This is a genomic window from Hafnia alvei (assembly GCF_034424155.1).
Classification (GTDB): Bacteria; Pseudomonadota; Gammaproteobacteria; order Enterobacterales; family Enterobacteriaceae; genus Hafnia; species Hafnia alvei.
Genome location: NZ_CP139992.1, coordinates 690,752 through 806,094 on the forward strand (window position 1 = coordinate 690,752; position 115,343 = coordinate 806,094).

Below are 115,343 nucleotides of genomic sequence, written 5' to 3' on the forward strand. Positions count from 1 at the left end.
CTCTCCGCGGGCAATAGTGCTGTTTTATCGTCATTCTAAAGAGGATAAGCCAGCGATCTATTGATCCTGATATAGGCCATGAGAAGGTAATGCGTTTTTCATCCATATAAGAGGTTATTTCGTGATGTTAATCACATATAATCTCGAGTTGTTACAGTTGGTTTTTCATCTACTGTGACGATGAGCACAAATGTGACGGAGGGTTTGTGTTCAAATAGTAACATATGATGTTGACCATGAAGGGCCACATGCGGTGAGATGGATCTCAGTTGCTTTCCGGTCAGAATGACGGAACAGAATCTTCAAGGAACCAAGTCCGCTCGCCAACGTATTGGGATACCTTCAAGGCTTTCGCGTTTATCGTGAACTGTGAAGCCTCCGAGCCCTAAATCATTGTGTCTGAATCTAGGCAAAGCCAGTTCAGCCCAGTTGGAGAGTAAAATGACTGATTTAAAAGTTGCTGCAAAACGTGCGTTACAGTTGATGGATTTGACCACCCTGAACGAAGACGACACCGACGAAAAAGTGATCGCTCTGTGCCATCAGGCAAAAAGCCCAGCTGGTAACACCGCAGCAGTTTGCATCTATCCACGTTTCATCCCAATTGCGCGTAAAACTTTGCGCGAGCAGGGCACTCCTGAAATTCATATCGCTACCGTGACTAACTTCCCGCACGGTAATGATGATATCGCTATTGCACTGGCAGAAACCAAAGCGGCTATCGCTTACGGCGCCGACGAAGTTGACGTGGTATTCCCATACCGCGCGCTGATGGCGGGCAACGAGCAGGTTGGTTTCGACATGGTTAAAGTCTGCAAAGATGCCTGTAACGAAGCTGGCGTATTGCTGAAAGTGATCATCGAAACCGGCGAGCTGAAAGACGCTGCGCTTATCCGTAAAGCATCTGAAATCTCTATCAAAGCGGGTGCTGACTTTATCAAAACCTCTACCGGTAAAGTACCAGTTAACGCCACGCTGGAAAGCGCAGAGATTATGATGACCGTGATCCGTGATATGGGCGTAGCCAAAACCGTTGGCTTCAAGCCTGCTGGTGGCGTTCGTACCGCTGAAGATGCTGCAGAGTATCTGGCTCTGGCGGGTCGTTTGCTGGGTGATGACTGGGCTGATTCGCGTCACTTCCGTTTTGGTGCTTCCAGCCTGTTGGCAAGCCTGCTGAAAACGCTGGGCTACGATGCTAAAGGCACCGGCAGCGCTTACTAATTCAGTTTTTGTCTAACTGTTTTTCGCCGCGGCGGTTTCGTCGCGGTGATACTTATTGTTTTATTTAAATTATTTGTTCGATACCCAAAATGATTGACGTTGCATCAAGGCGGCAAACATAGCCAACGTAGCGGCAACTTCAAGCAGGAAGGGGCGGGGCGTTCCGCAGAACATACCTCTTTAACCTACACACATATCCAATGTCTTGAGCATGCGCTCTAAGTTCTAAGGATATAATCAGCAGGGGGATACAACCTTGTTCCTAGCACAAGAAATTATTCGTAAAAAACGTGATGGCCACGCGCTCAGCGAGGAAGAAATTCGTTTTTTCATCAACGGTATTCGTGACAATACCGTCTCTGAAGGTCAGATTGCCGCATTGGCGATGACCATCTTTTTCCACGATATGATCATGCCTGAACGCGTTGCCCTCACCATGGCAATGCGAGATTCCGGTACGGTTCTGGACTGGAAATCATTGAATCTAAACGGCCCGATTGTGGATAAACACTCCACCGGCGGCGTGGGTGACGTGACTTCATTGATGCTTGGCCCAATGGTGGCGGCATGCGGTGGTTATGTTCCGATGATTTCTGGCCGTGGTTTAGGCCATACCGGCGGTACGCTGGATAAGCTGGAAGCGATCCCAGGATTTGACATTTTCCCTGACGATGCGCGTTTCCGTAAAATTATTTCTGAAGTGGGTGTGGCTATTATCGGCCAGACCAACTCTTTGGCGCCGGCAGATAAACGTTTCTACGCGACGCGTGACATTACCGCGACCGTTGACTCCATTCCGCTGATCACCGCGTCTATTTTAGCCAAGAAATTGGCAGAAGGACTGGATGCACTTGTGATGGACGTAAAAGTCGGCTCCGGTGCCTTCATGCCTACTTTCGAGCTCTCCGAAGCGCTGGCGCAGTCTATCGTTGGCGTGGCTAACGGCGCAGGCTGCAAAACAACCGCGTTACTGACTGATATGAATCAGGTTCTGGCGTCAAGCGCCGGTAACGCCGTTGAAGTTCGTGAGTCCGTGCAGTTCCTGACGGGTGAATACCGCAACCCGCGCCTGTTTGAAGTGACGATGGCTTTATGCGCCGAGATGTTGATTTCTGGTAATTTGGCCGCAGATCCACAGGACGCACGCAATAAACTGCAGGCGGTATTGGATAACGGTAAAGCTGCAGAGATCTTTGGCCGCATGGTGGCAGCACAAGGCGGCCCAGCTGATTTTGTTGAGCGCTACGATAGCTACTTACCGCAAGCCACATTAAGCAAGCCGGTCTTTGCTGAACACAGTGGTATTATTACTGCTATGGATACCCGCGAACTGGGTATGTCAGTGGTTGGACTGGGCGGCGGGCGTCGCCGTGCGACAGACAGCATCGATTACAGCGTCGGTTTAACTGATATGGTTCGTTTGGGCGACAGCGTGGATGCGCAGCGTCCATTGGCGATTGTGCATGCGTCCAATGAAGAAGATTGGCAACAGGCTGCTCGTGCAGTACGCAGCGCAATTGTGTTGGGTGACAAAGCTCCGGCAGAAAATCCGGTAGTTTATCGCCGTATCACTGAGTAAACGCCATACTTAACGGGTGTTGGTTAAACCAGCCTTAGGATTAAAACCAGAGAGTCGCCAAGTTTGCATCGGCTCTTTGGTCACAGCGCTGAAGCGCAGGAGAGTAAGATGAAACGTACATTTATCATGGTATTAGACTCATTTGGTATCGGTGCGAGTGAAGATGCTGAACGCTTTGGCGATGTGGGTTCCGATACGCTAGGTCATATTGCTGACGCCTGCGCGCGCGGCGAAGCAGATATTGGTCGCAAAGGCCCGCTGACCCTGCCTAACCTGAGCCGTTTAGGTTTAGGTAAAGCGGCTGAAGAATCAACCGGCCGTTTTCCACAGGGCTTGGATAAAAACGCTGAGATCATCGGCGCGTATGGCTATGCGAGCGAGCTCTCTTCCGGTAAAGATACGCCGTCTGGTCACTGGGAAATTGCGGGTGTTCCTGTTCTGTTCGATTGGGGCTATTTCTCCGAGCATGAAAACAGCTTCCCACAGGAACTGTTAGATATTCTGGTTAAGCGCGGCAACCTGCCGGGCTATCTGGGCAACTGCCACTCTTCTGGTACTGTGATTTTGGATCAGTTGGGCGAAGAGCACATGAAAACCGGCAAACCGATTTTCTATACCTCTGCTGACTCTGTATTCCAGATTGCTTGCCATGAAGAAACCTTCGGGCTGGATCGTCTGTATGAGCTGTGTGAAATCGCACGTGAAGAGCTGACTAAAGGTGGTTACAACATTGGCCGTGTGATTGCACGTCCATTCGTGGGTGACAAACCTGGCGAGTTCAAACGTACCGGCAACCGTCATGACTTAGCGGTTGAGCCACCGGCACCAACCATGCTGAAAAAGTTGGTTGATGAGAAGGGCGGTGAAGTGGTTTCTATCGGTAAAATTGCTGATATCTACGCTAACGTCGGGATTACGCAGAAAGTGAAAGCGACCGGTATTGATGCGCTGTTTGATGCAACGCTTATCGAGATGGAAAAAGCGGGCAATAACACCATTGTGTTTACCAACTTTGTTGATTTCGACTCCTCTTACGGCCACCGTCGTGACGTCGCAGGTTATGCCGCTGCGCTTGAGCTGTTTGACCGCCGTCTGCCAGAAATGCTGAAATTAGTGAAAGATGACGATATCATTATCTTCACCGCTGACCACGGCTGTGACCCAACATGGGAAGGCTCCGACCATACCCGTGAACACATCCCTGTTCTGGTTTACGGACCTAAAGTGAAACCGGGCTCGTTGGGCCATCGTGAAACCTTCGCAGATATTGGCCAAACCGTAGCAAACTACTTTGGTCTGTCTCCGATGGATTACGGTAAAGTGATGTTTTAATTTCTGAGCGCCACCCGGCTTTGATGAGTCGGGTGGCGTTTCATTTCATAGTTAGCTTGATATTTAGACTTACATACCAAAAGGATACGAATTATGGCTACGCCGCATATTAATGCCGAGATGGGTGATTTTGCAGACGTTGTGTTGATGCCGGGCGATCCGCTGCGTGCAAAACACATTGCTGAAACTTTCCTGCAAGACGTCCGTCAGGTAAACAGCGTGCGCGGCATGCTGGGCTTCACCGGTACTTATAAGGGGCGTAAGATCTCCGTTATGGGTCACGGTATGGGTATCCCATCATGTTCTATCTATGCGAAAGAGCTGATCACTGATTTTGGCGTGAAAAAAATCATCCGCGTGGGTTCATGTGGCGCAGTGCGCATGGACGTTAAACTGCGTGACGTGGTTATTGGCATGGGGGCATGTACTGACTCTAAAGTTAACCGTCTGCGCTTCAAAGACCACGACTATGCAGCGATTGCAGACTTCGACATGGTGCGTAACGCATCTGACGCAGCGAAAGCCAAAGGTATCAATGCACGCGTAGGTAACATCTTCTCTGCTGACCTGTTCTACACGCCAGACCCGTCTATGTTTGACGTGATGGATAAGTACGGCATTCTGGGTGTGGAAATGGAAGCTGCGGGTATCTACGGCGTTGCCGCTGAATTTGGTGCGAAAGCGCTGACTATCTGCACCGTGTCTGACCACATTCGTACCCACGAGCAGACCACTGCTGAAGAACGCCAGACCACGTTCAACGACATGATTGAAATCGCGCTGGAATCCGTTCTGCTGGGCGATGCGGAAGAAGCTGCTGCTAAGTAATAGCGGATAGCTGGAATACGTTTAAAGGCTCCTGAATAGGGGCCTTTTTTGTATTCGGTGATGGTGTAAGGTTTTGTTCGCCTCTCGTTTATGTGGCGATGGTGATAGGTTTCGTTCGCCTATCCGCTGCTGTATTCACATACAAACTGGGTAGAAGGCGACCGATGAGGGGCGCCAGCGCGCGCCCCTTCAATCCTCGCGCTTTTATCCGAGACGCCATCTCCGCTACGGTTTGGTATCGCCCATCCAGGGCGCCCCAAACTCCGCCGGTACATCCCTGTACCGGCGGCTCTCCCAACCAAGACTTAAACAATTAAAAGAAAAATAGAGAGATAAAATAAAAAGATAAGAAGACAAAAATGTCTTTTGTCTTTTTTATGTTTAAAGAGTGCATTTTAGAGCCGCCAGCAGGGATGCTGGTGGCAGGTTGAGGGCGTACAGGATGTGCGCTCCGAAACCGGTCGGGCAAACGACTCGGTAAAAAGCGCGAGAGTGAAGAGGTTGCGCGCTGGCAACCTCTTCTCGGACGCCTACATCAGCGGTTTCATGGAAACATAAAAGCTAACCGGCGTACGAAACCTTTCACTGTTCTAATATAAATACGAACAAGGCGACACACTGGCCGCCTTGTTTGTATTTGTGTTACATCAATTTAAATTACTTAGACCCAATCTTACGTAGTGGTTTGCCCTGCATCAGATTACGTTCAATGTGTTCCAGAGAGATATTCTTAGTCTCAGGGATCAGCGCTAACGTAATGAAGATGAAGATAACGTTCAGACCGGCATAGACCCAGAAGGTATGTGCGCTACCCAGAGAGTTCAGCATGGTCAGGAAGGTTGCCCCGACGATCATGTTGGCAATCCAGTTGGTGGCGGTTGAACAGGTGATACCAAAATCACGGCCTTTCAGCGGCTGAATTTCAGAACACAGCACCCAAATCAGTGGACCGGCGCTCATGGCAAAACCGACGATGAAGATTAGCAGCATGATAACGGCAAAGTACTGAGCAAACACGGAGCTGATACCGATGTTCATCATGGTACCTAAGGTGCCCATACCTAAAGCCATCACGATAAAACCGAGAATCAAGGTTGGCTTACGACCCCAGCGGTCAACTAAACCGATGGCGATAAAGGTGGCTAATACGTTCACCAGACCCACGATAACCGTGCCCCACATCTGCTGTGAGGTGCTGGCAAAGCCCGCTAAGTCGAAGATTTTTGGTGCGTAATACATAATGACGTTCATGCCGGTGAACTGCTGCATCACCTGTAACAACACGCCAAGATAAACGGCACGGCGGAAGTTTTTATTGTTAATAAACAATGCCCAGCCGCTTTGTTTCACTTTCAGACTTTCACGAATTTCATCCAGTTCACTTTTGGCTTGTTCACTGGTATCACGCAGTTTTTCTAATACACGGCGGGCTTTTTCATCACTGCCGCGTGCGGCTAACCAGCGTGGGCTATCTGGCAGGAAGAACACACCTATCAATAGCAGAATAGCTGGAATAGTGATGACACCCAGCATCCAGCGCCATGCGCCGGTGTAGCTGAAAGCGGTGTCAGAAAGATAAGCGGCCAAAATACCGATGGTGATCATCAACTGGTACATTGAAATCATACTGCCGCGAATCTTTTCTGGTGCAATTTCAGAAAGATAAATCGGAGCCGTATAAGATGCGATACCTACCGCTAATCCCAGCAGTACGCGAGAAAGGATCAGAATTTCAACATCAGGTGCGAAGGCAGAAAACAGGGAGCCAACCACAAACAGGATTGCGCCAATCATCAAGCTGTATTTACGGCCAATGCGGAAGTTCAACCAGCCGCTACCCACTGCGCCGACTGCCGCACCAAACATCATAGAGCTCACAACCCATTCTTGTTGAGAGCTGGTGATTTGAAACGTCTCGCTGATAAATGGCAAAGCACCAGCGATAACACCAATATCCAGCCCGAACAGTAAGCCTGCCAGCGCAGCTAAAAAGCAGACAAAGAACGTTAGACTGGCATTTGAACGGGTCTTGCGAACCGATTGTGTACTCACGGTAGTACTCATACTGCCTCCGAAAAGAAACTCGTTTGTATGCTTATCATGTTAAGAATCTATGGCGCTAATGTAAGTGCTCTCGATCACATAAATGTAATCGTTTACACTAATGTGGCATTCATACGGAAAGCGAGTAGTCACAAGGTTATGGATTTACTTACAGTGTTGCGTGGCTAATTTATTGGTTTTAAAACAATTTAATCCATAAAGCAGAGTGGTACTATATTGGTTTATATGGGTATTTTTTAATCATTAAACGTATTTTTAGTTTAAGTATGAATTTAATGTAATCGCTTTCATTTGAGCGGTAATATCGATGAGTCAATTTTTAGACAATAAAAAAGCAGGCACAAAGGCCTGCTTTTTTAGTTGGGGTTAACCTTATTTCAGGCCAGCGGCTTCACGCAGAAGTGCGGCTTTATCGGTTTTTTCCCAAGGGAAGTGCTCACGGCCAAAGTGACCATAGGCTGCGGTTTCACGGTAGATTGGTTGGATCAGATCCAGCATCTGAATCAAACCGTATGGGCGCAGGTCGAAGAATTCACGTACCAGCAAGGTCAGCTGCTCGGTAGAGATTTTCTCGGTGCCAAAGGTTTCAATCATGATTGAAGTTGGTTCAGCGATACCAATTGCGTAAGAAACCTGAATCTCACAGCGATCCGCCAGACCCGCAGCAACGATATTTTTTGCTACGTAACGAGCAGCGTATGCCGCTGAACGGTCAACTTTTGAAGGATCTTTACCGGAGAATGCACCGCCGCCGTGACGTGCTGCGCCGCCGTAGGTATCAACGATGATTTTACGACCAGTCAAACCACAGTCGCCCATTGGGCCACCGATAACGAAACGGCCTGTTGGGTTGATGAAGTATTTGGTATTAGCAGACAACCATTCTGGCGGCAGAACCGGCTTGATGATTTCTTCCATTACCGCTTCTTTCAAATCAGGCAGGCTGATGGTGTCTGCGTGCTGAGTAGAAAGAACTACGGCGTCGATGCCCGCAATTTTGCCGTCGTCGTACAGGAAAGTGACCTGACTTTTGGCATCCGGACGCAGCCATGGCAGAGTGCCGTTTTTACGCACTTGAGCCTGACGCTCCATCAAGCGATGAGCATAGGTAATTGGCGCAGGCATCAATACGTCGGTTTCGTTGGTCGCGTAACCAAACATAATACCTTGGTCGCCAGCACCTTGTTCTAAAGGATCGGTACGGTCAACGCCTTGGTTGATGTCTGGAGATTGTTTGCCGATAGCGCTCAGAACGGCGCAAGAGTTAGCATCAAAGCCCATATCAGAACTTACATAACCGATTTCAGCCACGGTTTTACGGGTCAGTTCTTCAATGTCTACCCATGCATTAGTGGTGATTTCACCACCAACCAGCACCATGCCGGTTTTGACATAGGTTTCGCATGCAACGCGCGCTTTTGGATCCTGCTCGAGGATCGCATCAAGCACGGCGTCAGAAATTTGGTCTGCAATCTTATCAGGATGTCCTTCGGACACTGATTCAGATGTGAAAAGGTGTTTAGCCATGGTGTTCTTTACCTTTAAAAGACGGGTTTAGAGTCACTGCGTAATGCTGGGGTATGTACATCAGTATCTAGCTTGTGGCTAGCTCTGGTGCCTGATGCATCCTGCAACGCCCCTCAGGCAAAGCCGTTCAGCAGTTTATCAGTCAATAAGTATAGATGGATTAACATCTGGACGGCTATTTTAAGACAGACCCGTCGTAGTTTTCTAGTCTTTTTGTCACTTTATGTCCGCAAACAAGTATTTTTTTCTATACAGCCCGTTCTTTTACACCTGCGTAAACGCACAGAAACAGTTTTTAGCAAAATTTCATTTTGCAATTTCGAGCTGTTGATTGTATAAACTGCGCGCGGCTTACCGGTGCATGACGCTTTAACCGAATCGCTAAAATGTGTTAACAGCAGTAATTTTTAGATAACTTGCTGAAAATACAAGTGATAAGGGGCGGCTATGTGTCTCACTTCCGGCCGAGGAGGGTATGAGTTGTTGCTCATACTGTCAGTCTCAACACACTGTTAACTTTTTGGATCTGCGCGTTATTTTAGCCGCAGGCATGGAGGTGGTTCAGGTAATGATCCGCACGAATATCTCAGCGACAACGGTCGCGTTCCACACTATTGCTTCCGGCAATATTCTGCGTCTTGATGGCGCTCCGCTGTTCCGCGCTTTGCGCCTTCCTTCCTATTTATCTGCATTTCTCGCATTTTCCCGATGTTATTCACCACTTTGGTGAAGATGGGGCGCGACTCAGGATTCTTACGCCGATAGCGGCAACTGATGACTGAACAAGGGTAACCTGCAGCGTGGTATGACTACCAAACAACGCGCAGGCGAATTTTCATTGGGGTTTATCCTGCATTCAAGAATGCACTCCTCGACCCACGGAGTTAGCGACGTGTTTTGCTCTTATACTTATATCAGTCCGGCATTTTGTCCGGTGCTGAGCTTTGTGGTCACGCCAAAAATCCCGGCGTGTGGGTTGTTAAGCGCAGATGTTGCTGCGATAGTGAATAACCGTGCTGTGAATAATTCCATTATTTGCCACGACAGTGCACAAGGAGTTCGTCATGTCTAACGAACTTCGCCAACGTCCGCAGGAAGCGGCCGGACATCATCAATTGCGTTCTATGCAGGAGGTTGCCATGAATGATCGTAATGCCAGCAAAATGCTGAGTACTTATAACGTCGCCTACTGGGGTGGCAACTATTATGACGTCAACGAGTTGGGTCATATTTCAGTTTGTCCCGATCCCGACGTCCCAGAAGCGCGCGTCGATCTGACGCAACTGGTAGAGAAGCTGCAAAAAGAGAGCAACCAGCGTTTGCCTGCGCTGTTCTGTTTCCCGCAGATCCTGCAACATCGCCTGCGTTCAATTAACGCGGCGTTTAAGCGTGCGCGTGAATCTTTCGGCTATGAAGGCGGCTACTTCTTGGTTTATCCAATTAAGGTAAACCAGCATCGTCGCGTCATTGAGTCGTTAGTGAATTCTGGCGAGCCCTTAGGTTTAGAAGCAGGTTCGAAAGCGGAGTTGATGGCGGTGCTGGCTCATGCTGGTATGACGCGTTCCGTGATTGTGTGTAACGGCTATAAAGATCGTGAATACATCCGTTTGGCATTGATCGGCGAAAAACTGGGTCACAAGGTGTATCTGGTTATCGAGAAGATGTCTGAAATCAAGCTGGTGATGGAAGAAGCCGAGCGCCTGAACGTGGTGCCCCGCCTTGGCGTGCGTGCGCGCTTATCTTCGCAAGGCTCCGGTAAATGGCAGTCGAGCGGCGGTGAGAAATCTAAATTTGGCTTGGCGGCAACGCAAGTATTGCAACTGGTTGAAACCCTGCGTGAAGCGGGTCGTTTGGATAGCCTGCAACTGCTGCATTTCCACTTAGGTTCTCAGTTGGCGAACATTCGCGATATCGCCACCGGCGTGCGCGAATCTGCACGTTTCTACGTTGAGTTACATAAGCTGGGCGTGAACATTCAGTGCTTTGACGTCGGCGGCGGCTTGGGCGTGGACTACGAAGGAACGCGTTCCCAGTCTGATTGCTCGGTGAACTATGGTCTGAACGAATACGCGAATAACGTCATTTGGGGCATCGGTGATGCCTGTAATGAGCACGGTTTACCGCATCCAACGGTGATCACGGAGTCCGGTCGTGCGGTAACGGCGCATCATACGGTGCTGGTTTCTAATGTGATTGGCGTTGAACGTAATGAATTCCACGCGCCTGTGGCTCCGGCTGAAGATGCGCCTCGTGCGCTGCAAAGCCTGTGGTCTACATGGGAAGAGATGCAGGATTCTGATACCAAACGTTCATTGCGTGAATGGCTGCACGATAGCCAGCTCGATCTGAACGACGTGCACAGCCAGTATGCGCACGGTATTTTGGATCTTACCCAGCGTGCATGGGCTGAGCAGCAATATCTGACGATCTGTAGCCAGATCCAAGAACATCTTGATCCAAGCAATCGCGCACACCGTCCGATCATTGATGAACTGCAGGAGCGTATGGCTGACAAGCTGTATGTGAACTTCTCACTGTTCCAGTCGATGCCTGATGCGTGGGGGATCGATCAGCTGTTCCCGGTGCTGCCGTTGAGCGGTTTGGATCAGGCCCCTGAGCGCCGTGCGGTGCTGCTGGATATTACCTGTGACTCAGATGGTGCCATCGATCACTACATCGACGGCGATGGGATCGCAACGACGATGCCGATGCCGCAGTACGATCCAGAAAATCCGCCGCTGATTGGCTTCTTCATGGTGGGTGCGTACCAAGAGATTCTGGGCAACATGCATAACCTGTTCGGGGATACGGCTTCGGTTGACGTCTTTGTCTTTGAAGACGGCAGCGTTGAGGTGCAAGACTCGGACGAAGGTAATACGGTTGCCGAGATGCTGGAATATGTTCAGCTCGATCCTGAAGTGTTGTTGACCCGCTTCCGCGATCAGGTCCGCAAAACGGATCTCGACGCTGAGCTACAAACCCAGTTCTTGGATGAATTTGAGTCTGGTCTCTACGGGTATACCTATCTTGAAGATGAGTGATCGGTTGATCTAACAGACATCGAGATCACAAAGTGTAAGGGTGCTTCGGCACCCTTTTTTGTGGCTGATGTATAGTGAGAAATTATACCGATCTGAAGAATGGGAGTATTCACATGGAAAAAGTCGACCTGCATATGCACTCGCATCATAGTGATGACGCAGATTATCCGGTTGCAGAACTGATTGCTCGCTGCGTTCGTGAAGGCGTTACCACGCTGGCGATAACCGATCACAATTCGGCGTTTTCGTTTGCTGAATCTGAGAAGTGGCGAAGTGATGCGCTGAATATCATTTCTGGCATTGAAATCGACTGTACCTTCCAAGGACGTAACTTTCATTTGCTCGGCTATGGCTTTACGCCATCGGATGATTTCACGCAGGTGCATGAAAACTTCAACGATATTCAGTGTGAGCTGGTGCCCGTGAAGTTGGCGAAGCTACGCGAGTTCGGTTTCTTTATTGACGACGAGCATCTCGCGCGGCTGGCGAATGGCCGTTTACCTCAGGAAGAGCAAATGGGCGAGGCTATTCTTGAAGATGATCGTAATGCCAATAATCCACTATTGCTGCCGTACCGCTCCGGTGGTGCGCGCGCCGATATGCCATTAATCAACTTTTACTGGGATTTTTTCGGCCCAGGTAAAGCCTGCTATCAGCCAGTGACCTATCCGGCTCTGGAAGAGATGGCGGATTTGATCCGTGACAACTGTGGCATTCCCGTTATTGCGCATATCGGGGCCAATGTGAAAGAAGAACATGAGGCGATACTTGAGCTGATGCTGGAATCTGGCGTGGCGGGAATTGAAGTGTTCTCCAGCTACCATGATGATGAACTGGCGCAGCGCTTATATGATTTTGCCTTGGAGCAGGGGGCTTATGTGACCTGCGGCAGTGATTTCCACGGGCGTAACAAACCCAAAATTGAAGTGGGAACCTGTCGATACAATCCAGAGCAACTGGTAGAGATAAAACGGTTTCTGGATATCGTGAGCCAGTAAGCTCTTTTATGCCCGGATGGTAAACACGCATTCGGGCATTCTCACGATAATTACATTATTACGTAGCCAATTTCTCCCTTTTGGAGAGGAATACTTTCATGATGTTTATAGTAATAATCGCCTAGGCGCTTTTTAATGGTTGTCGCGCTTCGCTCACTTGTATTGGTATAAAAACCTACACACCAAAAAGAGCGCCCATCATCGCCTGACGCCCTCATACAGCTTAGTTTCTCAATGTCTTTTTCCATGTTGTTAATCAGCGCAGTTGGGCTTCGTGAGCATTTTAATTCTAGAAAAATGTATGAGTCTAAGCGTGCTCTTTTTTTTCTGAATTTCAGGTCAACAAACATGGTAAATCGATCTGGGGCAGAACGTCGATCGCAGAGATAAGGGACTTCTCTTTCTACATTCGCGATCGATTCATGCTGGCGCATAAAAAACTCTAATTCAAGCTGAAGCCATTTTTCCCAATCGTTAATGCTTTGATTTTTAATCATATCTAACCGATTTATAATGTGTTCTTGTTTTATAAATAGATCGACGAGAGCTTTGACGGTAATAAAATCTGCTGTTTCCATATCCATATAGAGCACCATTAATAGACAGTAATGAATCGGGCTTGTGACAATAACCTATGATTATTATTAAATTAACTTCTGATAAAGCCAGCATAATTTATAGTAATACATTGTTTTTATAAAGAAAAAACAATGATTTTATCCTGCTCTTGAAGAGTCGAAATTTTACGGCGATAATCGTCTACAGCAGCTTTTAAAGCGAACAATAAATCCCTTTCTCGTCGGGCTAACGACGCGGAAGGGATTTTTTTTCATCGGTACTTTGACTTCGGCCAGCGATAACTGCGGCCTTTTACGAGGATTGATTATGAGCACCCTGGGCAATAAACCCGATAACTCACTGGTTTCTAACGCCTTTGGCTTCCTGCGTTTTCCGCTGAACTTCCAGCCATACGACAGCGATGCTGATTGGGTTATCACCGGTGTACCTTTCGATATGGCGACTTCAGGTCGTGCTGGTGGGCGTCATGGCCCAGCGGCAATTCGTCAGGTCTCCACTAATCTGGCGTGGGAAGGCAACCGCTGGCCATGGAACTTCGATCTGCGCGATCGCTTAAACGTGGTTGACTGTGGCGACGTAGTATTTAATTTCGGTGACGCGCAGGATATGAGTGACTCTTTGCAGGCTCATACCGAAAAGCTGCTGGAATCCGGTAAGCGTTGTTTGACCTTCGGCGGTGACCACTTTGTGACTCTGCCTTTGCTGCGTGCGCATGCGAAGCATTTTGGCAAAATGGCGCTGGTGCATTTTGATGCACATACCGACACCTATGCTAACGGCAGCAAATTTGACCATGGCACGATGTTCTTCCATGCGCCGAATGAAGGCCTGATCGATCCAAACCACTCGGTACAGATCGGTATTCGTACTGAATTCGATCACGATAATGGTTTTACCGTGTTGGATGCCGCGCAGGTGAACGATCGTGGCGTGGATGATGTGTTAGCACAGATCAAACAGATCGTCGGCGATATGCCGGTCTATCTGACCTTTGATATCGACTGCTTGGATCCTGCTTTTGCGCCAGGTACTGGTACTCCTGTTATTGGCGGACTGACTTCTGACCGTGCGCTCAAACTGGTGCGTGGTCTGAAGGATCTTAATATCGTCGGTATGGACGTGGTGGAAGTCGCTCCGGCTTACGATCAATCTGAAATCACCGCGCTGGCAGCTGCAACGCTGGCGCTGGAAATGCTCTATATTCAGGCAGATAAAAAAGGCGAATAATCTTCGCGTTTTACTGATATCAAGGCGGCCTTTGGGCCGCCTTTTTTCGTTATGGATGGCTAATTTTTTTTGCCAACAACAATTGGATTTTCATACTGATTGGGCGGCTGGTGGAGGCAAAAACCGATTCACCCACCCTGTGAGACTGTTGGCAAAGCATTTGGGAATAATGCATGGGCTGCAGCGCAATAATTTTGCACATCGTTTTCGCCTCATCGGCATGGATACTCATGCGATAAAACCAGAATAAGGCGATCGTTATAAAGGTTGGGTAAAACGTTGGAGGTGTGGGATAAAAAATGTGTCAACAGGATTTTTCAAACTTAAGAGAGCCCGTTTACCCGCTTATGGATGTTATATCTATTTATTTTGTTATTCCTCTTAATATATTTACATCAACAATCCCTTTTTTAATCTAATTTTTTGAATGACTATCTGATTGCAGATAAATCCTACAAATCCTTATTCTGTGTGCCACTGGAGTTAACGAAACGTTACCCTTTCTACTTATTAAGGGGTAAATATTGAGTGAATAGTTCTATTTTTTGATTTGACTCAATATGAGCAGGGTTGTAACTGTTAGTTTGCCGCTGACAAAAACATCATTGAAGCAATGAGGATGGCAATGGACGTCAGTCGCAGACAGTTTTTTAGAATCTGCGCCGGCGGGATGGCTGGTACAACAGCGGCAGTTTTAGGATTTACTCCTACTATGGCGCTGGCGGAGTCACGTAACTATAAGTTGCTGCGTGCAAAAGAAACCCGTAACTCCTGTACCTATTGTTCTGTTGGCTGTGGGTTATTGATGTATAGCCTTGGCGATGGTGCCAAGAACGCGAAATCAACGATTTTTCATATTGAAGGGGACCCGGATCATCCGGTAAACCGTGGCGCACTTTGCCCGAAAGGTGCTGGCCTGCTGGATTATATCCACAGTGAAAATCGTCTGCGTTACCCTGAATACCGTGCGCCAGGCTCTGATAAATGGCAGCGCATTAGCTGGGACGATGCTTTTGAGCGCATTGCCAAGCTGATGAAAAACGACCGTGATAAGAATTTTGAAACGACAAACGCCGAAGGCGTCACGGTTAACCGCTGGCTTTCAACCGGTATGTTGTGCGCCTCTGCGGCCAGCAATGAAACCGGTATGCTCACGCAAAAATTCGCCCGTTCACTGGGCATGTTGGCGGTTGATAACCAAGCGCGCGTCTGACACGGACCAACGGTAGCAAGTCTTGCTCCAACATTTGGTCGCGGTGCGATGACCAACCACTGGGTTGATATCAAAAACGCCAACGTAGTTATGGTGATGGGTGGCAACGCCGCTGAAGCGCATCCGGTCGGATTCCGCTGGGCGATGGAAGCCAAAAACAACAATGACGCCACGCTGATTGTGGTCGATCCGCGCTTTACCCGTACCGCTTCGGTTGCGGATATTTATGCGCCGATCCGCTCTGGTACCGACATTACCTTCTTGTCGGGCGTTTTGCTGTACCTGATTTCTAACAACAAAATTAACGCTGAATACGTTAAAAACTACACTAACGCCAGCCTGCTGGTGCGTGATGATTTTACGTTTGAAGACGGTTTGTTCAGCGGCTATGACGAATCTAAACGTCAGTACGACAAAACTACGTGGAACTACCAGTTCGACGAAAATGGCTATGCCAAACGCGATGACACCTTGCAGCATCCGCGCTGCGTGTGGAATCTGCTGAAAGCGCACGTGAGCCGCTATACGCCAGACGTGGTGGAAAATATCTGTGGTACACCGCAGGCGGATTTCCTGAAAGTCTGCGAAGTCTTAGCGTCAACCAGCGCAGCCGATCGTACAACGACGTTCCTGTATGCATTGGGTTGGACTCAGCACACCGTGGGTGCGCAGAACATCCGTACTATGGCGATGATCCAACTGCTGTTAGGCAATATGGGGATGGCCGGTGGCGGTGTTAACGCCTTACGTGGTCACTCTAATATTCAGGGTCTTACCGATCTTGGTTTGCTGTCTACCAGCCTGCCGGGCTATTTGACGCTGCCATCAGAAAAACACACCAATCTAGAAACTTATCTGGCAGCCAATACTCCAAAAGCGACGCTGCCGGGTCAGGTTAACTATTGGGGTAACTATCCGAAATTCTTCGTCAGCTTGATGAAGGCTTTCTATGGTGACGATGCGCAGAAAGAAAATAACTGGGGCTTTGATTGGCTGCCGAAGTGGGATCAATCCTACGACGTGATGAAGTACTTCCAGATGATGGATCAGGGCAAAGTCACCGGCTATATCTGCCAAGGCTTTAACCCGGTGGCGTCGTTCCCAGATAAGAATAAGGTCGTTGAGTCGCTTTCTAAGCTGAAATATCTGGTGATTATCGATCCGTTGGTGACAGAAACGTCAAACTTCTGGCAAAACCACGGTGAGATGAACGAGGTTGATACGGCATCGATCCAGACTGAAGTCTTCCGTCTACCTTCAACCTGCTTCGCAGAAGAAGATGGTTCGATTGCAAACTCAGGCCGTTGGCTGCAATGGCATTGGAAAGGCGCCGACGCCCCAGGTGAAGCGCGTAACGACGGCGAAATTCTTGCCGGTCTGTACCATCGTCTACGCACCATGTACCAGAATGAAGGCGGTAAAGGCGTTGAGCCGTTACTGAAAATGGGCTGGGGCTATGAGCAGCCAGATCATCCTGAATCTGAAGAAGTGGCGAAAGAGAACAACGGTTATGCGTTGGCCGATTTGTACGACGCTAACGGCACGTTGTTAGCCAAAAAAGGTCAGCTGCTGGATACCTTTGCTCATCTGCGCGACGACGGCACCACGGCAAGCGCCTGCTGGATTTATGCCGGTAGCTGGACCAGCAAGGGCAACCAGATGGCGAATCGTGATAACAGCGATCCTTCCGGCTTAGGTAACACGCTGGGCTGGGCTTGGGCATGGCCGCTGAACCGCCGCATTATTTATAACCGTGCGTCGGCAGATCCAATGGGTAAACCGTGGGATCCTAAGCGCATGCTGATCGAGTGGAATGGCAGTAAGTGGGTCGGAAACGATATTCCAGACTACAACACCGCCGCACCGGGCAGCGGCGTCGGGCCGTTTATCATGCAGCCGGAAGGCTTGGGTCGTCTGTTTGCCATCGACAAGATGGCGGAAGGGCCATTCCCTGAGCACTATGAGCCGTTTGAAACACCGTTGGGTACCAACCCACTGCATCCAAACGTTATCTCCAATCCGGCGGCGCGTTTGTATGAGGCGGATGCCAAACGTATGGGTAACAAGACTGAGTTCCCTTACGTCGGTACCACGTATCGTCTGACCGAGCATTTCCACACGTGGACGAAGCATGCGCGTCTTAACGCCATCGTTCAGCCTGAACAGTTCGTGGAGATCAGCGAAGGTTTGGCGAAAGCGAAGGGCATTGAGCACGGTGATACGGTGAAAGTCAGCAGCAAACGCGGCTTTATCAAAGCGAAAGCGGTGGTGACTCGCCGTCTGCGTACCTTGCAGGTCAATGGTCAGGAAGTGGATACCGTGGGTATTCCAATTCACTGGGGCTTTGAAGGCGTGGCGCGCAAAGGCTTTATCGCCAACACCCTGACTCCGTTCGTTGGCGACGCTAACTCGCAAACGCCAGAGTACAAGGCGTTTTTAGTTAACGTGGAAAAGGTGTAAGGAGCCGAACTTATGTCCATGCAATCACAAGACATTATCAAGCGTTCGGCGACTAATGCCTTAACGCCGCCGCCGCAGGCTCGCGACTACAAAGAAGAAGTGGCTAAGCTTATCGACGTGTCTACCTGTATTGGCTGCAAAGCCTGTCAGGTAGCCTGTTCTGAGTGGAACGACATTCGTGACGAGGTAGGGCACTGCGTTGGGGTTTACGATAACCCTGCCGATTTGAGCGCTAAATCTTGGACGCTGATGCGTTTCTCGGAAGTCGAGCAAAACGGCAAGCTGGAGTGGCTCATCCGTAAGGATGGCTGCATGCACTGTACCGATCCGGGCTGCCTGAAGGCATGCCCGTCGGCGGGTGCAATCATTCAGTATGCAAACGGCATCGTCGATTTCCAGTCTGAACACTGTATCGGCTGTGGCTACTGCATCGCAGGCTGTCCGTTCAATATTCCTCGCTTAAATCCGGACGACAACCGTGTGTACAAATGCACACTGTGCGTTGACCGCGTGAGCGTGGGACAAGAACCGGCCTGTGTGAAAACGTGTCCGACCGGTGCGATTCATTTCGGCAGCAAGAAAGAGATGCTGGAAGTGGCGAGCGAGCGCGTTGAGAAGCTGAAAAAACGTGGCTTTGAGCATGCGGGTATTTATAACCCCGAAGGCGTTGGCGGCACTCACGTGATGTATGTTCTGCATCATGCGGATAAGCCAGAGCTTTATCACAACCTGCCGAAAGATCCGAAGATCGATATGGCGGTTGGTTTGTGGAAAGGGGTGTTGAAGCCGCTGTCGGTAGCGGGATTTATCGCGACCTTTGCCGGTTTGATTTATCACTACATTGGCGTAGGCCCGAACAAAGAGGTGAGCGACGAAGAAGAAGGTGATGACGAGAAGGGGAACCATCATGAGTAAAAGTAAAATGATCGTTCGTACCAAATTCATCGACCGTGCCTGTCATTGGACGGTGGTAATTTGTTTCTTCTTGGTTTCGCTATCTGGCATCGCGCTGTTCTTTCCAACGTTGCAGTGGCTGACACAAACGTTTGGTACACCGCAGATGGGGCGCATCATGCACCCATTCTTTGGCGTGCTGATTTTTGTGGCGCTGATGTTCATGTTCTTCCGTTTTGTGAAGCACAACATTCCTGAACGTGAAGACGTGCCGTGGGTGGTGAACATCGTTGAAGTGCTTAAAGGTAATGAGCACGAAGTTGCCGATGTGGGTAAATATAACGCCGGTCAGAAAATGATGTTCTGGAGCATCATGAGCCTGATTTTCGTGTTGCTGGTCACCGGCATCATTATCTGGCGTCCGTATTTTGCCCAGCACTTCCCGATCGAAATGGTGCGCTATTCGCTGCTGATCCATGCGGCTGCGGCTATCGTGCTGATCCACGCGATCCTGATCCATATGTATATGGCCTTCTGGGTTAAGGGATCGATCAAAGGCATGGTGGAAGGTAAAGTCAGCCGTCGCTGGGCGCGTAAGCATCACCCACGCTGGTATCGTGAAATCGAAGCCAAAGAGGTGAAAGGCGAGATAGCCGACGACTAATTTGTTTGGTTAGAATCGTTAAATAAAAACCGCAGCCAAAGAAAAGCTGCGGTTTTTTTATGCGTCAGATCTTATTTGTCTGCAGCGATACGATCGCGGATATGCTGTGCGCGTTCGGTTGATGGTGGGTGAGAATCGAACATGCTGCCTTTGCGGCCACCGTCGAGCTCAGCCAGTTTCTCAAAGCTGGTGGCCAACCCCAGCGTGTTCAGCTTGTGCTTTTTCAGGAAATCATAAGAGAAGTCGTCGGCTTCAGATTCCTGATGCTGTGAGAACTGCGAGTTGATCAGCGCTTCGCCCAGATCGGCTAGCTGCGTTTGTGACAGCTCGGCGGCCACGCCGCCGGTGGAGGCTACCGCTGTTCTTGCCGCGATGGTGCCATAAGCCACCTTCATGGCTTTCAGGCTGTGGCCGAGTGCCACGTGCCCCATTTCATGGCCTAACACGCCTTCGATTTCATCGTCAGTCATCATGTCCATCAGGCTGCTGTATACGCGGATGCAGCCGTTTGCCATTGCGAACGCGTTGATGTCATCGGTCATGTACACCTTGTAGTTAACCGGCAGCCCGTTGATGTTGTTACCCATCGCCTTCGCAATTTTGTTTAAGCGTTTGGTGTATTTGCTTTTACTGCTGGCGATTTGGCTTTGGCTATCCAACTCTTTACAGGATTGATTAGCGAGGGATCTTGCGTCTGCATCGCTGAGTGTTGCGGCCTGAATCGCTTGCACGCCAGACTGCGCGGCCATTTGGGTATTAATATTCTCACAGCCGGTTAATGTGGCCGATGCGATGGCTATCGCGATAAGCGTTTTAATGTTCATTATCTTTATCTTCCGTTGACAAATGATAGGTTAATTGTATGATTTTTATACAGTAAAATCGGCTGAGACTATCATTAGGCAGAAGATGGAAGTAGTTAATTTACGATTAAAATAGAAGCAATTTTGTGGGCGGGAACGAAGTGAAAATGGCTCCGAAATGACATCGGAGCCTGAGTTTATTATTGCTCTGCGGCGATGCGATCGCGAATGTGCTGGGCACGAGCCTGAGAAGATGGGTGGTCGTCAAACATGCTACTCTGACGCCCTGCTTCCTGAGAGGCCAGTTTGTCGAAGCTGGTGGCTAGCCCAATCGGGTTGATTCCGCGCTTTTTAAGCAGATCGAAAGAGTAGTCGTCGGCTTCGCTTTCTTGTTTTTGTGAGAACTGCGAATTCACCAGTTTTTCTCCCAGATCTGCGAGCTGTGATTGGGATAGCTGCGCGCCGATACCGCTGCTGGCGGCAATGGCGGTACGTGCAGCCGTGGTGGCATAAGCCACCTGCATCGCTTTACGCGAATGGCCTAATGCAACGTGGCCCATTTCATGCCCAAGTACGCCTTCGACTTCGTTGTCATTCATCATGTCCATAAGTCCGCTGTAGACACGCACGCAGCCGTTAGCCATCGCCCACGCGTTGACATCTTTCGTCACGTAGACTTTATAGTTGACTGGGGTACCATTGATATCGCTGCCCAGTGCTTTTGAAATGGTCGCCAGACGTTTGGCATAGGTGCTATCCGCAGGGGCAATTTGGTTCTTGCTGTCCATTTCCGCACAAGACTGTTCACTTAGGGCTTTGACCTGTGCATCAGAAAGCGTTGCGGCCTGAAAGGCCTGCGCGCCAGACTGCATCAGTCCTTCAGTATTCATGTTTTGACAGCCGCTGAGGAAGGCAGAGGCTGTTAGAGCAATAAGAGGAAGTGTTATTTTGTTCATGTTATTTTCCTTGGGTGCAGTCTTTCCAGAGATTGAATGACGATCTGTGGTAGTGTATCCAGCGCCAATTAGGCTGTCATTGAGTATGTATTCTGTCTATACAGACCCCGTATGAAAGCGGATTAATCTGCTATTAAGAGAAATATAATGAGACATCATCGACTCATTTAGCCTTAGGGATTGCTGTTTTCATACGTAGTCTGAGAAAATACCCCGAACCCTGTTTCTTTAAATCCGACTTGGAGTAGAACATGTCCTCTCGTAAAGAGCTTGCCAATGCGATCCGTGCACTCAGTATGGACGCTGTGCAGAAAGCCAATTCTGGTCATCCAGGTGCCCCTATGGGTATGGCTGATATCGCGGAAGTCCTGTGGCGCGATTACATGAATCACAACCCGACCAATCCAAATTGGGCCGATCGTGACCGCTTTGTGCTTTCTAACGGCCATGGCTCTATGTTGATTTATAGCCTGCTGCACCTCACTGGCTATGACCTGCCAATCACCGAGCTGGAAAATTTCCGTCAGTTGCACTCTAAAACTCCAGGTCACCCAGAATACGGTTATACCCCAGGCGTAGAAACCACCACTGGCCCACTGGGTCAGGGCATCGCGAATGCGGTGGGTATGGCAATTGCTGAACGTACTTTGGCCGCGCAGTTTAACCGTCCTGGTCACGATATCGTGAATCACCACACCTATGCATTCTTGGGTGATGGCTGCATGATGGAAGGCATTTCTCACGAAGTTTGCTCTCTGGCGGGTACCTTGAAGCTGGGCAAACTGACCGCGTTCTATGATGACAACGGTATTTCTATCGATGGTCACGTTGAAGGCTGGTTCACCGATAACACCGCTGAGCGTTTTGAAGCTTACGGCTGGCACGTTATCCGTGGCGTAGATGGTCACAACAGCGACGCAATCAAAGCGGCTATCGAAGACGCACGTAAAGTAACCGATAAGCCATCTCTGCTGATGTGCAAAACTACCATCGGTTTCGGTTCACCGAACAAAGCCGGTTCTCATGAAGCTCACGGTGCACCACTGGGTGCCGCTGAAATTGAAGCAACCCGTAAAGCACTGGGCTGGAACTACGCTCCGTTTGAAATCCCTCAGGAAATCTATTCTCAGTGGGATGCTAAAGAAGCGGGCAAAGCAAAAGAAAGCGCTTGGGATAAGAAATTTGCTGCCTATCAGGCTGCATTCCCTGAACTGGCCGCTGAGTTCAAACGTCGCGTAAGCGGTGAACTGCCAGCTAACTGGGCTGAAGAATCCAAGAAATTCATCGATCACCTGCAAGCTAATCCAGCGAAAATCGCAAGCCGTAAAGCGTCTCAAAACGCGCTGGAAGCTTTCGGTAAAGTTCTGCCTGAATTCCTAGGTGGTTCTGCTGACCTGGCACCAAGCAACCTGACTATGTGGTCTGGTTCTAAGCCACTGAACGAAGATCTGGCCGGTAACTACATCCATTACGGTGTACGTGAATTCGGTATGTCAGCCATCATGAACGGTATTGCTCTGCACGGTGGTTTCCTGCCATACGGCGCTACCTTCCTGATGTTTATGGAGTATGCACGCAACGCCGTTCGCATGGCAGCGCTGATGAAAATCCGTAATATCTTCGTTTATACCCATGACTCTATCGGTCTGGGCGAAGATGGCCCAACTCACCAGCCGGTTGAGCAGATGGCTAGCCTGCGTGTGACACCAAACATGAACACATGGCGTCCATGTGACCAGGTTGAATCTGCGGTTGCATGGCAGTTCGCTATTCAGCGTAACGATGGCCCATCTGCGCTGATCTTCTCGCGTCAGAATCTGGCACAGATGGATCGTACTCCAGAGCAGGTGGCTAACATCTCTCGCGGTGGTTACATCCTGAAAGATTGCGCTGGTCAGCCAGAGCTGATTTTCATTGCGACCGGTTCTGAAGTTGAACTGGCTGTGAACGCCGCAGATCAGCTGACCGCAGAAGGTCGTAAGGTTCGCGTCGTTTCAATGCCTGCAACTGAAGTCTTCGACAAGCAAGACGCTGCATACCGTGAGTCCGTACTGCCAGCGGCAGTGAGCGCTCGCGTTGCGGTTGAAGCCGGTATCGCTGACTTCTGGTACAAGTATGTTGGTCTGAACGGTACCGTGGTCGGTATGACGACCTTCGGCGAATCTGCGCCAGCTGAGCTGCTGTTCAAAGAGTTTGGCTTCACTGTAGACAACGTTGTCGCTAAAGCGAAAGCGCTGCTGAAATAATTCGGTAGTTATCGCTGATAAAAACGGGATTGCCGCAGGGCAGTCCCGTTTTTTTATGCTTAACGATGGGCTTTAATGCCCATAAATTGTGAGCTATAGCACATTTTAAGCGAAAGAAAGCGAGGCATAACGCCCATTTTATTGAGGTTATTTCTTTTATTGAGCCTTTGGTTTATTCTTGGCTGAAGCGTTTCAGTTGATTGATGAAACATCAATTATCGAGATTATGTGACAGCGGGATTTCCATCGTTTTCGATGCTGGATTACTCTATGCTCTTGCCTTAAAACTTTCGTTTTAAACTGCGTTTGGCGCAGGGAGTGATATGACTATTCGCATCGCAATAAACGGTTTTGGCCGAATCGGGCGCAGCGTATTACGCGCGTTATACGAATCTGGCCGTAGAGTAGAGATGTCCGTGGTAGCGATAAATGAATTGGCAAATGCGGAAGGCATGGCTCATTTATTGAAATACGATTCCAGTCATGGGCGCTTTGCTTGGGATGTCCGTCAGGAACGGGATACGATGTGGGTAGGCGATGACACAATTCGTCTGCTGCATGAGAAGCAGATTGCAGATTTACCGTGGCGTGAACTGGGTGTGGATATCGTACTCGACTGTAGTGGTGTTTATGGCAGTCGAGCCGATGGTGAAGCTCATATTATGGCGGGGGCCAAAAAAGTTTTGTTCTCCCATCCAGGCAGTCACGATCTTGATGCGACCGTAGTCTACGGTGTGAACCAGCAGGAATTGCAGCCAGAACACCACATTGTGTCTAACGCATCCTGCACGACTAACTGCATTATCCCTGTCATTAAATTGCTCGATGATGCGTTTGGGATTGAATCGGGTACCGTTACCACGATTCACTCATCAATGAACGATCAGCCGGTGATAGATGCGTACCATTCCGACCTGCGTCGGACGCGTGCCGCCAGCCAGTCTATAATTCCCGTCGACACGAAGTTAGCGGCTGGTATCACCCGCATTTTTCCTAAGTTCTGCGATCGCTTTGAGGCGATTTCAGTGCGAGTGCCAACGATTAACGTGACGGCAATCGATTTGAGCGTCAGCGTGCAGGCCGCAGTAAAGGTGAGTGATGTCAACCACCTACTGCAAAAGGCAGCAAGCACCTCATTTCGTGGTATAGTTGACTATACAGAATTACCACTGGTTTCGACCGATTTTAATCATGACCCGCACAGTGCCATTGTTGATGGCACGCAGACGCGCGTCAGCGGTCAACACTTGATAAAAACGTTGGTCTGGTGTGACAACGAATGGGGTTTTGCCAATCGTATGTTAGATACGACGCTGGCAATGTTCCAAGCGGTTTCCAGTACGGCACAGCAGCCTGTGCAGCTGTGACGGTCAAGCAACTTTAAGAGAATCAACGAGAGGGTTCACCATGTCTGTAATTAAGATGACCGATTTGGATTTGGCTGGTAAACGTGTCCTGATCCGTTCAGATCTGAACGTTCCAGTTAAAGAAGGCAAAGTGACTTCTGATGCGCGTATCCGTGCATCGCTGCCAACTATCGAAGCTGCTCTGAAGCAGGGCGCTCGTGTAATGGTTACTTCCCATCTGGGTCGTCCTACCGAAGGCGAATACAACGAAGAGTACTCTCTGCTGCCGGTTGTTAACTATCTGAAAGACCACCTGAAGTCTCCAGTTCGTCTGGCTAAAGACTATCTGGACGGTGTTGACGTTGCAGAAGGTGAACTGGTTGTTCTGGAAAACGTTCGCTTCAACAAAGGCGAAAAGAAAGACGACGAAACCCTGTCTAAAAAATACGCTGCGCTGTGTGACGTTTACGTCATGGACGCATTCGGTACTGCACACCGTGCACAGGCTTCAACCCACGGCGTAGGTAAATTTGCACCTATCGCATGTGCGGGTCCTCTGCTGTCTGCAGAGCTGGAAGCACTGGGCAAAGCGCTGGGTAACCCAGCACGCCCAATGGTTGCTATCGTTGGTGGTTCAAAAGTTTCTACCAAACTGACCGTTCTGGACTCTCTGTCTAAAATCGCTGACCAGCTGATTGTTGGTGGTGGTATCGCGAACACCTTCGTTGCTGCTCAAGGCCACAACGTAGGTAAATCACTGTACGAAGCCGATCTGGTTGATGAAGCTAAAAAACTGCTGACTACCTGTAATATCCCAGTACCTACCGACGTCCGTGTTGCTACCGAGTTCTCTGAAACTGCGGCTGCAACGCTGAAATCTGTAAACGACATTAAAGATGACGAGCAGATTCTGGATCTGGGTGATGCTTCTGCACATCAGCTGGCTGAAATTCTGAAGAATGCGAAAACCATTCTGTGGAACGGCCCAGTCGGCGTGTTCGAGTTCCCTAACTTCCGCAAAGGCACCGAGATCGTTGCTCAAGCAATCGCTGATAGCGAAGCATTCTCTATCGCAGGCGGCGGTGATACTCTGGCGGCTATCGATCTGTTCGGTATCGCAGACAAAATTTCCTACATCTCTACTGGCGGCGGCGCATTCTTAGAATTCGTTGAAGGCAAAAAATTGCCAGCGGTAGTGATGCTGGAAGAACGTGCTAAGCAGTAATGAACCGTAACGGGAGGCCGAGCCTCCCGTTGTTCTATCTATTTGGATACACGGCGCTCTATGACGATATTCGTGATAAGCGTGTAGCAAGTAGCTGAAAACGATTTATTTTTTACTTACGGCCCACGAAACAGGACGACGTAACATGTCTAAAATTTTTGATTTTGTTAAACCGGGTGTCATCACTGGTGATGATGTTCAGAAAGTTTTCCAGATCGCTAAAGAAAACAATTTCGCATTGCCTGCAGTTAACTGTGTTGGTACAGACTCAATCAATGCGGTAATGGAAGCTGCTTCTAAAGTACGTGCTCCGGTTATCGTTCAGTTCTCAAACGGCGGTGCTGCATTTATCGCTGGTAAAGGCGTGAAAACCGACGTTCCTCAGGGTGCTGCAATCCTGGGTGCTATCTCTGGTGCGCATCATGTACATCAGATGGCTGAACACTACGGTGTTCCAGTGATCTTGCATACTGACCACTGCGCGAAAAAACTGCTGCCATGGTTAGACGGCCTGTTGGACGCGGGTGAAAAACACTTCGCCGCTACTGGCAAACCACTGTTCTCTTCTCACATGATCGACCTGTCTGAAGAGTCTTTGGAAGAAAACATCGAAATCTGCTCCAAGTATCTGACCCGCATGTCTAAAATCGGCATGACGCTGGAAATTGAACTGGGCTGCACCGGTGGTGAAGAAGATGGCGTTGATAACAGCCATATGGATAGCTCTGCGCTGTACACTCAGCCAGAAGACGTTGATTACGCGTACACTAAACTGAACGCAATCAGCCCACGTTTCACTATCGCTGCCTCTTTCGGTAACGTACACGGTGTATACAAGCCAGGTAACGTACAGCTGACGCCAAAAATCTTGCACAACTCTCAGGAATACGTTTCTAAGAAACACAACCTGCCACACAACAGCCTGAACTTCGTATTCCACGGTGGTTCTGGTTCTACTGCTGCAGAAATCAAAGAAGCGGTCAGCTACGGCGTAGTTAAAATGAATATCGATACCGATACCCAGTGGGCAACATGGGAAGGTATTCTGAACTACTACAAGAAAAACGAAGGCTATCTGCAGGGCCAGCTGGGTAACCCAGAAGGCGCAGACAAACCTAACAAGAAATTCTACGATCCACGCGTTTGGTTGCGTGCTGCTCAGACTAGCATGATTGCTCGTCTGGAACTGGCATTTGACGAACTGAACTGCAAAGACGTTCTGTAATGCTTGTTGCATCACGCTAATTTGATTAGCGTGATGGCTGAATAAAACACCCTAGCGTTCTCGTTGGGGTGTTTTTTTTGTGTTTTTATTACCACTAAACTATCCGTAATGGACATTTCGACTAATCCCAATTTTGCTATTTGGTCTTTGATTAGTTGGCGTATAACGCATTGTCCGTTAACCTTACACAAACATGCCGTACAAAACGGCATAAATTGAGCATATTGCGCTACTTTTGATTTGTTAAAGGAAGGATGGTTTATGAAAGACCTGAACGTTGTCGATGGCATTAATAGTGCCGGAAACTGGTTAGTAAAAAATCAGGACTTACTAATTCAGTATGCAGTCAATATTGTTGCTGCGATTGTTATTTTCATTGTCGGTTCGATTATTGCCAAAATAGTGTCTGGCACGATTACCCGCTTGATGAAAGCGCGCGGCGTTGACCTTACCGTCGCTCATTTCCTTTCAGCACTCGTTCGTTACGGCATTTTGGCGTTTACTATTATCGCCGCATTAGGTCGCATTGGCGTGCAAACGGCTTCCGTTATTGCGGTGATTGGTGCCGCAGGTTTAGCCGTTGGTTTGGCGCTACAAGGATCGCTCTCTAACTTTGCTGCTGGTGTGCTGTTGGTTCTGTTCCGCCCATTCCGCACGGGAGAGTTCGTCGATCTGGGTGGTGTTTCCGGTACCGTGAAGGATGTTCAGATTTTCTCTACAACCATGCTGACTTCGGATAATAAAACTATCGTGGTACCTAATGGGAAAATCATTGCTGGCAATATTATCAACTATTCTCGTGAGCCAAACCGCCGCGTAGATATTACCGTTGGTGTGGCCTACGATGCAGATATCGATCTGGTCAAAAAAGTATTAGGCGATATTGTTGCCGCTGATAAACGTATTATGCATGACCAAGGTGTGACCATTCGTTTAAATGAAATGGCCGCTTCATCGCTGAATTTCGTGGTGCGTACTTGGACGATAAATGCTAATTACTGGCCGGTCTATTTTGATCTGATGGAAAACTTCAAACGTGGTTTGGATGCCAATAATATTGGAATTCCATTCCCGCAGATGGATGTTCATCTGTATCAAGCCGCTGTGCGCAAGGCTGAACAGGAGTAATCCTCAGTCTTAGCCCCCTCTAATCCGTTTCCTGCAAAGGATAAGGTTGAGAGGGGGCAAATTTCATTTCACCAGTATTAGCCGTTCTAATCCCCGATAAGAATCATCCATTTCCTCTTCTTAACATCTCGGCGTAATATCGCTGCCATTCCGGCCCATCCTCTCTTTGGGACGCAGCTATATTTTCGAGGAACTTCCCATGTTTTCTGTTTTCTTACAGGGCTTTGCCTTGAGCGCAGCCATGATTTTGCCGCTGGGCCCACAAAACACATTTGTTTTGAGTCAGGGGATCCGTCGTCAGTATCATCTGATGATTGCTTGCTTATGCGCATTGAGCGATATCGTTTTAATCTGTGGCGGTATTTTTGGTGGCAGCGCTTTATTGAGTCAGTCCCCTCTGCTGTTGATGCTAGTGACTTGGGGTGGGGTAGCATTTTTACTGTGGTATGGCTGGGGTGCTTTTCGTGCAGCTATGGCAAAAGAGGGGATTCAAACGGGGGCTGACGTGGTGCAGCAGAGCCGCTGGCGGATTGTAGTAACCATGCTGGCCGTGACATGGCTTAACCCGCATGTCTATTTAGATACGTTCGTCGTGTTAGGAAGCTTAGGTGGACAGCTTGCAGCAGACGCCCGCAGTTGGTTTGCTTTTGGCGCCGTAAGTGCTTCTGCGATTTGGTTCTTTTCGTTGGCATTGCTCGCCGCGTGGTTAGCGCCATGGCTAAGTACGCCTAAAGCTCAGCGGGTGATTAATCTTCTTGTTGCCTGTGTGATGTGGGTTATTGCCCTGCAACTGGCAAGAAATGGGCTACATTTGTAAGGTGTTGTTGGCAGTTGATAGATAAAATTCTGGATTGTTCCTAATGCGTTAGCGTCTTTTTTAGTTCAGGATGTTGTTCATCTTTCAGCGCCAGACACTGGCCGTTGAAACCACTAAACATCGAGTATGTCTACAAGGAGACACCATGAAGCTAAAAGCCTTAGCGATGGTTGCAGTGATGGGATTAAGCGCGTTGCCAGCGCTGTCTCAGGCGGCTGAAATGCCAGAAGGACCACATCTAGTGACCTCTGGAACATCAAGCGTAGACGCAACTCCTGATATTGCGACGCTGACTTTCCAAGTGACCGCTTCAGCGAAAGATGCGGCGAGCGCTAAGACGCAGGTCGATCAGCGTGTGGCAAAATATTTTGATTTTCTGAATACCAACGGTATTGAGAAAAAAGACATCAGTGCGGCTAACTTAAGCACTCAGCCAGAGTACGATTATCTGAAAGACGGCAAAAGCGAGCTAAAAGGCTATCGTGCCGATCGCCGCGTGCAAGTCACTCTGCGCCAGTTGGATAAGCTGAATGGTTTATTGGATGGTGCATTGAAAGCTAACCTCAATGAGATTCGTTCTGTTGAGTTAGGCGTTGCTAAGCCTGAAGCTTATCGTGAACAGGCACGTCAGGAAGCGATTAAAAATGCCGTGAGCCAGGCTCAGTCTCTGGCCAAAGGCTTTGGTGTGGTGCTTGGTCCGGTATACAGCATTCAATATCACGTATCCAACTACCAGCCAGCCCCAGTAAGCCGCATGTATATGGCAGCTGATTCAATGCCAAAAGCATCGGCTGCGCAGACCTATGAACAGCAAACGATCCAGTTTGACGATCAGGTTGATGTGGTCTTCAGCCTGAATAAATAACGTCTGCCGAGAGAGCAAAAAAGCACACCGGAAGGTGTGCTTTTTTTATGGTTTTTATACCAATTATGAAGGGCTTAATCTTGGCGCAGTACGTTGTGCCCGTGAGAAAGTAGCGCATCGGTGACTCGACGCATCATGCGGCTTTCTGGTGCGAAGCGGTGCCAATACAACATACGGCGCTGAACCATGCCGGGGGTTAAGTTTATCAGCGAGCCTTCTTTTAGTTCTTTTTCGATCTGAAGATGCGGGATCATACAGCAGGTGGTTCCCTGCAATGCCAGTTGTACAAAGGCTTCAGATGAATTAACGATATGACACGGTACGCTGCCCGGCGGTAGATCAAAGTTCTGTTGTAGGAAAGCTTGGTGCATATCGTCTAAGTGGTCAAAGGCGACGGCTGGCGCTTTCAGCAATGAAGAACGGTTCACGCCATTTGGGAAGTAACGTGCAGCAAAAGTCGGTGACGCCACAAATAGGTAATCGAGCGCACCAAGGCGGTCGACTAAACAGCTAGGTAATGGCTGTGGCTGGATACTCACCGCGCCGACCACTTCACCACGACGGAGTCGTTCCTGAGTTCGGGTTTCATCTTCAACCTGAAGGTTCAAGCGCAGCGGTGAATCCGCCAGCACCGGTTTTAAGGCGGGCAGCAGCCAAGTTGCCAAACTATCAGCGTTGACGGCGAGAGAGAGCAACAGTGGGCCATCGGTGCTGCTATCGTTGCCTAGCCACTCCTCTTCAAGCAATTCAACCTGATGCAACAAAGCCAGCAAACGCTGCCCCTGTTCCGTTGGGCGAGGGGGGACGGTACGAACCAGCAGAGGCTGACCGAACAGGTTTTCTAACTGCTTGATTCGCTGAGAAACCGCTGACTGAGTTATACAGAGTTTTTGTGCCGCACGCTCAAAGCCACGTTCGCGTATTACCGCATCCAGTGCTTGCAAAGTCCGGTAGTCCGGGCGTTTCATGTTGTTCTTCGTCCCCTGCTCTTATGATTTTTATATCTTAATAACTGCAATATGCCACATTTTTTCCCCTTCAAGAGGAGAAAATACACTCTTGTCATGGAAAAGGTGATCGCTTAAGGCGAAAAAGCCGCCCTGTGACACGCCATTTATGGGCAGTTGCTCTATAATACGCACACGTTTTCGTAGCATAGTCCATAGGATTCGGTAATGACTCAAGATGAACTGAAAAAAGCAGTGGGTTGGGAAGCGCTCAAGTATGTAAAACCGGGCACCATCGTGGGTGTGGGCACGGGCTCAACCGCCGCGCATTTTATTGATGCGCTGGGCACCATGAAAGGGCAAATCGAGGGCGCGGTTTCAAGCTCTGATGCTTCCACTGAGAAACTGAAAAGTTTGGGCATTACCGTTTTCGATCTTAACGAAGTCGATTCGTTAGATATTTATGTTGATGGTGCGGATGAAATCAACGGCCACATGCAGATGATCAAAGGCGGCGGAGCGGCACTGACTCGCGAGAAGATCGTGGCGGCCGTGGCGAAGAAATTTATTTGCATCGTCGATTCTTCTAAACAGGTAGATATTCTGGGTAACTTCCCGCTGCCTGTAGAAGTGATCCCGATGGCACGCTCCTACGTTGCGCGTGAGTTGGTGAAATTAGGCGGCCAGCCTGAATATCGCCAAGGCGTTCTGACGGATAACGGCAACGTGATTTTAGACGTGCATAATCTGAAAATTATGGATGCGATTGCGTTAGAAAAACAGATTAACGGTATTGCCGGTGTGGTCACCGTTGGCTTGTTCGCAAATCGTGGTGCGGACGTTGCGCTGGTTGGCTCGGCTGACGGCGTGAAAACCATTACGGCATAAATTATTCGCCATGATGAATCAGCAGCTCCGAATCTTCGGGGCTGTTTTTTTATGTGCAGCACCTTGCGATTTTTATCTTATTCCTCCCTCTTTGTTAACTTCGTTTTAAACATAGAATTCCATTTATTTATCACACCCCCTAAATTCGGTGACATATGTCACATATTTGCGCTTGACGATACTTTCACGCTGTCACGATTAAAAGCAGTAGCATTTTTCGCCAACTTTTAACGTTTTCAACCCGTTGCTCACCCCCTTGTAGGCAATCGGTTGGCTTGCTGGATGCGTAATATTTGTTATGTTGGCTGCATGCCGCAGGAGTTTTGCTTTCCGTTGCGGCCACACTAAGGTTCGAATTAACAGGGGTTAGGGTCGGGTCATGGCAAAAGTATCTTTGGAGAAAGACAGGATTAAGTTCCTTTTAGTTGAAGGGGTTCATCAAAGCACCGTCGACAATCTACGTGCAGCGGGTTACACCAACATCGAATATCATAAAGGTGCGCTGGACTCTGAATCGATGAAGGCATCCATTCGTGATGCTCATTTCGTTGGAATTCGTTCCCGAACCCACCTGACCGAAGATATCTTCGCTGCGGCTGAAAAATTGATTGCCGTAGGCTGTTTCTGCATTGGTACCAATCAGGTCGATCTTACCGCGGCGGCGAAACGCGGCATTCCAGTATTTAATGCGCCGTTCTCTAATACACGTTCGGTAGCCGAAATGGTGCTGGGCGAGCTGTTGCTGCTGTTACGCGGCATTCCAACGGCCAATGCCTGTGCGCATCGCGGTGAATGGAATAAACAGGCCGTGGGCTGTTTTGAAGCGCGTGGTAAAAAACTGGGCATTATTGGTTACGGCCATATCGGAACCCAGCTGGGTATTTTGGCTGAAGGCATTGGTATGAACGTCTTCTTCTACGATATCGAGAACAAACTGCCGTTGGGGAATGCGCAGCAGGTCCGTCATCTCTCTGATTTGCTCAACATGAGCGATGTCGTGACATTGCATGTGCCTGAAACGCGTTCCACCAAAGATATGATTGGTGCCGAAGAGTTGGCGCTCATGAAGCCTGGAGCTATTCTTATCAACGCATCACGCGGCACCGTGGTGGATATCCCTGCTCTGTGCAACGCGTTATCTTCCAAGCATTTATCGGGTGCGGCCATCGACGTGTTCCCAACGGAGCCAGCGACCAACAGCGATCCGTTTAATTCGCCGCTGTGTGAGTTCGATAACGTCTTGCTAACGCCGCATATTGGCGGTTCAACGCAGGAAGCACAGGAAAATATCGGTGCTGAAGTCGCGGGTAAACTCACGAAATATTCCGATAATGGTTCTTCATTGTCAGCGGTGAATTTCCCTGAAGTTTCTCTGCCGATGCATGAAGAAAATGTCAGCCGTCTGCTGCATATTCATGAAAACCGTCCTGGCGTACTGACGCAGATTAACCAGATTTTTGCGGAAGAGGGCGTCAACATTGCCGCGCAGTATCTGCAAACCAATGCTCAGATCGGCTATGTCGTTATTGATATCGAAACCGAGACTGAACGTGCGGAAGCGGCATTGCTGCGCATGAAAGAAATTACGGGAACGATTCGCGCCCGCTTGCTGTACTAATCTCTAAGCGCGATGTTCTTCGCACTAACAAAAATGGCAGCCTAATGGCTGCCGTTTTTATTGGGGGCATTTGTCATCTTACCAGCGGTAGTGAGTGCTCGGCGTGATGATTTCTGGTAGTGGAACGTCCCACTCTTGTACCGGTAACGCATCGACTCTCTGGCAGTCATGCGCCAATCCTATTGGGTACGGGCCGCATTGTTGCGCGTAGGCACTTTCCCAATCCTGCAAGGTTCGGTCATAGAATCCGCCCCCCATGCCTAATCTTTGCCCTGTGGCGTCAAACGCAACCAGCGGGGTAAAAATGATATCTAGCCGCGACACCGGTAATACCTGCTGTACGTTAAGGCGTGGCTCTTCAATGCCAAAATGATTCAGAACCATTTCGCTTTCAGCGCTATAGCGTAAAAACAGTAAGTTACCGCGGCTGAAGGGATGGAGAACCGGAAGATAAACTGATTTTCCCGCCTGCCAAAGACGTTCAATCAGCGGTCTGGTATTGAGCTCGCCGTCGAAAGAGAGAAATAGGGAAACGGTGCGTGCGTTTTGAATTTGCGGTAGTTCCATTACGCGTGTAGCAATGTCTTGTGCGGCATGATGTTGGAAATCATCGCTAAGATTTTTACGTAATTGACGAACTGAACGGCGAATATCCGAGCGGGATTGATCCGAATTTGGAGAAGAAATGCTGAGAGAATGGTTATTGGACATGACACACCCGTTTGAGGATGTTTGGTGTAAGGGAATCTCCGAGGTGCCGCAGCAGGCTGTAACCCTTGAACCCATGGTTCAAGGTGAACGCAACGACGCAATCTTAAGGCTTCTCGGAGACCGAGCGTGCTCACCGATTACGGATCCGCCGCATTCTTGAGGTATTAAATATCGGCTCAGGGGACTGGCCCGCACACGAACACCTCAGAGAAATTTTGTATCCTTTACTGTTAATTAGCTTATCACATTTTTCTTAAAATGATACGACTTTCTTTAAAAATCGTTTGCCAATCAACATGTTACAACTATAAGTCACACTTATTCGAACTGCGCACCCTGACGATCAGTGATGCGACCTTGTTCCAGCAGAGCTTGTTCGATGGTCTGCTGCAACATGCGAATTCTTTGTTCCATATTGGAAGCATAATCGCGAGTTTTCAAGCGTTCTTGCGCCAGTTCGTGACATACGTTTAATGCCGCGATGAAAACCAGTTGCTCCGTATTGGTGACTCTAGTGCGAACTTTGAGATCTTGCAACCGCTGATTAAGATCCTCTGCAGCCTGATTCAACGCTTCTTGTTGTTCTGGCGGGCAATTAACTCTTAACGAACGACCAAAAATTTGAATATCTACCGGTTGTGCAGACATACCACCTTCCTGCCTAGATTTTGCGCCAGTTTCAAAACCGCGAGGGTCACTAAATCGGGCGCCAACTATATATACCTCGCTATGCAGATACAAGCCTTTTGCACATTCCCATTGTTGCGAAAGCCGCAAATGTGAATGCAACTTCAATGACTTTGGGTATGACAAGCCTTATAGCGTGCCCTTTTCTGGTATAGCGACTGATCTTGATGGTAGCATAACACGAACTTTATCTGCCAACGATGACCAAAACGTATGTCAATTGAGATTACTGTACCCGAATATTCTGTTTTTACTCAGGCTTTGCAGCAGCAAGGCGTTGGATTAACTCCCGCTGAAATGCATGGCTTGATCAGCGGGATACTGTGTGGCGGCAATCAGAACGATAATTGGCGCACGATGATCCACGATCTAACCAACGAGGGCGAAGCATTTTCGCAAACGCTCGCACAGCCGCTTCAGGCAACTTATCAGCACACTCGTGATGCGTTAGAAGATGACGGTTTTGGCTTCCAACTGCTTTTACCGGATAGCGATGATGTCACCGTGTTTGATCGTGCTGATGCGCTTTCCGGCTGGGTGAACCATTTCCTGCTAGGTCTGGGAATGATGCAAAAAAATCTTGGCCAGATCAAAGGCGAAGTCGGTGAGGTTATCGACGATCTGCGTAGCATTGCTCAGTTAGGCTACGAAGAAGACGAAGATCAGGAAGAGCTGGAACAATCTCTGGAGGAAGTTGCGGAATACGTGCGTATGGCAGCGATGCTATGCCACAGCGAATTCTCACAGGAAAAGCCAAACGCGGCTGAAATGCAAAAACCCACTCTGCACTAATAAATATCACGTCTAGCGCAACGATGAAATCAGGCGGAACTCCTACCGCCTGATTGATCTTGCTTATCCCATTACGCACTCTGCATGATAGTCTATATCCTTCATACTTGAAGCCGCATCTGTGTTGGCTGCTCATTTCTGAGTTCGCCACGCTACATGCCCGCAATTGCCGATTTCAGGAGAAGGTCATGACCCAGCAAGAATTTCAACGTCGTCGTCAGGCTGTTTTGGCACAGATGGCACCCGGTAGTGCCGCGCTCTTTTTTGCTGCGCCAGAATGCACCCGCAGTGCCGACAGTGAATACCCTTATCGCCAGAACAGCGACTTCTGGTATCTGACCGGCTTTAACGAGCCTGAAGCCTTGCTGATCCTGATTAAGAGCGATGAAACTCACAACCACAGCGTGCTGTTTAATCGCGTGCGTGACTTAACCGCCGAGATTTGGTTTGGACGTCGTTTAGGGCAAGAAGCCGCACCGGCTAAACTCGGTGTCGATCGCGCCCTGCCTTATGGCGATATTGAAGAGCAACTGCACCTATTGTTGAACGGCCTAGACGTGGTTTACCACGCTCAGGGGCAATATGAATTTGCAGATCAAGTTACGTTTGCTGCGCTAGAGAAACTACGCCGCGGCATGCGCCAGAATTTTCGCGCACCGGCTACGCTTATCGATTGGCGTCCTTGGGTGCATGAAATGCGCCTGTTTAAATCGCAGGAAGAAATTGCCGCGATGCGACGCGCGGGTGAAATCACCGCGCTGGGGCATATTCGTGCCATGGAGAAATGCCGTCCCGGTATGTTTGAGTATCAGCTTGAAGGGGAAATTCTGCATGAGTTTACCCGTCATGGGGCGCGTTATCCTTCCTACAACACCATCGTTGGCGGCGGCGAAAACGGCTGCATCCTGCATTACACCGAAAACGAAAGCGAGCTCAAAGACGGCGAGTTGGTGTTAATTGATGCGGGCTGTGAATATAAAGGCTATGCCGGTGATATCACGCGAACCTTCCCGGTTAATGGCAAATTTACTCAGCCTCAGCGTGAGATTTACGATCTGGTGCTGGCCTCGATGGATAAAGCGTTTGAAATCTTTGGCCCAGGCCGCAGTATCCGTGAAGCTAACGACGCAGCGGTGCGCGTGATGGTTGAAGGGTTAGTCAAATTAGGCGTGATGAAGGGCGACGTAGATCAGCTGATTGCCGATCAGGCACATCGCCAGTTCTTCATGCACGGTTTGAGCCATTGGTTAGGTTTGGATGTGCATGACGTCGGTGATTACGGTTCTTCTGCTCGTGAGCGCGAACTAGAACCGGGCATGGTGCTTACCTGCGAACCGGGGTTATACATCGCGCCAGATGCTGACGTTCCGGCGGAGTATCGCGGCATTGGCATCCGTATTGAAGACGATATTCTCATCACCGAGAATGGCTTTGAGGTGCTGACCAAAGATGTGGTTAAGCATGCTGACGATATTGAAGCGCTGATGGCACAGGCAAAGGCCGCTAGCTGAGGAACGATACACGGCATGAAAATGATCATTGTAGGCGGAGGCATGGCGGGCGCTACGCTGGCGTTAGCGGTTTCCGCGTTGAGCGCAGGACGCGTTCAGGTTGAGGTTGTTGAGGCGGTTTCGCCAGACAGCCGCAAACATCCGGGATTTGACGCGCGAGCCATTGCGTTAGCCTACGGCACCTGTCAGCAATTAGCGCGAATTGGTGTGTGGCCCGCGCTGAAAGCGTGTGGAACACCGATAGAACGTGTTCACGTCAGCGATCAGGGACATGCCGGTTTTGTAGGGCTTGAGGCATCGGACTACCAGATCCCATATTTAGGTCAGGTTATAGAGCTTCATCAGGCGGGGGCGCGGCTGTTTACGCTGTTAGAAAAAGCGCCGGGCGTCACCTTGCACTGTCCGGCAAAAGTGGTCAGCGTCGAGCGTCAACAGCACAGTGCCGCTATCACGCTGGATAACGGTACTCGTCTTTCTGGTGAGTTACTGGTGGCGGCAGATGGTTCATCATCGGCGTTAGCACAGCACTGCAACGTTGACTGGCGCAGCGAAGATTATGGTCAGATAGCGGTTATCGCCAACGTCACGACCTCCTTACCGCATCAGGGTAAAGCGTTTGAACGTTTCACTCGCAACGGCCCGTTGGCGATGTTACCGATGAGTGAAGGCCGCTGCTCGCTGGTGTGGTGCCATGCGGCTGAAGATCAGGCGAAGATCGATAGCTGGAGTGATGCTGAGTTTTTACATCAGCTGCAGCAGGCTTTTGGCTGGCGTTTAGGTACGATGGTGAAAGCGGGTAAACGTCATAGCTATCCGTTGCGCTTAACGTCTGCCCAGCAACATATTAGCCATCGTCTTGCGCTGGTGGGCAACGCCGCACAAACGCTACATCCTATCGCGGGGCAGGGGTTTAATCTTGGGCTTCGTGACGTCATGTCTTTGGCGGAAATCATTGCCCAAGCGGAACAGCAGGGCAATGATATCGGCAGCTATCAAATATTAAGCCAATATCAACAGCGCCGAGAACCCGATCAGCAGGCCACAATCGGTGTGACCGACGGCCTGATTCATCTATTTGCTAATCGTCTGGCACCGTTAGTTGTTGGGCGTAATCTTGGTTTAATGGCGATGGAGTTGGTTCCTCCGCTGCGTGAAACGCTGGCGCGGCGCACCCTTGGTTGGGTAGAACGCTAAGTTTATTCCTGTCGTGCTCAGCGCTGTTTAAGTTGCCTGAGCGATTGAAGGAATAGGATTCATTAACAGGAACAGAGAATCACAATGCAATCTTTTGATGTGGTTATTGCCGGTGGTGGCATGGTGGGGTTGGCAACGGCGGCGGCGCTTCAAGGCAGCGGGCTGCGCATTGCGGTGATTGAAAGCCGTATCCCCGAGCTCACTGAGTTGACGCCTGAACCCGCGCTGCGTGTTTCTGCCATTAATGCTGCCAGCGAGCGTTTGCTACAACATTTAGGCGTTTGGCAAGATATCCTCGCCCTGAGAGCGAGTGCCTATCAGGGTATGGAAGTGTGGGAAAGCGACAGCTTTGGGCGTATTGCGTTTCGTGCCCAAGAATATGGGCATACCCATCTTGGCCATATCATTGAAAACCGAGTTATTCAGTTGGCGCTGTGGAATAAAGTGGGCCGTCAGTCCGAGGTCACGATGATTGCACCAGCGACACTTAAACAGGTGGCGTGGGGCGAAAATGAAGCCTTCATCACGCTGGATAATGGGCAGATGCTTACGGCTCGTTTGGTGATTGGTGCCGATGGTGCGCATTCATGGCTGCGTCAGCATGCTGATATTCCACTGACGTTTTGGGATTATGGACACCATGCGTTGGTGGCTACCATCAAAACCGAATTGCCCCACGAAGGCTGCGCGCGTCAGATTTTTCGACCAAACGGCATCTTAGCTTTCTTGCCGCTGGAAGATACGCATTTATGCTCCATCGTGTGGTCCGTTTCTCCGGAAGAGGCTCAGCGCTTAGAGGCTTTGCCTGAGTCTGATTTCAACCGTGAGTTGGCCGTTGCGTTTGATACGCGTCTTGGTCTGTGCGAAGTCGTCAGCGCTCGACAGTCACATCCTCTGGTTGGGCGTTATGCTCGCAGCTTTGCCGCGCACCGACTCGCGCTGGTGGGGGATGCGGCGCATACCATTCATCCATTGGCGGGACAGGGCGTGAACCTCGGCTTTATGGACGCGGCTGAATTGGCTTCTGAAATCAAACGTCTACAGCGTCAGGGCAAAGATATCGGCCGCTATATGTATCTGCGCCGCTATGAGCGCACCCGCAAACACAGCGCTGCGGTGATGCTGACAGCGATGCAAGGTTTCCGCCAGCTGTTTGACGGTGATAATCCCGCCAAAAAATTGCTGCGCGATGTCGGCATGGCGCTGGCTGATAATCTTCCAGGGCTAAAACCACGTTTGGTTCGTCACGCCATGGGCCTAGCGGATTTGCCTGAAAGTTTGCAAAAATAGAGTCTGTAAAAACAGTGCCTCGCGGCTAGCTATGTATTTATGTTAGCCGCTCCCCCTTTTTGTCCTTTCTGGTTATCCCTCCAACCTGATTTGAAATATTCTAATGTTGCTACTGGTTTTGAATTAGTTTTTCTCATGCATGACAATTTAACATCCGCTATTTCCCCTAATAAAATTGCGATATACGTTATATAACTGCAATGCAGTTGCAGTGAAAATGTTAATTTTGTGCCATTCGACGCAGTTTTGTAGATGAAACTTCTGCATTATCCCTTCTCTAAATTTCACTATCGATAAAGTCTGGTCTTATTTTAACTTATGGTTAATCGCTGATATCGGTGATAACGTCTGAGGTAGGGTATCGTTTGCGTAGCGATGTTTACAGGTGTTCAGCTTTAGGGGGCACATCAACATTTTTAGGCAAAAAATATCTTATTAGCGCGCCCGGGACTCTATAGCGGATGGCTTGTACCGGATGACAAACGTTCAGGAAAAGAGGGTTAAGATGGCCAAACAGACTCCACTCTTCGATCAACACGTCGCCTGTGGCGCGCGTATGGTTGATTTTCACGGCTGGATGATGCCACTGCACTACGGTTCTCAACTCGATGAGCACCACGCGGTGCGTCAGGATGCGGGCATGTTCGATGTGTCTCACATGACCATTGTCGATCTTCGTGGGCCGCGCACGCGTGAGTTCCTGCGCTACCTCCTCGCTAACGATGTGGCAAAACTGACGGTGCCGGGCAAAGCGCTCTATACCGGCATGTTGAACGCCTCTGCGGGCGTTATCGATGACCTGATCGTTTATTTCCTTGAAGAAGAATATTTCCGCTTGGTGGTTAACTCCGCCACGCGAGAAAAAGATTTGGCGTGGATCACCGAGCATGCCGAGCCCTATCACGTTGAAATCACCGTGCGCGACGATCTAGCACTGATTGCGGTGCAAGGCCCACATGCGCAAGAACGTGCCGCAACGCTGTTTACTGATGCACAAAAACAAGCGATTAGCGGCATGAAACCGTTCTTCGGCGTGCAGGCTGGCGACTACTTTATTGCGACAACGGGCTACACCGGCGAAAACGGCTATGAAATTGCTTTGCCAATCGGCGAAGCGGCAGAGTTCTGGCAGAAGCTGGTGAAAGCGGGCGTTAAACCGTGCGGTTTGGGCGCGCGTGACACTCTGCGTTTAGAAGCTGGCATGAACTTATATGGTCAGGAAATGGATGAAGGCGTTTCGCCGTTAGCCGCCAATATGGGCTGGACCATTGCTTGGGTGCCAGAGGATCGTGATTTTATCGGCCGTGAAGCATTAGAGCAGCAGCGTGAGAATGGCACCGAACAATTGGTTGGTTTGGTGATGACCGAAAAAGGCGTGCTGCGTAATGAGCTGCCGGTGCGTTTCACCGATGCCAACGGAAATCTTCAAGAAGGTGTGATCACCAGTGGTTCCTTCTCACCAACCTTAGGTGTCAGTATTGCATTGGCCCGCGTGCCAGCGGGCATTGGCGAAGAAGCTATCGTGCAGATCCGTAACCGTGAAATGCCAGTGCGTGTCGTTAAGCCCGGTTTTGTGCGCAACGGTAAAAGCCTGATTAACTAGGCTACGCTCGCTACGCCAATTGAATCAGACTTATAAAGTAAAATTTAACAAACATTTAAGAGAGGATGTCGATGAGCAACGTGCCTACTGAATTGAAATATACCGCATCTCACGAATGGGTTCGTGCAGAAGGCGAAGGGGTGTATAGCGTTGGTATCACCGAGCATGCACAGGAACTGCTGGGCGATATGGTCTTTATCGATCTGCCAGAAGTCGGCACATCTTTCGATGCGGGCGATGACTGTGCGGTGGCCGAGTCTGTGAAAGCGGCTTCCGATATTTATGCCCCAATCAGCGGCGAAATCGTTGCTATCAACGATGAGCTAGAAGGTGCACCAGAGCTGGTCAACAGCGCGCCGTACTCCGAAGGCTGGCTGTTCCGCATCAAAGCAACAGACGAAGCGCAAATTGCTGGTTTGCTGGATGCAGCAGCCTACGAATCTTCTATCGAAGATTAATGCCTGCGTTGTGAATGGTGTTGGGCGCAGCCGCGCTTGATCGTGCTTCATCCTTTTTCCCCGCGCTCTGAGCGGGGAGAAAGTGAGTTCGTGCCGCATTTAGTTGTGTCAAATAAGCATTTCTTTTGTATGTACATTTAGGAATCAGTCACTCATGACCCAGACTCTCAGCCAGCTCGAAAACAGCGAATCCTTTATCGCTCGCCATATCGGTCCGTCTGCCCAACAGCAACAGCAAATGCTGGAAACCGTTGGCGCACGCTCTTTGCATGAACTGATCGAGCAGATCGTTCCTTCCGATATTCAGTTACCTACTCCGCCAGCGGTCGGTGATGCCGTAACGGAACATCAGGCGTTGGCTGAGCTGAAAGCCATTGCGGGTCAGAATCAGCGTTACAAATCCTTTATTGGTATGGGCTATCACGGTGTTTTAATGCCGCCGGTTATCCAGCGCAATATGCTGGAAAATCCGGGCTGGTATACCGCCTATACGCCATATCAGCCGGAAGTTTCCCAAGGTCGCCTTGAGGCGTTGCTGAACTTCCAGCAATTGACGCAGGATCTCACCGGGCTTGAATTAGCGTCGGCGTCCTTGCTGGATGAAGCCACCGCCGCGGCGGAAGCCATGGCCTTGGCGAAGCGTGCTAGCAAGCTGAAAGATGCGAATCGTTTCTTTGTGGCTGCCGATGTTCATCCGCAAACGCTGGACGTGGTGCGTACTCGCGCTGAAACCTTTGGCTTTGATGTGATCGTCGATGATGCAGATAAAGTGCTCGATCATCAGGACGTGTTTGGCGTATTGCTGCAACAGGTGGGGACCTACGGCGAGCTGCACGACTACACCGATCTGATGAATGAGCTGAAAAGCCGCAAGGTGATTACCTGCGTTGCCGCCGATCCGATGGCTTTGGTGCTGCTAGCCGCGCCGGGTAAATTAGGGGCTGACGTTGTGTTTGGTTCTGCGCAACGTTTTGGCGTACCCATGGGCTACGGTGGTCCACACGCGGCATTCTTTGGCTGTCGTGATGAGTTTAAGCGCTCCATGCCGGGGCGTATTATTGGGGTTTCTCGCGATGCCGCGGGTAATACCGCACTGCGTATGGCGATGCAAACGCGTGAGCAGCACATCCGCCGCGAGAAAGCGAACTCCAATATCTGTACATCTCAAGTCTTGTTGGCAAATATTGCCAGCCTGTATGCGGTCTATCATGGCCCCGTTGGCCTGAAACGCATTGCCGATCGCATTCATCGTTTGACTGATATTTTGGCTGCGGGTCTGAAGCAAAAAGATGTGACCGTTCGCAACCATAGCTGGTTTGATACCCTCACGGTAGCCGTGAAAGACAAGGCTGAAGTGTTGGCGCGCGCGCTGAGCTTTGGTTTTAACCTACGCAGCGATATTCCTGGCGCGGTGGGGATTTCTCTGGATGAAGCGACCAGCCGCGAAGACGTTGAAGCACTGTTTGCTATTCTGCTGGGCGATAACCACGGGCTGGATATCGACACGCTGGATGCGCTGGTTGCAGAAGATAGCGTTGGTAGCATTCCTGCCCACATGCTGCGTACTGACCCGATTTTGACGCATCCTGTATTTAACCGCTATCACAGCGAAACCGAGATGATGCGCTACATGCATCGCTTGGAACGTAAAGATTTGGCATTGAATCAGGCCATGATCCCATTGGGCTCTTGCACCATGAAGCTGAATGCTGCTGCGGAAATGATCCCAATTACGTGGTCTGAATTTGCTGAGCTGCATCCGTTCTGCCCACCAGAGCAGGCTATGGGTTATCAGATGATGATTTCCCAGCTGTCGCAATGGCTGGTTCAGCTAACCGGTTATGATGCCGTCTGCATGCAGCCGAACTCTGGTGCACAGGGCGAATACGCGGGTCTGCTGGCCATTCGTCGCTACCACGAAAGCCGCAACGACGCTGCGCGCCATATTTGCTTAATTCCAAGCTCAGCGCATGGCACTAACCCTGCTTCAGCGCAGATGGCGGGGATGAGCGTGGTGGTGGTGGCCTGTGATGATTCTGGCAATATCGATCTGCACGATCTGCGTGCTAAAGCCGAACAGGCGGGCGAAGAGCTCTCTTGTATCATGGTGACTTACCCATCAACGCACGGCGTGTATGAAGAAACTATCCGCGAAGTGTGTCAGATCGTGCATCAGTTCGGCGGACAGGTTTACCTCGACGGTGCAAACATGAATGCGCAGGTTGGGATCACCACACCGGGCTATATTGGCGCCGATGTGTCTCACCTCAACTTACATAAAACGTTCTGCATCCCGCACGGCGGTGGCGGACCGGGTATGGGCCCAATCGGTGTGAAATCGCATTTGGCTCCGTTTGTACCGGGGCACACCGTGGTGCAAATTGATGGTTTAACCACCCAGAAAGGCGCGGTTTCTGCGGCACCGTTTGGTAGTGCCTCCATTCTGCCAATTAGCTGGATGTACATCCGTATGATGGGCGCTGAAGGGCTGAAGAAAGCCAGCCAGACCGCTATCCTGAATGCCAACTATATCGCTACGCGCTTGAAATCAGCGTATCCGATTCTGTACGCAGGCCGTGATGGTCGCGTCGCGCATGAATGTATTTTGGATATTCGCCCGCTGAAAGAACAAACCGGCATTAGCGAAATGGATATTGCTAAGCGTTTGATCGACTTCGGTTTCCATGCCCCAACCATGTCGTTCCCTGTTGCGGGTACGTTGATGGTTGAGCCAACAGAATCTGAAAGCAAAGCCGAGTTGGATCGCTTTATCGATGCGATGCTGGCAATCCGTGCTGAAATTGAACGCGTGAGCAGCGGTGAATGGACGCTAGCGGATAACCCGCTGGTGAATGCGCCACATATTCAGGCGGAACTGGTTAATCACTGGGAGCACGCTTATTCTCGTGAACTGGCCGTATTCCCAACGGAATCAACACGTGAGAATAAATACTGGCCAACCGTAAAACGTCTGGATGATGTTTACGGCGACCGTAATTTATTCTGCTCTTGTGTGCCAATCTCTGAATACGAATAGCATTTAGATAGGCTGCTCAATCAAAACCGCTCTGACGTTAATATCGCGTCAGGGCGGTTTTTTTATGGACGTTTATGATGGGAGTAAGCGTTACAGCAAATTCAGTAAATGCAAAATAATATGGCTGCTGTCACCGCGACGCCACGCAATGGCAATATCGCTGGTTAGCCGAGTGTCTTTGAGCTTCAAACACACCACGTTTTTCTCATCAATTTTGCTTAACGAGTCAGGCACGATGGCCATGCCAAAACCACCGCCCACCATGCTGATCGCCGAGGTCAGCTGAGGCGACTGCTGGCCTAGGTTGGGCGAGAATCCGGCGACTTCACAGGCATGGATCGTTTGGTCATACAGGCTGGGGGCGACCTCGCGTGGAAAAGTGATCAGCGATTCATCTTTGAGATCGAACAATGAAACCGCGCTGTTACGGCTAAGTGGATGCTGGCGTGGGAGTGCCACCATCATCTCTTCGGTGTCGATGACGCGACACATAAAATCTTTGCTGCGTTCGCACGGCAGGCGGATAAACGCGAAATCAATATTTCCCTCTTCTAATGCATTCATCAAACCGGACATCTCTTTCTCCTGCGGCTGAAGATGCATCATCGGGTAGTTTTCTCTAAAGCTATGCAGCAAAGAAAAAACCGCTGGGTTGAACGCCGTGGAGCAGGCGAAGCCGATATTGACCGTGCCGCTAATGCCTCGGGCGACGTTGCGTGCTCGCTCAAGCGCGGCATCGGTGAGTTTGATGATTTCACAGGCGTCTTTGTAGAGCGTTCTTCCTGTTTCGGTGAGCTCAATCCCGCGTGTTAAACGCTTAATCAGTGGGGTGCCAACTTCATGTTCAAGCCTTTGAATTTGCTGGCTGAGTGGGGGCTGTGAGATCCCTAGCTGTTCGGCTGCGCGCGTAAAGTGACCTGTTTGAGCCACCGCGACGAAATAGCGTAAATGGCGTAGTTCCATATCAAAAACGTCTCAAAGTGAACACAACATCATATTGGAACTCATTGCTGAAAGGAGTCAACCTTTAGTTAATAACGCTAATAATTGAAAAACTGGATCACCTCATGAAATCACATCCTTCTGACTGTTCATGCGTGGCAGACATCGCAAAAACGGCTATGCAACTGCAACGTGCACACCCAGAACGCGTCATTTATCAAACTTCTCTAATGAGTGCGCTATTAAGCGGGGTTTACGAAGGGGAGACTACGATGGCCGATTTGCTCCAGCATGGAGACTTTGGCTTAGGCACTTTTAACCATCTTGATGGCGAGATGATTGCGTTTAACCGCAATATTTTCCAGCTGCGCGGTGATGGTAGCGCCCGCCGCGCTAAACCTGAACAGAAAACGCCTTTTGCGGTGATGACCTTTTTCCAACCGACCGAAGAATACCGGATCAACCGTTTGCATAGCCGCGATGAGATCCATCAGGTTATCGACAAAATGCTTACCAGCCAAAACGCCTTCTGCGCGCTGCGCATTGACGGGATTTTCCGTAACGTAGAAACGCGTACCGTGCCGGAGCAGCACCGCCCTTACAAACCAATGCAGGAAGCCATTGAGGCTCAGCCGACATACCACATTGAACATCGCGAAGGGGTGCTGATTGGTTTTCTGACGCCTAACTACATGCAAGGTATCAACGTTGCGGGATATCACGAACACTTCATCACTGCGGAGCGCGACTGCGGCGGCCATATTCTTGATTATCAAGTGGAAAGCGGCGTTTTGACCTTTGGCTCTATCGATAAATTACTGATCGATTTCCCACATGATGATGATTTTATGCAGGCCGATTTGTGCCCTGCAAATTTAGATACGGCGATTCGTTCCGTTGAAAGTTAAGCCTTTTTGGCTGCGAGGAGTGTGGTTCCATGAAAAAGTCTGATAGCAATAAAGCATGGCAGTGCGGGGCAGATTTGATCGTCGCTCAGCTAGAAGCTCAGGGGGTTAAACACGTATTTGGTATCCCTGGTGCGAAAATTGATAGGGTGTTTAACTCGCTGGTTGATTCCAGCATTGAAACCATTGCCGTTCGCCATGAAGCCAACGCGGCATTTATGGCGGGAGCGGTTGGGCGTTTAACCGGCAAAGCCGGTGTTGCCTTAGTGACATCGGGGCCAGGGTGCTCCAATTTAATTACCGGCGTAGCGACGGCGACCTCAGAAGGCGACCCTTTGGTTGCGCTGGGCGGGGCGGTGAAACGTGCCGATCATTTAAAACAGGTACATCAGACGATGGATACCGTGACGATGTTCCGTCCGGTAACCAAATATTCCGCCGAGGTGACTTCGGCGTCGGCATTGTCTGAAGTATTGGCGAACGGCTTTCGGGCCGCCGAGTTTGGACGCCCCGGAGCCAGTTTTATCAGCTTGCCGATGGATATTCTCAATGAGCCGGTCAACAGCAGGGTGTTAACAACACAGCATCCTACTCTGGGTGCGGCTCCTTTTGAAAGCATCGTGCAGGTGGCTCGTCGGCTGGAAAAAGCGAAAAATCCGGTGATTTTGCTTGGCTTGATAGCAAGCCAGCCGCGTAACGCGGACGCTATTCGCCGCTTATTGCATAAAAGTGGGCTGCCGGTCACCAGCACTTACCAAGCCGCTGGGGTTATCGATCAGGCTCACTTCCATCGTTTTGCTGGGCGCGTAGGACTCTTCAATAATCAGGCCGGTGACCGCCTATTGCGTAACGCTGATTTGGTCATAACCATTGGCTATAGCCCGATTGAATATGAGCCAGCGCAGTGGAATAACGATGATGCCGATTTGGTTCATATCGACATTATGCCTGCCGAAACCGATAGCGATTATCAGCCGGATATTGAGCTGGTAGGGGATATCGCAGAGACGTTAGATCTGCTGTCTGAACATATTCATGCCGCGCTTGATTTAAGCAGCGACGCGGTGGCGATTTTAGAAGAGCGCCGTCAGCAGCGCGATCTTTTAGCGCAGAAAGGAAGAAGCTTAACCCAGTTTGCCATTCATCCGCTGCGTTTGGTCAGAGCCATGCAGGATATCGTGAATAGTGACGTGACGCTGTGCGTCGATATGGGCAGCTTCCATATTTGGATCGCCCGCTATTTATACAGCTTCCGTGCGCGTCAGGTGCTGATTTCAAACGGACAGCAGACGATGGGGGTTGCGTTACCGTGGGCGATTGGTGCCGCGTTGGTCGACCCGAGCCGTAAAGTGGTGTCGGTTTCCGGCGATGGCGGTTTTATGCAGTCCAGTATGGAATTGGAAACGGCGGTGCGCCTAGGCGTGAATCTGTTGCATATCATATGGGTAGATGAAGAATACAATATGGTTGCTATCCAAGAGGACAAAAAATACCACCGTACGTCGGGGGTTAAATTTGGCCCGATTGACTTTAAAGCCTACGCGGAAGCGTTTGGTGCCAAAGGATTTGCCGTGACGTCTTCAGAAACATTGGAAAGCACGTTGCGTGCAGCGATGGACGTACAGGGGCCAGCGGTTGTCGCCGTGCCAGTTGATTACAGCGATAACGCGCTGCTGATGAGCCAACTGAATATGAGCGAACTATTTTAAGATTTATTATTGTTATTTCACCTACCCCGAAGGCTGTCTGACATAACATCTCTTCGGTTTCGGCCTCATCGTTTGCTTGATGGGGCTTTTTTTATTTATCCCGTTCAGGAATATCTTTAAGCCTTACTTTTTTTCATTAATTTTGGGTGAGATTTTCTAATGACAAAACCCAATAACCACAATTAAAGCTTGGCTGGGTGGTAATGTAAAAAGTGATAAATATTAAATAATTACATTGTTATTTCATCCTATTACTTACGCTAATCATCATTTTTACTCATGTTACTAATGGTCGGTTTCTGGGCAAGTCTGGCGACAAAAGTGTGATAGAGTTCTCACCGTGAAATGTTCCCCTTTTTAAGACGCGATCAACGGGGCCTATCTGGCCTTATTTGTTGATACATCTGCATTTTTCATTATGGCAACCCACCTTGGCGCTTATACAGGCTACGGGTGAACTATTGGCTTAAAACAACAACCATGACGTGTGACCACACACGCACTGGCATAAAAACAGGTAAGGCATTATGGAATTCATTGCTCAGTTAGTTAATCAGGTGAACGGCCTGCTTTGGGATGAACTGCTGATTTTCCTCCTGTGTGGAACAGGTATTTACTACACGCTGCGTTTGGGTTTCATTCAGATCCGTCATTTTGGCTCTGGTTTTAAAGCGTTGTTCGGCGGTATTTCTTTGTCAGGCGCGAAGGCTGACAAGCAGGGTATGAGTTCATTTCAGGCGGTTGCAACGGCTATTGCTGGACAGGTCGGCACTGGCAATCTGGCTGGCCCCGCAACGGCGATTATCGCGGGTGGCCCCGGTGCGATTTTCTGGATGTGGGTTTCCTCGTTTCTGGGAATGGCGACGATTTACGCGGAAGCGATGTTGGCGCAAAAATTCAGATCAAAAGATAAAAATGGCCAAGTGGTCGGTGGCCCTGCGTATTACATTGAGAAAGGGCTGAACTGTAAATGGCTGGCCTGTATTTTCTCCGTGTTGGTGATTATTGCGCTGGGTTTTATCGGCAATATGGTGCAGTCCAACTCTATCGCGGCGGCGTTTAATAGCTCTCTGGGTGTACCGGGCTGGGTGATTGGTATTGTTTTGGCGGTGATCACCGGCGTAGTGATTATGGGGGGGATTAGCAGCATCGCCTCATTCACTGAGAAAGTGGTGCCGATTAAAGCGGTGTTTTATCTGCTGGGAACCTTGGTTATTTTGGTGCACAACGCCCACTATATTTTACCGGCGTTTAAGTCGATTTTTGTGGCGGCCTTTAATCCAACGGCGGTATTGGGCGGTGGTGCAGGGATTGCGATTCAGCAAGCGATGCGTTTTGGTATCGCTCGCGGTCTGTTTTCCAACGAAGCAGGGATGGGCTCAACGCCGCATGCTCACGCTGTGGCTAAGGTTGAGCGTCCAGAACAACAGGGCTATATCGCGATGATGGGCGTGTTTGTGGTGTGCGTTATCGTCACGCTAACCGCATTGGCGATTATCACATCGGGTATGAGCATGTGGGAGCTGGGTGGCAAAACTCAGACCAACTTCCTTGGTGTATTCACCGGACAAGGCATTGCGGTGACTCAGCAGGCGTATACCTATGTTTATGGCTATTTTGGCAGCCTGTTTATTTCGGTTTCACTGTTCTTCTTTGCTTTCTCAACGATTGTTGGCTGGTACTACTATGGTGAAATGAATATTCGTTATCTATTCAATTCCCAACGCGCGGTACGTGCCTATCAACTGGTGGTGATTGCCTTCATCTTCATTGCCTCGTTCTTCAAAGTTGAACTGGTTTGGAATATGGCAGATATGTTCAACGGATTGATGGTATTGCCAAACCTCGTGGCGCTGATTTTGCTGTCGCCGATAGTGATTAAGATGAGTAAGTATGTGGGTGGGAAGGTAGCGGAGAATAAGGCTTAAACATTGGTGGATGTTATGTCCGCAATTTTACCTTTGTACTGTGTGAACGTCCTTTTGGGGATGGTGCATATTACGTCCGCCCAGAAGACCGAGTCTTGCATATGCATCGTGCAGGCGTCCGTGTTAGGGGGCCAATCGCCGCCCCCTAACAACCCGGCTTGGCACCCCCTTCCAGCCCGCTACGCGGGTGCCCTCATTTCATCATTCCGGTCTTAACGGAACGAACGGCAATCGCCATCCTGGCTCCTCCGTTCTTTCGCCGACGTCCCTGTCGGCGAATCCTAACCTGCATGATTCACTCGGCTGTCCGGTAACGTGCCGGAAAAGGTCAAATTCAAAAGATTATATTTGTTTATGTCTTGGGAGAAAGAGCAACGCTAACAGGATGTTAGCGTTAGGGGAGGAGGCGCCAAGGATGGCGCATGCCGACCCGGCGCGGAGATGGCGTCTCGGATAAAAGCGCGAGGATTGAAGGGGCGCGCGCTGGCGCCCCTCATCGGTCGCCTTCGACTCTAGCTATATGTGATTGCCGTTATAAAGGGCGAACGAAACCTTTCACTAGGACTGCATAGATATAGGCGAACAAAACCTTCCCCTTCGATCTACACATACAAATAAATCGCAAAAAAATGACAAGCGCATCCGCCCAGCACAAACGCATGCCAGATGGCGTGGTTGTACGGAATTCGTTTACTGACGTAGAAAATTACGCCAAGCGTATAAACAATCCCACCTACGGCCAGTAGCGTTACACCGCCCCATGCCAGCTTAGTTGCCAACTGATAGATAACAATTAATGACAGCCATCCCATTGTGAGGTAGGTGATAAGTGAAAGCACTTCAAAACGATGGGCAAACGCGAGTTTGAACAAAATACCAAACAGCGCAATTCCCCAGATGACCCCCATCAACCATTTGGCTAAGGTGGAATCTAATCCAACCAGCAGGAATGGGGTATAGGTACCGGCTATCAATAAATAGATGGCGCAGTGGTCAAACACCTTCAGCCAGCGTTTAACGTTCTGATGCGAAATCGCGTGATAGAGCGTAGATGCAAGAAACAGCAAAATCATGCTACCGCCGTAAAGGCTGTAGCTGGCAATGGCTGTCGCATCGGCACCGGTACCAATGGCTTGAACCAACAATAAAACCAGACCGACGATCCCTAGAATAAAACCAATTCCGTGGCTGATGCTGTTGGCAACTTCCTCTGCCAGTGAATATCCCTGCTGAACAATGTTTGCCTTTGCCATAGTGCGGCACTACCTCTGTTGAACAATGGAAATCATGCTATTGCTTAAAACTAGAGCTAGGTTATCTGAGAATTATTCCAGTGTACACGTGTAAGCTCAAATATAATTGCGCTAATTACGACATGAATGACTTTGCTTTTGTTTATCAGATATTTATATGACTTTAGAGCGAATGGGTTGGCTTTAGGAATTATAGTACATCAGAACGTTTGTCATGATTTTCACAAAATAATGATTGATTTATTAGCATTCAAACATTTGTTGGTCTGCGACATTGTAACAGCAGCAAAGTTTCGTCAATTTTTTCCTTTTGTAAGTTGCGCAACCTTTCATCCAGACACAAAAAACGTGAGTGTTTCTCCCCGAATGCCTGATGGAATAAGCCTTTCAGGGCAATTCTTATAATAATGACTTGGTTTTAAATTTGATTATTGCCGCAAAGATTGTAGAATCCCTCCGAATTTTTTCATCGCAAACGTGAACGCAATCGATTACGTATTTAAGAATGTATTCAGAGATCACAGATTTTTGTGAGCAATAATTTCTATAATACGCACGGCCAGAAAGGTGGGTTGTTGATCAATTGATGGCTATTTGTGGTGATGTTTACATGGGTCTTTTCCCTGGCAGGGAATTTTGCTTAAGGTAAGTAGCAATATTATGAAAAAAATAATTTTAGCTGCAGGCACCGTGCTTGCACTTTCAAGCAGCGTTACTGCTGTAGCAGCAGACAACAACAGCGAATATCTTTCTGACTGGTGGCATCAAAGCGTTAACGTGGTGGGCAGCGCCCATACGCGCTTCGGACCACAACTGAGAGACGATACTTACCTTGAGTACGAAGCTTTTGCTAAGAAAGATTGGTTCGACTTCTACGGTTATGTGGATGCGCCAATGTTCTTCGGCGGTGACAGCACCTCTCGCGGTATCTGGAACCACGGTTCTCCTCTGTTCATGGAAATTGAGCCACGCTTCTCTATTGATAAGCTGACCGGCACCGATCTGAGCTTCGGCCCGTTCAAAGAGTGGTACTTCGCGAATAACTATATCTACGATATGGGACGTAACAGCGATAACCGTCAGAGCACTTGGTACATGGGTCTGGGTACCGACATTGATACCGGCTTGCCAATGAGCCTGTCGATGAACGTGTATGCCAAATACCAGTGGCAGAACTACGATGCGGCCAACGAAAACGAATGGGACGGCTACCGTTTCAAAGTTAAATACTTCGTGCCAATCACCGAAGTATTGGGCGGTAAGCTGAGCTACATCGGCTTCACCAACTTTGACTGGGGTTCTGACTTAGGTAAAGATTCTGGCCATAGCGACCTGAATGGCATGCGTACTCGTACCAGCAACTCTATCGCTTCTAGCCATATTTTGGCACTGAACTACGATCACTGGCACTACTCCTTCGTTGCACGTTATTTCCATAACGGCGGACAATGGCAGGATGGTACTGAGCTGAACTTTGGCAAAGGTAACTTTGACGTGAAATCTACCGGCTGGGGTTACTACCTGGTTGCGGGTTACAACTTCTAAGTTTCACCAAGTTGATGCCTATACAAAAGGAGCCTAATGGCTCCTTTTTTGCATTTGGGCCCAGCCTGATAGCGGATTAAAAGAGGAACTTTTAACAGCAAATTCAGCCATTTTCACCCTGTTTGTTTTAGTCCATGATAGTGGCAAACGCAGGTGTCACTCTGCGGCTTTTCTGGATTCATTTTTTGGCGAAGAGGTTCTATGACTAAACATCTCAATAAAGATACTCAGGTATGTATGTCGCTGGCGGCGCGTCCGAGCAACTTCGGCACACGTTTTCATAATTATCTTTATGATGCGCTCGATCTGGACTATCTCTACAAGGCCTTTACGACCAAAGATATCAAAGCGGCCATTGGCGGTGTACGTGCGTTGGGGATCCGTGGTTGCGCGATCTCGATGCCGTTTAAAGAGGAAGTTATCCCACTGGTGGATGAGATGGATGCATCTGCTAACGCCATTGATTCAGTTAACACCATTGTGAATACCGATGGCTATCTCAAAGCGTATAACACCGACTATTTAGCGATTGCCCAGCTTTTGGCGCAGTATGCCGTTTCTCCTGAACAAGTCTTTGCCCTGCGTGGTAGCGGTGGAATGGCGAAGGCCGTGGCCTGTGCGTTAAAAGACGCTGGCTTTAAACAAGGCTATATTGTGGCCAAGAATGAAAAAACCGGCCAGCAACTTGCCTCTCTATATGGCTATGAGTGGCGACCGGATATGCAGGGCGTGGAAGCCGATGTGTTGATCAACGCAACGCCAATTGGCATGAGCGGGGGAGTCGATGCCGATACGTTGGCCTTTAGCGAAGATGAGATCGACCGTGCGAAGGTGATTTTTGATGTTGTTGCTTTGCCATCAGAAACGCCGATGATTCGCTATGCCAAGACTCAGGGGAAAACGGTGATTAGCGGCGCTGAAGTTTTTGCTATTCAGGCGGTTGAGCAGTTCGTGTTGTATACCGGTATTCGCCCCGAACATGAGCTGTTTTTGGCTGCGGCGAAATATGCGCGTGGGTGAAATGGGGTAAGTGCTTTTAGTTTGGCAGACCCCCTCCCAGCCTCCCCCTTAGCAGGGGGAGGAGCATATCGAGTGCGAAATTAATACCGAGAACCGTTCGGCCCCCTCCCCTGCGAAGGGGAGGGCTGAGGTGGGGTCAAGCAATGGGATGAATTACCCTTCCACCAACGAATATGGCAGTGGTTGAATCGTTAGCATGCTGCCTTCATCGTCACGAACGCGTAGAACGCTATCGGTTTCTAAATCGTTATTGAGCACGACCTGAACGTTGAGGCTGCCGTCGTTAAGTTGAACGGCGGCTAATACCGTTCCGGTACGTCGCCAGTTTTCGCCTAACTTGAGTTCTAAATCTTCACCTGCCTGCGGTACGCGACTGGCTGAGCCTTGCAGCCAATAAAGCGCTCGCTTGTTGGCACCGCGATATTTAGCACGAGCCACCATTTCTTGGCCGGTGTAGCAGCCTTTTTTAAAGCAGATACCATTCAGCGCCTGAAGATTCGTGGCCTGTGGAATAAACTGACCGCTATTAGCGACGTCAATAACCGGCTGGCCCGCTTCGATTTCAAGCTCAACCCACTGCTGACCGTCGTTAAACTGTGCACTGTCACGCAGCTTGTCTGCGAGCATTTCAGCGGTGGATAAAGAGGTTATCAGCAAATAGCGTGCTTCCGGCTGAGATAAATAGAGCAGCGTGGTGTCTTCATGCGTCACCGCCGGTGTGTTGGCATCAGGCAACTGCGGGAAATAGGCTGCAAGTGCCGCGTCTGCTTTAAAGCCAGCAACGCCGAGGATCACCGCATCATTGTCGGCGCTGATAGTGAGTTTGGAAAACACCGCGTATTTTTTCAATTCGGTGATTTGGTTTTCTGCCACGCTGCGGCGTACTAAATAAGAGAAGCCTTCTGCTCGATGGAATAAACGCAGATCGCTCCACATTTTTCCCTTCGCGTCACAATGCCCGCAGAGGGTGTGTTCATGCTCAGTGAGTGCTGCAACGTCTACGGTGAGCTGGCCCTGCAAATATTTGCTAGCGTCAGGCCCTGTCACGTTTACCAACTGCCAATCGTTGAGCAACATTATTGTTAACGGCAGATGGTTAGAGGCTACCGGTTGGCGTGGCGCGAAAAGAGAGTTCAAAGTCATGATGGTTCCCTACTGATGCAATCCCGAAATGGAATCCAACCATGTTAAGAGAGGTGGGTAGGATTGCAAATGGAAATATTGCGCTATTGGTATAAATGCTCACACGCAGAGGTAAATATGTGGGACTAAGGCGGCAAAGAGCGAGGAGAATTCCGAGTTTTTCTTTAAACCTTATATTTGCCGAGGTTTAACGCACGGTCTGGTACATAATGCACTAATAAATATGTCAGTTTGTGAACCTATTTTCTAAATCTTCGCTAGATTCGCGCTAAAATGGAGTCGCGTATCTCGTATCGGCTGGGAACCCAGTGAGCTACGGGGTGTCTTACGAGATTATCTTATAAGAATAAGGTTTAACTGATCAGGAGTGAGTAAATCATGGATATAGGAAATAAATCACGCATTCATTGGGCCTGTCGCCGCGGTATGCGTGAGCTGGATATCTCCATTATGCCGTTTTTCGAACATGAGTATGATTCACTGAGCGATGCAGACAAACAGACATTTGTACGCTTACTTGAGTGCGACGATCCCGATCTTTTTAATTGGCTCATGAACCACGGTTCACCCAAGGATCCTGAATTAGCGCATATGGTTAAACTTATTCAAACGCGAAACAAAGATCGTGGACCAATGGCGTTGTGATGTACGAGTGTCATGGCGAACGCAACTCTTGTTGTTAGTTACGCATGGCATTCTGATTTTGTTGATTTTGCTAGCACCCTGGCCGGAAAACTATAGTTTTTATTGGTTGGTGTTGCTGACTTTAGTTGTGTTTGAATGTATCCGCAGCCAAAAGCAGATCGCTAAGATTCAGGGAGAGTTTAGCTTTCTAGCGGATAACCATATTCAATGGCAACAGAACGAATGGGAGTTATGTAAGACGCCTTGGATCAGTGATTTTGGCGCATTGCTACCCTTGAGAAGTGTGAAGCCGCAGGGAACGAAAAAGCGTTTATGGATTGCGGCAGACAGTTTGACGCCAGAGGCGTGGTGCCATTTGCGCCGCACTTTGATGCAAACCCACCAGAGTGATTAGTGACCAGAGTGATTAGTGAATAGTGCCCGAGGTTTCCATCGGGCATTTTTGTTTCTTTCTATGCAATGTGTGCAATAAGCATCGCATTACAGCATTTCAGCGATCTCCAGCATGATCTGTTCGCACCATTGTTCTAGGCGCTTGTCGCTTAAATCGTATTGATTCGCTTCGTCGAGAGCCAAGCCAACGAACAGCTTGCCATCGTCAATCACCGGTTTAGGGCTAGTAAACTCGTAGCCTTCTGTTGGCCAATAGCCGACAAACTGCACGCCTAGCGGCAGTAAACGATCGTGAAGCATACCCAGTGCATCGAGGAACCATTCGCCATAACCAAGTTGATCACCCATGCCATACATGGCGATGATTTTATTTTGTAGATTCAAGCTTGGCAGTGCGTCCCAGACGGCTTCCCAGTCCTCTTGAATCTCACCAAAGTCCCAGGTTGGAATACCGAGGATCAGAATGTCGTAATCCTCCATGCGCTGGATGGGAACGTCTTTGATGTTATGTAAATCGACTAACTCGGCGCCGAGAATATCGCGAATTTTTTCAGCGGCCATTTCGGTATAGCAAGTGCTGGAGCCGTAAAAAAGACCTATCTTCATAGTAATACCTAAAAACATTCGAGCTGCGACTAGGCGGCAATCAGGGTGAAAGAAGGTAGCGAACGCTGCGGTAATGTAAAGGGTGCAGGGAAGTTGCTGCCGTCGGGTTACAAATACATAACAGCAGAGTGTATCAGATTTGAATCCGTGTCAGGCATAATGCACACTAAACCTTGGTTTGAGTCTTTATCAATGGAGTCGCCGGTGCACGAGCAAGATCAGGCACTGATAGAACAATTTTTAGATGCGCTGTGGTTAGAGCGCAACTTAGCCGAAAATACGCTGGCCTCTTATCGTTTAGATTTACGGTCGTTGGCTGAATGGCTGGCGCATCATCATTCTGATTTATTACAGGCTCAGGTTTCTGATCTGCAAAGTTTCTTAGCTGAACGCGTCGATGGCGGCTATAAAGCGACCAGCTCTGCCCGTTTACTTAGCGCCATGCGTCGTTTATTTCAGTATTTCTATCGTGAAAAAATGCGCAGCGACGATCCGACGACGTTATTATCATCGCCAAAGCTACCGCAGCGACTGCCGAAAGATCTCACCGAAGAGCAGGTTGATACGCTGCTGCAAACACCAAGCGTTGAGAACCCAATAGAACTGCGTGATAAGGCGATGCTTGAAGTGCTTTATGCCACCGGACTCCGCGTTTCTGAACTGGTGGGGCTGACGCAGGCCGATGTTAGCTTGCGTCAGGGCGTGGTGCGCGTTATTGGTAAAGGTAATAAAGAACGGCTGGTTCCGCTGGGAGAAGAGGCGGTTTACTGGATTGAGTATTATCTGGAATATGGTCGACCATGGCTGCTGAATGGGCAAACGATAGACGTGCTGTTTCCCAGTAATCGTGCCCAACAGATGACGCGCCAAACGTTTTGGCATCGCATTAAGCATTATGCGGTACTGGCGGGCATCGATAGCTCGCGCTTGTCTCCGCATGTGCTCAGGCACGCTTTTGCCACCCATTTGCTGAACCATGGGGCAGATTTGCGTGTCGTACAAATGTTGTTAGGACATAGCGATCTGTCCACAACCCAAATTTATACGCATGTAGCTACTGAACGACTGAAGCAGCTACATCAACAGCATCATCCCCGTGCGTAAGGCGCAGGGAAATACAAGGATTACGCAATGAAGAAAGGTTTAATTTGGCTGTCTTTGCTGGCGGCTTCAGTCACTGGCGCAGCACATGCAGGTGATGCTGAAATCCAGCAGTCGCTGAAAACATTGGGCGTACAGAAAGCCGAGATTCAGCCTTCTCCGGTTGCCGGTTTGCAAACGGTATTTACCGACAACGGCGTACTTTACGTGACCAGCGATGGTAAGCACATTCTGCAAGGGCCGATGTATGACGTCAGCGGCGCGGTGCCAGTTAACGTGACTAACCAGATTCTGGTTGGACGTCTGCAAAAGCTGGTGCCTGAGATGATTGTCTACAAAGCACCAAAAGAAAAACATGTGATTACGGTCTTTACCGACATCACCTGTGGCTACTGCCACAAACTGCATTCGCAGATGAAAGAGTATAACGATCTGGGTATCACCGTGCGTTATCTGGCATTCCCGCGTCAGGGTTTAAGCTCTCAAGCGGAAAGAGATATGCAGTCAATCTGGTGCATGGCCGATCGTCGCAAGGCATTTGATGCGGCATTGAGCGGTGAAGCGACTCAGCCAGCAACCTGTAATGTTGATATCAAAAAACACTATGAGCTCGGCGTGCAGTTTGGCGTGCAGGGAACTCCTGCCATTGTGCTGAACGACGGCACCGTGATCCCTGGCTATCAGGGACCGAAAGAGATGTTGGCGATGTTGGATGCGCAGGCAGCCATGAGCAAGGCTAAAGGTTAATTGGTTTGATCGTATCAACACAGCTCCGCCGCCGAGAGGCGGTGGAAAATCATGAACTTCCTGACGATCTCCATCCACTATTGCGCCGCGTCTATGCCAACCGTGGCATTGTTAGCATGCAAGAGCTGGAGCGTGGGGTTAAAGGTTTACTCTCATACCAGACGTTATCGGGCATCGATCGCGCAGTCGAGCTCCTTCATCAGGCACTGTCTGAGCATCAACGTATTGTTATCGTCGGCGATTTTGATGCCGATGGCGCAACCAGCACCGCGCTTTCCATGTTGGCATTGCGCAGCATGGGGGCGGCAAACGTTCAGTATCTGGTACCGAACCGTTTTGAAGATGGCTACGGGCTAAGCCCTGAAGTGGTTGAGCAGGCTGCTGCTATGGGCGCAGAGCTGATCATGACCGTCGATAACGGTATATCGTCTCACGCAGGCGTTGATAATGCGCATGCTCGTGGGATCAAAGTACTGGTTACCGATCACCATCTGCCGGGGGAAACTTTACCCGCCGCTGATGCGATGGTTAACCCGAATCTTAACGACTGTGGTTTCCCGTCGAAGTCGTTGGCCGGTGTTGGCGTGGCGTTCTATCTGATGTTAGCGCTGCGCAAGCATCTGAATGAACACGGCTGGTTTGAACAACACGGGATCGCCGCGCCGAATCTGGCTGACCTGCTCGATTTAGTGGCGCTAGGCACGGTGGCAGACGTTGTGGCGCTGGATGCCAATAACCGAATTTTGGTGCATCAGGGGCTTAATCGTATCCGCGCGGGTAAATGTCGCGTTGGGATCCGTGCGTTGTTGGAAATTGCCAATCGTGATGCTCGTCAGTTGGTCGCAAGCGATTTAGGTTTTGCGCTTGGTCCACGTCTTAACGCCGCAGGGCGCTTGGACAACATGTCGGTTGGCGTTGAACTGCTGCTTTGCGACGAGATGCCAAAAGCGCGCGAGCTTGCCAGCGATCTGGATAGTTTGAACGTGACGCGTCGTGAGATAGAGCAGGGCATGCAGGTTGAGGCATTGCAGATTTGCAGCGAGCTGGAACGCACTACGGTTGAAATGCCGTACGGTTTGGCGCTGTATCATCCTGAATGGCACCAAGGCGTGGTGGGCATTCTCGCTTCACGCATCAAAGAGCGCTTTTACCGCCCGGTGATTGCTTTTGCTCCAGCGGGCGATGGCATTCTGAAAGGCTCTGGTCGTTCCATTCACGGTTTGCACATGCGCGATGCGCTGGAGCGTATTGATTCGCAAAACCCCGGTTTGATCATGAAGTTTGGCGGTCACGCGATGGCGGCCGGATTGTCATTAGAAGAATCGCGCTTTGATGAGTTCCGTCAGCGTTTTGCTGAACTGGTCGGCGAATGGCTGGATGCATCTCAGCTTGAAGGCGTGATCTGGTCTGACGGTGAACTGGCGATGGATGAGCTTTCGCTGCCAACCGCAGAGTTGCTGCGCGATGCAGGGCCATGGGGGCAGGCGTTTCCTGATCCTACCTTCGACGGCAAGTTCAAAATCTTGCAGCAGAGGCTGGTGGGTGAACGTCACCTGAAGCTGATGGTTGAGCCTGTGGGTGGCGGCCCGTTGCTAGATGGTATCGCTTTTAACGTGGATACCGCGCTGTGGCCAGATCCGAGCGTACGTGAAGTGGAGCTGGCATTTAAGCTGGACATTAACGAATATCGTGGCAACCGAAGTGTACAGCTGATGATTCAGCACCTTTGGCCGCGCTGACGCACTCGAACAAAAATCCATGTAATGTATGAGGGGTAGCACAAGCTGCCCCTTTTTGTTCTCGTTATACTCCTCAGATGATTAAGTGTAGTGAGACGTCGCTCTTTTATAAGAAGAAGTAATAACAGCGAGCCTGCAATAAGCCATACATTTTAATCGCGTCGTTCCTCGCCGGAAATTGCAGCAATAGAGCTTGAAAATCGCGGAATGACTGCCATTTATAGGTGTGAGTTGCTATATTCTGTAAGGACATTTTGATAGAGTCGAAAGCTAGGCGTAAGCAGTTTTTTAGTTCATTACGCTGCCTTAACGCTATTTTTATCGTCTCTTTATGACGGTTTAGGAATTCCTTTAGAGGAATGACATGGTTCCGTCGCTGAACACTTAACGAAAGATATAAGAAAATATGTTTGAAATTAATCCGGTAAAAAGCCGTATCCAGGACCTGTCTGACCGGACAGAAGTTCTGAGGGGGTATCTTTGACTATGATGCCAAGAAAGAACGGCTAGAAGAAGTTAACGCCGAGCTCGAGCAGCCCGACGTATGGAATGAGCCAGAACGCGCACAGGCGCTGGGCAAAGAACGTTCCTCGTTAGAAGAAATCGTTAATACCATCAATCAAATGACTCAGGGTCTGGATGATGTATCCGGATTGCTGGAGCTGGCTATCGAAGCCGACGACGAAGAGACCTTCAATGAGGCCGTCGTTGAGCTGGATCAGTTAGACGCCAAACTGGCTCAGTTAGAATTCCGTCGTATGTTCTCAGGTGAGTACGACAGCGCTGATTGTTATATCGACATTCAGGCCGGTTCTGGCGGGACAGAAGCACAGGACTGGGCAAGCATGTTGCTGCGTATGTTCCTGCGCTGGGCGGAAGCCAAAGGTTTCAAAACCGAAATTATTGAAGAATCAGACGGCGAAGTAGCCGGTCTGAAATCTGCGACCGTAAAAATCTCCGGTGAATATGCTTACGGCTGGCTGCGTACTGAAACTGGCGTTCATCGTCTGGTACGTAAAAGCCCGTTTGACTCTGGTGGTCGTCGTCATACGTCATTTAGCTCTGCGTTTGTGTACCCAGAAGTGGATGACGATATTGATATCGAGATCAATCCAGCCGATTTGCGTATTGACGTATACCGCGCCTCTGGTGCCGGTGGTCAGCACGTTAACCGTACGGAATCCGCAGTACGTATTACCCATATTCCGACCAACATTGTGACTCAGTGTCAGAATGACCGTTCTCAGCATAAGAACAAAGATCAGGCAATGCGTCAGCTGAAAGCTAAGCTGTACGAATACGAAATGCAGAAGAAAAATGCTGAGAAACAAGTGATGGAAGACAACAAGTCTGACATCGGTTGGGGGAGCCAAATCCGTTCTTACGTTCTGGATGACTCTCGCATTAAGGATTTACGTACTGGCGTTGAAACGCGTAATACACAGGCCGTGTTAGATGGCGACCTGGATAGATTCATTGAGGCAAGCTTGAAAGCCGGGTTATGAGGAAACAATATGTCTGAACAACAATCACAAGGTGCCGATCAGGCTCTTGATCTTAACAACGAAATGCAGTCTCGCCGTGAAAAATTGGCCGCGCTGCGCAAGGAAGGGATCGCATTCCCTAACGATTTCCGCCGTGATGCTACTTCGGACAAGTTGCATAGCCTGTACGACGAAAAGGATAAAGCAGAACTCGAAGATCTGAACATCGAGGTTTCTGTTGCTGGTCGTATGATGACCCGCCGTATTATGGGTAAAGCTGCCTTCGTTACTCTGCAGGATATGGGTGGTCGCATCCAGCTGTATGTTGCACGTGACGATCTGCCAGAAGGCCTGTACAACGACCAGTTCAAAAAATGGGACTTGGGTGACATCATTGGTGCGCGCGGTAAAGTATTCCGCACTCAGACGGGTGAATTGTCTATCCATTGTACCGAAATTCGTCTGCTGACTAAGGCACTGCGCCCGCTGCCAGACAAATTCCACGGTCTGTCCGATCAGGAAACTCGCTATCGTCAGCGTTATCTTGATCTGATCGCTAACGAAGAGTCTCGCGAGACTTTCCGTATTCGTTCTAAAACTCTGGCTGCTATCCGTAGCTTTATGGTGAACAAAGGCTTCATGGAAGTGGAAACTCCTATGATGCAAGTGATCCCTGGTGGTGCTTCTGCACGTCCATTCATCACTCACCACAATGCGCTGGATATCGATATGTATCTACGTATCGCGCCAGAACTGTACCTGAAACGTCTGGTTGTGGGTGGCTTCGAACGCGTATTCGAAATCAACCGTAACTTCCGTAACGAAGGCGTTTCTCCGCGTCATAACCCAGAGTTCACCATGATGGAACTCTATATGGCTTACGCGGATTACAAAGATCTGATCGTTCTGACCGAAGATCTGTTCCGTACTCTGACTCAGGAAGTTCTGGGCAGCAGCATTGTTCAGTACGGCGACCAGACTTTCGACTTCGGCAAACCTTTCATCAAAATGACCATGAAAGAGTCCATCAACCACTATCGTCCAGACATTAAAATGGAAGATTTGGATGACTTGGATAAAGCGATCAAAATCGCAGAATCTTTGGGCATTAAGATCGAGAAGAGCTGGGGCCTAGGCCGTATTCAGTGTGAAATCTTTGACGAAACCGCAGAGAAAAACCTGATTCAGCCAACCTTCATCACCGAATATCCAGCAGAGGTTTCTCCGCTGGCTCGTCGTAACGATGATAACCCGTTCATCACTGACCGCTTCGAGTTCTTCATCGGCGGCCGTGAAATTGGTAACGGCTTCTCCGAGCTTAACGATGCGGAAGATCAGGCTGAACGCTTCCAGGATCAGGTTCGTGCGAAAGACGAAGGTGATGACGAAGCGATGTTCTACGATGAAGACTATGTGACTTCTCTGGAACACGGTTTGCCACCAACCGCAGGTCTGGGTATTGGTATCGACCGTATGATGATGCTGTTCACCAACAGCCATACCATCCGTGACGTGATCCTGTTCCCAGCAATGCGTCCAATCAAATAAGTTTGTAAGCGGTAGCGAGCCTGCCGCATACCAAATAAAAATCCCCACTGGTATTAAAACCGTGGGGATTTTTTTTGAATTGATTTCCTATATTGTGATCGCCCAACGGTCTAACCGCTTAATTATTCGTCACTTAGGGTTTTAATCTGCTTGATGGCGTGCCAGAAGGGACTATAATGATCGCCACATTGATGCGGGCGTAGTTCAATGGTAGAACGAGAGCTTCCCAAGCTCTATACGAGGGTTCGATTCCCTTCGCCCGCTCCAAATATCACTCCTTATAGAAAACCCTTAAAAGCCTTATCTATCAGTAAATTAAATAGTTTTCTGTTTTAGTCACCTATAGGTGGGTTCTATCATTGTGATCTGCCATTTGTAACTGTCACGCTAAGTTATATGGTGAGATGACAGTATAACTCAGCGTAGGCGGTACTCGCGTTCTCGCATCGCGATAGCAAAATGTGAAAAAAAGCCCAACTAGGCATTGTTATTTCATCGACAGATTGATCACACGTATTTAAGCTTGATGCGAGGTGCTCTGAGCCTCGTGAACCTGTGAATAGTGGTAAATCGCTTGTAGCTACAGAGCAGGCTCTGTCAGCGTTTTGCTCACGCGTCTTACGGTACACGAACAACCTGATAAGATTTAATCCCTCTGAGAATCTGATGAAGTTGCTATGTTCTTTTTGTCTCCTTACCACTAACGGGGCTTTGTGGCTCCTATTGTCTGAGAGCAGAAGAAAAGAGCCAGCGTGAAAGCTGGCTATGCTCTTAGAATGGTGATGAGGTGAGATAGACAGGAACGGAGTAGATCGAACCTCCTGCCAGATAATCAGCAGGACTGTGAAAAGTGTAGACGGTTCCCTTGACTGACAGATAGATCGCGTCATTCTCGACCTTCTTCAATGTGTCTTTGTCCGTGGTGATCATGAAAGGCTCGTAATCGTCCTCCAGGCTCGCCATAAACGCTTTATCATCTTTGGTTGCATCATAGAGATAGAAACGATAGGAAAAGCCTGTAGTGGCTCCTGCGCTTGCTTCTGTGATGTAGAGGTTAGCCAGGTTGTTAACTTTCACCTTCTTAATAATCTCTTGTTCAAGGGGTGAGAAGTGCAGCACCTTGTAAACCCCAAAGGCGACAAGCGCCAGCAGGATTAAGAGTAGATAACGTTTCTTAAAAGCCAGAGCGTTTTGCATAGTTGATGCCTGCTCTTATCCAATATTGGTCGTTAGGATCATCACCGTAAGGTGTTAAACCATACCAATTACCGAAAGCCGGGTTTGTTGTACCTGCTCGACTTTGCGCCCATCCAGCCCCCCGGAGTAACACTTCATCAGTCATTCCGGCAGCGTGACCAACCGCACCGTAATGGAAGTTACCAAAATTCTCAAACTGTTTACCGCGCTGTTTGTAATCCCATGGGCCATGCCCTCTTACCTGCTGATAAAACCATGTATACGTAAGAGCGGACGGGCCACGGTGAAAGCGAGCCATCATCATGTTATTGACGATATTCACATCAAACGGGGCGAAAGAGGACACATCAAACGGCGGGTGAGGTGATACCGCTAATGTTGGATATCTCACGCTTGCGCTCTCCCATTCCATGCGTCGGTAAACTGTACGTTACCATTGCAGTATTTTCTGGTGTTTTTTTCATAGCGAAGCTCTATGCACTCAAGATGGCTATGCGTCTCTTCGGTAGGGGCTTTAGTGTTGTGCATAACTGGAGAAACACCGACAACTTTCACACCTTCAAGCAGGATACGGAAATATTCCGCTTCCTGTCCTACATCGTTGATCGTGTACCATTTAAACTCAGCAGATGTTAGCGTCTGACCAGTGGCAACAGCTTTATAGAGGTAAGGGAAGGAACTATCAAATTCTTTTTGAAGTAGCACGGCTGAGTGCTTGCGGGTTCCTGTGATCTTTTCCGTCATTCTGTCAGTTGGAATACTCAGATTATGAGAAAACCCGGCGATCTCAATGCTGCTGTCCCGGTCTTGAACGTCTACAGATTCCTTAATGTCCGCACCGCCATCGCCTTGGAGCCATAGGTAAGCTGGAATAGCCATTTTTTCTTTTTCCTCATGTTGTTATGAATATCCATAAGGAAAGTGTACCTATAGGTGGCATGTACGGTAAATAATCAAATGTAACAAAATCATTAATGTAAGTGCGGTTAAATTTGAGTTAAGTTGTGCTAAAAATAAGCAGGCTGGAGTGGTCTCTTTACTTTTCGCAGTTATCGAACGTCTTCACATTTGGGGAATACTTACTGTTCGTTGTAAACCATCATGTATTCATCACGCATGACTACCAGCGTTGGGAGCGGGGAGATTGCTACAGGTATACTCTTTGGCTGTTTGATCGTAGTGTGGAGAGTAGTGATCGTATTCTGTATACGAATATCTTCACGATCAGGATTCAGCAATGCCTTAATATTATTCAACTTAATCAGTATGTTACTTATAAAGTGGCGAACCTTAATGATGTCTTTTGTCCTGATGGATTTTCGCCAGGCTCATTTATTCTCGCACAGATACCGCATGTAAGCAGGTACAAAGACCTGAAAGATCCACACACCAGAATGACCTTGAAAAATATACTGATTGTTCTTAATAGTCATATGTACAATGTTGGGATGGAGTAACGAGAGTCTCTACGAGGGTTCGATTCCCTTCGCCCGCTCCAAATCTCTCCATCCCCCTGTAGTCCACTCATTTCAACTTTTACTCGATAAATCCATATTTATTAGGATATTGAAAGTGTTTCATGACTCATGCTGTTTTCCTTGTAGCAACCTGCTGTAAAGCGACAAAACGATTTAATAGCGATCGCTTAAATGTGATTTTGTCCGCGTCATAAAACAAGGCGTCATCAATAAAGATGTCGATAAAGAAAGGCACCGGAATCTTTTGGCCTTTTCCCATCGAACGGTCAAGGCCGTGCATATAGACAGGAATAATGGGAACTTCAGGGCATTGCTGGCTCAAATGCCAGATGCCGGATTTTATTTCTGAAAATTTACCCGGCTCTCCGCGTGTGCCCTCGGGAAAAATAATCACAATTTTCTTTTCATTTAATGCATCAACGCAGGCTTGTAACGGGTTGGTCTGATGGGCTCCACGATAAACAGGGATGATGCCGATCACCTTCAGTGCAAACCAACTAATCAACTTGTTTTTCAAAAAGTAATCTGCCGCTGCGACGGGCTGCACGTTGACCAACGTTGAGAGCGGAAATAGGGTGAATAGTGTCAGCACGTCGAGATGGCTATTGTGATTCGCTACGATAATCGCTGGGCCATCTATCGGTAATTTTTTACGGTTAGAGACACGAACACCGAGCCAAATCCAAACCACGGGATAGGCAACGCATAGCGTAAAAATCCAGCGCAGCATGCGGTTCATGAGTGTTCCTTAAACGTAAAAGTAATAATAAAAATGGAAGAACAGCGGTGCGGTATAAATCAGCGAGTCCATGCGATCGAGAATACCGCCGTGCCCGGGCAGCAGTTTGCCGGAGTCTTTCACGCCGAAGTCTCGTTTAATCGCTGACATCACCACGTCACCGCAGAATCCACTTAGGCCAATAATGACACCTGCCGCCAATGAATGGTGCCAATCCATTGGTGTAAGAAGTGGGCCAAAAATCGCTGCTAGCAGAGTGGTGGTCATGACTCCGCCGATTAATCCGGCCAGCGTTTTATTTGGGCTGACTTTAGGCGTAACTTTAATTTTGCCCAGTGATTTACCCCACAGATACTGGGCAATGTCGTTAAGCTCTGTCGTTGCGACTAAGAAAATAACCAGCAAAGCCCCCGCATTGGCATTAATGCCGGGCAGCGTTAGCAGAAAGGCAACGTGACTCAATGCAAAAACCGTGGTCATCATGCCCCAGTGCATGACCGACGCAGAATGTAAGAATCCTTTGGTATCGCCGACGATAACCATGCGAGCCGGTAGGAATAAAAATACATAAATAGGAATGAAGATAATGAACATTCCGTACCACGACATGCCTATCCAGATATATTGCAGAGGAATTGCGGCGTACATCCATAGCAATGGCACGCTGTCTGAACGTCGCGTTGGGGCTAGCGTCAGGTACTCTTTTAATGACAGAAAACTGATAAAGCCGAAGAAAGTCAGCGCCAGCCATTTGGGTGACAACATCGCGAGTGAAAATAGGCAAATGATTACCCACCAACTATTGATGCGTTGTTGTAACTCCAACCAATCGCGCTGTGGACGGAGTTTTTTTAAGGCGAAGATAATCATAGTCGCCAGTAGTAAAACGCTGAAGATCCCGCCTAGGCAATAATATAGCGTGTGCATGGTATCAGGCATTTTTCGCCTCCAAAGCACTGCGGCAGCGGTTAATGCAGGTCCACGCAAGTAACAGTGCCGCAATACCAAATACGATATTGGCAACGCTGACATACTGAGGCCAGAGCGCAATAAATAGACCTAATGCACCAAGCACAAACGCTCGATCGCTTTTGCCGAGTGGACCGCGGTAGTTCCGGATCCCTGTTAATGTTTGGGCGATGACACCACAAAACTCGGTGAGCCAGGAAAGCAGTACCACGAGTATCACCAGCCAAGGCGCGATGCCGGTTAAAAAAGCGAAAGCAAGGTAGAGCGCAGCATCGGAAATAATGTCGCCAACTTCATTCAGAATGGCACCGAGCGTTGATTGCTGCTTAAACTCTCTGGCCAGCATGCCGTCGATAGCGTTTAGCGCCATGCGAAAGAATAAATAAAACGGCAGCGAAATATATAAAATTGGTGTAGGGAAATACATCAGCAATCCGCCTAGAAATACGGACGTCAGCATGGCCAGTAGCGTGACCTGATTGGCCGTCACCCCCCCAGCGTGGAGTTTGACAACCATGGGTCTTAATAGATTCTGAAACTTAGGTTTAATGTCGTATAAGGTCACGTTATGGCTCCTGCCAAATAATTTAAATCCACTTATCCTCGAAGGCTATTCAGTGCGCCAGCAAAGCATTTATGGCTTCACTGAGGCAGATATTATGTGTCGCATAAAAGAAGAGAGGGGAAGAGAAATCCTTTGGCATCGTTCTATCCTACATCCGTTTTAGTTGTAAATATTTACGCGATTTTTATAGGGTTAATTGTGTTTTATTTCACAAAAACGAGCAATGTTTTTAAATGTAATAGCCTCATCTTTACATATTTTCGGATTTTTCATGCGTTGTATCTGTATGCACTGCACATCCTATTATTCTAAATAGCAAGGTAGTGAACGATTTAGATGCAAAAGAACATCATCCATTTAATAAAATCCAGATGAAGATGATTTTTTAGTATAAGTTTTGATTATGAATGAAACGATGATCTCCTTATTCGCTACTCGACTTCAGAATTTAATTGTATATTTATTATTTGAATAGACCGCCTGTGTATATCGGCTTTGCAAGGTAATACAACTCTTGTTTACTTTTCGCACCTACTTTGATCATAATGTTTCGCTTATGTGAACTAATTATTTTCGCCCCAGTTTTAAGTATTTTTGCGCTTTGAATATTCGTCATTCCATGCATTGTGAAATATAGGATTTTTGACTCCATGCTCGTGAGGTAAGTCGCCGATCTAATCGATGTGTTATCAGACAGTCGTGAATGAATTAGACTAGATAACCGATACTTTATCTTGTCGATAGAATCATTTTTATCAACCCAAAATACATTTCCATTGATGCATTCAGTAAATAGTCTCAAGAGTAAAAATACTTTTTTAGCACAAAGGATAATACATTTGTCGGCACTTTTTATTGATGACAAATTGACACCGTAGGTATCATTAATATCAATATCAATAATTGCTATTTTCTTCTCCTTGAGTTCAGCAGAGGTGAAAATGATGATCTCCTCTAAGGCTAAACGTAGAAAACTATTGTTGGTAATAACATTTTCCATACGGATTATTCTTAGGTCTTAATGTCTGATTTGGTTTGTAGTATTTATGCTAACATGCTTGGCTTTATGTCGGTGTTTATAACTATAAAACTAATTTATTTGATAACATTGTCTGTCTGGAGCTTAATGTATAGGTTTTAATTCTTTGTTTTCCTATCTGTGGGCGGCCTTGGTTATCAATAGCCATTCATCTGACTACTGGCAGTATGCTTTTCCACATTCACTCTTGCTGTTTCCATTCGAGATTCGCCATCTTACATCAAGGTTTGTTTTTGTATAAAGTTACATCAATACAAAAACGCGAGATAAAAACCTATAAGTTAAGCTTTCTTGTTTGTGTTTACTCTGAGTTTTACGTGATTTTAAGTATAAATTACCAGTGTAGGTTTTGACTGCTATTCTTTTGTCAGCTAGGAAATACTGTGTCTTTCTTTGTGAACGGATGCCGGAATACGGCCAACGCAAAGGATGCATCTATCCATTGGATGACGAAACAGTATTAGCCGCTACGCATTTTAGTACGCCGCCACGGAGGGATGCTGAACCCTAATGACAATCGATTTTCCATGGTATATTGAATAAGCGCCTATGAAGCTCAGTGACGACATTTCTACACGTTCAACCAACTTTCATCATTTCATCACTATAGCTTCGCTGGTAGTGAGTTTGATCTGTTTTGTTATGTTCTACTACAAAATTGATAAAATGAACTCAGACCTAGAAGGCGTTCTCAGTATTTCAATCATGAAGTCTGAATATTTGACTAAAATAAACGATATCATTTATTCACGTGTAGAAAAAGATGAGTCATATCAAAAAAATGTCGCTGGGATTTATAAAACCTATGTCAGTGATATTTTTAACTCAAAAATTTCGGATGCAGTAAAGTTTGAAGAAGAGCATTTTGCAGAGAATATTTATCTCAAAGCACGCGATCAGGATGCTCGTCAAATTTATCATGATATTGCTATTGATAATAATCGCTTTCCTGAGTTGGCAAAGAACTTATTAGACCAAACCAAAGCAACGTATAACCGACAATTGATCATTCTTATTTTGATCCCAACGCTGATGGCGCTGTTGCGTTGCATTCAATCAATCTACTATTTTTATTCTCTGCGCAAGCTGCGTGGTAACTACATGATTGACCCACTCACGGGTGTCTATAACCGTCGCTATTTGCCACGCATTCGTGAAACTGAGGGTATTTGCTATATTTTGGCCATTGATGTGGATAACTTTAAAACGGTTAATGATACTTGGGGCCACGCATTTGGTGATACGGTCTTGCAGCAATGTACCTATCGCATGAAAGAGCATCTTCGCGATCACGATATCGTGGTTCGCATGGGCGGCGATGAGTTTTCAATCTTCTTGTTTAAAACCGACGAAGTTGGCGCACAAAGAGCAGCTCAACGTTTGCTAGATACCATTAACGAACAGGCGCTTGAATTGCCTGATGGCGGAACATTTACGCCATCACTCTCTATTGGCATGGCTAAATGTCATGGGAATGTCGAATTGGCGATGAATATTGCGGACCAAAATCTGTATAAGTCGAAGAAGAAAGGAAAAAATACGATTTCGTTCGGAGGAGATAAGTAAAAATGATCCTGAATAAAATTAGACTCTCGCTGAGAACCGCTATTTTTATTGTCTTCTTCATCTTTTCATTAATTATGATTTTGAGTGTCATGTACATTCAATTCTATCGTGAAAATGAGACGTTGAATGTTATGAGTGAGCGCATTATTGATACTCGCGGTGAGGCCGTAAGTAATGCGCTTAATTACTATATTCATATTCCTCAGCAAGCAAACTCTATTGCAGCTATTTTTATCAAAACGCTAGATACTGATAACTGGGATCTCACTTTCCAGCAGATCGAAGGTTATTTGTATAAAGTGATGACTCAGACTTTCTCCAAAGAGTCTCTGCTTAGCTCAATCGCCTTTGGTAGCGTTCAAGGGAATTACATTGGATTTGGACGCGATCTTGAGACGAACTGGACGTTCCAAATTAAAAAGAATCATGAGACTCACAATAAATTGCTGTTCTATAAAGATGGAACCAGCGAGAGTCCAGTGCTCTATAGCGTTGATGATTATAATCTTTTTGGCCGACCTTGGTTTAGTGCTGTCAATGCCTCTCGACGTTCTATGTGGAGCAATGCATACCGAGATGTTAATTCAGAATCAGGGGTAAGCATTTCCTTTAGCTCTCCCGTTTCAGATAAAGATGGTCATTATATCGGTGTTATTTCAAGCGACTTGCGCTTGAGTCGTCTTAACCGATTCTTAGCCAGTCTGACCGCGACTGAGCATAGCCTAATCTATCTGGTTAATGATAAAGAACAGATTATTGCCGCTTCAGCGCCAGAGCTGCTTCAGGGGAAAAAGAGCCAAGGCTTAGCCGAGCAAAGTGGAGCCGATCTTCCGAATGTAAAAGACAGTTCAGAGGCTGTGGTTAAAGCCACGGCTCAATATGTTCGCGATAACAATACCAGTATTAATCGGATTGATATCTCCGGTACCCGTTATTTTAGCAAGGTTATTCAGGTGGGCGATTCGCTCAACCTGAAAGGCTGGAAAATGGTGGTGCTGGTTTCAGAGAATGAGCTAACCGGCAAGCTGTCTAAATATCGTGATATGACATTGCTGATCGCTGGAATTGTATTGTTATTAGGCTGTTTTTTATCACACCGTATTCTTTCTGTTGTTGTAAATCCGTTACGTAAAATTGCTGAACAGGCACCTGATATCGCCTTAAGACGAAAAATTGACAGAAACTACAGCTGGTCATTTAAAGAGATAACGACGCTCGATAACGCACTCAATAGAATGGCAGGCGATCTGGATACGGCTTTTGCACGCCTAGAAAATCAAATTAATATCGATAGCGAAACTGGGCTGCTCACCCGTAAAGGGTTGCTGGCCGAACATAAAATAATATCTTCATCGTTCCGTGGCGTAGTCGGTGTGGTTACGCTCAGTAATCTACAGACGATGATAAACAACCTTGGCAATGGCTATGCCATTAGCTATCTCGAGTCATTTATTAACTTTCTTTATCAATATTTCCCAAGTAACGCCATCGTGGCGCGCGATTCTATTGAGCGTTTAATTATTTGTTGCCCAGGTTCCAGCGAGAAAGATATCAGTGAAAATATTCATCGGTTAATGAACCTTATGCAGGCAGCCGAGAGCGAGTATGTGAATAGCATGCACGTATTCATGGGGTACGTTGGCATTGTTTCCTGCGCCGAAGGCGATCTGCTCGAAACATTGATTATCAGCGCAAATATTGCACAGCAGGCTGCTCTTCATCAAGAAAATGGGAATGCGCGAGTCTATGACGATTCTTTACGTGAGCTCGCACTGAAAAACATTAACATATTGAACCATCTGTATGGCGCCATCCCCAATAACGAACTTTACCTTGTTTATCAGCCGATTATTACGTTAGGTGATCCAGAAGTAAGAGAAGCTGAGTGCTTGATTCGTTGGGAAAATCCCGCATTAGGAATGGTTAGGCCCGATCAGTTTATTCAGGTTGCGGAAGAGTCTGGTTTTATCATTCAACTGGGGCGATGGATTATCGCCGAGGCATGCCAGGAGCTGGCATCGCGCATTGCACATAACTTTTGCTCTAGCAACTTCAAGCTACATATTAACGTTTCTATTATTGAACTGGCCCAGCCCGATTTTTGTGAATATATTCTGACAACTATCGAAAAAGCTGGATTGTCGCCACGTAATATCTGTATCGAAATTACCGAGACAAGCATGATTAAGGGCGACGAACTGCTTAAATCGACCTTGGCTGTTTTGCGTACTGCGGGCGTGAGTGTTTCTATTGATGATTTTGGCTCAGGTTTCTCAAGCCTGTCTTATCTACACAAGCTTGAGTTTGATGCGTTAAAAATAGACCGTAATTTCGTTATGGATGTGCTGAATAACAAGAAAAATGAATCCATTATTTCGGCTGTGATATTGCTGGCTAAAGGGTTTAATGTGCCGCTTATCGCCGAAGGCGTTGAGACCAAAGAGGTTGCGGATAAGCTGCAAACTATGGGCTGTGAGAAAGCTCAGGGATACTATTTCTCACGTCCTGTACCGTTTGACCAGTGGCCAGATGCGTTACTCAATCATCATTAATTTTATGATGGTGTTTTATTATCGTTATTCTTGACCCAGTTTTTATCTTAAACAAATATTCATTTTTGAGGTATACAGTGAGCGTAATTAAAAAAGTCATTATCCCTGTGGCTGGATTAGGGACGCGTATGCTCCCAGCAACCAAGGCAATTCCTAAAGAAATGTTACCTTTAGTTGATCGACCGTTAATTCAATTAATTGTTGATGAATGTGTTGCTGCTGGAATTAAAGAAATTATTTTAGTTACGCATAGTTCAAAAAATGCAATTGAAAACCATTTTGATAAAAATTTTGAGCTTGAATCGACATTGGACTCTAAAAATAAACATCAATTGCTTGATGAAGTTAGAGCAATTTGTCCTGCTGATGTTTCTATTGTTTCGATAAGGCAATGCGCAGCACAAGGATTAGGTCATGCGGTACTGTGCGCCCAATCATTAGTGGGGGAGCAACCATTTGCGGTGTTATTACCGGATGTCATTATGGATAATCTTCATGGCGTGGAAAATAAAAGCAATAATTTAGCCTCGATGATACAGCGCTATGAAAGTACGTCTATTAGCCAAGTAATGGTTTCCCCTGTACCCGAAGAGGATGTCTCTAATTATGGCATTGTTGATTGTCAAGGTGTTGACGCTAATCCAGGCGAAAGCGATCTTATTAAACGGGTAGTTGAGAAACCCGCTAGAGATAGTGCGCCTTCTAACTTATCGATTGTAGGGCGTTATATTCTCCCCCCTGAAATTTGGCCAATATTAGCCAGTACGCCGTGTGGTGCCGGTGGTGAAATTCAGTTAACAGATGCAATCAGTACGTTAATGGAATCGCAACCAGTTGCCGCTTACGCCATGGTGGGGAGCTACTATGATTGCGGAAATAAACTGGGATATGCCCAAACATTTGTTGAAAGCGCAATGGCTCATCCTGATATTGGCCCACTATTTCATGCGTGGCTAACCAGTAAATTTGCCTAGACCTGAGATTTTCAGCGGGTTCATCTGCATCCTTTGAATTTTTCAATGTCAAAGTAGTGAACTAAAAATCTATAAATATCATAAACTGTGGATTTTTGTTCTTTGTTTTTCTGATTTTAATGAAAATATTCTATTTTTGACCGAGCGCAACTAGTCTATTGCTTGAGCGATTTTCACGCAGAGCCGTCCGGCGCGAGCTGCCATCCTTCGTGATGGCTAGCCATGTGATAAAGCTCATCGTTCTCTGTGTTTATTAATGGCGAACATATTCAATTTGCTGTTTTTCTAACATGATTATTTTGAGGTTTATTGATGAAAAGCTTGGATGATATCAAAGGCTTTAAGGAAAAAACGGGGTTAAGTAACTACAAAGTATTATCTGAATATAATGTAGAAAATTTACTGACCCCGTGGGCTATTATTGAAAAATTAAAAAATGAGAGTGAATTTCACTCTTCTATTATTTCAACCGTTGGCCTGTCTGATTTTTCAGATGTAACGGCTAAATCGACGATTAAAGAGAAAACGAATACAACTAAAATTAAAACGTATTCGACACCGACTCCAACGGCAAAAGTTTCTATCTCCGCTGGAGAGCATACGGATAACGGAATACCTTCTCAGTTTGAGGAGAGGCCGCACTTTATCTCAGAGAACACTGCTCGTCAGCCTGTTATTTCATCTCAATATACAACCCCTGAATTCGGTGAGGATAAAAAGCAGCGTTTTGAAGCGCTTTTTAATTCACGCGCTAAGAAAATCTCAAATCATACTGTTCGTGCTGATGAACAGCGTGAATTATCACTTAAAACACTCTTCGATAGGATTGCATCATGCCAATGATTTGTATTTGTTCTCCTCAGGGCGGAAGCGGTCGTTCGAGTTTGGCAGTCAATTTGGCAAGTGCCTATGCTCACCGAGGAAATAAGGTTTTACTGATTGATCTTAATGTGCAGAATTCATTGTTACTGCATTTTAATATAGGCGATGGTGTTGTTCAGGGGTTTGTACCCAATATTGGCAATGAGCCAGACTGGACTCAATATATTCATAAAGTCGGCACGAATTTATATTTATTGCCTTATGGTGATGCAACGTTTCAACAGCATAATCATTTTGAATTTCTGCTTCATCAAGATCCTGCTTTAGTCGTACGTGGCTTAGAAAAATTAAACCTATTTCCTGGTTTAGTGGTAATCGTGGATATGCCGAGCGGGCCGCATATGGCACTGCGCCAAATACAACCCTTAGTCGATATGCATATTGTTATGCTTCAGCCTGATGGAATATCTCCCGCGCTGTTAAGTAAGCTTGAAGATAATCGTTTTCTAGATATGCCGCTGAATAAAAATGGTAGCCAATACTATGTGCTTAACCAGACCGATTCTCGTTATGAAATGAGCCATGATATTGAAATTTATTTCAAGCAAACCTTAAGCGATAGGCTGCTTGGCAATATTCATCGTGATAGCTCTGTTTCCGCTGCGCTAACCAGTCAAAAACAACTGCGGGAATATCGTCCTTCATCGGCGGCGCTGTTCGATATTGATTCAATTGAACAAAAAATCTCTGCACTGCTAGATATCACCGTGGGTGAGAACGGTGCCATGTTGAAATTGACCGGTAATCGCCCATGAAACGCACTCTGATTTCACTATTATCACTGCTGATACTGTTACCTATATCCGTTCTTATCATTTTTACGCCGATGTCTGCGCATAAGCAGTTTATCTTTGGCCTAATGATGATCGGTGTGCTGTTTATTTTAGGGCGTAGCCAGAATAAGAAAATCTCCACCACGTTAGTGGTGTTATCTCTACTTATGGCAACGCGGTATATCTACTGGCGGGCGACTTCAACCTTGTCGTTTAATTCTTGGATTGAGGCCGTGCTCGGATGGGGGCTTTTTGTTGCTGAGATTTATGCCTGGCTGATTATGGTGCTCGGCTACATGCAAACCATTTGGCCTTTAGAGCGTCAAATTGAGCCGTTACCAGACGATATGTCGCTATGGCCAACGGTAGATGTCTATGTTCCTACCTACAATGAAAGCCTCGATATTGTGCGCGATACGGTGCTGGCTGCCCAATGTATTGATTACCCAGCGGATAAGCTCAGAATTTATATTCTCGACGACGGCAAACGCAGCGAATTTGCGGTTTTCGCCGCCGAAGCCAACGTTGGCTACATTACGCGTTCTGATAATGCTCACGCGAAAGCGGGGAATCTGAATAAAGCCATGGCGAAAACCCACGGCGAATTAATCTGCATTTTTGACTGCGATCACGTAGCAACGCGCGGCTTCTTACAAGCGACAGTGGGAAGTTTTCTGCGAGATAAAAAACTGGCTCTGATTCAAACGCCGCACTATTTCTATTCTAAAGATCCGTTTGAACGGAATTTGCCTGCCGCCAACGATGCTCCTAACGAAGGGATGCTGTTTTATGGCCCCGTGCAAAAGGGCAATGACAATTGGAATGCGACGTTTTTCTGTGGTTCTTGTGCGGTTATCCGCCGTGAAGCGCTTGAAGAAATCGGTGGGTTTGCGGTTGAAACCGTTACTGAGGATGCGCATACCGCACTGAAAATGCAGCGTTTGGGCTGGGGTTCTGCCTTCCTTGGATTGCGCTTGTCTGCCGGTTTGGCTACTGAGCGATTAACTCTGCATGTTATTCAAAGAACGCGCTGGGCACGAGGGATGACGCAAATCCTGCGTTTAGATAACCCGCTGTTTGGTCGTGGACTTAAATGGCAACAGCGGTTGTGCTATCTCAACGCCATTCTGCATTTCCAGTATGGTTTGCCGCGTATCGCTTTCCTCACTGCACCACTGGCGTATTTATTGCTAAATCAGAATATTATTGCCTCTTCTGCCAGCATGATCTTCGCCTATTCATTACCTCATTTGGTGATGGCAACCGTGCTTAACTCTCGCTTGAACGGGCGTTATCGCTTCTCCTTCTGGGGCGAAGTGTATGAAACCGTGATGTGTTTCCACTTGGTTATTCCCACGCTGCTTACGCTGATTTCACCACGTCGCGGCAAGTTTAACGTGACGGACAAAGGCGATACGCTGGATCAGGAATACTTTGATAAGCATATCGTGATGCCGCATATCATAACTGCGGTGCTGGTTTTCTGCGGTGTCATTGCTGGTTTAGCGCGGTTTTTCTCCCTCAAATCGCTGGGTATTGAACCCTATGTGCTGCTGCTGAACGTGGCATGGGCTATTTATAGCTTGTTGATCCTATTAGCATCGATTGCGGTCGCCAACGAATCCAAACAGGTACGCAAAAGCATTCGTATCGATATCAAGATCCCCGCCGTGGTGCATTTTTCCAATGGTGCCAGCATCAGAACTGAAACCCGCGATCTCTCCATGGGCGGCGTTCAGTTGGTGAACCCGTCGCCAGCGTTAAAAGACCACGATGTCGAGGCAGTTGAACTTCTGCTGAATAATTCTGAAGTTTGTATTCCTGCGGTGAAAGTCTTCAGTAATGACCACAGCCTGCGTCTGCAATTTGGTGATGTTGGTTTGCATAAGCGCCGAGAGCTGGTGCGCGTTGTCTTGGCTCGTGCCGATGCGTGGTTGGAAACGCCACACGCGCCGGATCGACTATCGCACTCTATGAAAGGGGTGATCAGCAGCGCTGCTCGCCTGTGGGGCATTTTCTGGCGTGGTCGCCAGCGTAAACGGGCGGAAAAAGAGCTGGCTAAACAGCACGCGACGAAGCCACAAATGACAAAACAACAGGGTCATTCAGAGGTGTCGGCATGATGATTTCAATGGCCGCTATGCGACATTCACAGAATCGCCTGAGATTATTAGTAATTATCAGCAGCTTCTTTGCGCTGAATGCCTTTGCTCAGCCGCTCACGTCTGAACTATCTGCTTCGGAAAATGATTCATTTTCGGCGCTATCCTTGCCTCGCCCTGCGGAAACCGCGCCGGAGAATAAGCCGGAGCCGGAAGCATCACCGGTTATCGCCGACAGCCAGCCTGCTGCATTGGCTACGCCAGATGAGCCGTCGGCTCCAGAAGGCGTAGAAGAGACAGAGGCAGAGCCGTCAGCCGAGGCGGCAAAGGCGTTAGAACAGACCAAAATCCATGGAACGTTATCATTGCGTGATGCGGGCATTATTGATGGATTAAAAATCGATGGGCATCAAACACAAAGCGGCTTCACGTTCACTTTACCCGGTGACAGGGTTATCACCAGCGCTCACCTGCTGCTGAAAATTAAAGTGTCCAATGAGTTAGTCGATGGTCAGCACTATTTAAATCTGATGCTGAATGGCCAAGATATGGGGCAACTGCCGCTGAGTCAGGCCGTGGATGATATCAACAGCTTTAATCTTGAAATACCGGCTCCGATGCTGGTTTCCGTGAATAATCTCAGCATCACGTTGGACAACAGTAAGGCGTTGCAGTGCGAAGTAAAAAGTGATGTACGTTATCAACTACAGGTGATGCCCGATAGCCAGATCGATTATGAGGGACTGCGCTTAAATATTGCGCCCACCTTGTCTCGGTTTCCTTGGCCGTTTCTTGACACCTATGAGATGGGCCGCAGCCAAGTTGGGATGGTATTTACTGCGACACCTGACGCTGATGCTCTCACTGCTGCTGCGGTAGTCAGCGGCTATCTTGGCTATCATGCTGATTATAAAGGCGTTGATATCCCGGTGTCCTTAGGACGCTTGCCTGAAAGTAGCGCCATTGTATTTGCGCATGCAGGCGCCACTATCGGTGATTTTACTATCCCAGAACATGCGGGCGCGTCACTGTGGATTACCGATAATCCAAACAATCCCGTGTCTAAACTGTTGGTCGTGAGTGGGCACAATAAAAATGAGTTTTTGAGCGCCGCCTACGCGCTGACTCACAACACGTTGCCAGCAGGGGCTCTGTTGGAAAAGATTGCCCAACATAAAATTCCCGCACGTGTGCCTTATGATGCGCCTCGCTGGGTGAATACCGAGCGTCCAGTAACGCTGAGTAGCCTGATGAAGGACGACAGCAAACTGGTGGTTCGTGGCATAAACCATGAAAACATTCGTGTGGCATTTCGCGCCGCGCCCGATCTTTTCATGTGGGAAGGAAGCACGATACCCATTTCGATGGGCTATCACTTCCCGTCGAATGAGTGGCTTGATGAAGCGCACTCACTGCTGGGCGTATCTCTCAACGGCCACTTTCTGCGAACGCTACCGGTGAATAAATCGGGGGCCATAGAAACCCTATGGCATACCTTGGGAGGCTATTCGCGTCAGGAGCAAAAAACGCTGCATATCCAGCCATATCAAATCTATGGCGATAATCAGTTTGAGTTTTGGTTCTCGGTAAAACCGAAGCCAGATGCACCGTGTCAGGTATTAAGTGACAACACAATTAAAAGCTTTATTAGCCCTGATTCGACCATCGATCTTAGCCATACCTGGCATTTTAGCGAATTGCCTAATCTGTCTTATTTCATCGGTGCCAGTTTTCCTTTCTCTCGTCAGGCAGATTTAGCCCAGACCGCTGTTTTGCTCGCCGAACATCCGCAAGAAACTGAAATAAGCACGCTGATGACGCTCATGGCGCGTAGCGGTAACGCGACCGGTGTAACGACCCACGGCATGCAGATTTACCTCGGCGACAAAGTTCTGCATCAAAATCCCCGTTTGCTCAAAGGCAAGGATCTGCTGGTAGTTGCCACCATGAGCCAGCGCTCTCTGTTACAGACATTGCTAGCGAAAAGTCCGTTTGAAACTCAAGAAGGACAGCTTCTATTACGCCCAATAAATTACTGGCAGCAGGCGCTGGCCTTCTTAAAAGGAGATTGGGGGCGCGATGGCAAAAGCGCAAACCGTTATCTTTCATACGCAGGAGAGTGGCGCGGCTTTATTAGCTATCAATCACCGTGGGATAAGGCGCGCAGCGTGGTCATTGCGACCGCTACGCAGGACGAACAGTTAGCGCTGCTTCCAGCCGATCTACGTAACCCAACCATCAATGCTGGCATTCGCGGCGATATTGCGATTATCGACAAAACCGATGGCGTCCACAGTTGGACCATTGGCCCTCACTATGTCTCGGGGCAAATGCCGTGGTATCTGCAAATTATCTGGTATGCCAACCAGCACATTGTGGTGTTGGGGCTGATTTGTGCCTTGTTAGCAGGCGCTATGGGGCTACTGGCATACGCCTATCTCAAAAATCAGGCTGAACAACGTCTGAAGAATTTTATTGGACACCGCCGCTAGGGCATCACCCGCGAATGTAATATCTGACGGAATCATTATGAAAAACAATAAAGCCAGATTGCCCTTACAGCGACTGGGATTGACGGGGATATGCTTATTATCCTTGCCTTGGTTAGCTTCAGCGGCCGGTGGAGAGAACAGTGCTGTTCTCAGCCAATTATTTAATCAGGCGCAGTATTGGCATGAGCGCGGGCATCCTGACGATGCCAAAAGCGTGTTGAAAAAAGTCCTCAGCGTCGATCCAAATAACGCTGAAGCATTGTATTTGCTGGCACTTTATTCACTGCAGCAAGGGAATAAAACTGAATCATCGAAATGGAAGCAGCAGCTTCAGCAGGTGAGTCCAGACAGCGGGCGGTTACAGGATCTGGATGGTGAAACCACCGCAATGAAAATCGCGCCTACCAAGTTAGAAGATGCCAGACGCTTGGCCCGCAGTGGAAATCCTACCGGTGCGGCAGCGGCTTATGAGGCGCTCTTCAAAGAGGGGATGCCGGTATCTTCGCTGGAAAATGAATATTATCAGACGTTGGCAGCTATTCCAGAACGTCGCGAAGAGGCTATTCAGGCGCTGCAACAAAGGTATCAAAACGCACCGAACGACAGGAAAACAGCGCTGGCATTAGGGCAGATCCTGACCTATCAAGAGTCAAGCCGTCGGGACGGGATAGCTATCCTGAGTTCGTTAGGGGCTTCGTCGCCCGAAGCGGATAAAGCCTTGCGTCAGGCGCTGCTGTGGTTACACCCCAAAGCGGCGGATCGTGAGCTGTATGAGGCCTATCAGCAAGGGCATCCTGATGACGCAGAGCTTGCTCAACATTTCTCTAATAATGTCACCGGTAATCAAGTTGCCAGCGGTTTTGACACCGTTAATAAAGGCGATTTAAAAGACGCCAGCGCGGAGTTTCAGCGCGTGCTTGATGAAGATCCACATAACAGCAATGCGATCGGAGGATTGGGGATTATCGCTATGCGTCAGGGCAAATTTGCTCAGGCGCTGGATTATCTCAATCGCGCGGCGGCGGAAAAAGGGGCGGATAGCGCCAAATGGCAAGATTTGGCCAATAAGTCTCAGTTTTATCTCAAGTTAGATGCAGCTAAAGATCTGGCTCGCCAGTCAGATTGGAACGGAGCATTGGCGGCCAGCGAACCGCTTTTAAGCAGCAGCGGCGATGAGAAAATGGCGGTGGCGCTTTTTCGCGCCGATATTTTGCGCCGTAAAGGCGATTTAGCGGGAGCCGAGCAGGCATATCGGGCGCTGAGCGCCGGAGCCTCGACGCCTGATATTCAGAAATCGCTCTACTACGTGCTGAAAGCAGAAAATAAGTCTGATGAAGCGCTTGAACTGATGAAATCAATGCCGGCTTCATTCCAGCATCAGCTAGCCGAGCAGGGGCCGGTAAGCGTAGATCCATTACGCCACGAAGCAACCCGTGCGATGCAGGCAGGGGATACTTTGCAGGCAGAACGTCTACTTCGTCAGGCGATGGCTAAACAGCCAACGAACGTGTGGGTTCGCCTCGATCTGGCTAGAGCGCTGAAAAAACAAGGCGATGCGGCACAGGCTGAACAAGTTCTCGCGCCGGTGCTTCAGAGCCAAACCAACGACGGGATTTATGTTTTCGCGCTCTATCAGGCTGAAAACCAGCACTGGGATAGCGCGATAAGCCAAATCGACCGGATACCGCGCAATCACTGGAACGCGGATATCAAAGCACTACGTCGACGCGCGGCGTTCAATCAGGATTTGGCTCAGGCCGATTCACGACTGGCTCAGGGCGACAACGCTGGCGCAGCCGCTTTGTTACTGCCGTTGAGCCAGCTTGATATCAGCTCGCCTTCGGATGCAGGACATCTGGCTGCGAGTCTTTATCAAACTGGACAGACAAAACAGGCCGTTAGCGTAGTTCAACGCAATATGCGATTAGGGGTAAAAGGCTCGGCGGGTGACTATGCTCAGCAAATTGACGTGCTGAATAAGGCTGGATTAACCCAAGAAGCGGATGCGTGGATGTCTAATCCGCTGGTGTTGTCGCGCAGTTCTGCGACCGATATCGAGCGCCTGAAGTCAGGAACCACCATCAGGGAAGTCGATCGTCTGCGTGAAGAGGGGCAATATTCTCGCGCATGGGATCTGCTGATCGTGAAACTTCATGACGATCCAAATAACACCGGATTGATGTTGGCGATGGCTCGCGTTTACCAATCGGGCAAAATGTTCAATGAATCTCGCCAGATCTACCAGCATATTTTGGGACGAAATAGCCAAAACAAAGAGGCTCGAATTGGTGCTATCAATCTAGCCTTAGCCGAAGGTGATAAGCAGCAGGCCACGCAGTTGTTCAGCCAACTGCCCGACGATAATACGCCAGAACATCTGCTGCTAGCGGCCAGAGTTGCGCGCAGCAACGGGGATTCTCGCACCGCGCTCGCCTTGCTGCGCAAGGCTAAAAGCCAGCTGCAAGGGCTCTCCGACGGTACTCACGGTTCGAACGCTACGATAAACGGTTTGCCAATAGCCGATAATCCATTTGTGGATGAAACTCCCGTTAGTGATGCTTTCAGAGATGACGGTCAACTGCCGTGGCAGCGGCAGGTTCGGACGTCTTCCTCTGCAAATGGGCAAGGAGCGGTGAAGTCCACGCAAACTATTGTGCAGGTCAGCAAACTGCTGGATGAAATGCGTGAAAAGTTGGCCTCTTGGACGGAGTCTGCGGTCAGCCTGCGTAGCCGCGATGGCGAAAGTGGATTAGGTGCATTGACTGAAACGAAAACTTCGCTGGCCTTTTCAACGGTACCGTTCTGGGAGTCTCGGCTTAAATTCTCAGTGACTCCGGTGATGCTCAATGCTGGAAGCTCATCAGGGCAGTCGAATAACCGCTTCGGTACCGGTGCTTTACAGCAGGCTACGGCCGCGTGGAAAGCTACGCAGGAATCACTCAAAGCATCAGGAGAGTCGGTCGACGCTGCGAATGCCGCACGGAAAGCCTTGGCGGATAAGTCTGCGGCCAGAATTAAAGCCTGTCAGGACCCAACATCAGCCTCCTGTGAAATTGCGATGCGTGAAGAAACCGATGCGCAAGATGCCTACAACTTGGCTCAACAACAGATCATTCAACCTAAGCAATATGGGCCAGATGATTTCACCGCCAACTCCACTGGTTCACAGCGACGCAGCGGGGCTGAAATAGCGCTTTCGTTGTCGGGCGACAACTATCAGGCGGATATCGGAACGACGCCGTTGGGGCAAGATTCCAACCGTCTATTAGGTGGGCTGCGTTGGTCGCCTACCATTGCGGGCAACACGCAGATGACGATGAACGTTGAACGTCGAGCGGTGACTGATAGTCTGCTGTCTTACGTTGGGGCAAAGGATAAATACAGCGGAAAATCTTGGGGTGCGGTCACGAAGACCGGTGGCGGCGTAAGCCTAAGCTATGACGATGGACAGGCCGGTGCCTATGGTGGCGCGTCCTATTATCAGTATCAAGGTAACAACGTCGCTGATAATAGTGCGGTCATTGGCAACGCGGGGATCTACTTCCGTCCGCTGCATTTAGACGACCGTGAACTCAAAGTCGGCGTTAACGCTGACTATATGAATTTCTCCAAAAACTTAAGTAATTTCAGTTTTGGTCAAGGTGGTTATTTTAGTCCACAGGATTACATCAGTATTTCACTTCCAATTGAATACAGCCGAAATGCAGGGAACTGGGACTATAAATTATCGGGTTCCGTTGGCTATCAATCTTATTCACAGAAGCAAAGTGATTATTTCCCTACGCGCCCAGATTGGCAAAATAATCTCGATTGGCTGGTGGATGAAGGCTATGGCAGAGAATCACATTATGCGGCTAAGAATAGTACTGGCGTAAGTTATAACACCAAGCTGCAAGGTAATTATAAGTTTAGCCCGCAATTATCCGTGGGTGGTCAGGTTGGTTATGACACTGTGGGTGAATATTCGGAAGCAACGGCTCAACTCTACTTTAAATATCTTCTGGACAATTAACACGATGACTAATCTGACCATAAATCCGGTGCTGAGAAAATATCATCGCCAACAGCAGTACGTGGCGGGGTGGCAGGATCTGAGCGCATTGTTTTTCTCCGGCATATTACACACTGCGGAAAGCGAAGATGGCAGGGCTTTTCTGCATATGATTGGCGAGAATCTCGCGCGCCGATTTCCGCTTGGCGACGTGCAGACACTGGGTGAGCTTGAAGACGGTGCCAATGCGGTATTGAGTCACTTCGGCTGGGGCATCGTGAATATTGATGCCGATGAACAGGGTATTAATTTACGCCATCAAGCGTGGCCCTATGCCACTGAAGCTGACGATCCCGAGCTGTGGCTGGCCGGTTTCTCCGCTGTGCTTGAAGGATGTTGGACAACGTGGATGCAAACTCAGGGTGCCATGAGCGAATTTGTCACCTTTCTAACGTATGGCGGTGAAAACGCTTTAAATTTCAGGTGCCAATATAAGGATAAAGAATAATGAAGAGAATTAACTGGACGAGAGTTAGTCTATTATTGCTGTGTTTAATAACGTGGCAAACGCAGGCTGAAAGCTTGGGCTGGAGCGAATATAAACAGCATTTTATTTTGCCGGAAGGGCGCGTTGTTGATAATGGCAACAATCAAATTAGTCATTCTGAAGGTCAGGGATATGGAATGATTTTAGCGGATGTTTATGATGATAAAGAAACCTTTGACCAGCTATGGAATTGGACTAAATCTCATTTGCAGCGCCAGGATAACAGCTTATTTTCTTGGCGCTATGATCCGCAAAAGCATCAGGTAAGCGATCGTAATGATGCGACCGATGGTGACGTTCTGATTGGCTGGGCGTTATTACGTGCGGGGCAGCATTGGAATAATCACGATTATTTACTGGCGTCTGAAAACATCCAGCGTTCATTATTACGTTCCGCTATCGTTACGTGGTCTGATAAACACGTTATGCTGCCGGGCGTTGATGGTTTTAAACACCCAAACTATATCAACCTTAATCCATCGTATTTTATCTTCCCTGCGTGGAACGATTTCTATCACTACTCACATAGCCAGCAATGGAAAACATTAATCGACGATGGATTAGTGCTGTTAGCCGATATGCGTTTTGGCGAACATCGATTACCAACGGATTGGGTAGCAATGCAAAAGGACGGAAAACTATCTCCGGCGGAAGGATGGCCCGCCCGCTTCAGCTACGATGCGGTGCGTATTCCGCTATACCTCAACTGGTATAGCAAGAAGCTACCGCAAAACACGATATTTACCGACTACTGGGGAACGCTGCCGGCTGCAAATACGCCTGCATGGGTTGATATAGGCACTCACGTGGTGGCGGAATATCCGCTGTCGCCAGGAATGCGCGCGGTGAGATATTTAGCCACCGGAGATATGTGGCAAGTTTCGGAATCATTAGAGTCTTACGAAGACTACTATTCTGCCAGCCTTAAACTCTTGGCTTTGGCCGCCAGCCGTGAGTGCTGCGCTAAATCAAGCTAAAGAGCGTATGGATAATCCTATAGGGTAGCGCTGAAGTTCACCCTATAGATGAACATCATTGTGCGGATTTCTAGCTCGTTGCTAAATAAGCCCTTTAAAAAGGTGTTCAAACAACGGTTCAACAACATAGTTTCTCCTTATTTAAGTGCTTTCCCACACACTCTTTACAATCCAAATACTTTGCAATTATTCATCATCACTTTATATCTTTGCTGGTGATACTGTCTTATCCGTCAACATAGAGATTTAGAGCATTCGCTCATCGAGGCATATCATGAAAAAATTAATTGGTGTAGCGTTGGTTGCGGCGCTGCTCGCCGGATGTGCGACCAACTCACCTTGCGTACCGGTCTATGATTCTCAAGGTCGTTTGGTGCATACCGATACGTGCATGAAGGGCACGACTCAGGATAACTGGGAAACGGCTGGTGCCATTGCCGGTGGGGCCGCAGCGGTTGCGGGTTTAACGTTGGGTATTATCGCGTTAACGAAATAACGGTGTTATTGCCGACGATGACATAAAAAAACTCAGCTTATTGGCTGAGTTTTTTTATGTGTAAACACAAACATATTATTCTTTCTTTTCATCTTCATAGCGACGCTTAGCGTCTAACGCTTCTTGGTGTGTTGGGTGCTCGCTAATCAGCGTATTGGGGCGCGGATGGTCTGCTCGTAATTCATACCAAATTTCCGTTGCGCCTTGCGTACCTTTTCTTACTTCTACAATGTCTGCATGTCTTGGATAGGGTGGTTTACCTGCCATTTGAGCTCCTTACTATCAGGTGAAATCGGCGTTGTCGCTGTTTTCAGTATAGTCAAAGAGGGCAAGTGGCTAGAGAAAACCGATTATTCTTAGCGTCAGCGCGATGGTTTAGCGAGGCGTTGGCACACCTCGGCAATGTAGCCTTCAAGATGGCGAATAAACGCGCTTACCAACACGGATGACGGACGATGCTTGGGCAGAATTAAGCTCACGGTGAAAGGAACCTCAATGCTAAAAGCACGGATTTCAACGCCTTGCCCAACGAAATCGAGTGCGGTCAATGGATTCACAATAGAAATACCCACGCCTTGGCGAACCATCGCACAAATGGATGCGGCGCTGTGCGTCTCTACCACCATTTGGCGGTTTACCTGTTCGCGGTGAAACAGTGCATCAAGCGTCTGACGGTAGCTATCATTAGGTGAAAGGCTGATGTAGCGCTGGTTTTCAAAGTCCTTTGGGGCCAGACGAGCTTTGCCGAGTAAAGGATGCCCGCTGGGGAGAACGCAAACTTCGTTGAACGTGGCTAGAGTCTGGCGCTCGGTACCGGGCGGCGTGTAGGTGTTTTCGGTCAGGCCAAGGTCATAGCGTTGGGCAGAGAGCCACTCTTCTAATAGAGGAGACTCCTGTGGGATCACGTTCAAACTCACGTCTTGGTGTTCACTCAAAAACGTGCGGCAAACATTCGGTAACAGCGACTGTGAGAATGCGGGCAGGCAGGCGACGGAAAGCTGTGCTTGTTGGAACTGGCGAATATGTTTGGCGGCATCAACGATACGCTCGATGCCGTAGTAGGAGCGTTGTACTTCTTCAAACAGTTGAAGCCCTTGCGCAGTGGGTCTTAGGCGACCGCGCACCCGATCAAACAACGGCATTTGCAGCAGTTTCTCAAACCGAGCCAGCTCGCGGCTTACCGTGGGTTGTGATGTGTTGAGCAGCGTTGCGGCCTCGGTCAAATTCCCCGTGGTCATCACGGCGTGAAAAATTTCGATTTGGCGCAGGGAAATGGCAGGCATAGACAGCGGCGTAGTTAGCGGCATGGTCAGCGGGCTCCAAAGATGAACGGCCTATATCATAAATGAATAGACTTACCCTAAATAGATATTTTATTTAAGGCATGGGCAGTGGCAATAATCGGAGAACAACATCAAGCAACATAAAAAATAGACTGACCGCAAAGAGGATCTCATGCCACGTTCCCTAAATGATCGCACCACCGCGCTGAATATCGATAATCTGCTGGCGCTACCGCAGCGCTTTGGCTGCCCCGTATGGGCTTATGACGGCGATATTATTAAGCAACAGATTGAAAAACTACGTGAATTCGATGTGATCCGCTTTGCGCAGAAAGCCTGTTCTAATATTCATATTTTACGTTTGATGCATGAACAAGGCGTCAAGGTTGATGCGGTTTCATTAGGTGAAATTGAACGTGCGCTGATGGCTGGTTTTCAGCCGGGTGGAAATCCAAGCCAAATCGTCTTTACCGCTGATGTGTTAGACGAAGCCACTCTGGCGCGCGTTGTTGAACTGAATATTCCGGTTAATGCCGGTTCAGCCGACATGCTTACCCAACTGGGCGAGCGCTCGCCGGGTCATCCGGTGTGGCTGCGTGTGAATCCGGGGTTTGGTCACGGCCACAGCCAGAAAACCAATACGGGCGGCGAGAACAGCAAACACGGAATCTGGTTCGAAGAGCTGCCGCAGGCGCTCGCGCTGATCAAGCGTTATGATTTGCAGCTGATTGGTTTGCACATGCATATCGGCTCGGGCGTGGATTACCAGCATCTGGCACAGGTTTGTGACACCATGGCGCGCCAAGTGATCGAACTCGGCCACGACATTCAGGCTATTTCAGCGGGTGGCGGCTTATCTATCCCTTATCAGCAGGGCGATGAATCTATCAATGTGTCGAACTACTATGCGCTGTGGAACGACGCTCGCGAACGTATCGCACGCCATCTTGGTCATCCAATACATCTTGAGATTGAGCCAGGGCGCTATTTAGTGGCGGAGTCCGGCGTTTTAGTGGCGCAGGTTCGTTCGGTTAAAAATATGGGCCGCCGTCATTTTGTTCTGGTTGATGCCGGTTTTAATGACCTGATGCGCCCAGCTATGTATGGCAGCTATCACCATATTTCTCTCATGCCAGCAGACGGGCGTGATGTGAGCGAACAACCGCTGATTGAATCTGTTATTGGCGGCCCTCTTTGTGAGTCCGGCGACGTATTTACGCAAAAGGCGGGGGGGGAAGTGGAAACGCGTGCGCTTCCAGCGGCACAGGTCGGAGACTATTTAGTGTTCCATGATACCGGCGCTTACGGTGCATCGATGTCTTCAAATTATAATAGCCGTCCGCTATTGCCTGAGGTGTTATTTGAAAACAATCAGCCACGTTTAATTCGCCGCCGTCAGACGATTGAAGAGTTACTCGCTTTAGAAATTATGTAAACTTGTCCTCGTCATACTTCAAGCAACTTGTATTACTCGGGTATAGTGCTAAGAAGTTTCATGTGCGTTAGCAATTTGTTGACGCACATGTTTAAAGAATAATAGTTATTATTTACTCTGATATCATTAGCATTAATTGCCATATTTAGCCGTTTAGATCATATCTATCCGACCTTCGCTTCCCGTAGAATAACGGTCCTAATCATTTCACGCGCATCATCTTCAGTTATGAATACCGTCAAAATACAGTCTTCAACCAGAATGAATCCGGTCTGGCAGGATATGCTGCATCAGGCTACACAAACGCTGCTTGCTCAGCGCACGCTTTTTGAGCTGATGCGGGCTCTTCACGGCTTGTCATTTTCCGTTATTCGTTTTGATCGCGTGAATATTTTGCGCCTTGATCCTTTGCATAATCGTATTACTCACTACGGTTATGACCCTGAAAGCAAACAAATGCGGTGCTCTAATGACGTGTTGTTAGCGGAAGGGCCAGGGGGAAAAGTCTGGGCCGATCAGCAGCCTATTTGTTGCCGACGCGATGTATTTGTTCAGCAATTTCCACAGGTGTCTGAACTCGCTCAGTACCGTGATTTAAACGTCTATTATCAGCTGCCGCTGACCACGCCGCGCCAAAGATTAGGCGGTATTGAATTTATTAAACACGGCGATCAGCAGTTCAGCGAAAGCGAACTGGCGCTGGCGCAGCCGTTGGCCGAAGTGGTTGCTAGCGTATTAGAAAATATTCTTGAGCGTGAACATGTTCAGCTTGAGGAAGAGAGCCTGCGCCGCGAGCGCGATCACTACCGCATCTTGGTGGATGTCACGAATGCCGTGACGTCTAAGCTTGATCTTGATGGGCTGGCTGGAGAGGTTTCCAAAGAGATCCATCGTTTCTTCGGGATCGACTATATCGGCCTGTCCGTTTTTGATGAGCAGGAAGATCGCTTTAAAGCCTATGTTGCCTGCTACCAAAGTGGAAAGCCGGTGCTGCGTGAGCAAAAATATCTGCCGTTGGAAGGTTCTCTTGCCCAACAGGTGGTGCAAAGCGAAGAGATGTTGCTGATGGATTTGCAGGACTCCACGCGCCTCGCTCCGCAGGATCGCCAGCTAGCGCAAATGCTTGCGTTTGGTCATCAGACCATCTGCCAACTGCCTCTGGTCTTTGGTAATAAAGTGTTGGGCGTTCTGAAGCTAGCGCAGTGCCAGCCCGCGATATTCAGTGATAATAATCTTAAGCTGCTGCGCCAAATTGCGGCACGTATCGCCATCGCGGTAGATAACGCGCTGGCTTACGGTGAAATATCGCGCCTAAAAGATAGCTTGGTGCACGAGAATCGATATTTAACCGAACAAATTCGCCAAGACAGTGACTTTGGTGAAATCGTTGGCCAAAGCGCAGCGATTAAAAGCGTGTTGGAACAGGTTGAAATGGTGGCGTCGAGCGACTGTAGTGTGTTGATTCTTGGCGAAACAGGCACAGGTAAGGAATTGATCGCTCAGGCAATTCATAACCTCAGCACGCGCAATCAAAAGCGCATGGTTAAGATGAACTGCGCGGCGATCCCCAGCGGCCTGATGGAAAGTGATTTATTCGGTCATGAGAAGGGCGCTTATACCGGCGCAACCTCACAGCGAATGGGGCGTTTTGAGCTGGCGAATAAGAGCTCGCTATTTTTGGATGAGGTGGGTGATATCCCGCTTGAGCTTCAGCCGAAATTGCTGCGCGTATTACAAGAGCGAGAAATTGAGCGACTCGGCGGAAATAAAATTATTCCGGTTGATGTACGCCTGATTGCCGCGACCAATCGCGATCTGAAACAGATGGTGCTGGATCGTGAATATCGCAGCGATCTTTATTATCGCCTTAATGTTTTTCCGATCGTGATCCCACCGCTGCGTGAACGCCCTGAAGATATTCCGCTGCTGGTGAAATTCTTTACGCGCAAAATTGCTAAACGTATGAATCGCACCATCGATAGTATTCCTACGGAAACCATCCGGATGCTGTGCGATTTACCGTGGCCGGGTAATATCCGCGAACTGGAAAATATCATCGAGCGCGCCGTTATCTTAACGCGCGGACCGGTATTAAACTTGCAACTCAATGAGCTGCAATACCACCTGTCACCGCCGTTAGTGCATAAGCCTGCACAAGCGACGCCTTCTTCATGGCCTGTAACACCGGCTGCGGGAAAAGCGCCACACGCGCCCGCACAGGGCGGTGAATCCAGCGAGCGCGAACGTATTTTAGCAGCACTGCGCGAATCTAACGGGATAGTGGCTGGCCCTCGCGGTGCAGCGGCACGGCTTGGGCTAAAACGCACCACGTTGATTTCGCGCATGCAGCGCTTAGGCATTTCTGCGAAGGACTAAAACCTCTCTTCTTACGGGCGAAACTCAGTGTTTTCGCCCGTGTCATCGTGTCGACACAAGTGTCGAAACGTCATCACTCGCCAGAACCATCCCGCCTGTTTATCTTGTCACTTTGAATGATTAATTCCCGTAATTATCTGAATAACATTGGTTATTTAATTATTTTATTTATTGGCACGGATTATGCTTTTGTAGTGATTGAAACGCTCAACGCTGCCGAATGTCGGCCTGATTGAGCGTCAAACAATCAGTGGGGCGATGCCCTAGGTAACACACTCCAACCCACAATGTGGAGCGAGGCAAAGAAGTATGAAGGTCAGCGAATTAACCGAAAAGTCGCTTTATATCCATGACAAAAATGAAAAATTAATGGCGCAATGGGCTCTGTATAAAAGCAGCCTGATCAAAGCCGCAACCTCTTCCAAGCTGAAGATTTTTCATGAGTTCAGCTGCGGTGATGGTGACAGCGTTAACTTCACGGTGTTTGATCACTTTATGGTTGAAGTGAAGCTGGCAGATGAGTTTTACAGCAAAAAGATCCAGTATGGCCTGCGCATGAACGATGAGCAGGGCGAAGATCATTTTGTGGAAATTAGCCATTCAACCATCGATGAGAATGGTCAGATTGATGGCAAGGTTAACAACCGTTCGATGGATGCCGTGTTGGAACACTATCTGGATAAAATCCACGATCTGTATGAAACCTTGTATCAAGCGATGAATACTAACCAGCCGGTACGAGAATTACTGGTAGGGAAGTTAGGCGCTCAGTGATTGATACCTCTCTTCTTTTACTGGGGAGAGAGTTACCCCACCCCAACCCTCCCCTTCGCAGGGGAGGGAGCAGCTTAGTTTTCGATATTAATTCAGCGCTCGATCGGCTAATGGGAGGTTAACCCCTCCACAACTCCCCTTTGCAGGGAAGGGGGCTGTGTAGATTTCGATATTAATTCTGAGCTCGATCGGCTGGTGGGAAGGTAAACCCCATCCAAACCTCCCCTTCGCAGGGGAGGGAGCAGCTTAGTTTTCGATATTAATTCTGAGCTCGATCGGCTCCTCCCCCTGAGAAGGGGGAGGTTGGGAGGGGGACAATCACGAATCTCAACAAATTCTTGGCAGCGGCTCACTATGCGGTAAATCTAGCAGACGAGAGGTGCCATACATTCCGGTTAGGCGCACTTGTTTCCCTTCAGTCACCACGCCAATCGTTGCAGCGTCCACACCCAATGGGTGCAGATGTAAGCTATCAAGCACCGCTTGTTCAGCCTCTGGCGCAACGGCTATCACCAGCTTTCCTTCGTTAGCAAAATTCAGCGGCTCTAACCCTAAGAGTTCACAGATACCGCGCACCGCGCTTTTTACCGGCAGTAATTGCTCGATAATATCGATGCCGCAGCCGCTCGCATTAGCGAACTCATGCATAATGGCGGTCACGCCACCGCGAGTTGCATCACGCAGTGCTCGAACGCCAGGGATATTACGCAGCGGCGCAATCAGCGGAGCCAGTACCGCGCAATCACTGGTGAGCTCAGCCTCAAGCCCTAACTGCTCGCGCAGATTTAGGATCGTGGCACCGTGATCGCCGAGTGTGCCGCTGACGATCAGTTTGTCACCGGGCTGGATCTCAGACGTTCCCCAGTGAATATCGTTCGGGATCGCGCCGATACCGGCAGTGTTGATAAAGATCTTATCCGCCGCGCCGCGCTGAACCACTTTGGTATCGCCAGTGACAATCTGAATATTTGCCGCACGCGCAGTCGCCGCCATGCTACGCACGATCTTCTCCAGATCGACCAGTGGTAACCCTTCTTCAAGAATAAAGCCACAGGAGAGATATTTTGGCTGAGCGCCACTTACCGCCAGATCGTTGGCGGTACCGCATACGGCCAGCTTGCCAATATCGCCACCGGGGAAAAATATTGGATCGATCACGTAGCTATCGGTGGTGAAGGCCAAGCGATCGCCGTGCTGGTTGAAAACACTCAGCGGCAAACGCGCCTGATCTTCACGTTCATCTAAAGCGGGATTGCTAAACAGGGGCAAAAACAGCGTATCAAGCAGTTGCTGCATCGCGCGGCCACCGCTGCCATGCGCCATCGTTATCACATCATCTTTAGACCATTCACTCATTCTTCGTACCTTCTCTTATTCAAGCCCACGACGATATTGATAGAACGCCGCACAGGCTCCTTCAGAAGAAACCATCAGCGCACCAAATGCGTTTTGCGGATTACAGCCAACGCCAAACAGAGGACATTCGGCCGGTTTGCAGCGACCGGTAAGTACATCGCCGCAGCGCGCTCTGGGATCATCGGCGACTTTCTGCTCTTGCGGATGGAAGCGTAACTCAGCATCAAACTGAGCATACGCAGGGCTTAAGCCTACGCCGGAATGGGCTATTTCGCCTAAACCGCGCCATTCGCTGCTTTCTTTGGTAACGAATACTTCATCCAAGACCTTCTGCGCGATTGCGTTGCCGTGATCGGGAACGATGCGGCGGTATTGATTCTCTACGCTACAGCGTTCTTCGGCAATTTGCGCCACCAGCATGTCCAGCGCTTGCAAAATATCGAGCGGCTCAAAGCCGGTGATAACCAAAGGCTTATGGAAATCTTCGCAGATAAACTCATAGGGATGAGCGCCAATGACCATGCTGACATGGCCGGGCGCGAGGAAGCCGTCGATGCGTACATCCGGCTGCTGCAATAGGCTGCGCAGCGTAGGCGTGATCGTAATGTGCTGGCAGAAAACCGAGAAGTTTTTCAATCCCAGCGTTTTCGCTTGTTGCAGTGTGACCGCGGTGCTCGGCATTGTGGTTTCAAAACCAAGACCGAAGAACACCACTTCTTTGTCTGGATTTTGCTGCGCCAGCGCAAGGGAATCCAGCGGGGAATAAACGATGCGAACGTCAGCGCCTTTGCGTTTGGCATCCAGCAGAGAACCGTGGCGCCCAGGGACGCGCATGGCATCGCCAAAGGTACAAAAAATCACGTCCGGCTGGCTGGCAATTTCGACACACTCGTCAATGCGGCCCATTGGCAGAACACAAACGGGGCATCCGGGACCGTGAACAAACTCGATCTCCGGTGGCAGCAACTGATCTAAGCCAAATTTGAAAATAGCGTGAGTATGTCCGCCACAAACTTCCATCAGTTGAAGAGGAAGTTTGCAGTGTGAAGGTAAGGTTCGAACCCGTTCTGTAATCCGCTGAACCAGCTTTTTCGCTAGCTCAGGATCGCGGAACTCATCAACAAACTGCATATCTCATACCACCTTACTTTTCACTGACCTGAGGAGCGGGTTCGCCGTTACGCAGGAAATAGCCCACGTCCTCTTCAACTTCTTGCATCGCCATTAACGCATCCAGCGTATCTTTGGCTTCGGCTTCATCGAGAATGCTCATGGCAAAACCAACGTGAACCAGCACCCACTGCCCAAGCATCTCTTGAGGTGAGCCTTCACAGACCAGCGCGATATTGACTTCGCGCTTCACGCCACACACGTCAACCATGGCCATTTGATGAATATCATCGCCAACGGCAACGACCTGACCTGGAATTCCTAAGCACATACGTTTGTCTCCAACCATGCAAGCCAAGCATCCATTCCTTCACCGCTGGTGGCGGAAAGTTGGATAACGGTGATCTGTGGATTAACGCGTTTTGCATTGGCAATGCAGGCTTCAACGTCAAAGTGCAGATACGGCAGCAGATCGATTTTATTAATAATCATCAGTGAAGAGGCCGCGAACATATGCGGATATTTCAGCGGTTTGTCTTCGCCTTCGGTAACGGACAGCACGGCAACTTTATGACGTTCGCCAAGATCGAAGCTAGCTGGACACACCAAGTTCCCAACGTTCTCAATAAACAGCAGGCTGCGGTCTGGTAGATTCAGGCGATGCATCGCGTCGTGCACCATTTGTGCATCCAAGTGGCAGCCTTTACCGGTGTTCACCTGAATAGCCGGAACGCCGGTTGCGCGAATACGCTCTGCGTCATTGGTCGTTTGCTGATCGCCTTCAATCACGGCGCAACTGTATTGATCGGCAATGCGCTTGAGGGTTTCCGTTAGCAGCGTTGTTTTGCCTGAGCCAGGGCTTGAGACCAAATTCAGTGCGGCAATATGCTGCTGGGTAAAATGCTCACGGTTGTGCTCGGCCAGATGGTTATTTTTGCCGAGAACGTCTTGCTCAATTTGCAGCATACGGCGTTGGGTCATGCCGGGCGCATGGCTACCTGCCTCGCCTTTACCGTAGTGCAGATCGTTATCTTGCTGTTCTGGCGTAAATTTTTCGTCGTGTTTATCGAGATGCTTTTCTAGGCGCTTTTCTGCGTGCTTATTTTTGCTCTTATTCTTGTGTTTATGCTTGTGGTCGTGAAGATGCAGTTCAGCATCAGAGGCAAGTACGTAGTTATAGTGATGATGATGTACGTCGCCGGTGTGATGATAATGATGGTGCACGACGACAGTCTGAGGGTGTTCATCCTGCGCGTGCTGATGTTGATGCCCATGGTGATGATCGTGCTCATGCTCATGATGACCATGTTCGTGGCTGTGATCATGCCCGTGTTCATGACCATGGTGATGGTCGTGATGGTGCCCGTGCTCATGATGATGGTTGTGATCGTGATGATCGTCGCCTTCAATGCGCTGTTCGCCAGCCGCGCAACCGCAAGTAGTACACATAAATTCTCTCCCGAAAACTATTCGATTTCGATTTGTTTGATTTGCATGCTGTCGCCGCTGTCCACGCGCAGATTATGGCTCTGGCAATGTGGGCATCCTGCGTCATGCGCTGATACGGTAATGGCCTGACTACAATCCCAGCACCAGGCTTGAGCTGGTTGGGTGGTGATGTGCAGCGCACATCCCTCGGCCACGCTGCCACGGCAGACGATTTCAAAGCAAAAATGTACGGCGCTCTCTTCGATACATGAGAGTGCGCCAATCTCCAGCCATACACCGGTTACGCGCTTCACGTTGTTGGCTTGAGCCTGCTGTTCGATGATGTCAAATGCGCTCTGGCATAGGGTTAGTTCATGCATAGTGGTTATCTTATTTTTTATGGCGGGCATATCCTCGGTGAATACACACCGTAGCACCTTGATTACCGTCATTAGATGGCTGATTGATAGCATAGTGATGGCGCAACATTTACGCCTTTGCGATCGCCCTCGCATCCCATCGCTGAGCGGCGGCAATGACCGCCTGTCCTAACGCCAGAGCACCATCTCCAGCGGGTAATGCTTGCGGCAGTAACAGCGTGAATTCAGCCAAATTTTGCTGTAACAGTTGGCGTAACAAGCGGTTATGTAAGACTCCGCCAGCCATCACGATCGTGCGGCAGTTTTCTACGTTTGCGTGAACCCGCACTAAGTCTGCGAGCCCGTGAGCCAATGCATAATGAAATGCATAGGCGCGATCTTCCGGTGTGGCCTGCCAACGGAGCCACTGTTGCCAGAAAGTGGCCATATCGAGATTATTGTGTGCATCCAGCGGCAATGATACCGGCGGGTGTCGTTCCTGAGCCTGCTGGGCTAAGGCTTCTAATCGACAGGCGGCTTCACCTTCAAAGCTGATTGCTTCAGGACAAATGCCTAATGCCGCGGCCGCCGCGTCAAATAATCTTCCTGTGGAAGACGCCAGTGGGCTATTGAGTCCGCGTTCAATCGCCCGCTGCAAAACTTGCCAAGGGTGAGAAAGAATAAATTTGGCTTCAGGATAGCTTTGCCAGTTGGGAACAAAACGTAGCAACTGTGCCAGCAGGTTTCGCCACGGTTGACGAGCGGCCAAATCACCGCCTGCCAATGCAACGGCAGGTAATCCGCCCAAGCGCTGCATTTGGCGATAATCCACCCGTAAACACTCACCGCCCCAAAGGGTGTTATCTGCGCCAAAACCAATACCAATACCATCAAGCGCCAGCCCAATCAGCGGTGGCGTATCTAAAGGAATACCATGCTCAACCATGCAGGCTGCAAGATGCGCGTGATGATGCTGAATGGGTAAACATTCAAGGTTCAGTTCTTGCGCCTGTTGCTGAGCAAACTGGGTGCTGACATAGGCCGGATGCATGTCACAGGCGATCGCTTCAGAACTAAATTGATAGATTTGGTGCAGCAATGTCCATGTTTGGTTGAACTGCTGCTGTACGCGTTCGTCGCTTAAATCGCCGAGATGCTGGCTGAGTACGGCCCGATTGCCTTTTAACAGACAAAACGTATTTTTCAGATCGCCACCGACAGCGGCTACGGCAGGCAACGATTGGAAACTCTCTGGTAAATCAATAGCATCAGGTACATAGCCTCGTGAGCGGCGGAGCATTTCGCTACCGTGCGGTTGCCAACGAATCACTGAATCATCAACGCGTTGGATGATATCTCGGTTATGCAGCAGCCAAATATCTGCGATATCGGCCAGATCGTGTAGCGCCTGTGAGTTGCTCAATGCGGGAGGTAAACCATTGGCATTGCCCGATGTCATCACTAAGGGACGCCCCATTTTTTGCATCAATAAATGATGCACGGGGTTCGACGGCAGCATGACGCCAACCTCATCCAATTGCGGCGCAATCTCATCTAATACCAAGGTAGATTTTTGCAGCAACACAATGGGGGCGGCAGGCCTGCTCAGCAGCTTGAGTAAGTTGTCTGCAACGTTATCTCGGCAATAGGCACGCACCCAGCTTTCATTGGGTAACATGACGGCTAAAGGCTTGGCTGGTCGGTGCTTACGCTGGCGCAGAAGTTGTATCGCGTGCGGGTTGGACGCATCGCAGGCCAGATGGAATCCGCCGATGCCTTTAATGGCTGCAATGCCGCCGTTAAGCAGTACGTCGACCACTTCCTTCCACGCATGCGCGCCCATAAAAGGCTGCCCACCTGCGCTATTGCAGCTCCACAGATGGGGACCGCAGGCGGCACAGGCCGTCGGCTGGGCATGAAAACGCCGGTTAGCGGGATTTCGGTATTCCTGATCGCAGGTCGGACACAGCGGAAAAACTGCCATCGCGGTGAAAGGGCGATCGTATGGCATACGCTGAATAATGGTAAACCGTGGCCCGCAGTGGGTGCAGTTAATAAACGGATAGCCAAAACGTCGGTTGGCCGGATCGTTCATCTCGCGCAGACATTCTGGGCAGGTGGCGGCATCGGGCACAATCTGGGTATCCATTTGACCCTGACCGCTTTCAATAATGCAGAACTCATGAGGAAGCTCACCGCCGAGCCATTCTTGCTTACTGATCGTGTCAATGCGCGCCAGCGGTGGGCACTCCTGACGTAAAAGGTGACAGAAGTGTGCGATATCTGCGGGTAAACGTAGGGCGATTAATACGCCTTGGGCATCATTGCTTACTTCGCCTTGCAGTTTCAGCCGTTGAGCCAGTTGCCAGACGAACGGACGAAAACCAACACCTTGGACTTTGCCTTTTACTCTCAGCAAGATTGCGTTGTGACTCAAGGTGGCTCCTGAAGACTACGTCATATCAAAGATGACTATTTTCCGTATTTAAACGATAAACATCTTTGATGTGGGGCAGCGTGTGTGCAAAAAGGATTAGTAAAGCGAGTATTTTCTTTATCACCTCTCCCATAAAGAGAGAGGTGATAGTAAAAGAGCTAAAAATTAAGCACGAACCATCATGCGTTCAGCGTCTTCAACATGATGACGCAGGCGCGATTTCATTTCGTTATAGGTCTGAGAGGCGTAATTCTCCGCCCAATCCTGATCGATGATGGGCTCAACGCGTACCGCACAGTATTTGGTTTCTGGCGTTTTAGATACGGGGTCCAGATTATCCTGAGTCAGCTCGTTGCATGCGCCAATCCACCACTGATACGTCATATAAACGGCACCCTTATTGATGCGTTCATTGTAGTTACAGCGCGAGATCACTTTGCCACGGCGGGATTCAACCCATAGGATTTGCTGATCGCAAATTCCCATACGCTGAGCGTCTTCAGGATGCATCTGCACAAAGCCCGGTTCATCGGCCAATGTTTGCAGCGCGGCACAGTTACCGGTCATGGAGCGACATGAGTAATGGCCTACTTCACGCACGGTACACAGCACCAGAGGGAACTCTTCGTCTGGGATCTCCGCCGGAGCACGCCACGCGGTCGCGAACAGTTGACCTTTTCCTGTTGGGGTATCGAAATGGTTGTCTTTATACAAATAAGGCGTGCCGGGGTGATCGAGCGTTGGGCATGGCCATTGTACGTGTCCCATTTCCCCAATTTTCTCGTAGGTTGCGCCGTAATACAGCGGGCACAGCTCGCGCAGTTCATCCCAGATTTCTTCGTTGCTGTTGTAATGCATCGGGTAGCCCATCTCGGTGGCCAGCAGACTGATAATTTCCCAGTCACGTTTAACGTTGCCTTTCGGCTCGATGGCTTTTCCGAAACGTTGGAACCCGCGGTCGGCACAGGAGAAGATCCCGCCGTGTTCGCCCCAGCTGGTGGCCGGTAAAATAACGTCGGCTTGCTCAGCGGTTTTGGTCATGAAGATGTCTTGCACCACCACAAACTCTAAGGCGTCAAAGCCTTTGCGCACGAGGCCTAAGTCGGCTTCGGTTTGCAGGGGATCTTCGCCCATGATGTAGTAGGCTTTTACTTTGCCTTCAAGGGCTAAGTGCGGCACTTCAGTAATGCGATAGCCGATATTAGGGTCCATATCGTCCGCATTGATGCCCCACGCTTTGGCAAATTTGGCGCGAATTTCTGGGTTTGTCACCGACTGATAGCCTGGGAATTCATTAGGCAATACGCCCATATCACAGGCCCCTTGTACATTGTTTTGACCACGTACAGGGCCAACGCCCACGTCAGGACGGCCGAGATTGCCGGTCAGTAACGCTAAACCGGATAGGCCTTTCACCACGTCAACGGCTTGTCCAAACTGAGTGACGCCCATCCCCCACATAATGGTGGCGGAAGGTGCCGCTGCGTAGGTGCGCATGGCTTGGCGAATATCTTCGGCGGGAACGCCAACCAGTTTTTCGACGGCTTCTGGGCTGTAGTCGGCAACGATTTGGCGATACTCCTCGAAGCCTTCGGTGAAATTAGCCACGTAGCTTTTGTCGTAAAGATTTTCTTCAATCAGGACGTGAGCAAAAGCATTCACCAGCGCCATATTGGTACCGTTGTTCATTTGCAGATGCTGATCGGCAATGCGCGCCGTTTCTATTTTACGTGGATCGCAAACGATGATTTTTGCCCCTTTTTCTTTGGCCTTAATCACGCGACGCGCCACGATAGGGTGGGAATCTGCGCAGTTATAGCCAAAGACCAGCAGGCATTTGGAGTTTTCGATATCGGTGATGGAGTTGCTCATGGCGCCGTTGCCCAGCGTTTGCTGCAAGCCAGCAACCGACGGGCCGTGGCAGACTCGCGCACAGCAGTCAACGTTGTTATTGCCGGTAACGGCACGAGCAAACTTCTGCATCACATAGTTGGTTTCATTACCTGTTCCGCGTGAGGAGCCGGTATGCATGATCGACTTCGCGCCATATTTTTGTTTGATTTCTTTTAGGCGCTGCGCGGTATAGCTGATGGCTTCATCCCAAGAGACGACTTCAAATTTTCCACCTTTTTCTCGGCGGATCATGGGCTCATTCAAGCGCGGCGTTAGCAGTTTTGTATCGTTGAGAAAATCCCAGCCAAAATAGCCCTTCAGACAAAGCTCACCCTGATTGGTGACGCCGTTTGCGCCTTCGGCACGAACTATTTTACCGTTTTCAACACAGAGGCTGATTTTGCATCCTGCGCCGCAGTAGGGGCAGACGGTGACGACTTTACTTTTCACAACGTCGAGATTATTGACAACGATTGAGTTATTCACTGTAGGTGAATTCATAACGAGACCTTACCCCGAACCGGGGATAATGAATGGTTGTTAATCAAGCCTTTTGGTTTTGAAGCTGCAGCCAGTCAACGGCAACTTCAATCAATAGGATTTAAAACTGCATGAGATGAAAGCGTTAAAATGTGAAACCGTTAGAACATGAAATCGATTGTGGTATCGAGCGCAGCACGGCGGCGTTTTTCATTGATCATGTCTTGCATGGCATTGCGGTCAATAAGCTTCAATGCATTGGTGGGACAGGTTTCAACGCACGCAGGGCCATTAGCGCGGGTATGACACAGGTCGCATTTGTTGGCTTCGGCCTTAGACGAAACCATCATGGCAGAGGCGCCATTTTGACGAACGACCGGAGAAGTGACCACTTCCATGGTGCCGTATGGGCAAGCCACCACGCAGGTTTTGCAGCCGATACATTTTTCCTGTGACACATAGATGAAGTCTTTTTGGCGAGTAATGGCACCATTCGGGCAGACGTTGGCACAAGGGGCATCTTCGCACTGGCGACACAGGATCGCTGTACTGACGTTTTCCCCTTTAATGACGTGAATGCGCGGGGTGAAGTTGTCTTTGGACAGGTTGTGAAGTTCGCTGTCTTCACGGTGAGCCATGACGCAGGCGACTTCACAGGTGCGGCAGCCGATACATTTTTTAGGATCTGCAATGACGAACCGGTTCATCAATTAACTCCTGATTTCTCATTATATTTAGTGAGGCAGAAAGAACCTGCCTATGCTCAGATTGCTTATCGGTACTAGTAAGCACACATCATGCCAACTGTATTTCTATGGGTGTTTTTTTGTTTTAAATTAGTGGGTTGCTTTCTAATCTTATTTTGAAAGCTAAAAATTGCGCGTTGAATTGCCCGCTCGACAGGGGGATTCGACATAAGTGTCGAATAATTTGCGCGACACGACATTGGCAACATTATCGTTGGAATGGAGATCTCACTCGTTGATCTTGGCGGTGATAATGGACGTGTTGATTTGATAAAAAGGTGGGATTACGACTTTAGGTCTCTGAACTCATGGACGTTAGCGTTCTTAAAATGAGAATCCAAGATGATAAAAATGCCCCGCATTGCTGAAAACAATACGGGGCATTTATATTTAACGACCTGCCTCTAACCTTCCGCGGTTTCTCGCAGACGACGTTTGATATTGTCGTATTCGCGAACGACGTACTGCTCGGCGTCTTCCTGATCCTTGATGGCATCTACCGCCACGGCACAGTATTTGTACTCTGGCGTTTTGGTAATCGGGCTCAGGTTTTCTGCGACCAGCTCGTTACAGGCACCGATCCACCATTGATACGTCATATAGACCGCACCTTTGTTTGGACGGTTGCTCACGTTGGCGCGGGTAATGACTTTACCCTGACGTGAACGAACCCAAACCAGTTCCTGATCGCGAATGCCAAAGCGTGCGGCGTCTTCAGTATTGATTTGGATAAAGCCGGGTTCGTCTGCCAGTGCAGCCAGTGCCTTACAGTTACCGGTCATCGAGCGGCAGCTGTAGTGACCCACTTCACGCACGGTCGCCAATACCATTGGGAATTCGTCGCTGACTTTATCAATCGGCGGACGCCATTCACAGGTATAGAACTGACCCTTACCGTTAGGGGTATCGAAATTACCGCCTTCATACAGGTAAGACGTTCCTGGGCTTTCGAGCGTTGGGCATGGCCATTGAATGTAGGCCAGATCGGCCATTTTTTCATAGGTCGCACCGTAGTAGATCGGGCACAGTTCGCGAAGTTCGTCCCAGATTTCCTGCGTGTTGTTGTAGTGCATTGGGTAACCCATCGCGGTGGACATCAGGCTAATGATCTCCCAGTCGCGTTTAACATCACCCACAGGCTCTACGGCTTTGTAGAATCGCTGGAAACCGCGGTCGGCTGCGGTGTAAACACCTTCATGCTCACCCCACGACGTTGCAGGGAATACGACGTCTGCAATGGCGGCGGTTTTGGTCATGAAGATATCCTGAACGATCAGAATATCCAGCTTCTCAAAGGTACGACGGATCGTCGCCAGATCCGGCTCGGTCTGTAAGGGATCTTCACCCATGACGTAGTGCGCTTTGATCAGACCGTGGTCGATGTTATGCGGCACTTCGCTCAGCGCATGGCCGATATGGGCTGGCAGGGAAGGAACGCCCCACGCCTTGGCAAACTTCTCACGGGCGGCTTCATCAGTGACATACTGATAGCCCGGATAAGTATTTGGCAGCGCACCCATATCACAAGCGCCCTGAACGTTGTTTTGACCACGAACAGGACCCACGCCCACGTGTGCTTTACCTAAGTTGCCGGTCAGCAGCGCCAGGCTGGTAAGCGTACGAACGGTTTCGACACCCTGATAGAACTGGGTAACGCCCATGCCCCACAGAATGGTTGCCGTTGGTGCCTTGGCATACATGCGTGCGGTTTCACGGATCATCTGCGCACTGATACCGGTGATTTCTTCAACAGATTCTGGCGTATACGGCAAGACCAGATCGCGGAAGGTTTCAAACTCTTCGGTATGCTGTTGGATGAATTCACGGTCGTGAAGATTTTCTTCAATGATGACGTGAGCCAGCGCATTCAGCAATGCGATGTTAGAACCGTTTTTAAGCGGAACATGAATGTCGGCGATGCGCGCGGTTTCGATGAAACGCGGGTCGCAAACAATAATTTTAGCCCCTTTCGCTTTCGCCTTAATAATACGGCGAGCCACGATAGGGTGGGAGTCTGCGGCGTTATAGCCGAAGACAAAAATGCATTGGGTATCTTCAATCTCAACGATTGAGTTACTCATGGCGCCGTTACCGACCGATCGCTGCAGACCTGCAACCGAAGGGCCGTGTCAGACGCGCGCGCAACAGTCGATATTGTTAGTACCGATGGTTGCGCGAGCAAATTTTTGCATCACATAGTTAGTTTCATTACCAGGACCGCGGGAAGAACCGGTGGTCATGATGGCATCTGGGCCGTATTTTTCTTTTACAGCCAGCAGGCGGGAGCTTGCGAATTCAATCGCTTCTTCCCATGAGACGTTTTCTAGCTTTCCACCGCGTTCACGGCGGATCATTGGTGACTTCAAGCGCGGAGTCAGGATTTTAGTATCGTGGATAAAATCCCAGCCGTAGTACCCTTTCAGGCACAGCTCGCCTTGGTTCGTCACGCCATTCGCACCCTCAGCGCGAATGATTCTACCGTTATCGACCACCAGATTGATTTTGCAACCTGATGCGCAATAAGGGCAGACCGTGATGACTTTCTTCATCAACATTGCTCCTATTTTATGCGGCCGGAAGGGACACAATCCGGCTCGTATACATACCGCTCAGCAAGCCGAGCGTTATTTAATGTTTATTCACCTAATTTATATGCATGTACTGTGCCAGTTTTATACCCCTTGCGGGTGATGGCTAATACGTTGAACTATAAGGGCTCAGGGGATAGAGACGTGCTGATCGACATCATCAAAGCGGTGACGAGTTCGACAGTTTTGTCGAAGTGAGGAGTTACGTTTGTGGGTTTTCGATGTGGTGTAAGGTTTCGAACGCCAGTCAACATCCCTACTCCCATGTTTTGGAGGCGTAGGCGTCCGACGAAAGGTTGCTGGCGCGCAACCTCTCGACTCTCGCGCTTTTTACCGAGTCGCTTGGCCGACCGGTCTCGGAGCGTGCATCCTTGCACGCCCTCAACCTTTCACCAGCATCCTTGCTGGTGAATCTATAACGAATTTTTTCAACACGAAAAAAACAATATAACTTTTGTTTTTAAGGAATAAGCCTTGGGAGAAAGAGCCGCTCAGGATGGGAGATACCAAACCGGAGCGGGATCTTGCACATTTATAAGAAGGGGGATTGGCAGTTTAGCCTTGGCTACTCACCCCAAACTCATCTTCATAGGCCACCAGCAGTTCAAATCCGCCTTGATCGCCCCAGTTATTCAGACGCTGATAGACTGTTTCGACGGCGTCTTTCACCGGTTGCATCATCGGGGCATAAAACGCGACGATGGCGGGCTGAATACCCACAAAGGTGATATCCGGTACATCTTCACGCAGTTGCTCGATCAAATAGCTCAGCGGCAGATTATGGGTGGTGACGATAAACAGCTCGGCAATATCTTTTTCATCGATGATGCGGATTTCGCCGGGTTCTAATCCCATTTCGGTGGCATCAACGATGATCAAACGCTCTGGTTTCATCTCGCGGATCGCGTGGGAGTAGCTTTCCGGCGACGTGCCTCCGTCGATGACGGCCCAACCGGCTATCGGATGGTCGGTGACCTTTTCGGCTAACAACGGCCCAGCGCCATCGTCACCCATCATGCTGTTGCCAACGCATAACAATAAATTCTTAACGGGGTGAGCACTCTCTTCTAAAAAACTAGCCATCGCGTCTTTTCACCATCAGATAGATTGCGGGTTCATTTTCGATCATCTGCAGCGCAGCGATCAGTGCGTCTGTCCATGTCTGTTCTTGCTCATTCATCTGCGGACGCGCTTTATCTAAAGCGCAGGCCAGCAAATGCGTGTGCGTACTGTCGATACAGATTTCGCCATAGCGAGGAAGCCCTTCCAGTTTGCGGCGTGCCGTACTTTCTTCCGGCAGCTTGGCTACCCACGCCCGATACCCCGTCAGCGGACATTCCAAACAGGTTTTCAGGCAGTCGATCACCCCGAGGTGATGGCCAATCGCGAGGCTGTAATAGATAACTTCTTTCGCTTCCTGCGGAGTTCTGTCCTCATCTTCCTTTTTTTGCACGAACTTACGGCTCAGGGAGTAGAACACCACCATCGGATCTTGTTCGTGATAAGGCTGATTACGGGCGTGGTCAGTCATTAGAAATTGCCTCCGCGAGCAGCATCATGGCACACCGCCTGTAGGCGAGAGATGATCTCGGTTAGGCGAGGATCATTTTCGTGCGCTAAAAACTGCGCCACGCGTGCTTCAACGGTGAGATCGTTTTGCTGGGCAAGAAGATCCATAAATTTATCGGCGATCTGGCGGCCATAGCGATAACCGGACATACGGCGTGCTTCACGATCGATCATAACGCGTAGCTGTTGTGGGATCGCCGGATGCAAGATAGCGGCCTGCTCATCTTCAGCTTGCTGGTGGTGTTCGCCTTTCAGTTTTTGATCGAGCAAACCCAGCGCCATGGCAAAACCATAAATGGTGGCAGCAGGAGTTGGTGGGCAACCAGGAATGTAAACGTCCACCGGCACAATTTTGTCCGTGCCGCCCCAAACGCAGTATAAATCGTGGAAGATCCCACCGCTGCAACCGCAGGCGCCGTAGGAGATCACGATTTTTGGATCCGGTGCGGATTCATACGCACGGATCGCAGGAATACGCATTGAACGAGTCACCGCGCCGGTAAACAGCAGAATGTCAGCATGACGCGGAGAAGGAACGACTTTGATCCCAAAGCGTTCGGTATCAAATAACGGCGTTAGCGCAGAGAAGATTTCGATTTCGCAGCCGTTACAACCGCCGCAGTCCACGCGGTAAACGTAGGCTGAGCGACGAATATCTTTCAGCAGCGTGCTTTTGAGTTTCGCAATCTGCTCATCGACGGTGATGGGTACTGGTAAACCGTTGGCGTCGCGTGGTCCGATAATCGGTGAGCCGTTGGCTGGCTGTTGAGTAATGATTTGGCTCATTGTGCCGCCTCCTGTGTCAGGTGACGCCCCAGCGTGATACGCGCTGAGTGGGTAATGTTGTTTTTACGTTTACAGTTGGGGCAGGTTTCAAACTGCGAGCGGCGCTCTTCGGCCTGCTCTTCCGTTAAATTGCCCGCCTGAACCAGTAATGCCATGGCATAGTCGATCTCTTTTTGTGCCGCGTAAGGTGCGCCACATTCCACGCAGTTGCAGACTTTGAACTCTGCGGTTTGGAACAGATCGCTTTTGTTCCATACCGCCATTTCAAACTCTTGTGACAGCTTGATCGCCGCGGTTGGGCACACTTCTTCACAGCGTGCGCAGAAAATGCAGCGGCCAAGATGTAATGCCCAAGTGCGCGTACCTTCACGCGCATCGGTTTCCATGGTTAACGCATTGGCCGGACAAGCGGCCGTGCATGCGCCACAGGCGATGCACTGCTCTGGATTGTATTCAGGCTTACCGCGAAAGTTCGGATCAACCTGCATTGGCTTGGCAGGATAAGCCACCGTCGCATTGCGATGCTTAAACGCCGTTTTTAATAATTTCAGCATGGGTATTCTCCTGACCTTACTTCAGCGGTGAGTCTTTGCGTTCCAGACCATAGCGCTCGATTTCTTTGTACGGCACGGTAACGGACTTGCGTTTACGCACGTCGACCAGCGTTACGCGGTCGGTACAGGAGTAGCAAGGGTCAAGGCTGCCGATGATTAATGGTGCATCGGATACCGTGTTGCCTCGCAGCATGTAGCGCAGCGTTGGCCAGTTAGAGTAGGTGGCCGCACGGCAGCGCCAGCGGTAGAGTTTCTGGTTATCACCGGTCATCGACCAGTGAATATCATCGCCGCGTGGTGCTTCAGAAAAGCCCAGTGCGAAACGGTTTGGAATATAGGTGAAGCCTTCAACGGCCAGCGGGCCGCCCGGCAAATTATCTAAACCGAAGTCGATCATATTCAGCGCGGTGAAGACTTCATTCACGCGAACTTTGACGCGAGAAATCACGTCGCAGCCGGTTTCCGTGTGGATTTCCATTGGCAGCAGATCGTAACCCGCAAATGGGTGATCCACGCGGGTATCACGGGCATGACCGCTGGCGCGGATCATTGGACCGACGTTGCTGAAATCGCGTGCGATTTGTGGATCTAAACGACCCACGCCAACGGTGCGCTGTTCCATATTTGGCGTGCTGAACAGGATATCAACCAGCGTTTTCACTTCGGCACGCATTTCAGCGGCCAGCTTGCGGGTTTGGATCATGTCGTCTTTCAGCAGATCGCGGCGGATGCCGCCGATCAGATTCAGACCGTAGGTTTTACGTGCGCCGGTGAGGATTTCAGCCATTTTCATGGATTTTTCACGTACGCGGAAGAACTGCATAAAGCCGGAGTCAAAGCCGACGAAGTGGCACGATAAACCGAGGTTCAGCAGATGACTGTGTAAACGTTCGACTTCCAGCAGAATAGAACGAATAGCCTGTGCACGTTCAGGAACCTGAATGCCCATCGCGTTTTCTACTGAAGAGGTGTACGCGGTGCTGTGTGCAAAGCCACAGATGCCGCAAACACGGTCAGATAGGAAGGTCACTTCGTTATAACCCATGCGGGTTTCGGCCAGCTTTTCCATGCCGCGATGGACGTAGAAAAGACGATAATCGGCATCGACGATATCTTCACCGTCAACGAACAAGCGGAAATGCCCCGGTTCGTCAGAGGTGATGTGCAGTGGCCCGATAGGGACAATTTTGCCACTTTTGCTTTCGTTGATGAACGGATAGGTTTCAACGTCAGTGGTTGGCGCCGGACGCTGACGATAGTCCATTGAGTCTTTGCGCAGCGGATACAGCTCATCTGGCCAATCATCTGGCAGCACCAGACGGCGCTCATCGGGCAATCCAACCGGGATTAAACCGTACATATCACGCACTTCGCGCTCGCCCCAAACGGCAGCCGGTACGCGAGGAGTCACGGACGGGAACTCCAGCGTTCTTTCATCGACCAGCGCTTTTACGGTGATCCAACATTTGGTGCCGGTTTCCATGGAGAGCACGTAGTACACCGCATAGCTGCCGCACAGTGGACGTTCGTCATTGCCGAACAGAACCGATAACCAACCGCCTTGTTTGTAATACAGAAACTCAACCACTTCCGGCAACATATTGGTTTTAATGGTGATGGTTGCCTGAGTGTCTGTCTGCCAGCTTTCGTCCAGAATCGCTGAAGGGAACTGCTGACGCAGTTCCTGAATGTAATGTTGACCTGTTTTTTGCTGATTCATAAACCGTGATGCCCCGTAAGCTGAGAGGGTGAAATAGTGAGTAGGTGAGTGAAGGTTGTCATAACCGGCCTCACGCAATTAACCATGATAAGAACGCCATTGCCGCCAGACCGAAACCGGCCCAAGTGGTGTAAGACGTTTTCAGGAAGCGCAAACGGGCAACGCTGTTTTCAAACAGGGCGATAAGGGCAATCCCAACCAGCAGTTTGATAAAGGCAACCACGATCGCCAGAACCAAAGCACCCGCGCTGAAAGTGGCCATTTGGCCCCAAGGGACAAAAACGCCGATGAAGAGTTGCAGAACAACTAACTGCTTAAGGCTGATGCCTAATTTCAGCACGGCAAACGCCGAACCGGAATATTCGGTCAACGGACCTTCCTGCAATTCTTGTTCGGCTTCGGCCATATCGAAGGGCAGTTTGCCCATTTCGATAAAGGTGGCAAATGCACAGGCCAGAAGTGCCAGTACCAGAGCCAGTGAGGAATTCACGTCCCAGTTCAGTACGTGGAAACTCATCACGCCCAGATTTGTTGAACCTGCCAGTAGTGCTGCAACCCAAAGGCCTAGCATGAGAATCGGTTCAACTAAAATGCCCAGCATGGATTCACGGCTAGCGCCGATACCGGTGAAGGTGCTTCCGGTGTCTAAGCCTGCAATCGCAAAGAAGAAACGCGCAACGGCAAACAGATATACCACGGTAATCAAATCACCAATCGGTGATAGCGGACTGATGACGGTGACAATCGGCAGGGCCGTCGCGATGGTGAGCATGGTGCCAACCATCACATAAGGCATCATCTGGAAGAACACGCCTGAAGCCGCTGGAGAAATATTTTGTCGTCTAAACAGTTTAAAAATATCGCGGTAATCCTGAAAAATATCAGGGCCGCTGCGGCTGTGAATTTTGGCACGCAGCACGCGGGAAATTCCGCTAAATAACGGAGCCAGCGCCAACAGGGCTAAAGCCTGAATCAACGCCAGCGCAAGGATAGAAAGCGAACTCATGTCATTCTCCTCAGGCGAAAATCGCCACTAGCAGCAGGGCGAGTTCAATCACCGCTAACGCTGGATAAACGCGCATTGCACCGTCACGCAGCAGACCACCGAACACAGGCGCGGGGTTACAAACTTTACGTAGGCGATAGATCGGGGCAAACATCACGCGCAAAGGCTGAGCGAAGCCGGTTGCCGTAACCACCATTTCCGCTTCGTGCCCATAACCACAGGCCCATGCATCACCGTGGCTACGGCGTGGCAGGCGTGAGTTTTTGTACATACCCACGAGCAGCATTGGCAGAATCGGGAAGGCCAGCATCAAAATGGCGATCATCGGTGTTGAAAGCAGAGTGGTATTGGTGGTGCCAGAAATCATCACCGCGCCCTGTGTCATTTGATGCGGATCGAGCATCAAGCCCAGAGAGCCTGCCGCCATTTGCAGCATATATGGCAGAACCCAAGGTGCGCCGATACCAAATGCCAAACAGCCAATCGCTAGCAATACCGGAGAGAAAAGCATGGAAGCGGGTGCGCAGCCAGCATTCGCTGCACCTTCACTGCGTGGTGCGCCTAGGAACGTTACGCCGAAGATTTTCGCTACGCACATCACGGCGAGTGCACCGGTGATGGCCAGAACTACCATTACCAGCGGAGCGATAATTCGCATGCTCACCGCGGAAGAGTGGCTCAGCGAGAATAGGGATTGGTAGGTAAACCATTCGCTGACGAAGCCATTAAGCGGGGGAAGTGCCGCCATCGACATCAGACCAATTAACATCGCCGTTGCGGTTAACGGCATACGGCGAGCAACGCCGCCCAGTTTCTCGATATCTTTCGCGCCTGTGCTGCGGATAACCGCTCCGGCACCGAGGAACAGCACGCCTTTAAACAACGTGTGGTTAACCATATGGAACAGGCCAGCCATCAAACCGAGTACCGCCAACGTAGGTTTACCCAGCGCTAAGCCGAGCACACAGGCGGAAAGCCCTAGCAGAATAATGCCGATGTTTTCTACGGTGTGATAAGCCAACAGGCGCTTGATATCGTGCTCCATCAGCGCGTACAAACCACCGATAAAAGCGGTTAACGCACCGACGATCATCAATGCGGCGCCCCACCACAGCTGCGGCATGCCCAGCCAGTCGATGCTCAGTTTCAGCAAACCAAACAGACCGACTTTCAGCATCACGGAAGAAATCAGCGTAGCGGCATGGCTTGGTGCGCTAGAGTGAACCTGTGGGATCCAACCGTGAAGCGGTACTAAACCAGAAACGATGCCAAAGCCCAGTAAGCCCAGCACAAAGACCCATGAAGCTAAGCCACGGCTCAGGTTTGCCAGATGGAATTCGCTTAACGCCAAGGTGCCGCTATGACGGTAAATAATCCAAAATGCGGCAATGATAAGCACAGTGCCTAAACGCGACATCAGCCAATATAAGCTTGCTGCCTTACGCGCTTTGGCATCCTGCGACTGCCACACCAGCAACGCGGTGAACAGCGTCATCAGTTCTAACAGTGCAACAAACATAACGGCGTTATCGGTTAGCACTAACAGGCTGATAGCCGCGCTCAACAGGTTCATTAAGCAACCAATCAGTGCGGCTTTCTTCGGGGCATAACCCTTGAGATAGCTAAACGCATAAATGCCGCACAGCAGGCTCACCGCGGAGGTCAGCAGCAGCATGAGGCTGTTGAGCGTGCTGAACAGCACCGGCGTGTGATTAAACAGGTTAGCGCTAACGATTTCAGGCGTAAACGCCAGCCCTTGGCAAGCACTCCAGGTTCCTGCAACGCCCGCAACCAATGCACCTAGCGCTGCAACGCGAGCGCCAATCCAGCCTGAACCTGTTGCACCTAATAGCAACGCCAGAATGGCTGAAATGAGATAAATGCTGAGCGCGAAACTCAATAATTCAACGGTATTCATTGTGCGTCGGACCCCTCTGAGAATGAGCTAAACATCATCAAATCGGCATCCATTGCGTCCATCGCGTTTTGGCGTTTGGCCGCGCTCGCCTGAGACAGTTGGTTATCATCAACTAGCATGATGGCGTGAGTAGGGCAGGCACGAACGCAGGCAGGCCCTTGTTCGCTGAACTGACATAAATCGCATTTCACTGCGATGCTACGAATACCGGGATACCAATCTAAGAATGGGCTGATGCCGCGCTTGTTTGGCGGTGCGGGCAAGGCTTTTGGCGTATTGCTGTTGGCTGGAATGTGCAAAGGCTTGCTGCCGTTCATGGTGATAGCACCGAATGGGCAGGCAATACCGCACAGCTTGCAGCTCACGCATAGGCTTTCATTCAGCTGAATGGCGTCGTCGGTATGGGTAATCGCATTGACCGGGCAAACCTGTGCGCATGGCGCGTCTTCACAGTGATGGCACATGACAGGCACAGAATCGTGATTGTCTTTAACCACCACCAGACGCGGCTCAGTCTGCAGGCCATAAGTCTTATGCTCTTCAGAGCACGCGGCCATACAGGTGTTGCACCCGATACATAATCGGGGATCCGCAATAACAAAGCGGTTCATGTTCAGTCCTCTGGTTCAGACTACAAAAAGTAAAATTCCTCCTTGTTAAGCACAAAACGTGCCAGTAGGCTTTATTTATAATTTAATTGTTATTTTTCAATTTGATGTGAAGTGTTTTATTGTGATTTTTGTGTGTCGGAAGTGTGTCGCTGTCGACACTTGGAGGAGGGTTCGACATTAGTGTCGAAGGGCTTACTCTACTATCGATTCGGTATGTTTGGGTAATGACCCCACCCTAACCCTCCCCTTGGCAGGGGAGGGAATTGTTCGGTGGTGTCTGTAAGAATCTCGATCGACCCCTTCCCCTGTGAAGGGGGAGGTTGGGTTGGGATATTTTCCCTTTGGCAGGGGAGGGAACTGTTCAGTGGTGTCTGTAAGAATCTCGATCGACCCCTTCCCCTGTGAAGGGGGAGGTTGGGTTGGGATATTTTCCCTTTGGCAGGGGAGGGAACTGTTCAGTGGTGTCTGTAAGAATCTCGATCGACCCCTTCCCCTGTGAAGGGGGAGGTTGGGTTGGGATATTTTCCCCTTGGCAGGGGAGGGAACTGTTCAGTGGTGTCTGTAAGAATCTCGATCGGCCCCTCCCCCTGCGAAGGGGGAGGTTGGGAGGGGGTAGTACACGTTATTTGCGGTTAATGACCGACTCTCTCACCTTCAACTCTCCAACAAACGGTTTTACCGGCTCAACGATTTCGCCATTGCTTAAGCGCAGCGCTTGCTCAATCGCGGTGGAAATCATTTTATCGATAGGCAAATACACCGTGGAAAGCGATGGCTGTAAATATTCCGCACTAGGTTCGTCATCAAACCCAAACAGAGAAACATCATCAGGAACGCGTTTCCCCGCCTGATGGAGTGCACGCAGAGCACCGATCGCCATATCATCATTGCAGGCGAAAAGGGCGGTAAAGGATGGGTTCTTTTCGAGAAGCTCGCGGCAGGCGTGGTATCCGCCTGCGATGCTGCTATCGCTAAAGGCAACAAAATTATCACGATAGGCGATGTGGTTTTGCTCTAAAGCTTCTCGATAGCCTGCTAAGCGTGACTGCCCCGTTGGGGTATTGATGGGGGCCGTGATACAGGCGATATCGTGATGGCCGCCAGCAATCAGATAGTTGACGACTTCGCTGGCGGCTTGCTGTTGTTCGAAAACCACACAACGCTCGCGAGCCTGAGGAAGGTTGCGGTTAATCACCATCAGCGCGGGGTGCTGACTGATTAACTGCATAAGCGCAGGCTCTTCCATAAAACGCGTATAGAGAATGATGGCATCGCAACGACGATCAATCAGTAGACGAACGGCTTCAAGTTCGCCTTCAGGTGTGTCGTGACCATCGGTAACAATCATGTGTTTACCGCTGGCTTCAATAAGCTGGGCAGCTTGGCGCAGCAGTCGGCCAAAGTAGGGGCCATCAAAGTTAGAGATGACTAAACCAATGGTATTGGAGGTCTGATTCGCCAATGCTTGCGCCAGTAAATTGGGCCGATAGCCCAACTCTTCGACCGCTTTAAATACCGCAATACGGGTGCTCTCTTTAACCTGACCGGTATTATTTAATACTCGGGAAACAGTGGCCTTGGAGACGCCAGCCTGTCGCGATACATCCAGCATGGTAATCATGAATACGTTCTCTGCATTAGCCGCAAAACCTTGAGTCTATCATACCGAACGCGGTGTAGAGACCGAGTGACGACATACTAGCGTGGGGCTGAACATATTCGTGGTTTCTGGCAGCGGCGATGACGTTGATAATGCCAGCGCCAGTTCTGCTGCCTGCGTTGCCATGGCGACCACGGGATAACGGATCGTGGTTAAGCGCGGGCGTAGATAGCGTGATATCAGCACGTCATCAAACCCTATTAACGAAATTTGCCCTGGAACGTCGATGCTGT

94 protein-coding genes, 1 tRNA gene and 1 other RNA gene (1 of these 96 cut by a window edge) are annotated in these 115,343 nt (G+C 49.3%); 55 read left to right on the forward strand and 41 right to left on the reverse strand.

Going from position 1 to position 115,343, the window contains the following annotated elements; genetic code table 11:
* Window positions 1–441: 441 nt before the first annotated feature.
* The 4 genes from deoC to deoD all read left to right on the forward strand — a co-directional run bounded on the left by deoC (window position 442) and on the right by deoD (window position 4,960).
* Window positions 442–1,221, forward strand: a complete 780-nt coding sequence (gene deoC, locus U0008_RS03255; protein ID WP_043490900.1) for a deoxyribose-phosphate aldolase — start codon at window positions 442–444, stop codon at window positions 1,219–1,221.
* A gap of 256 nt (window positions 1,222–1,477) precedes the next feature.
* Window positions 1,478–2,800, forward strand: a complete 1,323-nt coding sequence (deoA, locus tag U0008_RS03260; RefSeq protein ID WP_043490902.1) for a thymidine phosphorylase — start codon at window positions 1,478–1,480, stop codon at window positions 2,798–2,800.
* A gap of 108 nt (window positions 2,801–2,908) precedes the next feature.
* Window positions 2,909–4,132 (forward strand): phosphopentomutase, encoded by a 1,224-nt coding sequence (gene deoB, locus U0008_RS03265; RefSeq protein WP_043490904.1) that lies wholly within the window; start codon window positions 2,909–2,911, stop codon window positions 4,130–4,132.
* Between the two features lie 93 nt (window positions 4,133–4,225).
* The gene (gene deoD / locus U0008_RS03270) at window positions 4,226–4,960 is read left to right on the forward strand and encodes a purine-nucleoside phosphorylase (RefSeq protein ID WP_004846800.1); all 735 of its coding nucleotides are present in this window, start codon (window positions 4,226–4,228) and stop codon (window positions 4,958–4,960) included.
* Between the two features lie 657 nt (window positions 4,961–5,617).
* On the opposite strand, the gene U0008_RS03275 is transcribed toward deoD, so the two are convergent.
* On the reverse strand, window positions 5,618–7,024 hold the full coding sequence (locus U0008_RS03275) for a sugar porter family MFS transporter (protein ID WP_025799118.1): 1,407 nt from the start codon (window positions 7,022–7,024) through the stop codon (window positions 5,618–5,620).
* Window positions 7,025–7,396: 372 nt separating this feature from the next.
* Entirely contained in the window at window positions 7,397–8,551 is a 1,155-nt protein-coding gene (gene metK, locus U0008_RS03280; protein ID WP_025799120.1) for a methionine adenosyltransferase, read from the reverse strand.
* Between the two features lie 475 nt (window positions 8,552–9,026).
* Between metK and U0008_RS03285 the strand changes: the two genes are divergently transcribed.
* From U0008_RS03285 to U0008_RS03300, 4 genes are all read left to right on the forward strand, one after another.
* Window positions 9,027–9,281 carry a hypothetical protein gene (locus tag U0008_RS03285; protein ID WP_071842607.1) on the forward strand — a complete coding sequence of 85 codons (255 nt, stop codon included), beginning with the start codon at window positions 9,027–9,029 and terminating at the stop codon, window positions 9,279–9,281.
* Window positions 9,282–9,356: 75 nt separating this feature from the next.
* Window positions 9,357–9,623 (forward strand): hypothetical protein, encoded by a 267-nt coding sequence (locus tag U0008_RS03290; RefSeq protein WP_131000473.1) that lies wholly within the window; start codon window positions 9,357–9,359, stop codon window positions 9,621–9,623.
* The gene (gene speA, locus U0008_RS03295) at window positions 9,616–11,592 is read left to right on the forward strand and encodes a biosynthetic arginine decarboxylase (protein WP_040046206.1); all 1,977 of its coding nucleotides are present in this window, start codon (window positions 9,616–9,618) and stop codon (window positions 11,590–11,592) included. Before U0008_RS03290 ends, speA begins: the two co-directional genes overlap by 8 nt.
* A gap of 113 nt (window positions 11,593–11,705) precedes the next feature.
* Window positions 11,706–12,590 carry a PHP domain-containing protein gene (locus U0008_RS03300; protein ID WP_043490908.1) on the forward strand — a complete coding sequence of 295 codons (885 nt, stop codon included), beginning with the start codon at window positions 11,706–11,708 and terminating at the stop codon, window positions 12,588–12,590.
* Window positions 12,591–12,640: 50 nt separating this feature from the next.
* On the opposite strand, the gene U0008_RS03305 is transcribed toward U0008_RS03300, so the two are convergent.
* Window positions 12,641–13,174 (reverse strand): hypothetical protein, encoded by a 534-nt coding sequence (locus tag U0008_RS03305; RefSeq protein ID WP_096386346.1) that lies wholly within the window; start codon window positions 13,172–13,174, stop codon window positions 12,641–12,643.
* Window positions 13,175–13,475: 301 nt separating this feature from the next.
* Between U0008_RS03305 and speB the strand changes: the two genes are divergently transcribed.
* From speB to fdnI, 4 genes are all read left to right on the forward strand, one after another.
* Complete coding sequence (speB, locus tag U0008_RS03310) at window positions 13,476–14,396, forward strand: agmatinase (RefSeq protein ID WP_025799129.1); 921 nt, start codon at window positions 13,476–13,478, stop codon at window positions 14,394–14,396.
* A 625-nt stretch (window positions 14,397–15,021) separates the two neighbouring features.
* The gene (fdnG, locus tag U0008_RS03315) at window positions 15,022–18,069 is read left to right on the forward strand and encodes a formate dehydrogenase-N subunit alpha (RefSeq protein ID WP_115103670.1); all 3,048 of its coding nucleotides are present in this window, start codon (window positions 15,022–15,024) and stop codon (window positions 18,067–18,069) included.
* 12 nt (window positions 18,070–18,081) lie between these two features.
* Window positions 18,082–18,984, forward strand: a complete 903-nt coding sequence (gene fdxH, locus U0008_RS03320) for a formate dehydrogenase subunit beta (RefSeq protein WP_025799133.1) — start codon at window positions 18,082–18,084, stop codon at window positions 18,982–18,984.
* Window positions 18,977–19,627 carry a formate dehydrogenase-N subunit gamma gene (gene fdnI, locus U0008_RS03325; RefSeq protein ID WP_043490915.1) on the forward strand — a complete coding sequence of 217 codons (651 nt, stop codon included), beginning with the start codon at window positions 18,977–18,979 and terminating at the stop codon, window positions 19,625–19,627. The genes fdxH and fdnI overlap by 8 nt, the downstream gene beginning before the upstream one ends.
* Window positions 19,628–19,698: 71 nt before the next feature.
* Here fdnI and loiP (U0008_RS03330) read toward each other — a convergent pair whose 3' ends face one another.
* Both loiP (U0008_RS03330) and loiP (U0008_RS03335) read right to left on the reverse strand, forming a co-directional pair.
* Window positions 19,699–20,454 (reverse strand): metalloprotease LoiP, encoded by a 756-nt coding sequence (gene loiP, locus U0008_RS03330; protein ID WP_025799137.1) that lies wholly within the window; start codon window positions 20,452–20,454, stop codon window positions 19,699–19,701.
* A gap of 176 nt (window positions 20,455–20,630) precedes the next feature.
* On the reverse strand, window positions 20,631–21,386 hold the full coding sequence (gene loiP / locus U0008_RS03335; protein ID WP_043490917.1) for a metalloprotease LoiP: 756 nt from the start codon (window positions 21,384–21,386) through the stop codon (window positions 20,631–20,633).
* Between the two features lie 251 nt (window positions 21,387–21,637).
* On the opposite strand from loiP (U0008_RS03335), the gene tkt reads away from it, so the two are divergent.
* The 7 genes from tkt (at window position 21,638) to U0008_RS03370 (ending at window position 30,238) form a co-directional block, all read left to right on the forward strand.
* On the forward strand, window positions 21,638–23,632 hold the full coding sequence (gene tkt, locus U0008_RS03340; RefSeq protein WP_043490919.1) for a transketolase: 1,995 nt from the start codon (window positions 21,638–21,640) through the stop codon (window positions 23,630–23,632).
* A 323-nt stretch (window positions 23,633–23,955) separates the two neighbouring features.
* On the forward strand, window positions 23,956–24,999 hold the full coding sequence (epd, locus tag U0008_RS03345; protein ID WP_025799143.1) for an erythrose-4-phosphate dehydrogenase: 1,044 nt from the start codon (window positions 23,956–23,958) through the stop codon (window positions 24,997–24,999).
* Window positions 25,000–25,039: 40 nt separating this feature from the next.
* Complete coding sequence (pgk, locus tag U0008_RS03350) at window positions 25,040–26,203, forward strand: phosphoglycerate kinase (protein WP_025799145.1); 1,164 nt, start codon at window positions 25,040–25,042, stop codon at window positions 26,201–26,203.
* Between the two features lie 145 nt (window positions 26,204–26,348).
* Window positions 26,349–27,428: a class II fructose-bisphosphate aldolase gene (fbaA, locus tag U0008_RS03355; RefSeq protein WP_025799147.1), complete on the forward strand. Its 1,080-nt coding sequence runs from the start codon at window positions 26,349–26,351 to the stop codon at window positions 27,426–27,428.
* A gap of 261 nt (window positions 27,429–27,689) precedes the next feature.
* Window positions 27,690–28,556, forward strand: coding sequence for a small-conductance mechanosensitive channel MscS (gene mscS, locus U0008_RS03360; RefSeq protein WP_043490922.1), 867 nt, complete (start codon window positions 27,690–27,692; stop codon window positions 28,554–28,556).
* Window positions 28,557–28,755: 199 nt separating this feature from the next.
* The gene (gene argO / locus U0008_RS03365) at window positions 28,756–29,373 is read left to right on the forward strand and encodes an arginine exporter ArgO (protein ID WP_043490924.1); all 618 of its coding nucleotides are present in this window, start codon (window positions 28,756–28,758) and stop codon (window positions 29,371–29,373) included.
* A gap of 145 nt (window positions 29,374–29,518) precedes the next feature.
* Window positions 29,519–30,238, forward strand: a complete 720-nt coding sequence (locus tag U0008_RS03370) for an oxidative stress defense protein (RefSeq protein WP_025799152.1) — start codon at window positions 29,519–29,521, stop codon at window positions 30,236–30,238.
* Between the two features lie 74 nt (window positions 30,239–30,312).
* On the opposite strand, the gene U0008_RS03375 is transcribed toward U0008_RS03370, so the two are convergent.
* Window positions 30,313–31,206: a LysR family transcriptional regulator ArgP gene (locus tag U0008_RS03375; RefSeq protein ID WP_043490926.1), complete on the reverse strand. Its 894-nt coding sequence runs from the start codon at window positions 31,204–31,206 to the stop codon at window positions 30,313–30,315.
* 207 nt (window positions 31,207–31,413) lie between these two features.
* Here U0008_RS03375 and rpiA point away from each other — a divergent pair, with 207 nt between their 5' ends.
* Both rpiA and serA read left to right on the forward strand, forming a co-directional pair.
* A complete protein-coding gene (rpiA, locus tag U0008_RS03380; RefSeq protein ID WP_025799156.1) occupies window positions 31,414–32,073 on the forward strand; it encodes a ribose-5-phosphate isomerase RpiA in 660 nt (219 codons plus the stop codon).
* Between the two features lie 379 nt (window positions 32,074–32,452).
* Window positions 32,453–33,691, forward strand: a complete 1,239-nt coding sequence (gene serA / locus U0008_RS03385) for a phosphoglycerate dehydrogenase (protein ID WP_025799158.1) — start codon at window positions 32,453–32,455, stop codon at window positions 33,689–33,691.
* Between the two features lie 78 nt (window positions 33,692–33,769).
* On the opposite strand, the gene U0008_RS03390 is transcribed toward serA, so the two are convergent.
* The 3 genes from U0008_RS03390 to zapA all read right to left on the reverse strand — a co-directional run bounded on the left by U0008_RS03390 (window position 33,770) and on the right by zapA (window position 35,050).
* Window positions 33,770–34,402 (reverse strand): 5-formyltetrahydrofolate cyclo-ligase, encoded by a 633-nt coding sequence (locus tag U0008_RS03390; RefSeq protein ID WP_043490930.1) that lies wholly within the window; start codon window positions 34,400–34,402, stop codon window positions 33,770–33,772.
* Between the two features lie 31 nt (window positions 34,403–34,433).
* A non-coding RNA gene (ssrS, locus tag U0008_RS03395) (6S RNA) lies at window positions 34,434–34,616 on the reverse strand.
* A 104-nt stretch (window positions 34,617–34,720) separates the two neighbouring features.
* Window positions 34,721–35,050, reverse strand: a complete 330-nt coding sequence (zapA, locus tag U0008_RS03400) for a cell division protein ZapA (protein ID WP_004846886.1) — start codon at window positions 35,048–35,050, stop codon at window positions 34,721–34,723.
* A gap of 252 nt (window positions 35,051–35,302) precedes the next feature.
* Here zapA and U0008_RS03405 point away from each other — a divergent pair, with 252 nt between their 5' ends.
* The 7 genes from U0008_RS03405 to gcvP all read left to right on the forward strand — a co-directional run bounded on the left by U0008_RS03405 (window position 35,303) and on the right by gcvP (window position 44,974).
* On the forward strand, window positions 35,303–35,881 hold the full coding sequence (locus tag U0008_RS03405) for a YecA/YgfB family protein (RefSeq protein ID WP_040046195.1): 579 nt from the start codon (window positions 35,303–35,305) through the stop codon (window positions 35,879–35,881).
* A 188-nt stretch (window positions 35,882–36,069) separates the two neighbouring features.
* Window positions 36,070–37,392, forward strand: a complete 1,323-nt coding sequence (pepP, locus tag U0008_RS03410) for a Xaa-Pro aminopeptidase (RefSeq protein ID WP_043490933.1) — start codon at window positions 36,070–36,072, stop codon at window positions 37,390–37,392.
* A 15-nt stretch (window positions 37,393–37,407) separates the two neighbouring features.
* Window positions 37,408–38,586: a 2-octaprenyl-6-methoxyphenyl hydroxylase gene (ubiH, locus tag U0008_RS03415; RefSeq protein WP_043490935.1), complete on the forward strand. Its 1,179-nt coding sequence runs from the start codon at window positions 37,408–37,410 to the stop codon at window positions 38,584–38,586.
* A gap of 84 nt (window positions 38,587–38,670) precedes the next feature.
* The gene (gene ubiI / locus U0008_RS03420; RefSeq protein ID WP_043490937.1) at window positions 38,671–39,876 is read left to right on the forward strand and encodes an FAD-dependent 2-octaprenylphenol hydroxylase; all 1,206 of its coding nucleotides are present in this window, start codon (window positions 38,671–38,673) and stop codon (window positions 39,874–39,876) included.
* 505 nt (window positions 39,877–40,381) lie between these two features.
* A complete protein-coding gene (gcvT, locus tag U0008_RS03425; RefSeq protein ID WP_043490940.1) occupies window positions 40,382–41,479 on the forward strand; it encodes a glycine cleavage system aminomethyltransferase GcvT in 1,098 nt (365 codons plus the stop codon).
* A gap of 71 nt (window positions 41,480–41,550) precedes the next feature.
* The gene (gene gcvH, locus U0008_RS03430; RefSeq protein ID WP_043490943.1) at window positions 41,551–41,937 is read left to right on the forward strand and encodes a glycine cleavage system protein GcvH; all 387 of its coding nucleotides are present in this window, start codon (window positions 41,551–41,553) and stop codon (window positions 41,935–41,937) included.
* 154 nt (window positions 41,938–42,091) lie between these two features.
* Entirely contained in the window at window positions 42,092–44,974 is a 2,883-nt protein-coding gene (gene gcvP, locus U0008_RS03435; protein WP_043490945.1) for an aminomethyl-transferring glycine dehydrogenase, read from the forward strand.
* Between the two features lie 90 nt (window positions 44,975–45,064).
* Here gcvP and U0008_RS03440 read toward each other — a convergent pair whose 3' ends face one another.
* A complete protein-coding gene (locus tag U0008_RS03440; RefSeq protein ID WP_043490947.1) occupies window positions 45,065–45,937 on the reverse strand; it encodes a LysR family transcriptional regulator in 873 nt (290 codons plus the stop codon).
* A gap of 104 nt (window positions 45,938–46,041) precedes the next feature.
* Between U0008_RS03440 and budA the strand changes: the two genes are divergently transcribed.
* From budA to U0008_RS03455, 3 genes are all read left to right on the forward strand, one after another.
* Window positions 46,042–46,824 (forward strand): acetolactate decarboxylase, encoded by a 783-nt coding sequence (gene budA / locus U0008_RS03445; protein ID WP_043490950.1) that lies wholly within the window; start codon window positions 46,042–46,044, stop codon window positions 46,822–46,824.
* 29 nt (window positions 46,825–46,853) lie between these two features.
* Window positions 46,854–48,530, forward strand: a complete 1,677-nt coding sequence (gene alsS, locus U0008_RS03450; protein ID WP_043490952.1) for an acetolactate synthase AlsS — start codon at window positions 46,854–46,856, stop codon at window positions 48,528–48,530.
* 527 nt (window positions 48,531–49,057) lie between these two features.
* Complete coding sequence (locus U0008_RS03455; protein ID WP_043490954.1) at window positions 49,058–50,458, forward strand: alanine/glycine:cation symporter family protein; 1,401 nt, start codon at window positions 49,058–49,060, stop codon at window positions 50,456–50,458.
* 602 nt (window positions 50,459–51,060) lie between these two features.
* On the opposite strand, the gene trhA is transcribed toward U0008_RS03455, so the two are convergent.
* On the reverse strand, window positions 51,061–51,711 hold the full coding sequence (trhA, locus tag U0008_RS03460; RefSeq protein ID WP_025801627.1) for a PAQR family membrane homeostasis protein TrhA: 651 nt from the start codon (window positions 51,709–51,711) through the stop codon (window positions 51,061–51,063).
* Between the two features lie 660 nt (window positions 51,712–52,371).
* Here trhA and U0008_RS03465 point away from each other — a divergent pair.
* On the forward strand, window positions 52,372–53,256 hold the full coding sequence (locus U0008_RS03465) for a nucleoside-specific channel-forming protein Tsx (protein WP_043490960.1): 885 nt from the start codon (window positions 52,372–52,374) through the stop codon (window positions 53,254–53,256).
* A 201-nt stretch (window positions 53,257–53,457) separates the two neighbouring features.
* Window positions 53,458–54,276, forward strand: a complete 819-nt coding sequence (locus U0008_RS03470; protein WP_043490961.1) for a shikimate 5-dehydrogenase — start codon at window positions 53,458–53,460, stop codon at window positions 54,274–54,276.
* A 153-nt stretch (window positions 54,277–54,429) separates the two neighbouring features.
* Here U0008_RS03470 and ygfZ read toward each other — a convergent pair whose 3' ends face one another.
* Window positions 54,430–55,419: a tRNA-modifying protein YgfZ gene (ygfZ, locus tag U0008_RS03475; RefSeq protein ID WP_043490963.1), complete on the reverse strand. Its 990-nt coding sequence runs from the start codon at window positions 55,417–55,419 to the stop codon at window positions 54,430–54,432.
* Window positions 55,420–55,797: 378 nt separating this feature from the next.
* Here ygfZ and sdhE point away from each other — a divergent pair, with 378 nt between their 5' ends.
* Window positions 55,798–56,064 (forward strand): FAD assembly factor SdhE, encoded by a 267-nt coding sequence (gene sdhE, locus U0008_RS03480; RefSeq protein ID WP_025801623.1) that lies wholly within the window; start codon window positions 55,798–55,800, stop codon window positions 56,062–56,064.
* Window positions 56,045–56,458 carry a protein YgfX gene (locus tag U0008_RS03485; protein ID WP_043490966.1) on the forward strand — a complete coding sequence of 138 codons (414 nt, stop codon included), beginning with the start codon at window positions 56,045–56,047 and terminating at the stop codon, window positions 56,456–56,458. The genes sdhE and U0008_RS03485 overlap by 20 nt, the downstream gene beginning before the upstream one ends.
* 86 nt (window positions 56,459–56,544) lie before the next feature.
* Here U0008_RS03485 and fldB read toward each other — a convergent pair whose 3' ends face one another.
* Window positions 56,545–57,063, reverse strand: a complete 519-nt coding sequence (fldB, locus tag U0008_RS03490) for a flavodoxin FldB (protein ID WP_025801621.1) — start codon at window positions 57,061–57,063, stop codon at window positions 56,545–56,547.
* Window positions 57,064–57,255: 192 nt separating this feature from the next.
* Here fldB and xerD point away from each other — a divergent pair, with 192 nt between their 5' ends.
* The 6 genes from xerD to U0008_RS03520 all read left to right on the forward strand — a co-directional run bounded on the left by xerD (window position 57,256) and on the right by U0008_RS03520 (window position 63,949).
* The gene (gene xerD / locus U0008_RS03495) at window positions 57,256–58,167 is read left to right on the forward strand and encodes a site-specific tyrosine recombinase XerD (protein ID WP_226930151.1); all 912 of its coding nucleotides are present in this window, start codon (window positions 57,256–57,258) and stop codon (window positions 58,165–58,167) included.
* A gap of 27 nt (window positions 58,168–58,194) precedes the next feature.
* Window positions 58,195–58,911, forward strand: a complete 717-nt coding sequence (gene dsbC, locus U0008_RS03500; protein ID WP_025801619.1) for a bifunctional protein-disulfide isomerase/oxidoreductase DsbC — start codon at window positions 58,195–58,197, stop codon at window positions 58,909–58,911.
* A 5-nt stretch (window positions 58,912–58,916) separates the two neighbouring features.
* On the forward strand, window positions 58,917–60,650 hold the full coding sequence (gene recJ, locus U0008_RS03505; RefSeq protein ID WP_043490968.1) for a single-stranded-DNA-specific exonuclease RecJ: 1,734 nt from the start codon (window positions 58,917–58,919) through the stop codon (window positions 60,648–60,650).
* A gap of 406 nt (window positions 60,651–61,056) precedes the next feature.
* Window positions 61,057–62,155 (forward strand): peptide chain release factor 2 gene (gene prfB / locus U0008_RS03510; RefSeq protein ID WP_096386376.1). Its coding sequence is split into 2 segments (ribosomal slippage): window positions 61,057–61,131 and window positions 61,133–62,155, totalling 1,098 coding nucleotides; the frame shifts between segments, so codons are not numbered across the junction.
* A 9-nt stretch (window positions 62,156–62,164) separates the two neighbouring features.
* On the forward strand, window positions 62,165–63,682 hold the full coding sequence (gene lysS / locus U0008_RS03515; protein ID WP_025801616.1) for a lysine--tRNA ligase: 1,518 nt from the start codon (window positions 62,165–62,167) through the stop codon (window positions 63,680–63,682).
* 193 nt (window positions 63,683–63,875) lie between these two features.
* A tRNA-Gly gene (locus tag U0008_RS03520) sits at window positions 63,876–63,949 on the forward strand.
* 504 nt (window positions 63,950–64,453) lie between these two features.
* Here the strand turns inward: U0008_RS03520 and U0008_RS03525 are convergent.
* The 7 genes from U0008_RS03525 to U0008_RS03555 form a co-directional block, all read right to left on the reverse strand.
* On the reverse strand, window positions 64,454–64,879 hold the full coding sequence (locus U0008_RS03525) for a hypothetical protein (protein ID WP_043490970.1): 426 nt from the start codon (window positions 64,877–64,879) through the stop codon (window positions 64,454–64,456).
* Complete coding sequence (locus U0008_RS03530; RefSeq protein ID WP_227660055.1) at window positions 64,857–65,270, reverse strand: polymorphic toxin type 44 domain-containing protein; 414 nt, start codon at window positions 65,268–65,270, stop codon at window positions 64,857–64,859. The genes U0008_RS03525 and U0008_RS03530 overlap by 23 nt, the downstream gene beginning before the upstream one ends.
* Window positions 65,267–65,758, reverse strand: a complete 492-nt coding sequence (locus tag U0008_RS03535; protein ID WP_043490972.1) for an Hcp family type VI secretion system effector — start codon at window positions 65,756–65,758, stop codon at window positions 65,267–65,269. Before U0008_RS03535 ends, U0008_RS03530 begins: the two co-directional genes overlap by 4 nt.
* Before the next feature lie 705 nt (window positions 65,759–66,463).
* Window positions 66,464–67,096, reverse strand: coding sequence for a lysophospholipid acyltransferase family protein (locus tag U0008_RS03540; RefSeq protein WP_043490978.1), 633 nt, complete (start codon window positions 67,094–67,096; stop codon window positions 66,464–66,466).
* Window positions 67,097–67,105: 9 nt separating this feature from the next.
* On the reverse strand, window positions 67,106–68,035 hold the full coding sequence (locus tag U0008_RS03545) for a phosphatidate cytidylyltransferase (RefSeq protein WP_043490980.1): 930 nt from the start codon (window positions 68,033–68,035) through the stop codon (window positions 67,106–67,108).
* Window positions 68,028–68,630, reverse strand: coding sequence for a CDP-alcohol phosphatidyltransferase family protein (locus U0008_RS03550; protein ID WP_043490983.1), 603 nt, complete (start codon window positions 68,628–68,630; stop codon window positions 68,028–68,030). Before U0008_RS03550 ends, U0008_RS03545 begins: the two co-directional genes overlap by 8 nt.
* 463 nt (window positions 68,631–69,093) lie before the next feature.
* The gene (locus U0008_RS03555; protein ID WP_043490985.1) at window positions 69,094–69,630 is read right to left on the reverse strand and encodes a helix-turn-helix domain-containing protein; all 537 of its coding nucleotides are present in this window, start codon (window positions 69,628–69,630) and stop codon (window positions 69,094–69,096) included.
* A gap of 588 nt (window positions 69,631–70,218) precedes the next feature.
* Here U0008_RS03555 and U0008_RS03560 point away from each other — a divergent pair.
* From U0008_RS03560 to U0008_RS03610, 11 genes are all read left to right on the forward strand, one after another.
* On the forward strand, window positions 70,219–71,235 hold the full coding sequence (locus tag U0008_RS03560) for a GGDEF domain-containing protein (protein ID WP_025801605.1): 1,017 nt from the start codon (window positions 70,219–70,221) through the stop codon (window positions 71,233–71,235).
* A 131-nt stretch (window positions 71,236–71,366) separates the two neighbouring features.
* Window positions 71,367–73,787, forward strand: coding sequence for a bifunctional diguanylate cyclase/phosphodiesterase (locus tag U0008_RS03565; RefSeq protein WP_162178813.1), 2,421 nt, complete (start codon window positions 71,367–71,369; stop codon window positions 73,785–73,787).
* A gap of 65 nt (window positions 73,788–73,852) precedes the next feature.
* The gene (galU, locus tag U0008_RS03570; protein WP_043490990.1) at window positions 73,853–74,761 is read left to right on the forward strand and encodes a UTP--glucose-1-phosphate uridylyltransferase GalU; all 909 of its coding nucleotides are present in this window, start codon (window positions 73,853–73,855) and stop codon (window positions 74,759–74,761) included.
* A 312-nt stretch (window positions 74,762–75,073) separates the two neighbouring features.
* Window positions 75,074–75,604, forward strand: coding sequence for a cellulose biosynthesis protein BcsO (locus tag U0008_RS03575; RefSeq protein WP_043490993.1), 531 nt, complete (start codon window positions 75,074–75,076; stop codon window positions 75,602–75,604).
* On the forward strand, window positions 75,595–76,398 hold the full coding sequence (locus U0008_RS03580; RefSeq protein ID WP_025801601.1) for a cellulose synthase operon protein YhjQ/BcsQ: 804 nt from the start codon (window positions 75,595–75,597) through the stop codon (window positions 76,396–76,398). Before U0008_RS03575 ends, U0008_RS03580 begins: the two co-directional genes overlap by 10 nt.
* Window positions 76,395–78,539: a UDP-forming cellulose synthase catalytic subunit gene (gene bcsA, locus U0008_RS03585; protein ID WP_051874065.1), complete on the forward strand. Its 2,145-nt coding sequence runs from the start codon at window positions 76,395–76,397 to the stop codon at window positions 78,537–78,539. The genes U0008_RS03580 and bcsA overlap by 4 nt, the downstream gene beginning before the upstream one ends.
* Window positions 78,536–81,010: a cellulose biosynthesis cyclic di-GMP-binding regulatory protein BcsB gene (bcsB, locus tag U0008_RS03590; protein ID WP_051874066.1), complete on the forward strand. Its 2,475-nt coding sequence runs from the start codon at window positions 78,536–78,538 to the stop codon at window positions 81,008–81,010. Before bcsA ends, bcsB begins: the two co-directional genes overlap by 4 nt.
* Before the next feature lie 37 nt (window positions 81,011–81,047).
* On the forward strand, window positions 81,048–85,022 hold the full coding sequence (locus U0008_RS03595; protein WP_043490995.1) for a cellulose biosynthesis protein BcsC: 3,975 nt from the start codon (window positions 81,048–81,050) through the stop codon (window positions 85,020–85,022).
* Between the two features lie 4 nt (window positions 85,023–85,026).
* Window positions 85,027–85,509 (forward strand): cellulose biosynthesis protein BcsD, encoded by a 483-nt coding sequence (gene bcsD / locus U0008_RS03600; RefSeq protein ID WP_051874067.1) that lies wholly within the window; start codon window positions 85,027–85,029, stop codon window positions 85,507–85,509.
* On the forward strand, window positions 85,509–86,525 hold the full coding sequence (locus U0008_RS03605; protein WP_043490996.1) for a family 8 glycosyl hydrolase: 1,017 nt from the start codon (window positions 85,509–85,511) through the stop codon (window positions 86,523–86,525). The genes bcsD and U0008_RS03605 overlap by 1 nt, the downstream gene beginning before the upstream one ends.
* A gap of 274 nt (window positions 86,526–86,799) precedes the next feature.
* On the forward strand, window positions 86,800–87,021 hold the full coding sequence (locus U0008_RS03610; RefSeq protein ID WP_025801597.1) for a putative periplasmic lipoprotein: 222 nt from the start codon (window positions 86,800–86,802) through the stop codon (window positions 87,019–87,021).
* A gap of 75 nt (window positions 87,022–87,096) precedes the next feature.
* Here U0008_RS03610 and U0008_RS03615 read toward each other — a convergent pair whose 3' ends face one another.
* Together U0008_RS03615 and U0008_RS03620 are read right to left on the reverse strand one after the other, a co-directional pair.
* The gene (locus U0008_RS03615; RefSeq protein WP_025801596.1) at window positions 87,097–87,288 is read right to left on the reverse strand and encodes a YaiA family protein; all 192 of its coding nucleotides are present in this window, start codon (window positions 87,286–87,288) and stop codon (window positions 87,097–87,099) included.
* A 95-nt stretch (window positions 87,289–87,383) separates the two neighbouring features.
* On the reverse strand, window positions 87,384–88,304 hold the full coding sequence (locus tag U0008_RS03620) for a LysR family transcriptional regulator (protein WP_043491045.1): 921 nt from the start codon (window positions 88,302–88,304) through the stop codon (window positions 87,384–87,386).
* A 172-nt stretch (window positions 88,305–88,476) separates the two neighbouring features.
* Between U0008_RS03620 and lysA the strand changes: the two genes are divergently transcribed.
* The 3 genes from lysA to hycA all read left to right on the forward strand — a co-directional run bounded on the left by lysA (window position 88,477) and on the right by hycA (window position 92,889).
* On the forward strand, window positions 88,477–89,739 hold the full coding sequence (gene lysA / locus U0008_RS03625; protein ID WP_121626047.1) for a diaminopimelate decarboxylase: 1,263 nt from the start codon (window positions 88,477–88,479) through the stop codon (window positions 89,737–89,739).
* Between the two features lie 228 nt (window positions 89,740–89,967).
* A complete protein-coding gene (flhA, locus tag U0008_RS03630; RefSeq protein WP_051874073.1) occupies window positions 89,968–92,115 on the forward strand; it encodes a formate hydrogenlyase transcriptional activator FlhA in 2,148 nt (715 codons plus the stop codon).
* A 309-nt stretch (window positions 92,116–92,424) separates the two neighbouring features.
* On the forward strand, window positions 92,425–92,889 hold the full coding sequence (hycA, locus tag U0008_RS03635) for a formate hydrogenlyase regulator HycA (RefSeq protein WP_043491029.1): 465 nt from the start codon (window positions 92,425–92,427) through the stop codon (window positions 92,887–92,889).
* Window positions 92,890–93,216: 327 nt separating this feature from the next.
* On the opposite strand, the gene hypE is transcribed toward hycA, so the two are convergent.
* The 19 genes from hypE to galR all read right to left on the reverse strand — a co-directional run.
* Entirely contained in the window at window positions 93,217–94,245 is a 1,029-nt protein-coding gene (gene hypE, locus U0008_RS03640) for a hydrogenase expression/formation protein HypE (protein WP_043491031.1), read from the reverse strand.
* Window positions 94,246–94,260: 15 nt separating this feature from the next.
* Window positions 94,261–95,376, reverse strand: a complete 1,116-nt coding sequence (gene hypD / locus U0008_RS03645) for a hydrogenase formation protein HypD (protein ID WP_043491034.1) — start codon at window positions 95,374–95,376, stop codon at window positions 94,261–94,263.
* Window positions 95,377–95,389: 13 nt separating this feature from the next.
* On the reverse strand, window positions 95,390–95,686 hold the full coding sequence (hybG, locus tag U0008_RS03650) for a hydrogenase maturation factor HybG (RefSeq protein WP_025801589.1): 297 nt from the start codon (window positions 95,684–95,686) through the stop codon (window positions 95,390–95,392).
* Complete coding sequence (gene hypB / locus U0008_RS03655; protein WP_043491037.1) at window positions 95,677–96,804, reverse strand: hydrogenase nickel incorporation protein HypB; 1,128 nt, start codon at window positions 96,802–96,804, stop codon at window positions 95,677–95,679. The genes hybG and hypB overlap by 10 nt, the downstream gene beginning before the upstream one ends.
* A 17-nt stretch (window positions 96,805–96,821) precedes the next feature.
* A complete protein-coding gene (gene hypA, locus U0008_RS03660; protein ID WP_025801587.1) occupies window positions 96,822–97,163 on the reverse strand; it encodes a hydrogenase maturation nickel metallochaperone HypA in 342 nt (113 codons plus the stop codon).
* A gap of 109 nt (window positions 97,164–97,272) precedes the next feature.
* On the reverse strand, window positions 97,273–99,579 hold the full coding sequence (hypF, locus tag U0008_RS03665; RefSeq protein ID WP_043491039.1) for a carbamoyltransferase HypF: 2,307 nt from the start codon (window positions 99,577–99,579) through the stop codon (window positions 97,273–97,275).
* Window positions 99,580–99,744: 165 nt separating this feature from the next.
* The gene (fdhF, locus tag U0008_RS03670) at window positions 99,745–101,973 is read right to left on the reverse strand and encodes a formate dehydrogenase subunit alpha (protein WP_051874074.1); all 2,229 of its coding nucleotides are present in this window, start codon (window positions 101,971–101,973) and stop codon (window positions 99,745–99,747) included.
* Between the two features lie 140 nt (window positions 101,974–102,113).
* A complete protein-coding gene (gene hydN / locus U0008_RS03675; RefSeq protein WP_025801584.1) occupies window positions 102,114–102,659 on the reverse strand; it encodes an electron transport protein HydN in 546 nt (181 codons plus the stop codon).
* 443 nt (window positions 102,660–103,102) lie between these two features.
* Window positions 103,103–105,247, reverse strand: coding sequence for a formate dehydrogenase subunit alpha (gene fdhF / locus U0008_RS03680; RefSeq protein ID WP_080723904.1), 2,145 nt, complete (start codon window positions 105,245–105,247; stop codon window positions 103,103–103,105).
* A 594-nt stretch (window positions 105,248–105,841) separates the two neighbouring features.
* Entirely contained in the window at window positions 105,842–106,369 is a 528-nt protein-coding gene (gene hycI, locus U0008_RS03685; RefSeq protein WP_025801581.1) for a hydrogenase maturation peptidase HycI, read from the reverse strand.
* Entirely contained in the window at window positions 106,362–106,817 is a 456-nt protein-coding gene (locus tag U0008_RS03690; RefSeq protein WP_025801580.1) for a formate hydrogenlyase maturation HycH family protein, read from the reverse strand. The genes hycI and U0008_RS03690 overlap by 8 nt, the downstream gene beginning before the upstream one ends.
* On the reverse strand, window positions 106,817–107,641 hold the full coding sequence (locus U0008_RS03695; protein ID WP_025801579.1) for an NADH-quinone oxidoreductase subunit B family protein: 825 nt from the start codon (window positions 107,639–107,641) through the stop codon (window positions 106,817–106,819). The genes U0008_RS03690 and U0008_RS03695 overlap by 1 nt, the downstream gene beginning before the upstream one ends.
* Entirely contained in the window at window positions 107,638–108,195 is a 558-nt protein-coding gene (locus U0008_RS03700; protein ID WP_025801578.1) for a formate hydrogenlyase complex iron-sulfur subunit, read from the reverse strand. Before U0008_RS03700 ends, U0008_RS03695 begins: the two co-directional genes overlap by 4 nt.
* A gap of 16 nt (window positions 108,196–108,211) precedes the next feature.
* Window positions 108,212–109,915, reverse strand: coding sequence for a hydrogenase large subunit (locus U0008_RS03705; protein ID WP_025801577.1), 1,704 nt, complete (start codon window positions 109,913–109,915; stop codon window positions 108,212–108,214).
* A gap of 70 nt (window positions 109,916–109,985) precedes the next feature.
* On the reverse strand, window positions 109,986–110,921 hold the full coding sequence (locus tag U0008_RS03710) for a respiratory chain complex I subunit 1 family protein (protein WP_025801576.1): 936 nt from the start codon (window positions 110,919–110,921) through the stop codon (window positions 109,986–109,988).
* A 10-nt stretch (window positions 110,922–110,931) separates the two neighbouring features.
* Window positions 110,932–112,839 carry a proton-conducting transporter transmembrane domain-containing protein gene (locus tag U0008_RS03715; protein ID WP_043491043.1) on the reverse strand — a complete coding sequence of 636 codons (1,908 nt, stop codon included), beginning with the start codon at window positions 112,837–112,839 and terminating at the stop codon, window positions 110,932–110,934.
* Window positions 112,836–113,450: a 4Fe-4S dicluster domain-containing protein gene (locus U0008_RS03720; protein WP_025801574.1), complete on the reverse strand. Its 615-nt coding sequence runs from the start codon at window positions 113,448–113,450 to the stop codon at window positions 112,836–112,838. The genes U0008_RS03715 and U0008_RS03720 overlap by 4 nt, the downstream gene beginning before the upstream one ends.
* 622 nt (window positions 113,451–114,072) lie before the next feature.
* Entirely contained in the window at window positions 114,073–115,071 is a 999-nt protein-coding gene (locus U0008_RS03725) for a LacI family DNA-binding transcriptional regulator (protein WP_043495777.1), read from the reverse strand.
* Window positions 115,072–115,110: 39 nt separating this feature from the next.
* On the reverse strand, window positions 115,111–115,343 hold the 3' end of the coding sequence (gene galR, locus U0008_RS03730) for an HTH-type transcriptional regulator GalR (RefSeq protein WP_121626101.1). It continues 775 nt past the right edge of the window; the window shows 233 of its 1,008 coding nt (coding positions 776–1,008); its start codon lies off the right edge, out of view; its stop codon occupies window positions 115,111–115,113.

Excerpts from the sequence above, each read along its gene's own strand:
- sdhE (WP_025801623.1), top strand. The coding sequence starts at position 55,798 with ATGGATATAGGAAATAAATCACGCATTCATTGGGCCTGTCGCCGCGGT.
- argO (WP_043490924.1), top strand. The coding sequence starts at position 28,756 with ATGTTTTCTGTTTTCTTACAGGGCTTTGCCTTGAGCGCAGCCATGATT.
- hybG (WP_025801589.1), bottom strand. The coding sequence starts at position 95,686 with ATGTGCTTAGGAATTCCAGGTCAGGTCGTTGCCGTTGGCGATGATATT.
- U0008_RS03525 (WP_043490970.1), bottom strand. The coding sequence starts at position 64,879 with ATGCAAAACGCTCTGGCTTTTAAGAAACGTTATCTACTCTTAATCCTG.
- U0008_RS03565 (WP_162178813.1), top strand. The coding sequence starts at position 71,367 with ATGAGTGAGCGCATTATTGATACTCGCGGTGAGGCCGTAAGTAATGCG.
- U0008_RS03700 (WP_025801578.1), bottom strand. The coding sequence starts at position 108,195 with ATGCTGAAATTATTAAAAACGGCGTTTAAGCATCGCAATGCGACGGTG.
- U0008_RS03725 (WP_043495777.1), bottom strand. The coding sequence starts at position 115,071 with ATGATTACCATGCTGGATGTATCGCGACAGGCTGGCGTCTCCAAGGCC.
- hypE (WP_043491031.1), bottom strand. The coding sequence starts at position 94,245 with ATGAGTGAATGGTCTAAAGATGATGTGATAACGATGGCGCATGGCAGC.
- U0008_RS03300 (WP_043490908.1), top strand. The coding sequence starts at position 11,706 with ATGGAAAAAGTCGACCTGCATATGCACTCGCATCATAGTGATGACGCA.
- U0008_RS03710 (WP_025801576.1), bottom strand. The coding sequence starts at position 110,921 with ATGAGTTCGCTTTCTATCCTTGCGCTGGCGTTGATTCAGGCTTTAGCC.
- speA (WP_040046206.1), top strand. The coding sequence starts at position 9,616 with ATGTCTAACGAACTTCGCCAACGTCCGCAGGAAGCGGCCGGACATCAT.
- U0008_RS03595 (WP_043490995.1), top strand. The coding sequence starts at position 81,048 with ATGAAAAACAATAAAGCCAGATTGCCCTTACAGCGACTGGGATTGACG.
- U0008_RS03545 (WP_043490980.1), bottom strand. The coding sequence starts at position 68,035 with ATGCCTGATACCATGCACACGCTATATTATTGCCTAGGCGGGATCTTC.
- U0008_RS03540 (WP_043490978.1), bottom strand. The coding sequence starts at position 67,096 with ATGAACCGCATGCTGCGCTGGATTTTTACGCTATGCGTTGCCTATCCC.
- U0008_RS03290 (WP_131000473.1), top strand. The coding sequence starts at position 9,357 with ATGACTACCAAACAACGCGCAGGCGAATTTTCATTGGGGTTTATCCTG.
- hypD (WP_043491034.1), bottom strand. The coding sequence starts at position 95,376 with ATGCAGTTTGTTGATGAGTTCCGCGATCCTGAGCTAGCGAAAAAGCTG.
- fbaA (WP_025799147.1), top strand. The coding sequence starts at position 26,349 with ATGTCTAAAATTTTTGATTTTGTTAAACCGGGTGTCATCACTGGTGAT.
- metK (WP_025799120.1), bottom strand. The coding sequence starts at position 8,551 with ATGGCTAAACACCTTTTCACATCTGAATCAGTGTCCGAAGGACATCCT.
- pepP (WP_043490933.1), top strand. The coding sequence starts at position 36,070 with ATGACCCAGCAAGAATTTCAACGTCGTCGTCAGGCTGTTTTGGCACAG.
- speB (WP_025799129.1), top strand. The coding sequence starts at position 13,476 with ATGAGCACCCTGGGCAATAAACCCGATAACTCACTGGTTTCTAACGCC.
- U0008_RS03390 (WP_043490930.1), bottom strand. The coding sequence starts at position 34,402 with ATGTCCAATAACCATTCTCTCAGCATTTCTTCTCCAAATTCGGATCAA.
- bcsD (WP_051874067.1), top strand. The coding sequence starts at position 85,027 with ATGACTAATCTGACCATAAATCCGGTGCTGAGAAAATATCATCGCCAA.
- budA (WP_043490950.1), top strand. The coding sequence starts at position 46,042 with ATGAAATCACATCCTTCTGACTGTTCATGCGTGGCAGACATCGCAAAA.
- U0008_RS03555 (WP_043490985.1), bottom strand. The coding sequence starts at position 69,630 with ATGGAAAATGTTATTACCAACAATAGTTTTCTACGTTTAGCCTTAGAG.
- U0008_RS03720 (WP_025801574.1), bottom strand. The coding sequence starts at position 113,450 with ATGAACCGCTTTGTTATTGCGGATCCCCGATTATGTATCGGGTGCAAC.
- gcvH (WP_043490943.1), top strand. The coding sequence starts at position 41,551 with ATGAGCAACGTGCCTACTGAATTGAAATATACCGCATCTCACGAATGG.
- U0008_RS03275 (WP_025799118.1), bottom strand. The coding sequence starts at position 7,024 with ATGAGTACTACCGTGAGTACACAATCGGTTCGCAAGACCCGTTCAAAT.
- gcvP (WP_043490945.1), top strand. The coding sequence starts at position 42,092 with ATGACCCAGACTCTCAGCCAGCTCGAAAACAGCGAATCCTTTATCGCT.
- U0008_RS03690 (WP_025801580.1), bottom strand. The coding sequence starts at position 106,817 with ATGACTGACCACGCCCGTAATCAGCCTTATCACGAACAAGATCCGATG.
- U0008_RS03695 (WP_025801579.1), bottom strand. The coding sequence starts at position 107,641 with ATGAGCCAAATCATTACTCAACAGCCAGCCAACGGCTCACCGATTATC.
- U0008_RS03455 (WP_043490954.1), top strand. The coding sequence starts at position 49,058 with ATGGAATTCATTGCTCAGTTAGTTAATCAGGTGAACGGCCTGCTTTGG.
- trhA (WP_025801627.1), bottom strand. The coding sequence starts at position 51,711 with ATGGCAAAGGCAAACATTGTTCAGCAGGGATATTCACTGGCAGAGGAA.
- deoC (WP_043490900.1), top strand. The coding sequence starts at position 442 with ATGACTGATTTAAAAGTTGCTGCAAAACGTGCGTTACAGTTGATGGAT.
- gcvT (WP_043490940.1), top strand. The coding sequence starts at position 40,382 with ATGGCCAAACAGACTCCACTCTTCGATCAACACGTCGCCTGTGGCGCG.
- U0008_RS03605 (WP_043490996.1), top strand. The coding sequence starts at position 85,509 with ATGAAGAGAATTAACTGGACGAGAGTTAGTCTATTATTGCTGTGTTTA.
- lysS (WP_025801616.1), top strand. The coding sequence starts at position 62,165 with ATGTCTGAACAACAATCACAAGGTGCCGATCAGGCTCTTGATCTTAAC.
- U0008_RS03375 (WP_043490926.1), bottom strand. The coding sequence starts at position 31,206 with ATGAAACGCCCGGACTACCGGACTTTGCAAGCACTGGATGCGGTAATA.
- hypA (WP_025801587.1), bottom strand. The coding sequence starts at position 97,163 with ATGCATGAACTAACCCTATGCCAGAGCGCATTTGACATCATCGAACAG.
- U0008_RS03370 (WP_025799152.1), top strand. The coding sequence starts at position 29,519 with ATGAAGCTAAAAGCCTTAGCGATGGTTGCAGTGATGGGATTAAGCGCG.
- U0008_RS03305 (WP_096386346.1), bottom strand. The coding sequence starts at position 13,174 with ATGGATATGGAAACAGCAGATTTTATTACCGTCAAAGCTCTCGTCGAT.
- fdxH (WP_025799133.1), top strand. The coding sequence starts at position 18,082 with ATGTCCATGCAATCACAAGACATTATCAAGCGTTCGGCGACTAATGCC.
- dsbC (WP_025801619.1), top strand. The coding sequence starts at position 58,195 with ATGAAGAAAGGTTTAATTTGGCTGTCTTTGCTGGCGGCTTCAGTCACT.
- hypB (WP_043491037.1), bottom strand. The coding sequence starts at position 96,804 with ATGTGTACTACTTGCGGTTGCGCGGCTGGCGAACAGCGCATTGAAGGC.
- fldB (WP_025801621.1), bottom strand. The coding sequence starts at position 57,063 with ATGAAGATAGGTCTTTTTTACGGCTCCAGCACTTGCTATACCGAAATG.
- U0008_RS03610 (WP_025801597.1), top strand. The coding sequence starts at position 86,800 with ATGAAAAAATTAATTGGTGTAGCGTTGGTTGCGGCGCTGCTCGCCGGA.
- U0008_RS03575 (WP_043490993.1), top strand. The coding sequence starts at position 75,074 with ATGAAAAGCTTGGATGATATCAAAGGCTTTAAGGAAAAAACGGGGTTA.
- U0008_RS03560 (WP_025801605.1), top strand. The coding sequence starts at position 70,219 with ATGAAGCTCAGTGACGACATTTCTACACGTTCAACCAACTTTCATCAT.
- U0008_RS03470 (WP_043490961.1), top strand. The coding sequence starts at position 53,458 with ATGACTAAACATCTCAATAAAGATACTCAGGTATGTATGTCGCTGGCG.
- ubiI (WP_043490937.1), top strand. The coding sequence starts at position 38,671 with ATGCAATCTTTTGATGTGGTTATTGCCGGTGGTGGCATGGTGGGGTTG.
- lysA (WP_121626047.1), top strand. The coding sequence starts at position 88,477 with ATGCCACGTTCCCTAAATGATCGCACCACCGCGCTGAATATCGATAAT.
- U0008_RS03285 (WP_071842607.1), top strand. The coding sequence starts at position 9,027 with ATGAGTTGTTGCTCATACTGTCAGTCTCAACACACTGTTAACTTTTTG.
- U0008_RS03705 (WP_025801577.1), bottom strand. The coding sequence starts at position 109,915 with ATGAATCAGCAAAAAACAGGTCAACATTACATTCAGGAACTGCGTCAG.
- fdnI (WP_043490915.1), top strand. The coding sequence starts at position 18,977 with ATGAGTAAAAGTAAAATGATCGTTCGTACCAAATTCATCGACCGTGCC.
- zapA (WP_004846886.1), bottom strand. The coding sequence starts at position 35,050 with ATGTCTGCACAACCGGTAGATATTCAAATTTTTGGTCGTTCGTTAAGA.
- ubiH (WP_043490935.1), top strand. The coding sequence starts at position 37,408 with ATGAAAATGATCATTGTAGGCGGAGGCATGGCGGGCGCTACGCTGGCG.
- ygfZ (WP_043490963.1), bottom strand. The coding sequence starts at position 55,419 with ATGACTTTGAACTCTCTTTTCGCGCCACGCCAACCGGTAGCCTCTAAC.
- rpiA (WP_025799156.1), top strand. The coding sequence starts at position 31,414 with ATGACTCAAGATGAACTGAAAAAAGCAGTGGGTTGGGAAGCGCTCAAG.
- hydN (WP_025801584.1), bottom strand. The coding sequence starts at position 102,659 with ATGAACCGGTTCGTCATTGCAGATCCTAAAAAATGTATCGGCTGCCGC.
- loiP (WP_043490917.1), bottom strand. The coding sequence starts at position 21,386 with ATGAACAAAATAACACTTCCTCTTATTGCTCTAACAGCCTCTGCCTTC.
- deoB (WP_043490904.1), top strand. The coding sequence starts at position 2,909 with ATGAAACGTACATTTATCATGGTATTAGACTCATTTGGTATCGGTGCG.
- pgk (WP_025799145.1), top strand. The coding sequence starts at position 25,040 with ATGTCTGTAATTAAGATGACCGATTTGGATTTGGCTGGTAAACGTGTC.
- flhA (WP_051874073.1), top strand. The coding sequence starts at position 89,968 with ATGAATACCGTCAAAATACAGTCTTCAACCAGAATGAATCCGGTCTGG.
- xerD (WP_226930151.1), top strand. The coding sequence starts at position 57,256 with ATGGAGTCGCCGGTGCACGAGCAAGATCAGGCACTGATAGAACAATTT.
- U0008_RS03615 (WP_025801596.1), bottom strand. The coding sequence starts at position 87,288 with ATGGCAGGTAAACCACCCTATCCAAGACATGCAGACATTGTAGAAGTA.
- hycI (WP_025801581.1), bottom strand. The coding sequence starts at position 106,369 with ATGGCTAGTTTTTTAGAAGAGAGTGCTCACCCCGTTAAGAATTTATTG.
- alsS (WP_043490952.1), top strand. The coding sequence starts at position 46,854 with ATGAAAAAGTCTGATAGCAATAAAGCATGGCAGTGCGGGGCAGATTTG.
- tkt (WP_043490919.1), top strand. The coding sequence starts at position 21,638 with ATGTCCTCTCGTAAAGAGCTTGCCAATGCGATCCGTGCACTCAGTATG.
- U0008_RS03465 (WP_043490960.1), top strand. The coding sequence starts at position 52,372 with ATGAAAAAAATAATTTTAGCTGCAGGCACCGTGCTTGCACTTTCAAGC.
- U0008_RS03405 (WP_040046195.1), top strand. The coding sequence starts at position 35,303 with ATGTCAATTGAGATTACTGTACCCGAATATTCTGTTTTTACTCAGGCT.
- epd (WP_025799143.1), top strand. The coding sequence starts at position 23,956 with ATGACTATTCGCATCGCAATAAACGGTTTTGGCCGAATCGGGCGCAGC.
- U0008_RS03715 (WP_043491043.1), bottom strand. The coding sequence starts at position 112,839 with ATGAATACCGTTGAATTATTGAGTTTCGCGCTCAGCATTTATCTCATT.
- serA (WP_025799158.1), top strand. The coding sequence starts at position 32,453 with ATGGCAAAAGTATCTTTGGAGAAAGACAGGATTAAGTTCCTTTTAGTT.
- fdhF (WP_051874074.1), bottom strand. The coding sequence starts at position 101,973 with ATGAATTCACCTACAGTGAATAACTCAATCGTTGTCAATAATCTCGAC.
- U0008_RS03440 (WP_043490947.1), bottom strand. The coding sequence starts at position 45,937 with ATGGAACTACGCCATTTACGCTATTTCGTCGCGGTGGCTCAAACAGGT.
- hycA (WP_043491029.1), top strand. The coding sequence starts at position 92,425 with ATGAAGGTCAGCGAATTAACCGAAAAGTCGCTTTATATCCATGACAAA.
- U0008_RS03535 (WP_043490972.1), bottom strand. The coding sequence starts at position 65,758 with ATGGCTATTCCAGCTTACCTATGGCTCCAAGGCGATGGCGGTGCGGAC.
- bcsB (WP_051874066.1), top strand. The coding sequence starts at position 78,536 with ATGATGATTTCAATGGCCGCTATGCGACATTCACAGAATCGCCTGAGA.
- bcsA (WP_051874065.1), top strand. The coding sequence starts at position 76,395 with ATGAAACGCACTCTGATTTCACTATTATCACTGCTGATACTGTTACCT.
- deoD (WP_004846800.1), top strand. The coding sequence starts at position 4,226 with ATGGCTACGCCGCATATTAATGCCGAGATGGGTGATTTTGCAGACGTT.
- U0008_RS03580 (WP_025801601.1), top strand. The coding sequence starts at position 75,595 with ATGCCAATGATTTGTATTTGTTCTCCTCAGGGCGGAAGCGGTCGTTCG.
- mscS (WP_043490922.1), top strand. The coding sequence starts at position 27,690 with ATGAAAGACCTGAACGTTGTCGATGGCATTAATAGTGCCGGAAACTGG.
- U0008_RS03620 (WP_043491045.1), bottom strand. The coding sequence starts at position 88,304 with ATGCCTGCCATTTCCCTGCGCCAAATCGAAATTTTTCACGCCGTGATG.